Below are 114285 nucleotides of genomic sequence, written 5' to 3'. Positions count from 1 at the left end.
ATGGGTATGACGCCGCTGGAAGGGCTGGTGATGGGCACACGCTGTGGCGACGTGGATTTTGGAGCCATGGCGTGGATTGCCCAGCAGACCGGCCAGTCGTTCGAGGATCTGGAGCGCGTGGTCAATAAAGAGTCCGGATTACTGGGGATCTCCGGCCTCTCGTCTGATCTGCGTGCGCTGGAGAAGGCCTGGCACGAAGGCAATGAGCGGGCACAGCTGGCGATCCAGACCTTCGTTCACCGCGTTGCGCGCCATATCGCCGGGCACGCGGCATCGCTGCACCGCCTGGACGGCGTGGTCTTTACCGGCGGTATCGGCGAAAACTCGAAACTTATCCGCGCGCTGGTGGCGGAACACCTGAAGGTCTTTGGCCTCATCCTCGACGACGCCAAAAATGCCCTGCCGGGCAGCGCGGGTGAGCGCGTGATCTCCACCGGGTCGTCCCGCGTAGCCTGCGCGGTTGTCCCTACCAACGAAGAAAAAATGATCGCACTGGATGCCCTCCGTCTTGGGAAGGTTACCCCGGCTGCGGCTTACGCCTGATAAAGCGAGAATAAGATGATAGTAACAATCGATACGGGCGTCGCGCCCTACAGCGACGCATGGGCCGGGTTTCGCGGTGAAGAATGGAAAAACGCCGTCAATGTGCGCGATTTTATTCAGCATAACTACACCCCTTATGAAGGCGACGAAGCTTTCCTCGCGCAGGCGACGCCAGCAACGACGGCGCTGTGGCAGAAGGTAATGGTCGGCATTCGTCAGGAGAATGCCACCCACGCCCCGGTGGATTTTGACACCAATATCGCCACCACCATTACGGCTCACGGACCGGGCTATATCGACCAGGAGCTGGAGACGATCGTCGGTTTGCAAACCGATAAACCGCTTAAGCGCGCCCTGCATCCTTACGGCGGGATCAACATGATCCGCAGCTCGTTTGAAGCCTACGGCCGTGAAATGGATCCGCAGTTCGAATACCTGTTTACCGATCTGCGCAAAACCCATAACCAGGGCGTATTTGACGTCTACTCGCCGGAGATGATGCGCTGCCGTAAATCCGGGGTGCTGACCGGGCTGCCAGACGGCTACGGGCGCGGGCGCATCATTGGCGACTATCGCCGCGTGGCGCTGTACGGCATCAGCTATCTGGTGCGCGAGCGTGAACTGCAGTTTGCCGATCTCCAGCCGAGACTGGAACGTGGTGAAGATCTTGAGGCGACGATCCGCCTGCGTGAGGAGCTGGCGGAACACAAACGTGCGCTGCTGCAGATCCAGCAGATGGCGGCAAACTATGGCTTTGATATTTCACGTCCGGCGATGAACGCCCAGGAAGCGGTGCAGTGGGTCTATTTTGCCTACCTGGCAGCGGTGAAATCCCAGAACGGCGGGGCGATGTCGCTGGGGCGCACGGCCTCATTCCTCGATATTTACATTGAGCGCGACATGCAGGCCGGGCGGCTGAATGAAGTCCAGGCGCAGGAGCTGATCGACCACTTCATTATGAAGATCCGCATGGTGCGCTTCCTGCGCACGCCGGAGTTCGACACGCTTTTCTCCGGCGATCCGATCTGGGCGACGGAAGTGATCGGTGGGATGGGGCTGGACGGGCGGACGCTGGTGACCAAAAACAGCTTCCGCTATCTGCATACGCTGCACACCATGGGGCCTGCGCCGGAGCCTAACCTGACGATCCTCTGGTCTGAACAACTGCCGATCGCGTTCAAGAAATATGCCGCGCAGGTATCGATCGTCACCTCGTCGCTGCAGTATGAGAACGACGATCTGATGCGTGCCGACTTCAACAGCGACGACTACGCCATTGCCTGCTGCGTCAGCCCGATGGTGATCGGCAAGCAGATGCAGTTCTTCGGTGCCCGCGCCAACCTCGCCAAAACGCTGCTGTACGCGATCAACGGCGGGATGGATGAGAAGCTGAAGATCCAGGTCGGCCCGAAAACCGAGCCGCTGCTGGATGACGTGCTGGACTACGACACCGTGATGGCGAGCCTCGATCACTTTATGGACTGGCTGGCGGTGCAGTACATCAGCGCGCTGAATCTCATTCACTATATGCACGACAAGTACAGCTACGAAGCCTCGCTGATGGCGCTGCACGACCGGGACGTTTACCGCACCATGGCCTGCGGCATTGCTGGCCTGTCGGTGGCGGCGGATTCCCTGTCCGCCATTAAATACGCCACCGTGAAACCGGTGCGCGACCACACCGGTCTGGCGGTCGATTTTGTGATAGAAGGGGACTACCCGCAGTACGGCAACAACGATGACCGCGTGGACAGCATTGCCTGTGACCTGGTGGAGCGCTTTATGATGAAAATTCAGGCACTGCCAACCTACCGCAACGCGGTACCGACTCAGTCGATCCTGACTATTACCTCCAACGTGGTTTACGGTCAGAAGACCGGCAACACGCCGGACGGACGCCGTGGCGGCACGCCGTTTGCGCCAGGCGCGAACCCGATGCACGGTCGCGACAGAAAAGGAGCCGTGGCTTCGTTAACCTCGGTCGCTAAGCTGCCGTTCACCTATGCCAAAGATGGGATCTCTTACACCTTCTCCATCGTACCGCAGGCGCTCGGTAAAGATGAGATGGTGCGCAAAACTAACCTGGTGGGGCTGCTGGACGGCTACTTCCACCATGAAGCGGCCATTGAGGGGGGACAGCATCTTAACGTCAACGTCATGAATCGGGAGATGTTGCTGGATGCCATTGCGCATCCGGAGAATTATCCGAACCTGACGATCCGCGTTTCAGGCTATGCGGTGCGGTTTAATGCCCTGACGCGTGAGCAGCAGCAGGATGTAATCTCCAGGACGTTTACGCAATCCATCTGACGCAAGTCAGTCCTGATGCCCCCTCACCGCAGGGGGCATTTTTTTGGCCCGCTTAACATACAAAATTGTTTATATAATTACTCACACATATTCATCCGTTCTTGAAAAACAATACGCCTGCTTTTTCCTATAACAGATTGTAAGGACTGTAAGATGATGAAAATGACCCGCATTGCGTTGGCAGCTGCTTCACTGGTGGTGTGCAGTTTTACGGCGCAGGCCGCTAACGTTGAGGCTGCCCCGTCGCCCTCCCAGGATCCGCTGGTACAGCACCTGAAGCTCAGCAACGAACAGGTTAAGAAGATTGAAGATCTGCATAAGCAGCTGGAAGAAAATGTCAGCAAGATCCCGATGACGGGTGTGAAGGACGGCGCACTGATCGACATGTTCCAGGCTGGTAAATGGGACGAAAGCACGGTGAAAAGCCAGCTTACCGCATTCAGCAAAATTGAAGAGCAGACCCGTTATTACCGCGTGAAATATTACTTCGACGTCAGCCAGGTATTGACGCCGGAGCAGCGCAAGCAGATCAGAACCGATATGGCTAACGCGCTGGCTGAGTGATTTCCTACCCGCGCATGGCGCGGGTATTTATTTCTTGATCGTCATCACTTTTAGAAAACTGGCTTTAAATATCCTCCTTCAGAAGCAAAATTTCCTCCCGACAAAGAATATCCTTATTAATGTTGTGACCTTTTTCTCCCGCGCTCCGGATATGATCTTCCCACACCAATAACACACACCTGCAACCCTCTGAATCGCAATCGCTGGCGATCGGAAACCTATAAAAACAACTGTTTACCCTACAAAATAAGCGAGTGCCCAATGGATACGGCAACAAACAGCAGTGTGATTGTGAATGATTCCCCCGCGGCAAGGCGTGCGGGAATGAGCGAAAGTGAGTGGCAAGCGGCAATTAAATTCGACAGCACCGATACGGGCTGGGTCATCATGAGTATCGGGATGGCTATCGGCGCGGGGATTGTTTTTCTCCCAGTGCAGGTAGGACTCATGGGGCTGTGGGTCTTTTTACTCTCGTCCATAATCGGTTATCCGGCCATGTATTTATTCCAGCGTCTGTTTATTAATACCCTTGCGGAATCACCGGAATGCAAAGACTACCCGAGCGTCATTAGCGGTTATTTAGGCAAGAACTGGGGTATTTTATTAGGTGCGCTCTATTTCGTGATGCTGGTGATCTGGATGTTTGTCTATTCCACCGCCATTACCAACGACAGCGCATCGTATTTGCATACCTTCGGTGTGACCGACCATTTGCTCTCTGAAAATCCATTCTACGGGTTATTCCTGATTTGTATTCTGGTGGCCATCTCTTCACGGGGGGAAAAGCTGCTGTTTAAAGTCTCCAGCCTGATGGTGTTGACCAAATTATTCGTGGTCGCGGCGCTGGGAGTGTCGATGATAGGTCTGTGGCATTTAGCCAACGTAGGCATGCTGCCGCCCGTAGGGCTGCTGGTTAAAAACGCCATCATCACGTTGCCCTTTACCTTGACCTCCATTCTGTTTATTCAGACCTTGAGCCCGATGGTGATCTCATACCGTTCACGGGAAAAATCCGTGGAGGTGGCGCGTCATAAAGCGCTGCGGGCAATGAACATTGCCTTTGGTGTGCTGTTTGTAACGGTCTTCTTCTATGCAGTCTCCTTTACGCTGGCGATGGGGCACGATGAGGCGGTCAAAGCCTATGAACAGAATATCTCTGCCCTGGCGATAGCGGCGCAGTTTATCAGCGGCGACGGCGCGGGCTGGGTCAAAATCGTCAGCGTGATCCTGAATATCTTTGCCGTCATGACCGCATTCTTCGGCGTCTACCTCGGTTTTCGCGAGGCCACGCAGGGTATCGTCATGAATATCCTGCGCCGCAAAATGCCGGCAGAGAAAATCAATGAGAACGCCGTCCAGCGCGGGATTATGCTGTTCGCCATCCTGCTGGCCTGGAGCGCGATTGTATTAAATGCGCCGGTGTTGAGCTTCACGTCTATTTGCAGCCCCATTTTTGGCATGGTGGGCTGCCTGATCCCCGCATGGCTGGTCTGTAAGGTCCCGGCACTGCACAAATATAAAGGCGTTTCGCTGGTGATTATTGTTATCACCGGGCTGCTGCTTTGTGTTTCTCCTTTCCTCGCCTTCTCCTGAGGATTATTAAGGTCGTAACGATGTCTGAGCAAACTTATCCTTTATGGAATCAATTTATTCGCGCAGTGCAGGAAGAAGTTAAACCCGCACTTGGATGTACCGAACCCGTCTCTCTGGCGCTGGCCTGCGCGATGGCCGCAGACCTTCTGCCGGGTGATGTCACACAGATTGAGGCGTGGGTCTCGCCGAACCTGATGAAAAACGGGCTTGGCGTGACGGTGCCGGGAACCGGCATGGTCGGGTTACCGATTGCGGCAGCGTTGGGTGCGATTGGCGGTAACGCACACGCCGGGCTGGAGGTGTTAAAAGACGCGTCAGCCGGGGCGCTGGTACAGGCCAAATCGCTGCTGAACTCAGGTAAGGTCCAGGTGAAACTGCAGGAGCCGTGCGATGAAATCCTCTACTCGCGCGCCCGGGTATATGCCGGAGATACCTCGGCAATGGTGACCATTGCCGGTGAGCATACCCGGGTGGTGGAGGTGGTTTATCAGGACGAAACGCGCTTTGCGCTTGAGGAGCAACAGGGCGAAGAAAATGACGATCCGCTGGCGGTGCTGACAAACGCCACGCTGTCGCAGATCCTGGAGTTTGTCGAGCAGGCGCCGTTTGAGGCGATCCGTTTTATCCTGGAAGCAGGGCAGCTAAACGATGCGCTCTCCCGGGAAGGGCTCAGCGGGAAGTGGGGGCTGCACATTGGTGCCACGCTGAATAAGCAGCGTGCGCGCGGATGGCTGGCACAGGATCTGGGTTCAGACATTGTTATTCGCACCAGTGCGGCCTCGGACGCCCGCATGGGCGGCGCGACGCTGCCAGCGATGAGCAATTCGGGTTCCGGCAATCAGGGCATTACCGCCACCATGCCGGTGGTGGTGGTCGCTGAGCACGTTCAGGCCGACGACGAACGGCTGGCGCGGGCGCTGATGCTGTCTCATCTTTCCGCTATTTATATTCACGCCCAGCTTCCGCGTTTGTCGGCGCTGTGTGCGGCAACAACCGCGGCTATGGGGGCGTCGGCGGGTATGGCGTGGTTGATGGGCGGCAGTTATCAGACGATTGCGATGGCCATCAGCAGCATGATCGGCGACGTCAGCGGGATGATCTGCGACGGCGCTTCAAACAGCTGTGCCATGAAGGTCTCTACCAGCGTGGCAAGTGCGTGGAAAGCGGTGATGATGGCGCTGGATGATTCGGCTGTGACGGGCAACGAAGGCATTGTGGCGCACGATGTGGAGCAATCGATCGCGAATCTGTGCGCGCTCGCGTGCCGTTCGATGCAGGCCACGGACCGGCAGATAATTGAGATTATGGCGAGTAAGGTGTTGTGAACTTCCCCCCTCATCCCTCTGGGGATGTACGGTCCGGGGACATAGTGAACGCTTGTTCGGGGACATGGTAGACACTTACAACTAAGGCATAAGAACCCGTTTATGGAGTCGCTTATGCCCTGGGATGCGAGAGATACCATGTCATTACGTACCGAGTTTGTTTTGTTCGCCTCGCAGGACGGAGCGAACATCCGTTCCCTCTGCCGTCGCTTCGGCATTTCACCTGCCACCGGCTACAAGTGGCTTCGTCGCTGGACGGAGGAAGGGGCCTCCGGCCTTCAGGACCGCCCGCGCATACCGCACCATTCCCCGAACCGCTCATCTGACGACATTACTGCCCTGCTGCGCATGGCCCATGACCGTCATCAACGCTGGGGAGCCCGCAAGATTAAGCGCTGGCTGGAAGACCAGGGGCACACCATGCCCGCCTTCAGCACCGTTCATACCCTGATGGCCCGTCACGGCCTGCTGCCGGGCACTTCACCGGGCATTCCCGCCACGGGACGGTTCGAACATGACGCGCCCAACCGGCTCTGGCAGATGGATTTTAAGGGCCACTTTCCCTTTGGCGGTGGCCGCTGCCATCCGCTCACTTTGCTGGACGACCACTCCCGTTTTTCCCTGTGCCTGGTGCACTGTAACGATGAACGTCGAGAGACCGTGCAGCAGCAGCTGGTCAGCGTGTTTGAACGCTACGGCCTGCCGGACAGGATGACGATGGATAACGGCTCACCGTGGGGAGACACCACCGGCACCTGGACGGCACTGGAGCTGTGGCTGATGCGCCAGGGTATCCGGGTGGGGCACTCCCGGCCGTATCATCCGCAGACGCAGGGCAAGCTGGAGCGTTTTCACCGCAGCCTGAAGGCGGAAGTGCTGCAGGGGAAGTGGTTCGCGGACAGCGGTGAACTGCAGCGCGCCTTCGACCACTGGCGGACGGTCTATAACCTTGAACGCCCGCATGAGGCGCTGGATATGGCGGTACCGGGCTCGCGGTATCAGCCGTCATCGCGACGGTACAGCGGCAACACAACGCCCCCGGAATACGACGAGGGCGTAATGGTCAGGAAAGTGGATATCAGCGGAAAGCTGAGCGTGAAAGGGGTAAGTCTGAGCGCGGGTAAAGCGTTCAGGGGAGAACGGGTCGGACTGAAGGAGACGCAGGAGGATGGCTGCTATGAAGTGTGGTGGTACAGCACGAAAGTGGGGGTGATCGACCTGAAGAAAAAGTCGATCACCATGGGTAAAGGATGTTAAAAAGTGTTCACCATGTCCCCGAACACCTGTCTACCATGTCCCCGGACTGTACAGGGGAGAGGGGGAATATCTTACACTGGCAAATCAATCAGCAGCGCGCGCAGCGGCGTATCCGCCACCAGCGTGATATTCGCTTCATCACGAATAAACGCCCCGTCACCGCAGGTGAGCGCTTCCTTCTCTTCCGTATGCGTTACCGCATGCACCGTGCCGTGAATCGACTGCAGATAGGCGCGCGGACCGTGAAGCTGGAAGCTCGCCTGTTCACCTTTCTTCAGTTCGATATGGTGCAGCCACACCTGCTGACGCAGCTGCAGGCTATCTTTGCTGCCGTCAGGCGATGCAATCAGCTGCTGTTTATCGCCCGTCAGGTCTAGCTTTTGTACCAGCGGGTTTTCCCGCTCAGGGCAGGCGTCAAGCCACAGCTGCATGCGGGTCAGCGTTTTGTCTTTGCTGAGGTTATGCTCGCTGTAGCTGATGCCCGGCTGTGTGGAAATTAATAACGCTTCGCCAGCCTTCGCCTGGACATGATTGCCCTCGCTATCGCGGTATTCTGCCTCGCCTTCCAGGATCAGGTTCAGGATATCGACTTTCGGGTACGTACGCGGCTGGAAGGAGGCGCCCGGGGCGAGCACTTCCTGATTTAACACACGTAGTGATGCGTAACCGAGGAGTTTAGGGTCAAAGTAGTGTCCAAAGGAAAAGGTGTAGCGGGCCTGCAGCCAACCGAAATCGGCTTGTCCGCACTGTTTAGCTGTTCTTGTCGTAATCATAAACTGACCTCTCTTTACACTAAAACAATGGTAAAGGTATGGACGCTGCATTGTTAGCCAGATATTCTGCCGGGTATGTTCAAATTTCCTGAATGAGAACGAGATGGCTAAAGAGAGAGCATTGACGCTTGAGGCGCTTCGCGTCATGGACGCAATCGACCGGCGCGGCAGTTTTGCGGCGGCGGCAGATGAGCTGGGGCGCGTTCCGTCTGCGCTGAGCTACACCATGCAAAAGCTGGAGGAAGAGCTGGACGTGGTGCTGTTTGACCGCTCCGGTCATCGAACAAAATTCACCAACGTTGGGCGGATGCTGCTGGAGCGCGGCCGCGTGCTGCTGGAAGCGGCGGATAAGCTCACGACGGACGCCGAAGCACTGGCTCGTGGCTGGGAAACTCATCTGACGCTGGTGACGGAAGCCCTGGTGCCGACCGAATCGCTGTTCCCGCTGGTGGACCGTCTGGCGGCGAAGGCTAACACGCAGCTGTCGATCATCACTGAGGTGCTTGCAGGGGCGTGGGAGCGGCTGGAGACGGGCAGGGCGGACATCGTCATTGCGCCGGACATGCACTTCCGTTCCTCGTCGGAGATCAACTCGCGCAAGCTTTACAGCGTGATGAATGTCTACGTTGCCGCACCCAATCACCCGATTCACCAGGAGCCGGAACCACTCTCTGAAGTCACTCGCGTGAAGTATCGCGGCGTGGCGGTTGCGGATACCGCACGTGAACGTCCGGTTCTGACGGTACAGCTTCTGGATAAACAGCCGCGACTCACCGTTACGTCTCTGGAAGATAAGCGCCAGGCGCTGCTGGCAGGGTTAGGCGTGGCAACAATGCCATACCCGTTTGTGGAAAAAGATATTGCGGAAGGACGGTTGCGGGTCGTAAGCCCGGAATACACCAGCGAGGTGGATATCATTATGGCATGGCGTCGTGACAGCATGGGCGAAGCCAAGTCGTGGTGTTTGCGAGAAATTCCAAAGCTCTTTGCGCACTACAACAAATAAGCGTGTAGGCCCGGTAAGCGCAGCGCCACCGGGCTCTGATTTACACGCCGGCTTTCGGATCCGGACCAAAGCGGTTTTCGCCTGGGGTGCCGCTCTGGCAGTTGAAGATCAGAATCACGATCCAGCCCACAATCGGGATCAACAGCAGCAGTAGCCACCACGCTGAACGATCGGTATCGTGCAGCCGACGGAACAGTACCGCCCACGATGGCAGCAGGACTAACAGGCCATAGATGGTGGTCAGTACGCCTTCACCGCCAGCCCGCTCCCAGCCGAGAATTTTATCCACGATGCCCAGCACCATAATCAGGACGAAGTTCACCAGAACGAACATCCAGTACTCTTTGCGGCGGGCGCGGCCACCAAATCCAATGTAGTTGCGCAGTACTTTTAAATACCAGTCCATTTTCCTTGCCTCATTAGTCAGTCAATCACTTGTTTTCTAAGCGATCGAGGTAAGGATAGATGGAGATTGTGAATTAAAAAAGGGCATCCATTGATGCCCTTAATATTTATCCAAAACGCACATCGCGCCCGTGCGGTTCATCCAGGTCCTGCCACGGCCCAATGGAGATAATGCCCGTTGGGTTAATGGTCTTGTGGCTGCGGAAATAGTGAGTGCGGATATGGTCGAAGTCGACCGTGTCGGCGATGCCCGGCATCTGGTAGATGTCGCGCAGGAAACCATACAGGTTCAGATAGTCACTGATGCGGTGCTTGTCGCACTTAAAGTGGGTGACATAGACCGGATCAAAGCGAACCAGCGTGGTCCACAGGCGGATATCCGCTTCCGTCAGACGATCGCCCGTCAGGTAGCGGTGCTGGCCGAGGATCTGCTCCAGACGCTCAAGAGATTCAAAGACTTTTCCGACCGCTTCGTCATACGCTTCCTGACTGGTGGCAAAGCCGGCCTTGTAGACACCGTTGTTGACGTTGTCGTAAATCCAGCTGTTCAGCTCATCAATTTTATCGCGCAGCTCAACCGGATAGTAATCCCCGGCGCGGGCGCCGTGGGCATCAAATGCGGTATTGAACATGCGGATGATTTCCGCAGACTCATTGCTGACAATCGTCTGGTTTTTCTTGTCCCACAGCACCGGCACGGTCACGCGCCCGGTGTAGTGCGGGTCGGCCCGCAGGTAGAGCTGGTAAAGGAAATCATGGTGGTATAGATCGTCGCCTGTCGCTGCAGGGAAATCACTGTCAAACGTCCAGCCGTTTTCCAGCATCAGCGGGTTCACCACGGAAACCGGAATTAAGGATTCAAGACCTTTGAGCTTGCGCACAATCAATGTGCGATGCGCCCACGGACAGGCAAGGGAGACATAAAGATGATAACGATCTTTCTCGGCCGCAAAGCCGCCTTCGCCACTTGGGCCGGGAGCCCCGTCGGCGGTGAGCCAGTTACGGAAGGCCGAAACAGAGCGCTTAAAGCGTCCACCGGTGGATTTGGTGTCATACCAGACATCCTGCCAGACGCCGTCTACGAGTTGTCCCATTCTTTTCTCCTCCGTCAGATAGCAAAAGCGAGGAGAGATCTCCTCGCTTTGTGTTCATTCAGTATAGCGTGCTTACCATTTCTTATTCAGAACGCGGTCGATGCTGTATGCACCCGGGCCAGTGACGGCCAGCAGCAGGAAGCCACCCGCGATGGTCAGGTTTTTCATGAACATCAGAGAGTTCACGCCTTCCGCAAAGTTACTGTGGAAGATAAACGCGGTCAGCACGGTGAAGCCCGCGGTAAACAGCGCGGTGGTACGGGTCAGGAAGCCGAACAGTACCGCCAGGCCGCCGCCGAACTCAAGAAGAATAGTCAGTGGCAACAGGAACCCCGGAACGCCCATGGCTTCCATATACTGCTGGGTACCCGCATAACCGGTGATTTTGCCCCAACCTGCCACGATGAACAGAATTGGCATCAGAATACGTGCTACCAGTACACCAACATCTTCTAATTTTTTCATTTTACTCTCCAGGAAACCACATCAGCGGCTGAACTTTATTTGTCTGCAATTCCGGGTAGATACCGCGGTATTGCTGTCGATGGAGAGCATCATAAACGTGACGGTTGGCGATTGTTAGCAAGGAAAACTGTCAATCTTCTTCAAAGATATTGAGTAAGGGTGCGTGCGCGCTGGTCCCCTCACCCCAACCCTCTCCCACAGGGGTGAGGAATCCCCAGTAATTTTTTACCGAAAGCGACGAAGGTTGTTTCAGGAAAATGAATGAATTACAGCGATGCCCTGGTCCGGCTGTAAATCGCCGAGGCGTTTCCGTAAGGCCGGGGCGAGGCGCAGGGATGCGCCGAGAGGGCGTGGCCTGCAGGGATGCAGGCTCATGCCCGACCCGATAGCCTGGAGGAATAAGCTGAGGGTACCGCGAAGCGGCGATTTACCGCCGGGAGCCCGGGTCGCCAGGGCGGCGGCGATTGAGCCGCCCTGGCACGTTCACAGGTCATGTTGTTACAGAGTAGCAATGAACATAAAGTGAACGGAACGTCCACCAGAGCCGTATGTTCCCCCTCACCCCAGCCCTCTCCCTCAAGGGAGAGGGGGTCGTCTGTGCAGACATTATTTTGTGGGGATCCCTCAGCCCACAGGGAGAGGGCGCAAAACAAAAAACGGTAACCAGGGTTACCGTTTTGCTTTTATCACCGCAGCTGCTGCTGACGAATTGTGGCTTTCACCAGACGCCAGGCGCTCCAGGCGCCAAAGCCTCGCCGCGCCCAGCGGATCAGCATATTCGGATGACGAACCGTCCAGATAGCCATCACGCTACTGCCGACCAGAGCCCAGGAACGCAGGCTCAGGAAGGTGTTCCAGCCACGATCAAAGCGTCGCGTCGCATCAATCCAGTCGCGACGGCTGGCAGACAGATCCAGCCGTTGCTGCTGGATCTGGCTTAACAGATACGCTTTGCGCTTCTGACGTTCGGCTTTACCGCTCACGGCTTGTCATCCTCCAGCAGGGCGCGATCGTTAGCCAGCTCCTGACGCGTATGGCGCAGGAAAGTGGACTGGCGTGCTTTACGCAGCGTCCAGATCCCGCCAATCAGCGCCGCAACCAGCAGCACGACGGTGGTGGCAATCATCGCGTTAAGACGATACTGCGGGTCAATGGCCCAGATGATTAACACCATCAGGCTCATCAGACCAAACGCGGCGAAGAGCATGGTCAGGCCCAGCATCAGCAGCATCTGGAAGAGGTTCGCTTTCTCCTCTTCCAGCTCTACCACTGCCAGCCGGACGCGCGTTTCGGCAATGCCAACCAGCGTTGTTAAAATACGCTGGCCGATGCCGAGGACGTTATTAGCAGGCCCTTGTGCGTGACGAGGATCTTCCATATCAACGACGCGTCAGAAGGACACCCAGTACCACACCGACTGCGGCACCAATCCCGACACCCGTCCATGGATTATCACGCACGTATTCGTCCGCACGGGCAGCCGCTTCGCGGGTCTGTTTTGCCAGTGCATCACCGGTTTCACCCAGGCGATAGCGGCTCTCTTTGAGTGCCTGCTCCGCTTTGCTACGCAGTTTGCTGACCTCTTCCTTTGACTTGTCAGCAGAGGAGTTCAGCACCTCTTCCAGGGTATCGGCCAGGGATTTCAGTTCAGCGCGCAGATGTTCAGACGTCGTATCTTTTGACATGATTCTCTCCTGTTGAGATTTCCGTTAACTCAATAATCGCGAGCTTCCAGCGCTTTCAGGTCGTCCTGCGCTTCTTTCAGCTTCTTCTCGCGCTTAGCAATTTTTTCCGCATCGCCTTTCTCTTTCGCTTCCTGCAGGTCGCGACGGCGTTCGGCTATCTCGTCCTTCTGTTCAGCGATTTTTTTCTGGTGATCGGCACGAAGCTTGCTGTCTGTACAGTTCGCTTTCACTTCGCTCAGCGCTTTTTTAAGACCATCAACACGGTGCTGATTGTTATGTTTTTCGGCATAACCGATCTCACGCTGAATATCCTGTTCTTTCTCCTGACAGAGAGAGTTTGCGAAGGATGCTGTGCTCAAAGAAAAAAGGGCCAGAGCCAGGGTCATGCGGAATTTCATTATCGAAACCTTCCATTGTGTTACGGCGTAAGCCGCGTTCCAGACTAATGCGGAGTACATTCGAGGGGTGCTCCGCGTACTTAAGCATAGTAAGTAAACGGGGGATTCACCAAAGTGGGTGAAAAGATTCGGAATCCTGGTAATTATCCGAACCGATGCGACGTATCGCGAATCAAGGACAGCCAGGCGGCAGGCTGGCTGTCATCTTCCTGCTGAGCGATGATATACCCGTGCGGCAGCGTACGGTCGAGAACCACTTTCGCGGCGGCACTTTGCGCACGGGAATCAAACTTAATCAGTAAAACGTCGTCCTGCGGGGTGATGCTCTTAAAGCGGATCCCGTTCGCATCAAGATGATGCCAGACAGAAAAGCCGTCAGGTACGCTCACCCCCTGGTTTATCGGGCGAATGGCCAGCGTCGATTCCTGATGCGAAAGCGCACTCCAGGCCAGCAGCATGGCGCTGATGACCACCAGGGCAATCGCGGTACAGGCAAAGCGGCGCAGGGCGAGCGGCGAGATAACCATCGTTAGCCTCTGGCTCCGTATTTCTTTTTCCACAGGACGACCAGCGAGCCAATCAGGCCGAAGACCAGCAGAACAACGGGCAGCAGCATCAGGCAGGACATCAGCTGGTCCTCATATTTCATGAAGACCGGGGTTTTACCCAGCGCATAGCCCAGTGTGGTCAGAATAAGCACCCACAGCAGGCCGCTCATCCAGTTAAAGAACTGGAAGCGTGTGCTGCTCAGCCCGGAGAGGCCAGCAATGGTCGGTAACAGGGTGCGTACAAAGGCGATAAAACGGCCTATCAGCAGCGCAGAAAGCCCGTGTTTATGGAACAGGTGGTGCGCCCGCTGATGATAGTGCGCAGGCAGATGCGAGAGCCAGTTCTGAACGATCCGGGTATTGCCCAGCCATCTGCCCTGGATGTAGCTCACCCAGCAGCCGAGACTCGCGGCGACGGTCAGTAACAGAATGGTTTGTGGAAATGCCATCGCCCCTTTGGCACACAGCACGCCGACAAGCACCAGTAAACTGTCACCGGGCAGGAACGCAGCAGGCAGCAAACCGTTCTCGAGGAACAGGATCATAAACAAGACAAAATAGAGCATGCCAATCATGGAAGGGTTGGCCAGCGTTTCAAAATCCTGCGCCCAGAGGGCATGCAGTAGTTGGGTCAAAAGTTCCATTCAGTGTTCCTGGAAATCGGTTAACGTCACGCCTGTTATCCGGGACAAACAGCACGGCGACATTGTTGTGATTTCATTATGGTCGCTCGCGGACACATTGCGGTGTGGCCAACACTGTTCCCTGTTAATTGGCTGGTTAGCAAGCACTAACTTACAAAATAACGAAGTGAATCCAATTGTAACAAAGCCCAACGTTCTGCGTCACAGAATTTGCAGGGGCGAGTTGATTTTGGCGTAAGGCCAGGAAGTGAGCGAGGGGATTTACAAAGGCTGACACTATATATGTTTTGCTTACCCACTTAAGCCGGAAGGCGCAGCGAAGCGCCTGCCAGCAGAAAGGTCATCTATTTTGCGCCACTGGAGGCCGTATCAAGATGAACAACAGGATTATCGGCAAAAAGATAGCGGTCAGCGTTAAATTCGAAGTCGTCGCTGGTTTCATTGAACAGCATCTGCTTGGTGTTTTCCAGGTGCTGCCACATCGCCAGTTTAGCGGCATGAGGGTCTTTACGGATCAGCGCCTTAAGAATTTGATCGTGATCGTCACACCAGTTGTCGACGGTACGGGAATCGATATGGTCGTGCAGTTTTTTCCAGTACGGGTTGTGAACGCGCTGAGTCCACATTTTCTCAACGATTGCCGCCAGCGCCGTATTTTGCGTGGCCAGAGCCACCTGAACGTGGAACTGCAGATCCCACTCTGAATCGCGGAAACATTTTTCCTTGCGGGCATTCTCCTGGATTTCCATCAATTTCATGATGTCCTGCTTGGTCACCTGCGTCGCCGCAAATTCGGCAATATTGCTTTCGATCAGCTGGCGAGCCTGGAGCAGCTCAAACGGGCCATAGCTGGCGAATTCCAGACTTTCGTCCGCGACGGGGGAGTGTTTCGGCAGATTGGAAATCACGTGAATGCCGGAGCCTTTGCGTACCTCAACGTAGCCTTCCACTTCCAGCATGATAATCGCTTCGCGCACCACCGTGCGGCTGACGCTTTTTTCATCCGCGATAAAACGCTCGGCGGGAAGTTTGTCACCGACAAGATAGACCCCTTGCTCGATGCGATTTTTCAGCTCGGCAGCAAGTTGTTGATATAAACGACGTGGTTCGGTGATTTCCATATGCGCTCCAGGCAGGGTACGGCAGATGATTTGTTATACCACTTTTGCGTGCCACTCTCCAGATTTTGCCATTAAAAAAGCCGCTACTGAGCGGCCTTTAAATGCCCGGCGGCGCTTCGCTTGCACGGGCCTACGGGTTTTGTAGGCCGGGTAAGCGTAGCGCCACCCGGCGGAAAAATGGTTGCTAACTCTGCGTCGCCGGTTTTCCGAGAGACTCTTTCGCCAGCTCTTCTGCCGATTTGCTTTTCAGCACCGTCCAGATCACCACCGCGCCCATCAGGTCGAAGACCGCCAGTACCGCAAACAGCGGGCTGAAGCCGATGGTATCCGCCAGCGCGCCAACCACCAGCGCAAACATCGTACTTGCGGTCCAGGCGGCCATCCCGGTCAGACCGTTGGCAGTGGCCACTTCGTTACGACCAAAGACGTCAGAGGAGAGGGTGATCAGCGCGCCGGACAGGGACTGGTGCGCAAAACCGCCGATGCACAGCAGGGCGATAGCCACATACGGGCTGGTGAACAAGCCGATCATCCCCGGGCCAATCATCAGCAGCGCGCCCATAGTCACAACCATTTTACGGGAGACAATCAGGTTCACGCCAAACCAGCGCTGGAACAGCGGTGGCAGATAGCCGCCAACGATACAGCCCAGGTCTGCGAACAGCATTGGCATCCAGGCGAACATGGCAATCTCTTTCAGGTTAAAGCCGTAGACTTTAAACATGAACAGCGGGATCCAGGCGTTAAAGGTACCCCAGGCTGGTTCCGCGAGGAAACGCGGCAGGGCGATACCCCAGAACTGACGGGTGCCCAGGATCTGCCAGACAGTCATTTTCTTGCCGTTGTTGGTCTGATGCTGCGCTTCCTGACCACCAATGATGTAGTCACGCTCTTCTTCAGACAGTTTTTTCTGGTCACGCGGGTGCTTATAGAACAGCAGCCACGCTATTGCCCAGGCAAAGCTCAGCACGCCAGAGATGATAAACGCCATCTGCCAGCTGTGCATTACGATAGCCCACACCACCAGCGGCGGCGCAATCATCGCCCCGATGGACGAGCCCACGTTGAAATAACCGACCGCAATCGAACGCTCTTTTGCCGGGAACCACTCCGAGCTGGCTTTCAGCCCGGCAGGGATCATCGCGGCTTCCGCGGCACCCACCGCGCCGCGTGCCAGCGCCAGACCGCCCCAACTGCCTGCCAGCGCCGTTGCCCCGCAGAACACCGCCCAGGCGATGGCGAAGAAGGCATAACCGATTTTGGTCCCGAGAATATCCAGCACATAGCCTGCCACCGGCTGCATGATGGTATACGCCGCGGAATAGGCGGCAATGATGTAGGAGTATTGCTGCGTGGAGATATGCAGCTCTTCCATCAACGTTGGCGCTGCTGCTGCCACGGTGTTACGCGTCAGGTAGCCCAGCACGGTGCCTAACGTCACCAGCGCGATCATATACCAACGTAACCCTTTAATTTTACGCATCTAAAACCTCATCGTTATGTTATTTCCGCGCCAGAGCACGGCAACCGCTCAACCGTTGCCGGGAGCCGTTGTGTAACGGGAGGGGCGTAGCCGGGAACAGCTCCCGGAACGGCCCGAACCTTGCCATAAGTAAGCGTGCATAAGTCGGTATCCGTACCGTTAAACCCGATGTCTCTCACACCGGTAATGCATTCCGTCGGCTAAGTGTTTGCGACGGCGAAAAGATAACTTGTCATACAACTTTAAAAGGTGAGTGACATCACAAATGTATGATTATTTGTGGGGACATTCGTCGCTGCGGGCAAAGCCAGTAATGGCGCGGACTGCAGCAGGGTTTGTTCCAGTAAGGGGAATGAATTTGTTGGCGTTTATTGATCTCACTCACGAAAAAAGGTTCGGTGGGTGGAAATTGGTGTGATAACTTTGCAGCATATGAACATACGCTTTCTGACGCTCCCGTAATGAGGAAGACGATAATGACGCCGTTTATGACTGAAGATTTTCTGTTAGATACCGAGTTTGCCCGCCGCCTGTACCACGACTACGCCAAAGACCAGCCGATTTTCGACTACCATTGCCATTTACCGCCGCAGCAGGTTGCCGAAAATTACCGTTTCAAAAACCTGTATGACATCTGGCTGAAGGGTGACCACTACAAATGGCGCGCCATGCGCACCAACGGCGTGGCTGAACGCCTGTGTACCGGCGACGCCACTGACCGCGAGAAGTTTGATGCCTGGGCGGCGACCGTTCCGCACACCATCGGCAACCCGTTATTCCACTGGACGCATCTTGAGCTTCGCCGTCCGTTTGGTATCACCGGAACACTGCTCTCTCCAGCGACCGCGGATGAGATCTGGGATCGGTGTAATGCGCTGCTGGCACAGGATAACTTCTCCGCGCGCGGCATCATGAAGCAGATGAACGTAAAAATGGTGGGCACCACCGACGATCCGATTGACGCTCTCGAGCACCATGCGGCCATCGCCAAAGACAGCGCGTTTGACATCAAAGTGCTGCCAAGCTGGCGCCCGGATAAAGCTTTTAATATCGAACAGGCCACATTTAAGGATTACATGGCGAAGCTGGCCGAGGTTTCTGATACCGACATCCGTCGTTTCGCAGACCTGCAAACCGCCCTGACCAAACGGCTGGATCACTTCGCGGCGCACGGCTGTAAAGTGTCTGACCATGCGCTGGATGTGGTGCTGTTCGCGGAATCAAACGAAGCCGAGCTGGACAGCATTCTGGCGCGTCGTCTTTCCGGTGAGTCCCTGAGCGAGCATGAAGTGGCGCAGTTCAAAACGGCGGTACTGGTGTTCCTCGGCGCAGAATATGCCCGTCGCGGCTGGGTACAGCAGTACCATATCGGCGCGCTGCGCAATAACAACCAGCGCCAGTTTACGCTGCTGGGCGCGGATGTGGGCTTCGACTCCATCAACGACCGTCCGCTGGCTGAAGCGCTGTCTAAGCTGCTGAGCAAGCAGAACGAACAAAATCTGCTGCCAAAAACCATTCTCTATTGCCTGAACCCGCGCGATAACGAAGTGCTGGGCACCATGGTCGGCAACTTCCAGGGTGAAGGGATGCCGGGCAAGATGCAGTTCGGTTCCGGGTGGTGGTTCAACGACCAGAAAGACGGTATGGAGCGTCAGATGACGCAGCTGGCGCAGCTTGGCCTGTTAAGCCGCTTTGTCGGCATGCTGACCGACAGCCGCAGCTTCCTGTCCTATACCCGCCATGAATACTTCCGCCGCATCCTGTGCCAGATGATTGGCCGCTGGGTACACGCAGGCGAAGCGCCGGCGGATATCCAGCTGCTGGGCGAAATGGTGAAAAACATCTGCTTTAACAATGCGCGCGATTACTTCGCCATTGAACTGAACTAAGGCCGTTTGAGGTTGATATGCAATACATCAAAATCCATTCGCTGGATAACGTGGCCGTCGCGCTGACGGATCTCGCTGAAGGCGACGTGGTGACCGTTGATAACCAGAGCGTCACCCTGCGTCAGGCGATTGCTCGCGGACATAAGTTTGCCGTGAAGCCTCTCGCCAAAGGGGACAACGTCGTGAAGTACGGTCTGCCGATTGGGCATGCGTTAGCGGATATTGAGCCAGGTGAACATCTTCATTCCCACAATACCCGCACCAATCTTAGCGATCTGGACGAGTACAGCTATCAACCTGATATACCCGCAGAAAGCGTTCAGGCGGCGGATCGCGAGGTGCAGGTCTACCGTCGCGCCAATGGCGACGTGGGGATCCGCAACGAGCTGTGGATCCTCCCGACCGTCGGCTGCGTCAATGGGATTGCGCGTCAGATCCAGACGCGCTTTCTGAAAGAGACCAATAATGCCGAAGGCACTGACGGGGTGCATCTCTTCAGCCATACCTACGGCTGCTCCCAACTGGGTGACGACCATATCAATACCCGTACCATGCTGCAAAATATGGTGCGTCATCCGAATGCGGGTGCGGTGCTGGTGATCGGCCTCGGCTGCGAGAACAACCAGGTGGACGCCTTCCGCGAGACGCTGGGTGAGTTTGACCCTGAGCGCGTGCATTTTATGGTGTGTCAGCATCAGGATGACGAGGTGGAAGCGGGCATTGAGCAGCTTCATCAGCTTTATGCGGTGATGCGACATGACAAGCGCGAGCCGGGCAAACTGAGCGAGCTGAAATTTGGTCTGGAATGCGGCGGGTCCGATGGCCTGTCCGGTATCACCGCCAACCCGATGCTGGGCCGTTTCTCGGACTACGTGATCGCCAACGGCGGCACGACGGTGCTGACCGAAGTGCCGGAGATGTTCGGTGCGGAGCGTATTCTGATGAGCCACTGCCGTGACGAAGCGACGTTTGAGAAAACCGTCACCATGGTGAACGACTTCAAACAGTACTTCATCGCCCATAACCAGCCGATTTATGAGAACCCGTCGCCGGGTAATAAAGCGGGCGGGATCACCACGCTTGAAGAGAAATCCCTCGGCTGCACCCAGAAAGCGGGCGCGAGCCAGGTCGTCGATGTGCTGCGCTACGGCGAGCGCCTGAAAACGCATGGTCTCAACCTGCTGAGCGCCCCCGGAAACGATGCGGTCGCCACCAGCGCACTGGCCGGCGCAGGCTGCCATATGGTGCTGTTCAGCACTGGCCGCGGCACGCCGTACGGCGGTTTTGTACCGACGGTGAAAATCGCCACCAACAGCGAGCTGGCGGCGAAGAAAAAACACTGGATCGACTTTGATGCCGGACAGCTGATTCACGGTAAAGCGATGCCTGAGCTACTGGCGGAGTTTGTGGACAGTATTGTGGAATTTGCTAACGGCAAGCAGACCTGTAACGAGAAGAACGATTTTCGCGAGCTGGCGATCTTTAAGAGTGGTGTGACGCTGTAATCGGTGCGGCCTGATGCCCTCACCCTGACCCTCTCCCACGGGGAGAGGGTACAAACACTAAAAACGGCAACCTCAGGGTTGCCGTTTTGCTGTTAACCTCGCAGGGCGTTCTTCGCTAAACGCGCGTCTTCCGCCTGACAGGCCGCCGCGGTAAACAGCACGTCGGTAGAGGAGTTCAGCGCGGTTTCGCAGGAGTCCTGCAGCACGCCGATGATAAAGCCGACGGCTACGACCTGCATGGCGATCTCGTTCGGGATACCGAACATATTGCACGCCAGCGGGATCAGCAGCAGCGAACCGCCCGCCACGCCGGATGCGCCACAGGCGCACAGCGATGCCACGACGCTAAGCAGCAATGCGGTTGGCAGATCCACCGGAATACCCAGCGTATGCACCGCCGCCAGAGTCAGTACAGTGATCGTAATCGCCGCACCCGCCATATTCACGGTTGCGCCCAGCGGGATCGACACGGAATAGGTATCGCGATCCAGGTTCAGCTTCTCCGCCAGCGCCATGTTCACCGGAATATTTGCCGCAGAGCTGCGGGTGAAGAAGGCATAGACACCGCTCTCACGCAGGCAGGTCAGCACCAGCGGATACGGGTTGCGGCGGATCTGCCAGAACACCAGCAGCGGGTTGATCACCAGTGCCACCAGCAGCATACAGCCGATCAGCACAACCAGCAGCTGGGCATAGCCCCACAGCGCGTCAAAACCGGTGGTCGCCAGCGTGGAGGAGACCAGACCGAAAATCCCGACTGGCGCAAAGCGAATCACCAGTTTCACCATAAAGGTCACGGCGTTCGACAGATCGTTAACCAGATTTTTGGTGGTCTCATTACCGTGACGCAGCGCGAAGCCCAGACCAATCGCCCAGACCAGAATACCTATGTAGTTGCCGCTCATCAGCGCCGTGACAGGGTTAGAAACCATGCTCATCAGCAGACCGCGAAGCACTTCCACAATCCCGGATGGCGGCGTGATCTCACCGGCGGCGCTGGTCAGATGCAGCGTGGACGGGAACAGGAAGCTAAATACAACGGCTGTTAATGCCGCGGAGAAGGTTCCCAGAACATACAGGAACAGAATAGGGCGAATGTTGGTTTTTTGTCCGTGTTGATGGTTGGCGATAGATGCCATCACCAGCATCAGAACCAGCACCGGCGCGACGGCTTTCAGGGCGCCAACGAACAGTGTCCCAAGCAGCCCCGTAGCTTCCGCGGCAGGTTTTGAAACCATCGCCAGCAGAATACCCAGCACCAGCCCGACCAGAATTTGTTTTACGAGGCTGCCCTGCGCCAGGCGCGCGAACAGACCGCTAGATTGTGTGCTCATACGTTATTCCTGAGTGAAATTGCGTTCCATCCTGGATGTGCTCTAAGTCACATTTATGTCCGGATGTAAGAAAATGTTTGCCAGGTCGAGTATAGGGAATGCGCGAAAGGAGGGAAGCGTAAAATGCTGGATTTTACGTGTTGCGTCATGTTTTTTAACTATTGATTAACGAAAATGCCGGGTGGCGCTGCACTTGCCCGGCCTACGGGGTGACGTTGTAGGCCCGGTAAGCGCAGCGCCACCGGGCAAAACGTACTAAGCCTGCTGCTTTTTATCGTGCTGGCGGTTAACCCAGGTATTGATAATTAGCGTCACGATCAAAATGCCAAACACCACGCCGAGCGAGATGGCGATCGGGATATGGTAGAAATCGACGATCAGCATCTTGATACCGATAAACACCAGGATCACCGACAGGCCGTACTTCAGCATTGAGAAGCGCTCCGCCGCACCTGCCAGCAGGAAGTACATGGCGCGCAGACCGAGGATCGCAAACAGGTTTGAGGTCAGCACGATGAACGGGTCGGTGGTCACCGCGAAAATAGCCGGGATACTGTCCACGGCGAAAATCACATCGCTCAGCTCAACCAGAATCAGCACCAGCAGCAGCGGGGTGGCAAACAGCAGACCGTTCTTACGCACAAAGAAATGCTCGTTCTCGATCCTGTCGGTCATGCGCAGATGTCCACGGATCCACTTCACCAGCGGACGATCGCCAATCGCCGAGCCGTCCTCTTTCGCCAGCGCCATTTTGACCCCGGTAAACAGCAGGAACGCGCCGAAGACGTACAGCAGCCATTCGAACTGGGTAATCAGCCAGCTACCGGCGAAGATCATAATGGTACGCAGAACGATCGCGCCCAGCACGCCGTACACCAGCACGCGGCGCTGCAGGGCAGCAGGTACGGCAAAGTAGCTGAAAAGCATCAGCCAGACGAAGACGTTATCGACTGCCAGCGCTTTTTCAATCAGATAACCGGTGAGGAAGGCGAGCGCCTGAGGATCGGCCACTGCCCGGCCCTCGGTGGAGGCCAGATACCACCAGAAGGCGGCGCAGAAGAGCAGAGAGAGGGTAACCCACACCAGCGACCAGACGGCGGCCTGTTTCATGGTCATACCGTGCTCGCCGCGACGCCCCTGCAAAAAGAGGTCGATCGCCAGCATGATGAGCACGATAACCGCGAATCCGCCCCACAACATTGGAGTGCCGACAGAATGCATACTATTTTCCTTACACATAAAAAACAAAAACGGCTATGGTCAGAAGACGATAGCCGTTAGCTTTTTATGCATAGACCTCGCCTTCCGGCAAGGTCTCACTTACAACCACGAGGGTTGCCCGGCGACCGGATGCGGTTTTGCACGCATCGTAATGACGATCCACCGGCGAAGAAGTTACTCCCCTTTGCAGGTAACAAAATATGTCAGACCATTGGTTTCGTCAATGGTCTGCACCGTTTCATTACACAGCTTTACGCGATAGCGTTCGCGCTCACGCCGTCTGCCGGGAACACCACGCCGGTCTGACGGCGGATCTCCGTTTGCAGTTTCGACGTGCTGCGGCTCACCGCGAGCCCCGGGTGATTCACTTCGTTGTCTTCCACCAGACGGGCGAAGACCTCTGCCTCATAGAGCATAGTGTTTATATGCTGAGGCTGCGTCAGCTCCTGCGCTTTACCACCGCGCGGCACAAAGCTGACCTTCTGGCACTCGGAGATCTTCTCGATCACCAGCGACCCGGCTTCGCCCTGAATTTCGCTCGGCAGCACGGAATCGCTGACTTTGGAGTGCTGCAGCGTGACGCTAAAATCACCGTAATCCAGCACCACTAACCCGTGTGCATCCACGCCGCTCTCCAGCAGGCTGGCCTGAGCGCTTACGCTGTGCGGCTCGCCCCACAGCGCCACGGCGGAGGCCAGGCAGTAAAAACCGATATCCATAATCGAGCCGTTCGAGAAGGCCGGGTTAAAGGTGTTCGGGTTCTCGCCGTCCAGATAGCGCTGGTAGCGCGACGAATACTGGCAGTAGTTGATAAAGGCTTTACGCATCTTGCCAATTTTCGGCAGCGACTGCTGCAGCAGCAGGAAGTTTGGCAGGCTGGCGGTTTTGAACGCTTCGAACAGCACCACCTGGTTTTCGCGGGCCAGCGCAATGGCGGCTTCCACTTCATCGATGTTCGACGCCAGCGGCTTCTCGCAAATCACATGCTTTTTATGGCTGAGGAACAGCTTCGTTTGCGGGAAGTGCAGAGAGTTCGGGCTGGCGATATAAACCGCGTCAATGGCGTCGCTTTGCGCCATGTCCTCAAGTGAGGTGAAGAGATGCTCGACGAGGTAGTCGTTGGCAAAACTCTGCGCCTGCTCAAGGCTGCGGGAATAGACTGCGGTAAGTTTAAGTTTGCCGGTTTCATGGGCGGCGTCGACGAACTGGCGCGTGATCCAGTTCGTACCAATGACTGCGAAACGTATCATAAACGTTTACGTACTCCGTAGCGGGGAACCTTTAGCCACTGTAGCACGTCATCATGACAATTCGCGTGCGCTACTGCGCATTACCTTTTAACGATAAATGCGTAAGCCACAGGCGGGTATCAAACTCCAGCTGGTGGTACTGCGGCTCCATGTGGCAGCACAGGGAGTAAAACGCTTTGTCGTGCTCTTTCTCTTTCAGGTGCGCCAGTTCGTGCACCACGATCATTCGCAGGAAGGCTTCCGGCGCGTTGCGGAAAACCGTCGCGACGCGGATCTCGGCTTTCGCTTTCAGCTTGCCGCCCTGCACGCGGGAGATGGCGGTGTGCAGGCCGAGCGCGTTTTTCAGCACGTGGATCTTGTTGTCGTACATCACCTTATTGATCGGCGGCGCGCTCTTCAGATACCGGTTTTTCAGATCCTGCGTATACTGCCAGAGGGCTTTATCGGTCGCGACATCGTGCGTGCCGGGGTAGCGTTTTTCCAGCACTGCGCCCAGTTTCTGCTCGGCAATTAACGTGCGGACCTGGGAAAGCAGATGCTCCGGGTAGCCCTGGAGATAAGTCAGCTGGTTCATCAAAACCCCAAAATAAGTTGAAAACGGGTATACTCACGCACCCTTTTCAGGGATAACGCCGAAATTTTACCATTCAGGAGGGCCGATGAGCCACTTAGACAACGGTTTCCGTTCACTCAACCTTAAACGTTTCCCGGAGACGGACGACGTTAACCCGCTTCAGGCGTGGGAAGCGGCGGATGAGTATCTGCTGCAGCAGTTGGATGAGACTGAAATCCGCGGCCCGGTTTTGATCCTGAATGATGCCTTTGGCGCGCTGGGCTGCGCGCTGGCGGAACACGCGCCGTACAGCATCGGCGATTCTTACTTAAGCGAGCTGGCAACGCGTGAAAACCTGCGCCATAACGACATCGAAGAGTCCAGCGTGAAGTTCCTCGACAGCACCGCGGACTACCCGCAGGCGCCTGGCGTGGTACTCATTAAAGTGCCAAAAACCATGGCGCTGCTGGAGCAACAGCTGCGTGCGTTGCGTAAGGTCGTGACGCCAGAAACCCGCATCATCGCGGGTGCCAAAGCGCGCGATATTCACACTTCGACGCTGGAGCTGTTTGAGAAAGTCCTTGGCCCAACCACCACGACGCTGGCATGGAAAAAAGCGCGGCTGATCAACTGTACGTTCAGTGCGCCCGATCTGGCCGACGCGCCGGACACGCTGAGCTGGAAGATGGAAGGGACGGGCTGGACCATCCACAACCACGCGAACGTCTTCTCCCGCACCGGTCTGGATATCGGGGCGCGTTTCTTTATTGAGCATCTGCCGGAAAATCTGGAAGGGGAGATTGTCGATCTGGGCTGCGGTAACGGCGTGATTGGCCTGACGCTGCTGGCGAAGAACCCGGAGGCCAGCGTGGTGTTCAGCGACGAATCGCCAATGGCGGTGGCCTCCAGCCGTCTGAACGTGGAAACCAACCTGCCAGAGGCGCTGGACCGCTGCGAGTTTATGATCAACAACGCGCTGTCCGGCGTAGAGCCGTTCCGCTTCAACGCGGTGTTCTGTAACCCGCCGTTCCACCAGAAGCATGCCCTGACGGATAACGTCGCCTGGGAGATGTTCCACCACGCGCGCCGCTGTCTGAAGATCAACGGCGAGCTCTACATCGTGGCCAACCGCCACCTGGACTACTTCCACAAGCTGAAGAAGATTTTCGGTAACTGCGTCACCATTGCGACCAACAACAAGTTTGTGGTGCTGAAAGCGGTGAAGCTGGGGCGTCGTCGTTAAGATTGAGAGCGGTGCGGCCTGATGCCCTCACCCCAACCCTCTCCCACTGTACGGTCCGGGGACATAGTGAACGCTTGTTCGGGGACATGGTAGACACTTACAACTAAGGCATAAGAACCCGTTTATGGAGTCGCTTATGCCCTGGGATGCGAGAGATACCATGTCATTACGTACCGAGTTTGTTTTGTTCGCCTCGCAGGACGGGGCGAACATCCGTTCCCTCTGCCGTCGCTTCGGCATTTCACCTGCCACCGGCTACAAGTGGCTTCGTCGCTGGGCGGAGGAAGGGGCCTCCGGCCTTCAGGACCGCCCGCGCATACCGCACCATTCCCCGAACCGCTCATCTGACGACATCACTGCCCTGCTGCGCATGGCCCATGACCGTCATCAACGCTGGGGAGCCCGCAAGATTAAACGCTGGCTGGAAGACCAGGGGCACACCATGCCCGCCTTCAGCACCGTTCATACCCTGATGGCCCGTCACGGCCTGCTGCCGGGCACTTCACCGGGCATTCCCGCCACGGGACGGTTCGAACATGACGCGCCCAACCGGCTCTGGCAGATGGATTTTAAGGGCCACTTTCCCTTTGGCGGTGGCCGCTGCCATCCGCTCACTTTGCTGGACGACCACTCCCGTTTTTCCCTGTGCCTGGTGCACTGTAACGATGAACGTCGAGAGACCGTGCAGCAGCAGCTGGTCAGCGTGTTTGAACGCTACGGCCTGCCGGACAGGATGACGATGGATAACGGCTCACCGTGGGGAGACACCACCGGCACCTGGACGGCACTGGAGCTGTGGCTGATGCGCCAGGGTATCCGGGTGGGGCACTCCCGGCCGTATCATCCGCAGACGCAGGGCAAGCTGGAGCGTTTTCACCGCAGCCTGAAGGCGGAAGTGCTGCAGGGGAAGTGGTTCGCGGACAGCGGTGAACTGCAGCGCGCCTTCGACCACTGGCGGACGGTCTATAACCTTGAACGCCCGCATGAGGCGCTGGATATGGCGGTACCGGGCTCGCGGTATCAGCCGTCATCGCGACGGTACAGCGGCAACACAACGCCCCCGGAATACGACGAGGGCGTAATGGTCAGGAAAGTGGATATCAGCGGAAAGCTGAGCGTGAAAGGGGTAAGTCTGAGCGCGGGTAAAGCGTTCAGGGGAGAACGGGTCGGACTGAAGGAGACGCAGGAGGATGGCTGCTATGAAGTGTGGTGGTACAGCACGAAAGTGGGGGTGATCGACCTGAAGAAAAAGTCGATCACCATGGGTAAAGGATGTTAAAAAGTGTTCACCATGTCCCCGAACACCTGTCTACCATGTCCCCGGACTGTACACCCACAGGGAGAGGGAGCAAACCCGGCAATGTCCTAGATCGCCAGAGCTAATTTTGTCCCCTGCGCAATTGCCCGCCGCGCATCCAGCTCCATCGCCACGTCGCACCCGCCAATCAAATGCACTGTTTTCCCCGCCTCGCGCAGCGGATCTGCGAGATCCCGCTTCGGCTCCTGCCCGGCACATAAAATGACATGATCCACGCGCAGCAGCTGCGGCTCACCGCCGATCGTGACGTGCAGGCCCTCATCGTCGATCTTCTGGTAACTCACCGCCGGGATCATCTTCACCCCACGCGAGAGTAGGGTGGCGCGGTGGATCCAGCCGGTGGTTTTCCCCAGCCCTTCGCCCGGCTTACTCGCTTTGCGTTGCAGCATCACGATCTTTCGTGGGCTTTTCGGCAGCTGTGGCCCTTCCGGACGCAGGCCGCCGGACTGGTTCAGGCTGGTGTCGATCCCCCATTCCACGCAAAATTCGGCAATATTCTGGCTGGTGGCCTCGCCCGGCTGGCTTAAGTACATGGCGGTATCAAAGCCGATCCCACCGCAGCCGATAATCGCCACTTTCTCCCCAACCGGTGCTTTGTCACGCAGCACGTCGAGATAGCTCAGGACCTTCGGATGATCGATACCCTCGATCGCAGGCGTGCGTGGGGCGATCCCGCTCGCCAGGATCACCTCGTCGAACGCCAGCAGATCGGCCGCTTTTACCCACTGATTGAGGCGCAGATCCACGCCCGTCAGGTCGATCATCCGACGGTAGTAGCGCAGGGTTTCATAGAACTCCTCTTTGCCGGGGATCTGTTTGGCGATATTAAACTGCCCGCCAATTTCACCGGCGGCATCAAACAGCGTCACGCTGTGCCCGCGCGAGGCGGCATTGACCGCAAATGCCAGGCCCGCCGGGCCAGCGCCCACGACGGCCAGGCGCTTTTTAGTGACTGCCGGAATGACCGGCATTTTGGTTTCATGGCAGGCGCGCGGGTTGACGAGACAGGAGGTGACCTTGCCGACGAAGATCTGATCCAGACAGGCCTGGTTACAGCCGATGCAGGTGTTGATCTCATCCGCACGGCCGCTTTGCGCTTTGGACAGCAGTTCGGCATCGGCCAGGAACGGCCGCGCCATGGAGACCATATCGGCATCCCCGCGTGATATCACATCGTCCGCCACCTGCGGGTCGTTAATACGGTTGGTGGTGACCAGCGGAACAGAGACTTTCCCTTTCAGCTTGCGCGTCACCCAGCTGAACGCCGCACGCGGTACCGGGGTGGCGATGGTCGGGATACGCGCCTCGTGCCAGCCAATACCGGTGTTAATAAGGGTGGCGCCGGCGGCTTCAATCGCCTGCGCCAGTTGCACGGTTTCGTCGAAGGTGCCGCCGCCCTCCACCAGGTCGAGCATCGACAGGCGGAAAATAATAATAAAATCAGCCCCCGCACGTTCGCGCACCGCGCGTACCACCTCCACGGCAAAGCGCATGCGGCGGGCATAGTCGCCGCCCCATTCGTCGTCACGCTGGTTGGTGCGCGCGGCGAGGAACTCGTTAATCAGATAGCCTTCGGAGCCCATGACCTCGACACCGTCATAACCCGCTTCACGGGCCAGCGCGGCGCAGCGTGCGAAGTCGTCAATCAGCGCCAGGATCTCGTCGTGGCTGAGGGCATGGGGCGTGAAACGGTTAATCGGCGCCTGAATGGCGGAGGGGGCCACCAGATTCGGCTGGTAGCTGTAGCGCCCGGTGTGGAGGATTTGCAGGGCGATTTTGCCGCCCTCGCGGTGTACCGCGTCGGTCACCATGCGGTGGTGCGGCAGCTGTGACGCATCGTTTAACACCGCGCCGCCCTCCATGCCGACGCCGGAAGGGGCAGGAGCCACGCCGCCGGTGACAATCAGCGCCACCCCGTGGCGCGCGCGCTCGGCATAGAAGGCCGCCAGACGCTCGGCCCCGTCCGGATGCTCCTCCAGCCCGGTGTGCATCGAGCCCATCAGCACGCGGTTTTTGAGAGTGGTGAACCCCAGATCGAGGGGGGCGAATAACGACGGGTAGCGGCTCATAGTCTCTTCCAGTGTAAAATTATTGTTATGTGGTCGGATGAGTTACTAATTTAGCCAGCGGCGGAAGAAAGGTAAAAGCGGGATCGAATGATTGTGATAGATCTCAAAGAACTTCCCCGGTGGCGCTGCGCTTACCGGGGCTACAAAACCGTAGGCCGGATAAGCGTAGCGCCATCCGGCGTTATTTACGGCGCTGCTGCCCGCACCAGCCCTGGCGCCTGCCACATCGACGTCGTCAGCCCGCTGTCCACCAGCCCAAGCTGGTCGGCGTATACCGCCTGCCACTTCTGCATCATGCCGTCGTAGAGCTCGCGATGCTGTGGGTTCGGCGTGAACTCGCGGCTCCATTTCACCAGCCGCTCGCCCGTCGAGGCCATATCCGCAAACAGTCCCGCGCCTGTTCCGGCCGCGATCGCGCAGCCCAGCGCCGTGGCTTCTTTCACTTCCGGCACACGCACCGGCAGGCCGGTAACGTCGCTTAAAATCTGGCTCCACAGGGCACCTTTTGACCCGCCGCCCGCGAAGACGAGGCTCTCAAACGTCACGCCGGAAAAGCGGGATATCTGCGCCAGGTTACAGGCCGAGACAATCGCCGCGTTCTCTTCCAGCGCGCGGAACAGCGTCGCTTTGTTGCACTTTTCCGGGTCGATGGAGAGGTTAATAAACGACGGTGCAGCGTGGTACCACTGCTTAAAATGCATCGCGTCGGAGAAGATCGGCATCACCCCGTGGGAACCTGCCGGCACGCGGCTGGCCATCTCTTCCAGCAGGGAATAGGTATCCATCCCCATCCGTTCGGCAATCAGTTTTTCCTCGGCACAAAAGGCGTCGCGGAACCAGCGCATGGTCAGGCCGGTAAAGAAGCTGATCGACTCCGCCTGCGCCATGCCGGGGATGACGTGCGGGTTCACGCGGATGTTCATTTCAGGATCGGTGCGTACCTGCGGCAGGTTGACCACCTGCTGCCAGAAGGTGCCGCCCAGCACCGCCGTCTGCCCGGCGCGGACCACGCCCAGCCCCAGACAGCCCAGCTGCACGTCACCGCCGCCCATCACCACCGGGGTCCCTTCGCGCAGTCCGCTCTGCTGCGCGGCTTCATGGGTGATGGCCCCCAGCACGGTGCCGGTCTCTTTCACCGGCGAGAGGATATCGGCCCGCAGCCCGGCCATGTCCAGCAGCGCCGGACGCCAGTCGCGGGAGAAGAGATCCAGCATGCCGGTGGTGCCCGCGTTGGAGGGGTCAACGGCCAGCTCGCCGGAGAGTTTCGCCGCCAGCCAGTCGCTGATCATGGTGATGGTTGCGGCCTTGCGGTAGATGTCCGGACGATGGTGCGCCAGCCACAGCAGGCGCGGCATCGCGCTCAGGGCCAGGGTCTGGCCAGAAACGTCGTACACTTCGGATTCAAAACGGTCGTCGTGGATCTCTTTGAGCTCCGCCACCTCGCGGCTGGCGCGGGCGTCCACGTTGGCGCAGGCCCAGATGGCCTCGCCGTTGCGGTCATACAGCACAATCCCTTCGCGCATTGAGCAGCAGGCGACGGACTGAATATCCCCCGCGCTCAGGCCCGCTTGCGCCAGCGCCAGATAAATACACCGGCAGGTCAGCCGCCAGTTGGTGTCGAGGTCAAACTCCATCGAGCCCGGCACATTTTCCACGCTCAGGTGCTTCCACTCGGCCTGACCAACGGCAATCTGGTTGCCCTGTAAATCGAAAATAACGGCGCGAACGCTGCCTGTCCCTGCATCTAACGCTAAAAGGTAACTCATGAGCTTGCCTCGTAGTTAGCGCAGGGCGACTCTTATCCGGCCAGAGCCAGCACCGCGCGGGCTGTCGTCTCTTCCGTCACCAGGCCATTGATACGGCGACCTTTCAGTGCGGCATAAATCGCATCGGCTTTTTCAACACCGCCGGCCACGCCAACGATGGTGGGCAGTTGCGCCAGTTCATCCAGCGTGACGCCCAGTAATTCTTTATGGATCTCCAGCTCCTCGACGCATTCCCCTTCGGCATTGAGGAAATAACCGAGAATGTCGCCGACCGCGCCTTTACGGGCGTACATCAACTGTTCGCCCTCGCTGATATAGCCGGAGCGCAGTATCGTTGCGTCACGGCGCTGGTTCACCGAACCAATGCCGACCACCGCCACGTCGGCTGCGGTCGCGGCAAGGATCACGTCCCGCACGCTGGTTTCGCGTTTTAAGATCCCGGCGACTTCTGCGGATGACACGCGCAGCGGGGCGGGGATCATGCTGACGCTGCAGGCGGCGTCCAGCTGGCCGATTCCGGTCATATACGGCCCCACGCCACCGGAAAGGGTGACCAGGCGGATCTGCTGTGAGCTGATAAAGCCGCTCAGGTACTGCAGGCTGCTCATGGTGGTTTCACCAAATCCCACCGCTAACAGCTGGCCGGGTTCCAGCACGCCCATCAGTGACTGCGCAGCGCCAATGCCTAACCGCACACTCATCGGCGGCGTATTCAGGGCAGGCAACACGCGCACCAGCTTCAGGCCAAAGCGCTGTTGTAGCTCGGTTTCCAGCGCCAGACAGCCCTCGTAGCGGGAATTGATCTGCACCCGGATCACCCCGGACTGACGCCCCTTCTCCAGCAGGCGGGAGATTTTAAGCCGCGGCAGGCCAAGCCGTTCGCCAATGTCATTCTGGGTCAGCCCGTCGTGGTAGTAGCACCAGGCCACGCGGGCCACCAGCTCCTCTTCAGCCAGTGCCAGCCCGGCAAACCGTCCTTCTTCCGCAGTGCGTTTATCGCTCATAGTTGAACTCTTATAAAAATTTAGATCATATGTTCGCGTTGGCGCGCGGGGAAAATGTGAGCCACGCGACAAAACGGATCTTTATGGTGCTTTCTGTTTAATCTGGATCTTAATCGATAAAACTGTGATCCCTGCACGGTTGTAAATATAGTTCACCGTCTACGCTTTTGAACATTATTAAATCTAAAAATCATTTGTTCAATAGCGGAGCGATGATGACCCCACTTCTTAAAGCGCGCGATATCTGCAAGCAGTTCTCCGGTGTGCCGGTTCTGAAAGGCATTGATTTCACACTGCTTGCGGGTCAGGTACATGCGCTGATGGGCGGTAACGGTGCGGGAAAATCGACGCTGATGAAGATCATCGCCGGGGTTGAGACGCCGGACAGCGGTGAACTTTGTGTCGGGGAGCAGTCATATGCGCGGCTCTCCCCAGTGCAGGCGCACAAGTCAGGCATCTATCTGGTGCCGCAGGAGCCGCTGCTGTTCCCCAACCTGACGGTGAGGGAGAACATCCTTTTCCGCCTGCCGCGCGAACGGGATCTGGAGAAGCGGCTGGCCGATAAGCTCCAGCAGTTGCAGTGCCAGCTTAACCTCGATGCCACTGCCAGCACCCTTGAAGTGGCGGATCAGCAGATGGTGGAGATCCTGCGCGGATTAATGCGCAACGCCAGGATCCTGATCCTTGATGAACCCACGGCCTCGCTCACGCCCGGCGAAACCGAGCGCCTGTTCCGGCAGATCCGTGCCCTTCAGGATCTCGGCGTCGGGATTGTCTTTATCTCCCACAAGCTGCCGGAGATCCGCATGCTTTCGAGCCACGTCTCGGTGATGCGCGACGGCGCGGTGGTGCTGAGCGGCGAAACGGCGCAGTTCGACGATAACGCCCTGATCGCCGCCATGACGCCGGTGAGCCGGGAGAAAGGCTTAAGCGACGCGCAAAAACTGTGGCTGGCGTTGCCGGGCAATCGCCGCACCCAGCCGCAGGACTTTCCGGTGCTGCGGGTGGACTCACTCACCGGGGAGGGGTTTATCGATCTGAGCCTTGAGATCTACGCGGGAGAGATCGTCGGTCTGGCCGGGCTGGTGGGATCCGGGCGCACCGAGTTTGCCGAAACCCTCTACGGCCTGCGCCCGGTGCGCGGCGGGCGGGTCTGGCTGGAGAATCAGGAGATCACGCACGAGAGCGTTGGCGCACGGCTGGACAAAGGCCTGGTCTACCTGCCGGAGGACAGGCAGGTATCCGGTTTGTTCCTGGATGCGCCGGTTCGCTGGAACACGGTGGCCCTGAACGAGCCGTCTCTCTGGCATCAGCGCAAGCGGGAGTCTGCGGTGGTGGAACGCTACCACCGGGCGCTCGGGATCAAGCTCAACCATGCGGATCAACCCGTGCGCACCCTCTCCGGCGGCAACCAGCAGAAGGTGCTGCTGGCACGCTGTCTTGAAGCCAATCCATTATTGCTGATCGTCGATGAGCCCACGCGCGGCGTGGACGTGGCGGCGCGGGCCGATATCTATCAGCTGCTCAAAAGCGTGGCGGCGCAGAACGTGGCGGTGCTGATGATCTCAAGCGATCTCGATGAGTTTCCAGGCCTCGCCGATCGCGTGCTCGTGATGCATCAGGGCGTGCTCAGCGGCGAACTGCCACGCCACGCCGTCAGCCTGGATCGCATGATGGCGCTGGCGTTCGGAGGACAATCATGAAGACGTTACTGAAAAATCGCGAGCTGAGCGCCTTTCTCGCCATTCTGGCGCTGTTTGTCGTGCTGGTGGCGCTTAATCCGGCGTACCTGAGCCTTCAGACGCTGGGGATGATCTTCGCCAGCGCGCAAATCCTGATCCTGCTGGCGCTCGGTGCCGCGCTGGTGATGCTGACCCGCAATATTGATGTCTCCGTGGGCTCTACCGTCGGGTTGTCGGCAATTGCCGTCGGCGTGGCGCTCAACAGCGGCTACAGCCTGCCGGTGGCAATGCTCTTTGCCCTGTCCGTTGGCGCGTTGGCGGGGGCATTCAACGGTTTTCTGGTGGTGGGGCTGCGCATTCCGGCGATAGTCGCCACCCTCGGCACGCTGGGGCTGTACCGCGGGGCAATGCTGCTCTGGACCGACGGGAAGTGGATTGAGGGGCTGCCGCCCGGGCTGAAATCCCTCTCAGAGCCGGTGGCCCTCGGTGTTTCGCCGCTCGGTATGGTGGTGCTGTTTTTAGCCGCCGCAGGTGCGTGGACGCTGTCGCGCACCGCCTTTGGTCGTGATTTCTATGCCGTGGGGGATAACCTTGCCGCGGCGCGCCAGCTGGGCGTGGCGGTGAACCGCACGCGGATGATCGCCTTTACTGTTAACGGCATGCTGGCGGCCTGCGCCGGGATCGTCTTTGCCTCACAGATCGGTTTTGTGCCGAACCAGACCGGCAGCGGTCTGGAGATGAAAGCCATTGCCGCCTGCGTGCTCGGCGGCATTTCACTGCTGGGTGGCACGGGCACGCTGATTGGCGCGTTACTCGGCGCCTTCTTCCTGACGCAAATCGATACCGTGCTGGTGCTGTTTAAGCTCCCGGCGTGGTGGAACGACTTTATCGCCGGGCTGGTGCTGCTGGGCGTGCTGGTGCTCGACGGGCGGCTGCGCCAGGCGCTGGCGCGTCATCAGCGGGCGCTCAAGTACGGCCGCTTCCAGCCGGGCAACCGAGGGGGAAAGCACGTCACCCCCTTTCCCAAACGCAAAAAAGAGGTGGCGTAAATGAAGCTTAACTGGGAAAGCGCGCTGCTGATGTTACTGGTGCTGGAGATCCTGCTCTTTGGCGCCCTTAACCCGCGCATGCTCGACATCAACATGCTGCTGTTCAGCACCAGCGATTTCATCTGCATTGGCATTGTGGCGCTGCCGCTGACGCTGGTGATCGTCAGCGGCGGGATCGATATTTCGCTGGGGTCCACCATCGGCCTGTGCGCTATCGCGCTGGGGGTGATGATGCAGGCCGGGTGGCCGATGGCGGTTGCCATTCCTCTGATGCTGCTGCTGGGCCTGCTGTGCGGACTGCTGAATGCGGCGCTGATCCACTACACCGGCATTAGTCCTCTGGTTATCACCCTCGGCACGCTCTACCTCTACGGCGGCGGGGCGCTGCTGCTCTCCGGCATGGCGGGAGCGACGGGCTATGAGGGGATTGGCGGCTTCCCGGACAGTTTTACCGCGTTCGCTAACCTCACGGTGCTTGGCCTGCCAGTCCCGCTGGTGCTGTTCGCGGTGATGACCGTTTTCTTCTGGCTGATTGCCCACCGCGGGCGCTTTGGCCGTCATCTGTTCTTGATCGGGCAGAACCCGCGCGCGGCGCGCTACGCAGCGCTGTCGGTGAACGGCATGCCCTACGCGCTGTACGGCCTGGTGGGCGTGGCCTCGGCCATTGCCGCGCTGGTGATGGTCTCCTATTTCGGCTCTGCGCGTTCGGATCTGGGGCGCGATTTGCTGATGCCCGCACTCACCGCCGCCGTGCTCGGCGGGGCCAATATCTACGGCGGGTCAGGTTCGGTTGTCGGTACGGCGCTGGCGGCGCTGCTGGTGGGCTACCTGCAACAGGGTTTACAGATGGTCGGCATCCCCAACCAGGTGTCGAGCGCGCTGTCAGGGGCGCTGCTGGTTGTGGTGGTGATGGGACGGTCGCTGAGTCTGCACCGTGAATGGGTGCGCAATATCTTCCTGAAAACTACCCGGAGCGTAAGATGAAAACAAAACTGCTCGTCCTGGCAATGGCCCTCAGCTTCGCCTCGGCGCAGGCCGCGGACCGCATTGCCTTTATCCCGAAACTGGTGGGGGTCGGCTTCTTCACCAGCGGCGGCAACGGCGCGAAAGAGGCGGGGAAAGATCTTGGCGTGGACGTCACCTACGACGGCCCCACCGAGCCGAGCGTCTCCGGCCAGGTGCAGCTCATCAATAACTTCGTCAACCAGGGCTATAACGCGATTATTGTCTCCGCCGTGTCGCCGGACGGCCTCTGCCCGGCGCTGAAGCGCGCGATGCAGCGTGGCGTCAAGGTCCTGACCTGGGACTCCGACACCAAACCGGAGTGCCGCAGCATCTACATCAACCAGGGGACGCCGGAACAGCTCGGCGGCCTGCTGGTGGAGATGGCGGGCAAGCAGGTCACCAAACCGAATGCCAAAGTGGCGTTCTTCTACTCCAGCCCCACCGTTACCGACCAGAACCAGTGGGTAAAAGAGGCGAAGGCCAAAATTGAGAAAGACCATCCCCAGTGGCAGATCGTGACTACGCAGTTTGGCTATAACGACGCCACCAAATCCCTGCAGACCGCCGAGGGGATCTTAAAAGCGTATCCGGATCTGGATGCCATCATCGCGCCGGACGCCAACGCACTTCCCGCCGCCGCCCAGGCGGCAGAAAACCTGAAACGGGAAGGGGTAGCGATTGTCGGGTTCAGCACGCCGAACGTGATGCGCCCGTACGTGGAGCGCGGCACGGTGAAAGCCTTCGGCCTGTGGGATGTCGTACAACAGGGCAAAATTGCGGTCAATGTCGCCGATCGTTTGCTGAAAAAAGGCGATCTTAACGTTGGCGACAGCGTGGACGTAAAAAATATCGGGGCGCTGAAGGTCGAGCCGAACAGCGTGCAGGGCTATCAGTATGAGGCGAAGGGCAACGGCATTGTGCTGCTGCCGGAGCGCGTGGTGTTCACCAAAGAGAACATCAACAAATACGATTTCTGACGGGGGAGCAAATGGCTGATTTAGACGACATCAAAGACGGTAAGGATTTTGGCATCGGCACGCCGCAGCAAAATGTGCCGTTCACCCTGAAAGGCTGCGGCTCGCTGGACTGGGGAATGCAGTCGCGGCTGGCGCGCATCTTTAACCCGCAAAGCAACCGCACGGTGATGCTGGCCTTTGACCACGGCTATTTTCAGGGGCCGACCACCGGCCTTGAGCGCATCGATCTCTCCATCGCGCCGCTGTTCGGCGAAACCGACGTGCTGATGTGTACCCGCGGCATCCTCAGGAGCCAGGTGCCGGCCGCGACGAATAAACCGGTGGTGCTGCGCGCTTCCGGCGGCAATTCGATTCTGGGGGAACTCTCCAACGAGTGCGTGGCGGTGGCGATGGAGGACGCGCTGCGCCTGAACGTCTGCGCGGTGGCGGCGCAGGTCTATATCGGAAGCCCGTTTGAGCATCAGTCGATCAACAACATCATCAAGCTGGTGGATGCCGGGGCGCGCTACGGTATGCCGACGCTGGCGGTGACCGGCGTCGGGAAAGAGATGGCGCGGGATGCGCGCTATTTCTCGCTCGCCAGCCGCATCGCCGCCGAAATGGGGGCGCAGTTCGTCAAAACCTACTATGTGGACGAGGGCTTTGAAAAAGTGACTGCCAGCTGCCCGGTCCCGATCGTCATCGCGGGTGGCAAAAAGCTGCCGGAGCACGAGGCGCTGGAGATGTGCTGGCGCGCGATTGATCAGGGGGCTTCCGGCGTGGACATGGGACGCAATATCTTCCAGTCCAGCGCGCCGCTCGCCATGTTGAAAGCGGTGAAGAAAGTGGTTCACGAGAACATGAACGCCCGGGAGGCGTTCCAGTTCTGGCAGGAAGAGAAACAGGGAGAAGCAAAATGAACGTGACGCTGGTTGAAATCAACATTAAGCCCGAGCGGGTGGACGAGTTTCTGGAGGTGTTTCGCGCCAACCACGAGGGGGCGATTCAGGAGCCCGGAAATCTGCGCTTTGACGTATTGCAGGACCCCAGGGTGAAAACCCGGTTCTTTATCTACGAGGCCTATAAAGACGAAGAGGCGGTGCTGGCGCACAAGCAAACCCCGCACTATCTGGCGTGCGTGGATAAGCTTGAAGAGTTAATGTCCGAGCCGCGCAAAAAACGCAGTTTTGTTGGGTTGTTGCCAGAGTAACAGGCGTTATAAAGGTTTGTAGGCCGGGTAAGCGTAGCGCCACCCGGCGTTGTTCAGGACAGCGCCAGCAGTTGAACCTGAGACCTGGCTCCCGGCATCAGCCGCTGCAGGCTATCCACCAACTCCGCACCCGCCTCTTCCAGCGCTGCAAGCGGCATCGACGGCAGGCTTTCAAGAATAAACCACATGGTGTGCGCCTGGCTGTCCAGACGCGTCCGTATCCCCTGGCGCCAGTTCCAGCGACGGCAGGTGACGCCGAGATCGTCGCGCCAGATAACCTCGCCCGGTTCCGGATGTTCCACCACCGGCTGTCCCTCTTTGAACGTATCAAACGGCTCGCTGCCGTCGGCCAGCGTCAGACGCGGCGCGCCTGAATACGCCGTGAGATTTTCTCCGCCGACCGGAATGGCGTAGCGAATGCTCACCGCGTTATAAATATCCACCACCGGATCCAGCGGTGGCAGCGATCCGTCTTTCAGGACCCGCTTACGCAGGGCGGATGCCGAGCAGGGCGTGCGTTTCGGTTTCGCACCGAAGGCTTTAAACACCTCATCCCAGCCTGATAGGTGTGCATCAGCCCAGGGCACATCATCATTAAGCATCTGCTGGCAGGCCTGCGCCAGCGCGGCGGTCGCCACTTCCGGGTGGGTAATCGGCGCAGCTTCAACCAGAATGCTCAGCGCCCGAAAGCCTGGGGCAATCCCGGCAAGACGTGAGTCTATTGACGGCGTAACGAGAGACATAAATAATCCTGTATTGACTGTTTTATACCATGGTAGTGACCAATGACTGATAAAGTCAATATAATGACTGAGCAGGGGGCCGATATTGCCCAGGTAAGCCTGGCCGTCGCGAACCGCATACGCAACTGGCGCAAAGAGAAAAAACTGTCGCTGGATGAGCTATCCCGCCGCGCCAGCGTCAGCAAAGGCATGCTGGTGGAGATCGAAAAGGGCGCAGCCAACCCCAGCATCGCCATTTTGTGCAAGCTGGCCGCCGCGCTCGGTATCTCAGTGGCGGATATCGTTAACGTCTCCAGCGAGCCGCAGGTGCACGTTATCGAAGAAGCCGCGATTCCGGTGCTGTGGCAGGGCACACAGGGCGGTTACGCCAGACTGCTGGCAGGCACCGCGGGCCCGGATATGATTGAACTATGGCAGTGGGAGATGCAGCCGGGAGAGCGTTTTAGCTCTTCGGGACACCCGGCGGGCACCTTTGAGCTGCTGCACGTGAATGAGGGCATGTTAACGCTGACGGTGGACGAGACGGTGACGCAGGTGGCTGCCGGGGCGTCGGCAGTGGCGAAAACGGAAGCCGCGCACGGCTATGCCAATGAAGGCAATACCGTACTTCGCTTCACCATGACGGTTGCGGAGTTTCACCGATAAAAAGCAGCCCGGTGGCGCTACGCTTACCGGGCCTACATATGCCGTATTTGGTAGGCCGGGTAAGCGTAGCGCCACCCGGCGTTGATTACGCCTCTTCCACGCTCACGCGCAGCGCCGCCAGCGCTTTGCGTGCCGCTTTTAGCACCTGCTCACACTGCTCAATAGTCAACGTCAGCGGCGGTTCAATGCGGATGGTTTTCGAGTTGTTCAGCGTGCCGGCGACCAGCACCCGCTGGCGGAACATCTCGCTCGCGAAGCTATAGCCGATTTCGTTGTCAACAAACTCAATCGCCATCAGCATCCCTTTGCCGCGTGCTTCCTGGATCAGATCCGGGTATTCACGGCCCAACTGGCGGAAACCGTCCAGCAGCATGTCACCTTTTTGCTCCGCCTGCGCAGGCAGGTTTTGCTCAAGCAGCACGTTGATGGTCGCCAGCGCGGCCGCACAGGCCAGCGGGTTACCGCCAAAGGTGGTGGTATGCAGGAACGGGTTGTCGAACAGCACCGAGAAGACCTCTTCGGTGGCGATCGTCGCACCGATTGGCATCACGCCGCCGCCCAACGCTTTCGCCAGGCACAAAATGTCCGGCTGAACGTTCTCGTGCTCACAGGCAAACATCTTGCCGGTGCGCCCCATCCCGGTCTGGACTTCGTCGAGGATCAGCAATGCGCCAAACTCATCGCACAGCTGACGCACGGCAGGCAGATAGCCCTGCGGCGGGAGGATCACGCCGCCTTCACCCTGAATCGGCTCCAGGATCACCGCGGCCACGTCATCACCGGTTTTACGGCATTCCGTCAGCACGGTGCGCATGGCGTTAATGTCGCCAAACGGCACGTGGCGGAAGCCCGGCAGCAGCGGCATAAACGGTTTGCGGAAGGTGGATTTCGCGGTCGCCGACAGTGCGCCCAGGGATTTACCATGGAACGCGCCGCTGGTGGCAATGAAGGTGAATTTCCCGTGCGGCGACTGGTACGCTTTGGCGAGCTTAATCGCCGCTTCGACCGATTCCGTGCCGCTGTTGCTAAAGAAGCTGTATTTCAGTTTGCCGGGCGTTAAGGCTGCCAGCGTTTTCGCGAGCATGGCGCGAAGCGGATCGAGCAGCTCCTGGCTATGGAGAGGTTGTTTCGCAAGTTGATTCTGTACGGCGGAAACCACAACTGGATTACGGTGCCCCACGTTGAAAATTCCAAAACCTCCCAGGCAATCGATAAACTCCTGTCCCTGGGTGTCGACAAGCGTGTTCAGACTCCCCGCTTGCCACTCTACGGCTCCGTAATCCCCGCCGGCGGTAACAGATTTGCGATACTCCAGAAACCCTGGATTGACGTGCTCTTTAAAGTAATCGATGACCTCTCGGTTAAGTTGTTTCATCTCCTCATGATCAAGCGTTCGCTTCTCAATGAGATTCAGTGCGTGCGCGGTACAGGCAAGAGCCGAGGCGCTGGAAGGTAACCTGTTCAAAATATGCTCCCGGGGATCGCGTATCACATGATACTGGTTTAAGTATTGCAGGGATTACGCCACTTCAGCTGCCTTAACGAAAATCGGGATAAACGCCAGGTTAAAATAATGTTGCACAATATTTAATCATGCCGATACAACCGAAACGGGATTTCGCGGTACCGGATTGCGAGCATCAGGGAGGGGGTAAGCGCCATGTTGCACTAAAGAGGTGCAGGTGATGCGACTTAAGTGGGCGTTAACGGGTCATGCACTGTGGGTAATTTCTTATCGAAAGTATTTGAAATCAATGGATTATAAAATCGTACAAAAAGTATGGTTTAAGTCAAATCTGCGATCTTCATCAAGTTTAACAACTAAAGATAAATTGTTTACCGCCGAAAAAACATTGACCCACAAAATTAACATTCAAATAACCTGCAAGGGATGCCCACGATGTCCTCTCCAACCTATGTCACCCAGAATGAATATCCTCTGGACGATGACACCACCTTAATGTCTACCACAGACATCCACAGCTACATCACCCACGCCAACGACACCTTTGTGCAGGTGAGCGGCTACCAGCTCGATGAGCTGACGGGCCAGCCACACAATATGGTGCGCCACCCCGATATGCCAAAAGCCGCGTTTGCCGATATGTGGTACACGCTGCAGCAGGGCGAACCGTGGAGCGGGATCGTCAAAAACCGACGTAAAAACGGCGACCACTACTGGGTGCGTGCTAACGCGGTGCCGATGGTGCGCCACGGGCAGGTGACAGGCTATATGTCGATTCGCACCAGGGCCACTGCGGAGGAAATTGCCACCGTGGAGCCGCTCTACCGGGCGCTGAATGACGGAAGCTGTAAGAAACGTATTCATAAAGGGCTGGTGGTCAGAAAGGGCTGGCTGGGTAAACTACCGGCCATGCCGCTGCGCTGGCGCGTGCGCAGCGTGATGGCGGTACTCTTTGCCGTACTTGCCGCCTCGCTGGTTGCCACCTCCGCAGGCTGGACGCCGCTCGCCGCTGCTGCGGTGGTGATGCTGCTGGGGACGCTGCTGTTTGAGCAACAGATTGTCCGCCCGGTAGAGAATGTGGCGCGACAGGCGCTGAGGGTCGCAACCGGTGAGCGCAACAGCGTGGAGCATCTGAACCGTAGCGATGAGCTGGGGCTAACGCTGCGGGCGGTAGGGCAGCTGGGCCTGATGTGCCGCTGGTTGATCAATGACGTCTCGAGCCAGGTGGTGAGCGTCCGCGACGGCAGCGACAGGCTGGCGAAGGGAAATGACGATCTGAACGATCGTACGCGTCAGACCGTGGCAAACGTGCAGCAGACCGTCGCGACAATGAACCAGATGGCCGCTTCCGTACAGAGTAATTCTGAAACCGCCGCCGAGGTGGATAAACTCTCCGTGGCTGCCAGCAGTGCGGCGACGAAAGGGGGTAATGCGATGCAGACCGTCGTTAAAACCATGGATGACATTGCCGACAGCACGCAGCGCATTGGCTCCATTACCTCCTTGATTAACGACATCGCGTTCCAGACCAACATTCTGGCGCTGAATGCGGCTGTTGAAGCGGCAAGGGCCGGCGAACAGGGGAAAGGTTTTGCCGTGGTGGCTGGTGAAGTGCGCCATCTCGCCAGCCGCAGCGCCAGCGCAGCAAATGATATTCGTAAGCTGATTGATGCCAGCGCCAGCAAGGTGCAGTCCGGCTCCGAACAGGTCCACGCCGCAGGCCGCACGATGGATGATATTGTCGAGCAGGTGCAAAACGTGACGCAGCTGATCGCCCAGATCAGCCACGCCACGTCCGAGCAGGCCACCGGGTTGTCAGAGTTAACCCGCGCGGTGGCTGAGCTCGACAGCATCACGCAGAAAAACGCCGACCTGGTCGAGGAGAGCGCGCACATTTCTGCAATGGTGAAACACCGCGCCGGACGTCTTAAGGATGCCGTGACCGTGCTCCATTAAGCCATTATGTTCCAGAAAAGCCGTTTATACCGTAAGGAATAAGCGGCTTTTTATTTTTCTGATTGTAACTATTCATGTGGTTTAATGTTAATCTTATATTAAATAACTAAAGAAAGTGCCTCAGTTATTTATTCCTGCCTAAGTCAGTTCTTCAGAATGCTATTTCGAAAAAGCCCCGTCCGGCGGTCTGGTAACGATCGATGAAGCAATATTAATAGCCGCTACCTATCCATTGTGATGGTTATGAAATAAAAAAACGATCAAAGTCATAAAGTTAGCTAGTTCGTTACCGATAACAGCGATCGTCTGAGAAATAATCACATCGATGGAGAAAATATGTTCCTACATGACGTAAAGATCGGCACGAAATTATTTCTGGCGTTTGGGTTCTTTATTGTCCTGATGGTCATCAGCGCGAGCCTGTCTTTGCTGAGCCTGAACCGGGCAAATAACGGGATGCAATCCATTATTACCCGTGATTATCCCACCACGGTAAAAGCGAACCAGTTAATTGATAACTTCCAGGAATTTATTAGCACTCAGCAACTGATGCTGCTGGATGAACGGGGAACTTACACGGGGCAGTCTCAGCAGCGCCTGAAAGAGATCAGCGAGCATATCACGGTGATCCTGGGAGAGCTGAACAACGCCCTGCAGGATCAAAAGTCTCAGCAGGTGCTGGCGGAGATCCGCAGCGTGCGCCAGCAGTATCTGGACTCGCGCTACCGCATTTTGCAGGCGGTGCAGAACAACAATCGTGAGGGCGCCATTCAGGAGATGATGACCACCACTCTCGCCGTGCAGCAGGCTTACAAAGCGAAGGTGAAGGAGCTGATTGCCATTCAAAACAGCGAGATGCAGAGTGCTGGCGCACAGGTGGAAGGGGATTTCAGGTCCAGCCGCCTGTTGCTGATCCTGATTACTCTCTTTAGCGTCGCGGCAGGTAGCCTGATTGGCTGGCTAATTGTGCGCGCTATCACCCGTCCGCTCGGCGAGGCGGTGAATTTTGCGAAAGCGATTTCAGAAGGCGATCTGACGGGGAGCATCACGCCGCACGGCAAAGACGAAACGGGCCTTCTGCTGCATGCGCTGATGGAGATGAAGTCGCGTCTGCTGGATATTGTGCAGCAGGTCCAGACCGGCTCGGAGAATATCTCCAGCGCCGCCGCGCAGATTGTTGCCGGGAACCAGGATCTGGCCGCGCGCACGGAAGAGCAGGCAAGTTCCGTTGAACAGACCGCCGCCTCAATGGAGCAGATCACCGCGACGGTGAAAAACACGGCCGCGCACACCGGGGAAGCGACCAACCTCTCGGCAGATGCCGCCACGGTGGTCAAAAACAACGGCGAGATGATGAAGCAGGTGACCAGCAAAATGCGCCTGATTAATGAGACCTCGAACCGGATGTCCGACATTATCGACCTGATCGACGCCATTGCGTTCCAGACCAACATTCTGGCGCTGAACGCGGCAGTGGAAGCGGCGCGTGCCGGCGAGCACGGTCGCGGCTTTGCGGTGGTGGCCGGTGAGGTGCGCCAGCTTGCGCAGAAGAGCGCGTCGTCAGCCAGTGAAATCCGCGAGCTGATTGAGAGTTCCACCAGCCAGACTCAGGACGGGATGAACCTGGTGGAGAAAGCGAGCGCGCTGATCAACGGGATGGTCGGCAACGTGGAGGAGATGGATGTGATCCTGCGTGAGATCCGCCAGGCCAGCCATGAGCAGACGGAGGGGATTTCGCAGATCAACAGCGCGATTGGCCTGATTGATGCCACCACCCAGCAAAACTCCGCGCTGGTCGAGGAGTCGGTTGCGGCGGCGGCATCGCTTAACGAACAGGCGATGCACCTTAAAGAGCTGGTACGCGTCTTCCGCGTGAGCGAACACGCGCCGGCTTAATCCAGTTGGGAGATCTCCAGCGCCGCGCGGTCAATCACGCCGACGATCTGCTTAAGCTGCGCGTCGCTGAGCTCTCCCTGATTCACCTTCAGGTCTAACACCGCTTTGAAGTTATCCAGGGCCCGCTTCATCTGCGGGTTTTTGCGCAGTTGAAAGCCGACGGAGCGCGCTTTAATGCGGGCCTGTATGTGTTCAAGCTGTTCCTGGTTTTCATCCAGCCACTGCTGTCCTGCAGCGCTAATCGCAATCCGCTTACGCCCGTTGTCTTCTTCGGTAATGGTGATAAAGGCCTGATCCTGAAGGTAGTCCAGCGTCGGATAGATCACCCCAGGGCTTGGGGTGTAGTTTCCCTGGGTCAGGTTCTCGATCTCTTTAATCAGCTCATAGCCGTGGCTCGCGTTGCGGGTCAGGATATCCAGAATCACCAGCCGCAGGTCGCCGTGGCCGAAAAAGCGCGGTCGACGTCCGCCGCCCTCGTGTTCGTGTCGCATACTACCCCCTTTGATTTGATATATCTAAACTATATCTAAGATATATTCAGATGCAATCTAAAAGATCTTGCTTTTTCTCTGATTAGTAATCATTATCATTTGAAAATTGATTTAGATATATCGTATTCACCAGAGAAGGGTCTAAAAATGGCATCTACCCGTTACCCACAGCGTGTTCGTAATGAGCTGCGTTTTCGCGAGTTGACGGTGCTTCGCGTTGAGCGCGTCAGTGCGGGCTTCCAGCGTATTGTTTTGGGCGGCGAGGCGCTGGAAGGCTTCAGCTCCCGCGGTTTCGACGACCACACCAAAGTCTTTTTCCCGGCCCCCGGGACAACGTTTGTACCGCCGGTGGTGACCGATGAAGGCATCGACTGGGGTGAAGGCGTGCGTCCGCAGGCGCGCGACTATACGCCGCTGTACGATGAAGCCCGTCATGAGCTGATGCTTGATTTCTTCATTCATGACGGCGGTATTGCCAGCCGCTGGGCCCTTGAGGCGAAAGCGGGCGACAGACTGACCATCGGCGGCCCGCGCGGTTCGCTGGTGGTGCCGGAAGATTACGCCTGGCAGCTGTACGTGTGCGATGAATCCGGCATGCCTGCGCTGCGTCGTCGCCTGGAGAGCCTTGCTAAACTGCCGGTTCGCCCGGGGGTTCATGCGGTAGTGACGGTTGGAGACGAGTCTTATAAGGCGTATCTGGCGCACCTGAGTGGGTTCGATATCACCTGGGTGGTGGGGCACAGCGAGCAGGCGGTCGCAGATCATCTGGCGGCGCTGAGCGTCCCGGCGGAGGACTACTTCATCTGGCTCACCGGGGAAGGGAAGGTGGTGAAAACGCTGAGCCGTCAGTTTGAAACCGACGCGATTGACCCACAGCTGGTGCGTGCCAGCGCATACTGGCACGACAAATAGTCAGGCGGCGGATTCCAGCTGCGCTTCGTTCACCTGATGTTCGAGCGAGGCGCGGACCTCGTGTAGCGCCTTCTCCTGCTGCACAAAGTACGCTTCCATATTGCTCAGCGACGAGACCAGCAGCCAGGACTCCTCTTTCTCCAGCTCCGCCAGCTCGTTCACTAAAATGTCGATCTGCTCGCGCACCTGCGCCATTTTTTTGCGGATACGCTCCAGATCGTTCAGCCTGTCGCTGGCCATCAGCGGCTCGAAGCCCTGCTGCAGACGGGCCACCAGTGAGCGGATGGCTTTCACATCTCCACGCTGTTTGGCCTGGTTAAGCTGCACCATCATTGCGTTGGCTTCTTCTTTCAGGTCGTCCGCCACCAGGTCCGGATGGCAAAGTTTGCTCGCCTGCCGCCAGAGTCGCTTCAGTTCGTTCCGATCTTCGTCCGAAAGATCTTTCCCCTTGCGCAGACGCACTTCGGCATCGTGATGCTGCTCGCGATACTTCTCATACTTTTCGTTGGCCTCGTCGCGGGCCTGCCGCGCAGGCTCTTCTTCGCGGGTTAAGCCGCTCTCCAGCTCGAGCGCCTCGGCCAGCAGGTTGGCAATCAGATTACTTTGCTGCTCCAGATGCTTACGTGCCTCGGCGGCCTGTACGGAATCTGCCGGGAGATCGCGCCAGCGCTGGGTGAGCGTCGCCAGCACCTCTACCGCCTGCGCCATATAGTGCTGGCAGCGACGGTAATCTTCCTCGCGACGACGCGCCTCCGCCTGCTGACGACGCAGGTTTAACTCCGCCAGGGTTTTACGCAGGGCGAGGATCTGCTGCATCAGGGGACCCAGGCGGGAGAAATAGAGATCGTTAAACTCATCCAACTGCTGCACCCGCGCGTTGCGGCGGTCAATCAGATCGCGAAGACGCTCTTCCAGCGCCTTCAGTTCCAGCTTGCTGGCCGCCACCTGCGGGTCGCGCCATGGGGTCACGGCGCGCTGGCCCTGCAGCCAGGCGACGATTGCTGCCATCGCCGCGGTGTAGTTCTTCTCCTCAAGCGCCACGACGATTGCCTGTAGCGCATCGTCAAACGCTTCATTTTTCAGGCGTGTCAGCTGGCTCTGGATGATGTCGTCATCTTCCAGTTCAATGGCATTTTTAATGATTTCTAGCCGTTTGATCGGTGTGCTCATGATGCCTTTCGCTTTGGCGCTTAAGTATTTGAGTTAAGGGTAGTTGTTGTAAAAGCTACAGGAAATAATACACACGGATGATGATCGGCGCGATGGGGGATTTCTTTAGAATTGCAGAATGTGAAGATGGGCGCGTAACAGATGAAATGAGCAAGTTGATTTTGATGATAAGCGCTATTCCATTGAAAGAAATAACAATCGTTTTAAAAACAAGACCAGTCCCTACGTAAAATTACCAGGTAAAACGCGTATTCACCCGAATAGTTTGCCCTTTCGGGAGTGCTTATGCTTCGTCTCACTGACTTTCCTGACACCGGCAGACGATGGTTCGCCGTGCGGAATGTTTTTCCAAAGGAGTGTAGATGAAGATGAAAGCTATTGTAGTCGCCCTGCCTGTCGTGATGATCCCGGCTACCGTTCTGGCGGCAAATACGGAAGAAGGGTATTACGGTTCGGCAAAATATCTGCAGATTGAACAGCGGGCCAAAGAGATGGATACCAGCTCCCGTCCGGGTGTCGGGCAGTTTGTGGGCGGTAAACAAAAAGAACACTTAGGCGGTGCGGCGATTGCTGCGGGTTATCAGTTTGGTAACGGCTGGCGCACTGAAGGTGAATACACCTTTAAGCAGAAAACCGAATACACCAACGGTTCCAGCGCCTTCCCTAACGGTTTTGATCATCTTAAGACGGAAACAGAACGTCTGATGCTGAACGTCTATCGTGATTATGAACTGGGCTACGGCGTCTCTCTTTACGGTACCGCAGGACTTGGTGTGAGCAGGATTAAAGCCGGCGGCTGGCAGGGCAATCCTGGCCGCGAATACGGCTCGACGACGCAAAACAACCTGACTTACGCATTAGGCGCAGGCGTAAGCTACACGCCGGTTGAGCGTCTGTATGTCGATCTGGGCTATCGCTATATCGATATGGGTAAGATCGAAAGTGGATATAACAACTATGCGAACATGCGTGGCTTAAAGGATGAGCAGATGAAGGCGCATATCGTCTCTAACGAATTTACGCTGGGCATGCGTTACGTGTTTTAACCTGTTGTGAATGTCACTGCTTTAAAACAGGGCCAACACCGTGGAAGTGCGGGGTTGGCTTTTTTCTTGCGTGCATGTGGCATGTAGGTTTCCTGATTCCCATCAAAACCATCGATTATGTTTTACATAAAAATAGGTAACGATGATGATCCATGCCAGGGTAAGAAGACCAAAATAGTCAGGGATAAAACGCGCAAACAGATAAGCGCCAGCAACGATGAGCGCTATAGGGATATAATAAATATATGACTGCAGAAACCATAATATTGCTCGCTTCATCTTTTTAATAACTCATATAAAGCATCACCGATTATTTCCTCATTGTTGCCACCTGATTCAATTTGATAAATTATTTTTGTCATTTGTGGTATATCAAGAGCAACATCGTTTCGGTTATAGAATTCGACAAGTGCTAATGTCGGACGGTGGTCTTCATTTATTGCCTCGCGACAGACATTGCGGCAGTAATCGGCAGGGTAAAATTCCATTCTGATTTCACCTTCATTTTTGCATAGCTGTCTGCCATTATAATTCGCCTTGTTGTAAAATTACCCTGCTAATAATTGATCATCATCGTCATAAGGGCAAGGAAGAAAATGAAAAAAAGCGGTAGAGTGGCAATTTATGTTCTGGTGGTGATTATTTTCTTTCTCACTATTCCGGAGGTCGTCGTTCGTGTACTTACTCCAGAGCAGTTTGCTCGATTAAGTGATTTTACAAGCTTTGGTGGCTTGTTCAGTCATATCCTTTCTTTATTGATTTTCCTTGGCTTAGCTTCCATTCTGCTGGGTGTACTCGCCATTTTTGTAACGAAAAAAATTTTCCGCCATCGTCCCTAAGCCATAGATAAGCAGGAATAGCCATTTTTAAAACTCCATTTCCATTGAGGGTAAACTCTCATTAACGACTAAAAACGGATCGCAGGTGATACAAATTGTGTTATATGCTCGTGTTATTTAATAGCGTTACTTATTGATGTTGCAAATAAAATTAATAAATTGATCTCAAGCAGTACGCGTAACCGTTATTGCTCTTATGTTGCCCTTTTTGCCTGGCTGAAGGGATTTAACAATGGCATGTATACCGCTCTATCCGCCCCGTGGGCTGGAGATTTTGCGAGATCATATCAGGCTCGCCAGGGCGAGGCATGAAGTGCAGTACATGGCCGCCCCGCTTACCTATATATGGTTTTATCAGCGTGTTAGAAATCGCGGGCAGTGGGATTACAAACAAAAAAATAAATTATGGGGCGACTACGGCAACTTCCATTATGGGGCCGTAGGCTATGCAGCTGGCATACCCGCAGAAATTTTACATATTGCCGCCGGCGCAGCTCAGGAAGTGGCAAAAACATCGCTACCCGTCTGGGGGCATTTTTACTCCGACGCGCCATTTGGTGACGACCCGCGAGATCAGTTTTGGATAAAACAGGGTATAGATTATGTTAAGCAACACCACTATTAGGGCGTTTAAGGCGTTGCATTGGGTGGCTACAATTACGATGGCCATCGTGATCGCTGGGTACTGTTATTTCCAGCATATACAGCGTTTAACTGTTAGTGATCGGCTTTATGAAGTTCGCCAGCTCACGCCCCGGACTTGGTTATACATTACTGAGTATGACGGCTCGAACATGACCACGGGGCAAGTGTATCGTTATTTTTTAGCGAGCAAGATTGACGGCGATCCGCTGGTGGCTCTCGAAAAACAACATATCGCGCCCACGCTTACAGCGAACACCGCCCGCGCGAAAGTTGACGGCATAGGCAACAATATCTCATTTACTGTTTATGGCACCGTGTACAGCTTTACAACGTCCGCATTTTTTTATGATGCTGACGGAATAGCTGCCGCGCCTTCAATCGACTTAACGGCCCGTGGCGAGGGCTGGGACAAGGGGAAATTTAGTCGATAATAAATATTTATTTAAAAACAGAGGATACGCGGATATGCCTTTCCCCACGAGCTGATAAGAAATGCTAAGGTTTTTGGGGGCACCTTGCCGGAAGCTAACCCGTGAGGCATTCAGGTTTATACAGGAGAGGGAATGGATAAGGCGCTAAAACATCAACTTCAGGAGCTGCGTAGGGAGGCCAGAGCCTTTCATTTTTCGCAGTTGGAGAAAAAGGCGCAGCATGATGCTTCACGCGAGGCTTACTTTTCAATGCCGCCCAGATTCAGGCCGCAGCCAGCGCCCGGTCGTTACGAATGGGAGCCGTGGCCAGAGCATTTACGCGGTATTCCATGCGGAGCGACAACCCGCGCCGGCACCCCCTGCAAAATAACCGTACTCTACCGTAGCAGGCGCTGTCAGCGGCGCTCTGGCGCGTTCAGCCATTTTAGGTAGTGAGCGCACCCTCAAAACAGATCGTGCGCATGGCAGGTCGCTGGCGCGTCACAGCATGGCAAAAAAATCTTTCGCAGACAAAAATCGCACTACACCGCACCCGCCTGCGGTTTTTGGATCGTAAAAATTTTTCAGTTTTATTTTCCTACAAACCAGGCCGCCACACCGCGCCAGTGCTGGCGGCTTTGCGGAAAACCGGAACTGAAAAGTTTGAAGAGAATTTCAGTGTTTTTCACTTTTATGGATCTGTGGAGGATCTAAGGAAAATCATAACCAACAGATAAATAAGAGAAAAATTAATTTTATGTGAGATTTGAAGGATCGTTTTGGTTTCTTGTCTTAACGGCGCAACCGGGCGACAGGGCAGAGCTGGCGCGGTACAGGGGGAAATTAAGGATTACTGGAAAACTGAAAAATTACGTCTGGAAGCGCCCGTGAGCTTTGGTTATTCTTTGTTCGGGTTCAGAACAATACGGATGAGATATAGATATTAAACAGGTTGCATTAGGGATTCTCGATGGGATCTCCTCCATACCAAACACAGCTTACATGGGTGTTGTAAGAAGCTGGGAGGGAAGCGGGCTTGCCGGGGATAGCGCTAAACAAAGAAACCAGGCTTAGACGGAGCGTTTTTTCTATATGCTCAAGAGCCTGGGTAATGCTGAGTCACCATTACGCAGACTAATAACTATCGTTTTCACGTCGTTCTATCAGAAACTCAATGATGATGGTAAAGAGGCCGTAAACAATAAATTGGGTTACGGAGCCGGGAGCGTTGGTGGGCGAACAGCAGGGCAAATAGCTCTGGCACAGTCAACCGCAAGTCTGATGTTGAACCGTCTGGCGATTGACCAGGCGTACAAGCATTTTATTCGGTTCAGCGCTTCAGCAGCGTTAAACGTCGTGATGTTTCAGGGAATCATCGAAGAGTCAGCCAGAGCGTCAAGACGGATGAAAGCTAAATATCCCTCTACATACGCCAGGGTGTCAAAAGAGAATCTGGATATGGTCTATTTTCTCGTTGAACAGCAGTTAGAGCCTTACCTGGTGTTCATTGAAGGACACCCTATTGATTGCAAAGGAATACAGAATGAAATTTGTATAATCGTTAATGTCCCACGCAATTGAGGGAACCATCACCTTTCTGGCTGTGATTTTTGCTATGGGGTCATTCTTCTGGTTTGAAAGCACATGGATGAAGATTGCCGGGTGTGTTGGTGCATTGATAGTCGGCTACTTGCTTTCATACGGAGCGGCAAAAATCAGAGGCGGATAATAAAAAAATCATGCACTACTATGCAGAATGCGGCCTGGCGGATGCCTGCAAAAAATAGTGAGGGGACAAAAAGGGGCACCCGCAATTCCCTTAACAAAAAAGCCACTCATGTGAGTGACTTAATTATATGATTCTAAAAATAAAATTTGGTGGCCCCTGCTGGACTTGAACCAGCGACCAAGCGATTATGAGTCGCCTGCTCTAACCACTGAGCTAAGGGGCCGTGGCGGTGAATTATAAAGTAACTCCCCTCAGCAATCCAGCCATTCACACCTGCCTGCTGTTTTTATAAACAACGCATAATCAATCCTTTATACTTCCCTGACGATGTATTGAGCGGGAGTAATGATGATCAACGATATTCTGGCCCCTGGCCTGCGGGTGGTGTTCTGCGGCATTAACCCGGGCAAGTCCTCGGCGCACACCGGTTTTCACTTTGCCCATCCGGGAAATCGCTTCTGGAAGGTGATCTATCAGGCCGGGTTTACCGACAGGTTACTAAAGCCCGAAGAGGAACAGCACCTGCTGGATACGCGCTGCGGCATTACCATGCTGGTTGAGCGGCCTACGGTACAGGCGAGCGAAGTCAACCTGCATGAGTTGCGCAGTGGCGGCCGGGAGCTGATCAAGAAGATTGAAGATTATCAGCCCGCCGCGCTGGCGATCCTCGGTAAACAGGCCTACGAGCAGGCATTCAGTCAGCGTGGGGCGCAGTGGGGCAAGCAGGCTATCACCATCGGTGTGACGCAGGTGTGGGTGCTGCCGAATCCGAGCGGGCTCAACAGGGCAACGCTGGACAAGCTGGTAGAGGCCTATCGGGAGCTGGATGAGGCGCTGATGGTGCGGGGGCTTTAATCCTCTGCGGCCTGATGCCCTTACCCCACATGGAGAGGGAATAAACAAAAAAAAAGCTCCCGATTGGGAGCTTTTTGCTGTTTACCTGGGTTAGTCGTCCAGGAAGCTACGCAGCACTTCAGAGCGGCTTGGGTGACGCAGCTTACGCAGCGCCTTCGCTTCGATCTGACGGATACGTTCGCGGGTTACGTCGAATTGTTTACCCACTTCTTCCAGCGTGTGGTCGGTGTTCATATCGATACCGAAACGCATACGCAGCACTTTGGCTTCACGGGCGGTCAGGCCGGCCAGAACGTCGTGCGTGGCAGCACGCAGGCTCTCGGTGGTGGCAGAGTCCAGCGGCAGCTCGAGGGTGGTATCCTCGATGAAATCCCCCAGATGCGAATCTTCATCGTCACCGATAGGTGTTTCCATGGAGATTGGCTCTTTGGCGATCTTCAGCACTTTACGGATCTTGTCTTCCGGCATCAGCATGCGCTCGGCCAGCTCTTCAGGCGTCGGCTCACGACCCATCTCCTGCAGCATCTGGCGGGAAATACGGTTGAGCTTGTTGATGGTCTCAATCATATGCACCGGAATACGGATGGTGCGCGCCTGATCCGCGATAGAGCGGGTGATAGCCTGACGGATCCACCAGGTTGCGTAGGTGGAGAACTTGTAACCACGACGGTATTCAAACTTATCTACCGCTTTCATCAGACCGATGTTGCCTTCCTGAATCAGATCCAGGAACTGCAGACCACGGTTGGTGTATTTCTTGGCGATAGAGATAACCAGACGTAAGTTCGCTTCAACCATCTCTTTCTTCGCGCGGCGGGCTTTCGCTTCACCGATGGACATACGACGGTTGATGTCTTTAACCTGCTCGATGGTCAGGCCAGTCTCTTCTTCAATCTGCTGCAGTTTCTGCAGGCCGCGATACACGTCTTCTTTCACGTCGTGCAGTTTTTCAGACCACGGCTTGTTCATCGCGATAGCTGCGTTGAACCAGGTTTCGCTGGTTTCGTTGCCGGTGAAGAGGGTGATGAAGTTCTTCTTCGGCATTTTGCACTGCTCAACGCACAGCTTCATGATGATGCGTTCCTGGGTACGTACGCGATCCATCATCACGCGCATGCTGTTCACCAGGTAGTCGAACTGTTTTGGCACCAGGCGGAACTGTTTGAACACTTCAGACAGTTTCAGGATCTCTTCCTGAGCGGCGGCATGGCTGCGGCCTTTCGCTTTGATGGTGTCACGCGTCACTTCGTATTGAGTACGCAGCTCGGCAAATTTCTCACGTGCCAGTTCCGGGTCGATGCTGTTGTCATCATCCGCGGTGTCGTCGTCGCTCTCTTCCTCATCTTCGTCTTCGTCATCATCCATCTCTTCCTGAGACAGTTCAGAACCGACGTGAGTAGCGGTTGGTGCCATATCTTCTTCAGCGTTCGGGTCGACAAAACCGGTGATCAGGTCAGACAGGCGCGCTTCTTCCGCTTCAACGCGATCGTACTGCTCCAGCAGATAGGTGATCGCTTCCGGGTACTCAGCTACAGAGCACTGAACCTGGTTGATCCCGTCTTCGATGCGTTTTGCGATGTCAATTTCGCCTTCGCGGGTCAACAGTTCAACGGTACCCATTTCGCGCATGTACATGCGGACCGGGTCAGTAGTACGCCCGATTTCAGATTCCACGCTGGACAGTACCTGTGCAGCAGCTTCTTCCGCATCTTCGTCAGTGTTGTTGGAGGTTTCAGCCAGCAACAGATCATCGGCATCCGGTGCTTCTTCCATCACCTGAATGCCCATGTCATTGATCATTTGGATGATATCTTCGATTTGATCTGAATCGACGATATCTTCCGGCAGATGGTCATTGACCTCGGCATAGGTCAGATAGCCTTGCTCCTTACCACGTTGGACAAGAAGTTTCAGCTGTGACTGCGGGTTTTGCTCCATAAGACGGTATCCACACTTAATTCGTTTGATTGGTGTCGGCGATGGGGCTGCCAACCTTTAAAGCGAGGGCGTACTTATATTTTTGCCGCTGCCTCTCAGTGCGGCTGCCGGGGGCTTCCCGATCGATATTCGGCACTTAAGCCGTTAAATACTTTTGTCTTTGACTTATTTCTTCGCCAGTTCCTGGTTAATCATCCAGAGCTCCCGGCGCTCTTCGCTGCTCAAACCGTGTGTGCGCTCGCGAGCAATCAACTCTTCCTGGCGCAGCTCAAGCATCGAATCAAACATATGGTTGAGTGAGTCGGTGAACGTTTTTTCTGCAATGTCCTTATCAGCTATATCGTCCCACATCGACAATTTTTCAAGGGTAGCGGCCTCTTTTGTGCCGCGATAATGCTCTAAAAGTTGTCCGGTGGTCAGACCTGGCTGAGACAAACAAGTGTTGACCAGTTCTGAAAATAAGCCAAGTCCGGGCAATTTTTCGTGGTCCAAACCCGCCAGCGACGGCACCTGCGGCGCAAGCTCGGGGTTTTGAACCAGCAACCCTATCAGTATACGCATGGTTGTGCGTTTTAGCTGAGGCGCGGCGCGAACCGTGCCGTTTTCAGCCTGTTTAGGCATTAATCGTTCAAGCTGGCTGTCATCCAGAATGCCGAGCTTGTTGCCTAACTCCTGACGCAGATAGATACGCAGCGTTTCGCCGGGCACCTGGCTGATTAACGGCAGCGCCAGTGTACTGAGCTGCGCGCGCCCGTCAGGGGTACTCAAATCGACCTGCGGCATCAGGCTGTTAAACAAAAACGTGGAGAGCGGCTGAGCCTGCTCCATCCGCGCTTCAAACGCCGCTTTGCCCTCTTTACGCACCAGCGTATCCGGGTCTTCACCGTCAGGCAGAAACATAAAGCGCAACTGACGGCCGTCGGTCATGTAAGGTAGCGCGGTTTCCAGTGCGCGCCAGGCGGCGTCACGTCCTGCGCGGTCACCGTCGTAACAACAAATCACGTTGTTGGTCACGCGGAACAGCAGCTGGATATGATCCGCCGTTGTGGACGTTCCTAACGACGCAACCGCGTAGTTAATGTCGTACTGCGCCAGCGCAACGACGTCCATATACCCTTCGACGACCAGAAGACGCGGAGGTTCCGCATTGTTCTGTTGCGCCTCATAAAGGCCGTAAAGCTGGCGGCCCTTATGGAAAATATCGGTTTCCGGGGAGTTGAGATACTTCGGCAGGGCATCACCCAGCACGCGACCACCAAAACCAATCACCCGGCCACGCTTGTCGCGGATCGGGAACATCACCCGTTCACGGAAGCGGTCGTAGCTACGTCCCTGGTCGTTGGTGACCAGCATGCCTGCATCGATAAGAGACTTACGATCTTCGCTATTGCCGCCAAAACGCTTTAACACGTTGTCCCAGCCGGGCGGGGCGTAACCAATAGCGAAACGCGCAATGACCTCATCGCTCAGTCCGCGCTTGTTCAGATACTGACGCGCAGGCTCAGCCGCAGAGTGCTTAAGAGACTGTTGGTAAAACGAATTCAGGCCATCCATCAGTTGATACAGCGTTTGCCGTTGATGGCGCTCGATCTGACTTGGTCCACTGCCTGCTTCATACGGCACTTCAAGGTTATGCATCGCCGCCAGCTCTTCGACGGTTTCAACGAACTCGAGCTTGTCGTAGTTCATTAAAAAATCAACGGCATTACCGTGAGCACCACAGCCGAAGCAATGGTAAAACTGCTTTTCACCGTTTACGGTGAAGGAGGGGGTTTTTTCGTTATGGAACGGACAGCACGCATGGTAATTCTTGCCCTGCTTTTTCAGCTTTACCCGCGCGTCGATGAGATCGACGATGTCGGTTCTGGCGAGCAGGTCATTGATGAAAACGCGTGGGATTCTTCCGGCCATATGCCCCAAAATTTAAGCGACTTATAAACGAAAACAAGCCGCGCATTCCTTCCGGAAGCACGGCCTTACGACTATTACTCTGTCTGTCAATTGAGGGCGTTGGCCCTCAATCAATTAGTACAGACGAGTACGGCGTGCGTTTTCGCGAGCCAGTTTCTTCGCGTGACGTTTCACAGCGGAAGCTTTAGCGCGCTTACGTTCGGTCGTTGGTTTTTCATAAAACTCACGACGACGAACTTCAGCCAGAACACCTGCTTTCTCGCATGAACGTTTGAAGCGACGCAGTGCTACGTCGAACGGCTCGTTTTCACGTACTTTAATTACCGGCATGTAACTCTCACCTTTAATAAATTCGGTTTGCCGCTGGCATCAGCGCCAGCTTATTTCAAAATGGTGCGGAATTTTACTGCAAATGCTGCTGCTTTGTAAAGCACCGAAGCGATTTTGAAAGGGACTTTTATAAGGGGGGAGAGTATACACGAGCGGATGTCCTGGGGCGAACAAAGTTTTACATCAACCCGCATTCGCCCTACACTGCGCGGTATTGAAGCGAGGTAAAACAAGTCATGCGTGTACTGGGTATTGAAACATCCTGCGATGAAACCGGCATCGCCATTTACGACGACGAAAAAGGGCTTCTGGCCAACCAACTGTATAGTCAGGTGAAATTGCACGCTGACTACGGCGGCGTCGTGCCTGAACTGGCCTCTCGTGACCACGTGCGTAAAACGGTTCCCCTGATTCAGGCGGCGTTGAAAGAGGCCGGGTTGCGTTCAAACGATATTGATGCCGTGGCCTATACCGCAGGCCCGGGGCTGGTTGGCGCGCTGCTGGTTGGCGCCACGGTGGGACGTTCGCTGGCGTTCGCGTGGGATGTGCCGGCCATTCCGGTTCACCATATGGAAGGGCATCTTCTGGCACCGATGCTGGAAGAGAATCCGCCTGAGTTTCCGTTTGTGGCGCTGCTGGTCTCAGGTGGGCATACCCAGCTGATCAGCGTGACGGGCATTGGCAAGTATGAACTGCTGGGCGAGTCGATCGACGACGCCGCCGGTGAAGCGTTCGACAAAACCGCCAAACTGCTGGGGCTGGATTACCCGGGCGGCCCGATGCTGTCCAGAATGGCGTCGCAGGGAACGGAAGGGCGCTTTGTCTTCCCGCGCCCGATGACCGACCGGCCAGGGCTGGATTTCAGCTTCTCCGGGCTGAAAACCTTCGCGGCCAACACTATCCGCAATAATGATGACAGCGAGCAGACCCGGGCCGATATTGCCCGCGCGTTCGAAGATGCGGTGGTCGATACGCTGATGATCAAGTGCAAGCGCGCGCTGGATCAGACCGGCTTTAAGCGTCTGGTGATGGCCGGTGGCGTCAGCGCCAACCGCACGCTGCGCGCGAAGCTGGCCGAGATGATGCAAAAACGTCGCGGGGAAGTGTTCTATGCGCGTCCGGAATTCTGTACCGATAACGGGGCGATGATCGCCTACGCCGGGATGGTGCGTCTGAACGCGGGAGCGACCGCCGATCTCAGCGTCTCCGTACGTCCGCGTTGGCCGCTGGCGGAACTGCCCGAGGCCTGAAGGCGCTAAACCCGGATGTCAGATGGCGATATCAAACATCCGGGTTGTGGTGAGCAGACAATAAAGATGGCAGTCGCTGGCGACATGTAATTTCTCCATCGCCCGAAGTTTATGTGCGCTGACGGTTTTGATGCTCAGATGCATCTGCCTCGCGATTGCCACCAGCGGCAACCCTCTGCACAGCAGACGCAGCACATCCATCTCACGCGGCGACAGCTCGTCTGCGCTCTGCTTTCCTGACTGGAAAAAGGCGTTCATTGTTGAGCGCTCAATATACATCTCCCCGCCAGCCACGGTAACCAGGGCCTGAATGAGCCGCTTTTCACTGACATTGCGGGTAATGTAGCCGTGGGCGCCCGCTTTCAGCGCCGCGCGGATCAGCTGTGGGTTGCTGTAGGGGGAAACCATAATAACCTTCAGCAGCGGATATTGACGGGTGATCCACTTCAGCAGCGCTAGACCATCCATTCCGCAGGCAGGATGTGGCCCCTGCGATGTGCGCAGGTTGTAGCCCAGCAGCAAAATGTCAGGCGTTTCTTGCGCGAGCATCTCCACCAGGGCTGATGTCGCATCCGCTTCCCCCGCCAAAGTAAAGGAAAGCGAGTGAAGACTCAGATTAGTTGCCAGCTGATCCACAATAATGGCGTACAGTCCCCGCCGAAAAATAGGGTTTTCATCAGCAATGGTAAATTTGACGGTCACGGAGGTTCCTCTTGCGTTATACGCGTATATGTCCTGGTTGAAATTATTTTACCTGAGAGATGGTTTTATCTGTAAAACTTGCGGGAAGATATTTTTATTGTCGTTATTTGTTTTTAAGTAATTTTATTTGCATGACTGGTTGACTTATTTCCTCTCTTTTTTGTGACGATTTATAAAGAAAGTTCTCAGCGTTAAATAGAGGGTTCTCATTGTTCCGTGATGCGCATTAATACAGTTTGAATAAAGCAATTAAGCGTATACATGTCATAAAGGAACAATGGCTCAAATGAAAAAAAGTATTCTCTCACTGTTAATTTGCGCAGCGGTAACCAGTTCTGCGTATGCTGAAGCAGCAACAAAGGTAGAGTTCGCTCAGGAGGGCGTCACGTATACGGCTATCGTCGTAAAACTTAAGCCCGGCAAGCCCCTGCTGAAAGCTACAAACACCGCCACCACGACGGCGCCAGATGAGCTCACGCTCGGCGATCCCTCTTTAGTGGCGAATAAAATGTTTCGCTCCAATAAACTTCGTAGCACCCAGTCAGATGAATTAACTAAACTGGATGCTACCTACGGGTTTGATCGCTATATGCGGATAGATATTCCTGAAAACAAAAGTCAGGATAAAGCCTTTATTAACCACGCGATTGCCGAGCTGGAACAAAATCCAAAAGTTGAATTAGTGTATGCGGAAGCCATGCCGGTTTCGCTGGATGAATATCAACATGATAATACCACGGCGCCGCTTTTACGCCAGTCCGCCGGAAATGCGACGCTGACCGCTACTGCCGTTCCTGATTTCCGTAACCTGCAGGATTATTTAAAATCCTCTGCGGAAAAACGCCCGGGTTATTATATGGGTGGGGTTAACCGCGACGGCGTTAGCGGTTATGCCGGTAGCGATGGGACTGGCGTTACCATTATCTCCACCGAAAACTGCGCCTGGAACACCAGCCACGTTAACTTACCGGCGATGGCCCTGAGCCAGGGCGACCGCACCTGGAAACCCGGCTGTGGCGATCATGACTCCTCTTCCGTGGGGATTATGGCAGGGAAAGATATCGGCAGCGGTATTCGCGGCTTTGCCTGGAACAGTAAGGTGGGTTATGCCGCCTGGCAGACGAACAATCTCTATAACATGATCCCCCTGCTGAAAGCGGGTGACGTGGTGCAGGTGGGTATGCAGGCCGAAAGCGCCAAACCTGCTGGCTGCACGAAAGAGTGTTATAACCCGTGGGAGGCGCAGCCAGCCTTCTTTGATATCACTAAGGCGCTGACCGATAAAGGGGTATATGTCATCGCTGCCGCAGGTAATGGTGGCCTCAGCCTTGACGATCCGGCTTACAACGGCAAATTTGATCTGTCAGTGAAGGATTCCGGCGCGATTATTGTTGGCGCAATGTGTGCGAGTGATGGCAAAAAAGCGTACTTCAGCAGCTATGGTTCACGCGTGACCAGCGCGGCATGGGGCTGCTGGGACGTGGTGACCACCGGCAGTGGCGATTTGTACAGAGACGGCGTCAATAACTACACCCGTTCATTTGCCGGTACGTCCTCCGCTAACCCCATCATTGCAGGTGTGGTGGCGAGCCTGTCAGGGATTGCAAAAGCGCACGGGATTACCGTTACGCCGAAGCAGATGCGTCAGATTCTGCAGGAAACCGGGACGCCGCTGGCAAACGGGGATTCGGCCAGGATTGGCACCTTCCCGGATATGGAGCGTGCGGTTGCCCGTATTATGGCGCTGAAAGACGGCGGCACGCCTGCCGCTCCGGCGCCAACTGCCGCCGCGGGAGCGGATTATACGATGGTCTCCCCGACGACTGGCGTAAGTACCTATCCACTGGACGGCAGCAAGAGCCTGAATGCCGTATCCTTTAACTGGAGCGTGACGAAAGGGGCGGGAACCTTCTCGCTGGAAGAAAAACTGAACGGCACGCTGGTCAAGAGTGTGGATAGCGCGCATGCCTATGCCGTCATTCCTGCCAACAGCGAGGGAGAGGCGACCTACACCCTGACCACCACCGGCGCGGATGGGCGTACCGCGACCGACAGCATGACCATTAAGGTCAGTAAGCCCGTGGTGCCGCCGAAGGACGATACGCCGGCGAAAGATGACACGCCGGTAAAACCTGCGGCGCCGGCCTACAACGCCAAAATTGCCTATCCAACCAAATGCACCAAAGTCTCGTACGACGGTAAAATCTGGTTTAACCAGTGGTATGTCAACCCGGGCCAGGAAACGCCGGGAACCGGCGGCCAGTGGGGCGCATGGCGCGAACAGGGTTCTTCTAATAACAGCTGTAAATAACCCTCACGGCCTGGCGTTATGCCAGGCCTTTTTTAGATCCGCAACATCCCTTTCTCTTCCAGAAACGCAACGATCGTCGCCAGACCGTCACCCGCTTTCAGGTTGGTAAAGGTCCACGGACGCTCGCCGCGCATGCGGTTGGTGTCGCGCTCCATCACCTCCAGCGAAGCGCCCACGTACGGCGCGAGATCGGTTTTGTTGATCACCAGAAAATCGGATTTGGTGATCCCCGGCCCGCCCTTGCGCGGGATCTTCTCACCTTCGGCCACGTCGATGACGTAGATCGTCAGGTCAGCCAGCTCAGGGCTGAAGGTCGCGCTCAGGTTATCGCCGCCGCTTTCAACGAAGATCAGATCCAGATTGCCGAATTTTTCGCTCAGCGCTTCAACGGCCGCCAGGTTCATTGAGGCATCTTCGCGGATGGCGGTGTGCGGGCAGCCGCCAGTCTCCACGCCGACGATGCGCTCCGGCTCAAGGGCGCCCGCTTCGGTCAGGATGCGCTGATCCTCTTTGGTGTAGATATCATTCGTCACCACCGCCAGGTGATACGTGTCGCGCATCGCCTTGCAGAGTGCTTCCAGCAGCGCGGTTTTGCCCGAACCCACCGGGCCGCCCACGCCCACGCGCAGGGGATGTTTGTAATCAGCCATGTTGCTTCCTCAGGAACGGAAAAGTCGTGAATATTGTGTTTCGTGGCGGGCAGAAGCGATGGCGGAAAGCGGCGTTGCCGCCCCCAGCTCGTCGTCGCCACGTAAAAAAGCCTGTTCAAGCCCGGCCGCAAAATGGTCGCTCAGCGCAATAATCAGCTGCTGTGCGGCCTGTTGCCCAAACGGCACCAGCTTGACGCCCGCCATTACCGCGCTCTCAATCCAGCTATAGCCGAGACTCAGGGCCAGCTCGCGCACGCCAATGCCCCAGCGTACGCCGAGCCACGCCATGCCGCAGAGCTGGCTCTGCATAAACAGCGTCTGCCACCGGGCCGGGCAGTCCGGCTCCCAGCTTTTAATGAGACGCGTAAAGGCGGCACCGCGATTGCGCTCTTCTTCCCGCAGTTCACGGGTTTCCCTGCAGGCGAGAAGGTAAGCCGTCCAGCGTTTTGCTGCCGCAAGGTCGCCTTGTTCACAGGCCCGGTACAGCCGGACAAACAGCGGCAGGTCAACGCAGAAAAAGCTCTGCTCCATCTGTAGCGTTTGCCAGCGTTTAAAGGCGTCGGCATCTGTGATCCAGCCTGCTTCCACGGCCCACTCCAGCCCCTGCGACCAGGTAAATGACCCGACCGGCAGGCTGCTGCTGGAGAGCTGCATCAGGCGCAGCCACTGGCGGGAATGCTCCATCAGCTCATCAGCGCCAGCAGGGCAGAGACGATCAGCCCGCCGCCGAAGGTTTTGCGCAGGCCGTCGTGTCGGCGCAGCAGCAAGCCTGCGGCGAAACTGGCGCACAGTACGGTAGCGCTGGCGAACATAAACCCGCTGGTAAAGAGCCAGAAGCTATGGCCGGACATCTCCACGCCGTGCGCCCAGCCGTGGAACATCGCCAGGGCTGGCACCGCCAGCAGCAGGCGGTTTTCGGTTTTAAACATCATCACGCCGCAGACCGCCAGCGAGGCGATAATCAGCATCTCCATGCCGCTAAAGCCGCCGAGCAGGCTACCCGCCACGGCGCCGACAAGCATCATCCCGAGGGTGGCAAACGGCAGCAGCAGTTTGCGGCCGCTCAGCGCCGAGAGCACGCCGGCGCCCGCCAGCATCAGCAAGTGATCGAGCCCGGTCAGCGGGTGGAAGAAACCAGCCTGAAAGCTGTCGGCGCCGTGGCCAGGATGGGCGAGCGCGGGAACCGAAAAGGCCAGCAGTAACAGGGGAAGTAACGTGCGCATGAGTAATCCTTAGTGTGAATGGGCGTGAGAGTGGCTATGACTGTGGGCATCGCTGGCATACGCGCCCGCTTCCGGTTCAAATGGCAGCGTGGCGTACGTCACCTCCAGCCCGAACTGGCGCAGCATGTCGTCGAGAACATGATCGTGGTGGTAGCGCAACTCGCCGGGCATCACCTGCAAAGGCACGTGGCGGTTGCCCAGGTGGTAGCAGGCGCGGGCGAGCAGGAACGGATCGGCGCAGCGCACCACGGAGACGGACTCCGGGGCGGCGATCACTTCGATCACCTCGCTGCCGTCGTCGTTGCTGAGCAGGTCGCCGCCGCGCAGCAGTAAACCGCGCGGCAGCATCAGTCCGGCTTCGCGTCCGTCGTTCAGCGCCACGCGGGCGCGGCTTTTCACCCGCACGTCAATCGGCAGCGTGACGCTGGCGGTAATCGGGTGCGCATGGTCCAGGCGTTGGGTTAAATAGATCATCATCACTCCTCAAAACAGGAAATAGCGTTGCGCCATCGGCAGAACCTCAGCCGGTTCGCTGGTAATCAGTTCACCGTCAACGCGCACTTCATAGGTTTGCGAATCGACGGTGATAGTTGGTTGCAGGCCGTTATGGATCATGTCCGCCTTTTTCACCGTCCGGCACCCTTTCACCACCGCGGTGGCGCTCTGCAGGTTGAGCTGCTGCGGGATGCCCAGCGCGTCAGCGGCCTGCGAGACAAACGTCAGCCGCGTGGCGTGACGCGCGGCACCCAGCGCACCAAACATCGGGCGATAGTGGACCGGTTGCGGGGTGGGTATGGAGGCGTTGATATCGCCCATCGGCGCGCAGGCGATCATTCCGCCCTTGACGATGGTGGCGGGTTTTACGCCGAAGAACGCCGGGGACCAGACCACTAAATCCGCCAGCTTGCCCGCCTCGATGGAGCCTACTTCATGGGCGATGCCGTGGGTGAGCGCCGGGTTAATGGTGTATTTGGCGATATAGCGCTTCACGCGGAAGTTGTCGTTATCGCCGCTTTCTTCCGGCAGGGCGCCGCGCTGGACCTTCATGCGGTGCGCCACCTGCCAGGTGCGGATAATCACTTCTCCCACGCGGCCCATGGCCTGAGAGTCTGACGAAGTGAGAGAAAACGCGCCGATATCGTGCAGCACGTCTTCGGCGGCGATGGTCTCCCGGCGAATGCGGGATTCGGCAAAGGCTACGTCTTCGGCGATATCCGGATCGAGGTGGTGACACACCATCAGCATGTCGAGATGCTCGTCGATGGTATTCACCGTGTAGGGCAGCGTCGGGTTGGTGGAGGAGGGCAGAATATTCGGGTGCGCGCAGGCGGTGATAATATCCGGCGCATGGCCGCCACCTGCCCCTTCGGTGTGGAAGGTGTGGATAGTTCGCCCGCCAATGGCGGACAGCGTGTCCTCCACAAAGCCGGACTCGTTCAGCGTGTCGCTGTGCAGCGCCACCTGAATATCCATCTCTTCAGCCACCTCAAGCGAGCAGTTGATCGCCGCAGGCGTCGCGCCCCAGTCCTCGTGGATCTTAAGCCCAATGGCGCCGGCTGCGATTTGCTCGCGCAGCGCGTCGGGGTTTGAACCGTTGCCCTTGCCGAGCAGACCGATGTTCACCGGCAGAGTATCCGCAGCCTGCAGCATGCGGGCGATATACCAAGGGCCGGGCGTGCAGGTGGTGGCGTTGGTGCCCGCCGCGGGCCCGGTGCCGCCGCCGATCATGGTGGTGACGCCGGAGACCAGCGCCTCTTCCGCCTGCTGCGGGCAGATCCAGTGGATGTGGGTGTCGATCCCGCCGGCGGTGACGATCTTCCCTTCGGCAGCGATCACTTCCGTCGCGGCGCCAATCGGGATCGTTACGCCGGGCTGAATGTCCGGGTTGCCGGCTTTGCCGACGGCAAAGATCCGCCCGTTCTTCACGCCGATGTCGGCTTTCACGATCCCCCAGTGATCGACAATCAGCGCGTTGGTCAGCACCAGATCCACGCAGTCGTCTGCGGTCATCTGCCCCTGGCCCATGCCGTCGCGGATCACCTTCCCGCCGCCGAACTTGACCTCTTCGCCGTAGACGGTGAGATCGTCTTCCACTTCGATCCACAACTCGCTGTCGGCCAGCCGAACTTTATCGCCGGTGGTAGGGCCGAACATATCGGCGTAAGCCTGGCGCGAAATCTCAGCCATTTTTCACCTCTCCCATTACCTCGCCGCGAAAACCGACGATGCGCTGCGCGCCCGTCACCTGCACCAGCGTCACTTCACGCTTCTGGCCGGGCTCGAAGCGCACGGCGGTACCCGCCGGGATATTCAGCCGGTAGCCGCGGGTGGCCTCCCGGTCAAACTTCAGCGCCGGGTTGACCTCGTAAAAGTGGTAGTGCGACCCGACCTGGATCGGCCTGTCGCCGTGGTTTTCGACGATGACACGCCGGGTGTCTCGCCCGACGTTGAGGGCGATAGTACCGGGCTTGATCTGGTATTCACCTGGGATCATCACGCGCTCCTTAGACGATCGGGTTATGGACGGTGACGAGCTTGGATCCGTCCGGGAAGGTGGCTTCCACCTGAATATCCGGGATCATCTCCGGTACGCCCTCCATCACCTGGTCACGTCTCAGAACGTGGCGGCCCGCCTCCATCAGTGCGGCGACGGTTTCGCCATCGCGCGCGCCTTCCATAATGAAGGCGCTGATCAGCGCGACCGATTCCGGGTAATTGAGCTTTACTCCGCGCGCAAGGCGGCGTTCGGCAACCAGCGCGGCGGTGAACAGCAACAGCTTGTCTTTTTCTCTGGGGGTCAGTTCCATAACGTTTCTCTTATGTCTGCCAGATACGCGGCGAACAGGCGGGTTTGGTGGTGAGAAGCGGGCGAAGCGACTGCCAGATGTCGCGCATCACCCGCTGGCAAATCAGGTTGTCGTGGGAGAGAAAACGCACCGACATGAGATCGTCCGTGAGCGTGGCGCCCGCAAACGTATCCAGTGGGGCGAGCAGCACCCGCGCCGCGTCGAGATGTTCTTCTCTGGCCGGATAGAACAGCAGCGTGCCGAGCCACGGTTGCCCGGCAACGGGCGTGAGATCGCCGTTGCTGAGATGCTGACGTTCAATCAGGCGCGGTTCGTCGTCGACCCACACCTCAAGGCGGCTCTCCAGCGTGCCGTGGCTAAAGGTCTCACCGATCACCGGACGCCCCAGGCAGTACAACTCCCACGCCAGCAGCGTACTGGAGGCCTTCAGATGGAAGACGGAACGCAGCGCGGCATTGGCGCCGGGAAAGATAATGGTGTCCTGCGGCAGCCACTCCAGCGTGGAGCCATCATCGAGATAAAAGTGCTGATTCAGGCAGGCCTGCGGGCCGCTGCTGCGATAGAACTTACTGGCGCCGGGCATGGTGATGAGCGCGTGGCTATTGGCGTCCAGCCGGACAGATATGTCCAGCGTATCGCCGCCCACAACGCCACCTGGTGGGTGCAGCAGATAGAGGTGGCAGGTTTCACCTTCAGGATAAAACGGCCGCTGAACGGTTAGCGGCCCGAGGTGATGAGCGGAGTGCAGGAGGGTTTTCTCAGGGGTGTGACAAAACTGCAGGGCAAGCGACGCCTGCCAGCCTTTATACGTATTATCAGTGACCTGAGCTGCTAACATGCTGCATCCATCTGCTCATCATCGGGGTCGTTTCAGTATGCCCTGGCAGAATTGAAGGCTGTCATATGAGTCGCTTATGGATAAAAACCGGCTCATATGATTAATGCAGGCCGGGTAAGCGCAGCGCCACCCGGCAAGAAAGGCGATGAGACTAGCGGTAATCCTCCGCATCCACGTCATACCCGGACGGCTCCCAGCGGATCGCCAGCAGCGAGGCCAGGCCGATAAACGGCGCCAGCGCAATCACCCAGAACACGGCGGTATCAAGGGATGCGACCAGCAGCGGGAAAAGGAACAGCGACAGCGTGGAACTGCTGCGCATCAGCGTCTGGTTGAGACCCACGCCGACGCCGCGCAGCGAGGTCGGGTAGCTCAGGGAGGCAAACGTCATGGTATGCGCACCCGGACCAAAGCCCTGGCCGAACAGGAACAGGGCCAGCATGCCGACGGCGACCACACCTTCCGTTGCGCCTTCAGGCCGCCCCACCAGCGCCAGCCCGAGCAGCGCGACCAGCTGGCAGGCGTAGCCCGCAAGCGACATCCGCCAGGCACCGAAGCGCGGCACGTAGCGTACCGCCAGCAGCCCGCCGACGAAGGCAAACAGCAGGTTAAGCACCAGGGAAATCAGAATGGTCGTCAGCATCGACTGAACAAAGAAGCTGGAGATGATCACCGGCAGACCAAACGCCACGGCGTTATAGGCGAAGGAGGAGACCACAGACAGCAGCGTGGCGAGCGTCGTACGGCGTAAATAGATGCCGCGAAACAGGTTCAGGTAGTTTGCCCATTTTGCTTTATTGACGACAGGTGCTGGCTGGCTGAGCGCGTCCTGCGGTACGTGGGCATTGATGTTATAAGACTGTCGTAAAATCGACGCCGCCTCTTTCAGGTTGCCCTGATTCGCCGCCCAGACCGGCGATTCGCTCATATAGCGGCTACGAATAGCAATAATCACCAGCGCCGGCACCGCGCCAAAACCGAGGATCAGGCGCCACAGCCAGTCACTGTGGCTTTCCGGCAGCACGGCGTAGAAGAAGAGCACCAGCAGATAGGAGACGCTGATGGCGGCATACCAGGTGGGGCACCACATCGCGACGCTGGAGGCTTTGTTTCCCGGGCCTTTCAGCCTGGCAAACTCGCTTAAAAAGGCCATCGCCACGGGCAGGTCGATCCCGACCCCAAGCCCCATTACAAACCGGGCGCCCGCCAGCACGTATTCGTTAGGTGCCAGCGCGCAGGCAATGGCGGCCACCACGAAGAAGAGCATGTCGGCCATAAAGACCCGGTAGCGGCCAATTTTGTCCGTAAGATAACCGCCAAGCAGCGCCCCGACAATGGCCCCAAAGGTAATGGCCGAGGCCACCATGCCGGTGCCTGCTGGCGTGAGGTTAAATTCGCGGGTGATGTCTTTGATACCGAACGCCAGCGCACCAAGGTCGTAGGCGTCGAGAAAAATACCGCCCAATGCGATGCCGATAACGATGCGTGCATTGGCTCGTCCCTGCGAACCGTGATTGACCAGCCGCGAAACGTCAGCGGCGCTGCGCACCCACTGGATATCGCCATCCGCTGCGTGGCGTGGTGTTGAAAGAGGAGTGGTGTCTGTAATGTCTGCCATTTTCTTCTGATGTGGTTGTGTTGTGTCTCTAACAGTTACCACAGGCAGAAGGTGACCAAAATCACATTTGGCTATAAGGCATAACTAACCTTATTGAGCGTCTTTTTTCTTCCTCTTGAGCTTCGTCCAGATTTTGGTCTCCTGACGACGCCACAGGCGCTGAATATTATCGTGATGGCGCAGCAGGATAAGGCAGGAGAGCATCGACACCGGGAAGGTAAATTGCGGTTTGAACCACCAGACGTAGAACGGGGCGATCAGCGCGCTGACGATGGCGCCCAGCGACGAATAGCCGCTGAGAAGAATGGTCAACAGCCAGGTGCCAGCCATCACGCCGGTCAGGTCCCAACCGATAGGCGCAATGGCACCAAAGGCCGTCGCCACGCCTTTACCGCCTTTAAAGCCGAAGAATACGGGCCAGATGTGGCCAACGCAGGCGGCAATCGCAATCAGCCCCAGCCAGAACGGCGTGACGCCCAGCGCATACGCGCCCCAGACGGGTAGCATCCCTTTCAGAACATCAAAAATCAAAACCGCTACGGCTGCTCCCTTGCCGCCAATTCGTAGTACGTTGGTCGCTCCCGGGTTCCCGGAACCACTTTCACGCGGGTCAGGTAACCCGGCGATGCGGCAGACCAGAATGGCGCTGGAGATTGAGCCGCAAAGGTAGGCGAGGAGGATCATTCCAGGCGCGATTGCACTCATAACGCTGTTCCGTTTTGAAAATGTATCTGTATTCTCAGCATCTGTGGATAATACGCATAATTCGCCGGAAGTGGTATCCGGTTTAGCCAAAAAGCAGGCAGGTCGTGATGGATATTGTATTTATAGAGCAACTTTCGGTAATCACCACAATTGGTGTTTACGACTGGGAACAGACCATCGAGCAGAAGCTGGTGTTCGATATCGAAATGGGCTGGGATAACCGCAAGTCGGCAAAAAGTGATGACGTGAATGACTGTCTGAGCTATGCCGACATCAGTGAAACGGTCATCGCCCACGTTGAAGGGCAACGTTTTGCGCTGGTCGAGCGGGTGGCGGAAGAGGTGGCGGAACTGCTGCTGAGCAAATTCAACTCACCGTGGGTACGCATCAAACTAAGCAAGCCGGGCGCGGTGGCGCGTGCCGCCAATGTGGGTGTCATCATCGAGCGTGGCACAAATCTGAAAGGGAAGATTTAACGTCATAATAGCTAAACCATTTTAGGTTATACCGGTCTCAGGACTGTATCTTTATCGGTTGTCCGTATGGGACACCGTTTTTTTATATCTTTTTAGGGGTTTATAGATGAGCGATATGCACTCGCTGCTGGTGGCGGCAATACTGGGTGTGGTCGAAGGATTGACGGAGTTTTTACCGGTTTCCAGTACCGGCCATATGATTATCGTTGGCCATCTGCTGGGCTTTGAAGGCGATACCGCAAAAACCTTCGAAGTGGTCATTCAACTGGGTTCTATTCTGGCCGTGGTGGTCATGTTCTGGCGTCGTTTGTTTGGCCTGATCGGGATCCACTTTGGTCGTCTTCCTCAGCGCGAAGGTGAAGGTACCGGCCGTCTGACGCTTATCCATATTCTGCTCGGCATGCTTCCGGCGGTAGTGCTGGGGCTGGTATTCCACGACACCATTAAATCACTGTTCAACCCGATTAACGTGATGTACGCGCTGGTAGTAGGGGGCTTCCTGCTGATCGCCGCGGAAGTGCTGAAGCCAAAAACGCCGCGCGCGGAAGGTCTGGATGATATGACGTATCGTCAGGCGTTTATTATTGGCTGCTTCCAGTGTCTGGCGCTGTGGCCGGGCTTCTCGCGTTCTGGTGCCACCATTTCCGGCGGGATGCTGATGGGCGTGAGCCGTTACGCCGCGTCAGAGTTTTCGTTCCTGCTGGCCGTGCCGATGATGATGGGCGCCACCGCGCTTGACCTCTATAAAAGCATTGGTTTCCTGACCACCGGCGACATTCCGATGTTCGCTGTCGGCTTCATCACCGCGTTTATCGTGGCGCTGATTGCCATCAAAACCTTCCTGCAGCTGATTAAGCGTATCTCGTTTATTCCGTTCGCGATCTATCGCTTTATCGTCGCGGCTGCGGTGTACGTGGTCTTCTTCTGACCGACTGCCCTCAGTCTTTTGGCTGAGGGCAATGTTTTTCCTTCCAGTCTGATACCGCCTGAATTCGCCGTTTTGTCAGCTCTTCCCGAATCTCCGGTCCTTTGAATCCCGCCTCGACAACGTCTTTCGTCGGCACGGCTTTTGCCACGTTCCACGCCGCCCGAAGCAAGCGCCCTTGCGGATAGTCACAGGCTTCAAACCCGGTGCGCCCGCGCACGTCAGCCTCGCTGGTGAGCGCGATCTGCTCCACGCGCTGGGGTTTACGCCAGGCGTCGATGTTATCGAACAGTTTGACGATGGTGGCCGGTTTCAGGATCGGGAAGGTGTGAATCAGGTCGTGGAACTCGGCCACCAGTTTCGCCAGATCGCGGATCTCGTTCGGGACACGCAGACGCTGGCACAGCCCTTCGACCAGCTTCACCCCCGCCGGGCCATGACCGTGATGGCGAGGCCAGAATTCTTTTGGCGTTAAGCCTTTGCCCAGATCGTGGCACAGGGTAGAAAAGCGCACGTCCACGTCCGGGCTCAGCATGGCGGCCATGCTGAGCGTCATCAGCGTATGCACGCCGGTATCAATTTCCGGGTGCCATTTCGCTGGCGCGGGGACGCCAAACAGCGCATCTATTTCCGGGAACAGCACCTTCAGCGCGCCACAGTCGCGCAGAACCTGGAAAAAGACCTGCGGGTTTCGGGTGGTGAGGGCATTTTCCGTCTCTTTCCAGACGCGCTCTGGCGTCAGGTGTGCAAGCTCGCCGGCTTCGGTCATGGCGGTCATCAGCGCCATTGTCTCATCGGCAATCCGGAAGCTGAGATGAGCGTACCGTGCGGCAAAGCGCGCCACGCGCAGCACGCGCAGCGGATCTTCAGAAAACGCCGGGGAGACGTGACGTAAAAGACGGTTTCGCAGATCGTCCTGGCCGCCATAGGCGTCAACGATCTGGCCGTTCTCGTCCTGCGCCAGCGCGTTGATGGTGAGATCGCGACGCTGAAGGTCTTGCTCCAGCGTCACGTCCGGCGCGGCATAGCAGGTGAAGCCGGTATAGCCCGAGCCCGATTTCCGCTCGGTACGCGCCAGGGCGTACTCTTCGCGGCTTTGCGGGTGCAGAAACACGGGAAAATCGCGGCCTACCTGCTGGTAGTCCGCGTCGAGCATCTCTTCCGGGGTGGCGCCTACCACCACCCAGTCTTTATCTTTGACCGGCAGACCTAACAACGCATCTCGTACCGCACCACCGACCAGATAACTCTTCACGCCTTACACTCCTGTTTTCTCTTTTCCAGGATAATACGTAAGTCTGGCAGAGAAGACGAATTAGTTCATCCAGCGGTCTTTACGCTTACGGCTTGGGATCAGATGCGGCAGAACCAGACCCAGCACCAGACCCACGCCCAGCACGCCGCCGCCATACATAAACCACTGCATGATGATGGTGCGCTGTTTGTCATCGAGCTGCAGATTGGCGGCATTCACTTTCTTCTGCGCGACAATCAGCTCGTTTTTCAGTTTCTGGTTCTCTTCTTTCAGACCGTTGATCACCCCATCGCTCTGCGCCACTTTCTGCTGCATTTCAGCGGTGCGCTGGTTCCAGGTGCCGTCGATGTTATTCAGCTTGTCGGTCAGGGTTTTTACCTGGTTTTCCAGATCCGGCACGCGGGTGCGCAGGCTTGGCACGGTGCTCAGCTCTTTCAGCGGGATCCAGGACGTACGGCCGGAACTGTCGCGAACCTGACCGTAATTGGTCTCCGCGTTGGTCTGTAACAGCGTCACTTCCTCGCCGGCATTTACCGTGCCCACGAGGCGATAATTATCTCCGGGGCCACTGCGTACCCAGGTGTTCAGTTCGTCAGAAACGTAACGCTTCTCTTCAGCGTGCACGGCGGTTGCGGCGCTAAAAGCGAGTAAAGTAAGTCCAATCAGGCGTAATTTAAGCATCATTAGTCGTTATTTTCATAAAAAGTGGAACGATAGTAGTGGCAACAGTGTCTCTACGCAAAGCATTCGTCAGCAATCAGAATCATCTGTGTCACGACTCTACACATTTACGCCCGTCAAATTGCTCATTGCATGGCAATTTGGCGCAAAATACTATGTACTGACAAATAAATGGCGAGGAAGTTCGCCCTCATTGACGCGTCTGTGACGCCCGCAAAAGTACAAGGCTATGGCTCAGGAAATCGAATTAAAATTTATCGTCGAAAAAGACAGCGTTGACGCACTCCGCCAGCATCTGCATACGCTTTCCGGCGAACACCATGCACCGGTACAACTGCTTAATATCTATTACGAAACGCCAGACAAGTGGCTGCGCCGCCACGATATGGGGCTGCGCATCCGCGGCGCAAGCGGACGCTACGAGATGACGATGAAAATTGCCGGCCGCGTGGTCGGCGGGTTACATCAGCGTCCGGAATATAATATCGACATCAATAAGCCAGAACTTGAGCTGGAACGTTTCCCGGCCGAAGTCTGGCCGGAAGGTGTGTTGCCTTCCACCCTCGCGGAACAGGTGCAGCCGCTGTTCAGCACCGATTTCTGGCGCGAAAAATGGCTGGTGGCAGAAGGCAAAAGCCGCATTGAAATCGCCCTGGATTTGGGTGACGTGAAGGCGGGTGAGTTCCAGGAGCCGATTTGCGAACTGGAGCTTGAGCTGCTGGAAGGGGATGCGAACGATGTGCTGAAGCTGGCGCGCAAGCTGGTGAACCAGTCCGGATTGCGCCAGGGGAGCCTGAGCAAAGCCGCGCGGGGCTACCATCTGGCCGCCGGGAATGCGCCACGTGCGCTGAAAGAGACAACCATTTTGCACGTTGCGCCGAAAGCCAGCGTTGAGCAGGGACTGGAAGCCGCACTGGAACTGGCGCTTTCTCAGTGGCAGTACCATGAAGAGCTGTGGGTGCGAAACGTGAAACACGCCAAATACCACGTGCTGTCGGCTATTGCCCTGGTGCGCCATACCCTGGCGCTCTTCGGCGGCATCGTCCCTCGGAAAGCGAGTGCTCACTTACGTGATCTGCTGACGCAAACCGAAACGCTGATGCTTTCCGACGTCTCGGCGCAAACGGCGATCTACAGCCCGCAAACCGCAACGGCAAAACTCGCACTGACCGAGTTCCTGGTGACGCGCGGCTGGCGCGCTTTCCTGGATGCGAAAGCGCAGGCCAAAATCGCGGAAAACTTTAAGCGTTTTGCGGATATTCATCTCTCCCGTCATGCCGCCGAGCTGAAAAACACCTTTGCCTATCCGCTGGGCGATAGGTATGGCGATCAGCTCCCTCGTCTTTCGCGCAACATCGACAGCATGCTGCTCCTCTCCGGTGCTTACGACGGTCCAAAGGCGCAGGCGTGGCTGGAAAACTGGCAGGGGCTGAAGCATGCCATTGAAACCCGTCAGCATATTGAGATAGAGCATTTCCGTAACGAGGCCATTTCGCAGGAGCCGTTCTGGCTGCACAGCGGAAAACGTTAACTCTGGCAAGGAACCCCTAAAATGCCGCTTTCTTCGCAGTTACAGCAGCAGTGGCAGACCGTTTGCGAACGTCTGCCTGAGTCATTACCGGCGTCATCGTTAAGCGAACAGGCGAAGAGCGTGCTCGCCTTCAGTGACTTTGTGCAGGAAAGTATTACCGCCAATCCGGACTGGCTGGCGGAGCTTGAAAACGCACCGCCGCAGGCAGATGAGTGGCGGCACTATGCTGGCTGGCTGCAGACTGCACTCGAAGACGTTGCGGATGAGGCCGCGCTGATGCGCGCCCTGCGCCAGTTCCGCCGTCGGGTGATGGTGCGCATTGCCTGGGCGCAGGCGCTGGAAATCGTGAGTGAAGAGAGCACGCTGCAGCAGTTAAGCGAGCTGGCGCAAACGTTGATTGTCGCCGCGCGAGACTGGCTCTACGCCGCCTGCTGTAAAGAGTGGGGCACGCCGTGCAGCGAGGAAGGGGTTCCTCAGCCACTGTTGATCCTGGGGATGGGCAAGCTGGGCGGCTGCGAACTGAATTTCTCCTCCGATATCGACCTGATTTTTGCCTGGCCGGAGAACGGCTCTACGCGCGGCGGGCGTCGCGAGCTGGACAATGCCCAGTTCTTTACCCGTCTCGGTCAGCGTCTGATTAAGGCGCTGGATCAACCCACCCAGGACGGGTTTGTCTACCGTGTGGACATGCGCCTGCGTCCGTTTGGCGACAGCGGCCCGCTGGTGCTGAGCTTTGCGGCGCTGGAAGATTATTACCAGGAGCAAGGGCGCGACTGGGAGCGTTACGCGATGGTCAAAGCGCGGATCATGGGCGACAGCGACGATGCCTATGCCAATGAGCTGCGCGCCATGCTGCGCCCGTTTGTCTTCCGTCGTTATATCGATTTCAGCGTCATCCAGTCCCTGCGTAATATGAAAGGGATGATCGCCCGTGAGGTGCGCCGTCGCGGCCTGAAGGACAATATCAAGCTTGGCGCTGGCGGCATCCGCGAAATTGAATTTATTGTTCAGGTCTTCCAGCTTATTCGCGGCGGACGCGAGCCGTCGCTACAGTCCCGCTCGCTGCTGCCGACGCTGTCAGCGATTGAGCAACTGCACCTTCTGCCGGACGGCGATGCGCACACCCTGCGCGAGGCCTACCTGTTCCTGCGTCGTCTGGAAAACCTGCTGCAAAGCATCAATGACGAACAGACCCAGACCCTGCCGGGCGATGACCTTAACCGGGCGCGTCTGGCGTGGGGAATGCGCGTGGACGACTGGTCAACGCTGACCGAACGGCTCGATGCTCATATGGCAGGCGTGCGCCGAATCTTTAACGAGCTGATCGGTGATGATGAAAGCGAATCGCAGGACGATGCGCTTTCCGAACACTGGCGCGAGCTGTGGCAGGACGCGCTCCAGGAAGATGACACCACGCCGGTGTTGACGCACTTAACCGACGACGCGCGCCATCGCGTGGTGGCGCTGATTGCCGATTTCCGTCTCGAACTGAACAAACGCGCCATTGGGCCGCGCGGACGTCAGGTGCTGGATCACCTGATGCCGCACCTGCTGAGCGAGGTCTGTTCGCGGGCTGATGCGCCGGTGCCCCTGTCACGCATGATGCCGCTGCTGAGTGGCATTATCACGCGCACCACCTATCTTGAACTGCTAAGCGAGTTCCCCGGCGCGCTGAAGCACCTGATTACGCTCTGCGCCGCGTCGCCGATGGTGGCTAACAAGCTGGCGCGTTACCCGCTGCTGCTGGATGAGCTACTCGATCCAAATACCCTCTATCAGCCGACGGCAACCGATGCCTACCGGGACGAGCTGCGTCAGTATCTGCTGCGCGTGCCGGAAGAGGACGAGGAGCAACAGCTGGAGGCGCTGCGTCAGTTTAAGCAGGCGCAGATGCTGCGCGTGGCGGCGGCGGATATCGCCGGCACGCTGCCGGTGATGAAAGTGAGCGATCACTTAACCTGGCTTGCGGAAGCGATCATCGACGCGGTGGTACAGCAGGCATGGGTGCAGATGGTGGCGCGCTACGGCCAGCCGAAACATCTGGCCGATCGTGAAGGTCGCGGCTTCGCGGTGGTAGGCTACGGCAAGCTCGGCGGCTGGGAGCTGGGCTATAGCTCCGATCTGGATTTGATCTTCCTGCACGACTGCCCGGTCGACGTGATGACCGACGGCGAGCGTGAGATTGACGGGCGTCAGTTCTACCTGCGCCTGGCGCAGCGCATTATGCATCTGTTCAGCACCCGCACCTCGTCGGGCATTTTATATGAAGTCGATGCCCGTCTGCGTCCATCCGGCGCGGCGGGCATGCTGGTCACCTCGACGGAATCCTTCGCCGATTATCAGAAGAATGAAGCCTGGACGTGGGAGCATCAGGCGCTGGTGCGCGCCCGCGTGGTGTATGGCGATCCGCAGCTCAAAACGCAGTTCGATGCTATCCGTAAGGAGGTCATGACCACCCCGCGTGAGGGCAGTACGCTGCAGACCGAAGTGCGCGAGATGCGTGAAAAAATGCGCGCGCATCTGGGCAATAAACACCGCGATCGCTTTGATATCAAAGCCGACGAGGGCGGTATTACCGATATCGAGTTTATTACCCAGTATCTGGTGCTGCTCCACGCGCACGACAAGCCGAAGCTGACGCGCTGGTCGGATAACGTGCGCATTCTGGAACTGCTGGCGCAAAATGACATCATGGACGAGCAGGAGGCGCTGGCCTTAACCCGCGCCTACACCACGCTGCGCGATGAACTTCATCATCTGGCGTTGCAGGAGCAGCCAGGGCATGTGGCGCTGGACTGTTTCACCGCTGAACGCGCTCAGGTAACGGCCAGCTGGCAGAAGTGGCTGGTGGAACCGTGCGTAACAAAACAAGTGTGATATTATCGCGCGCAAATTGTGAATCTTTCTGGAGTCAGGAATGAAAGTAACACTGCCAGAGTTTGAACGTGCTGGAGTAATGGTTGTTGGGGATGTGATGCTGGATCGCTACTGGTATGGGCCGACCAGCCGCATCTCTCCGGAAGCACCGGTACCGGTGGTTAAGGTCGACACCATTGAAGAGCGTCCCGGCGGCGCGGCAAACGTGGCGATGAACATTGCTTCTCTGGGCGCGCATTCGCGTCTGGTGGGCCTGACCGGCATTGACGATGCGGCGCGTGCGCTGAGCAAGTCGCTGGCGGACGTGAACGTGAAGTGCGACTTCGTTTCTGTTCCGACACACCCGACCATTACCAAGCTGCGCGTATTGTCGCGTAACCAGCAGCTGATCCGTCTCGACTTTGAAGAAGGGTTCGAAGGGGTTGATCCTGAGCCGCTGCACGAGCGCATCAACCAGGCGCTGGGCAATATCGGCGCACTGGTGCTGTCCGACTACGCCAAAGGCGCGCTGGCGAGCGTGCAGACGATGATCCAGCTGGCGCGCAAAGCCAATGTGCCGGTGCTGATCGACCCGAAAGGGACCGATTTTGAGCGTTACCGTGGCGCAACGTTGCTGACGCCTAACCTCTCTGAGTTTGAAGCGGTGGCGGGCAAATGCAAGACCGAAGCCGAGATCGTCGAGCGCGGCATGAAAATCATTGCTGACTTCGAACTCTCTGCGCTGCTGGTCACCCGCTCCGAGCAGGGGATGACCCTGCTGCAACCGGGTAAAGCGCCGCTGCATATGCCGACTCAGGCGCAGGAAGTGTACGACGTGACCGGTGCCGGTGATACAGTGATTGGCGTGCTGGCGGCAACCCTGGCCGCGGGTAACTCTCTGGAAGAGGCGTGCTATTTTGCCAACGCGGCGGCAGGCGTAGTCGTCGGGAAACTCGGTACTTCTACCGTTTCGCCCATCGAGCTGGAAAACGCGGTACGCGGTCGTGCCGATACCGGTTTTGGCGTCATGAGCGAAGACGAGCTGAAAGTGGCCGTCGCCGCTGCGCGCAAGCGCGGTGAGAAAGTGGTGATGACCAACGGTGTGTTCGACATCCTGCACGCGGGCCATGTCTCTTATCTGGCGAATGCGCGTAAGCTGGGCGATCGCCTGATTGTGGCGGTGAACAGCGATGCCTCGACGAAACGTCTGAAGGGCGAAACGCGCCCGGTGAACCCGCTGGAACAGCGCATGATCGTCCTCGGCGCGCTGGAAGCGGTGGACTGGGTGGTGTCATTTGAGGAAGACACACCGCAGCGCCTGATTGCCGGAATTCTGCCGGATCTGCTGGTGAAAGGTGGGGATTACAAACCGGAGCAAATCGCGGGCAGCGAAGAGGTCTGGGCCAACGGCGGCGAAGTGATGGTGCTGAACTTTGAAGACGGGTGTTCAACCACCAACATCATTAAGAAGATCCAGAAAGACAGTCAGTAGTCCGTGCGGGCTGATGCCCTCACCCCAACCCTCTCCCACCGGGAGAGGGCGCAAACCTAAAAAACGGCAACCGAGGTTGCCGTTTTGCATTGATTTTAGGCCTGGTCATCCACCGGCGGAATCGCCGGGGCCGGCTTCACTTCTTCCGGCGTATTACGGTTTTCCAGCTCGGTCAGACGCTGTTCCAGCAGCGCCAGCTTCTCGCGGGTGCGCAGCAGCACCTGCGTCTGCACGTCAAACTCTTCGCGGCTGACTAAATCAAGGCGAACCAACTGCGCCTGCAGCGTCTGGCGGATTTTCTTCTCAACGTCATCACCAAATTCACGAATGCCTTTTGGCATGGATTCATGAACCTGACGCGCGATCTGCTCAATTTTTTTCGGGTCAATCATTGTCGTTTCCCTTGATGGAAAGGTGTTAGTGTCCATTGTAGCGCGTCATGCCCGGGGTAAACAAAATTGTTTGATGCTTATGCATTGCCCAGGTTAATCAATAGCGTTATAGTTATCTCGCTTATTCTCAGGGCGGGGCGAAATTCCCCACCGGCGGTAAATCAGCGTAACGCTGAAAGCCCGCGAGCGCTTTGGGTGCATTCTCAAAGGTCAGCAGATCCGGTGTAATTCCGGGGCCGACGGTTAGAGTCCGGATGGGAGAGAGTAACGATCCAGTCGGGCATGGGCCCGCTCACGTTATCTTTTTGCCGCTTATAATACGGCGCTCCTAAGACTGCCCTGATTCTGGTAACCATAATGTTAATGAGGTTTTTTTACCATGAATCAGACGCTACTTTCCTCTTTTGGCACTTCAACTCAACGTGTTGAACATGCACTGGATGCGCTGCGCGAAGGTCGCGGTGTGATGGTGCTTGACGATGAAAACCGTGAAAACGAAGGCGACATGATTTTCGCCGCCGAAAACATGACCGTTGAACAGATGGCGCTGACCATCCGTCACGGCAGCGGCATCGTATGCCTGTGTATTACTGAAGACCGTCGTAAGCAGCTTGAGCTGCCAATGATGGTTGAGAACAACACCAGCGCCTTCGGAACCGGTTTTACCGTGACCATCGAAGCCGCGCATGGCGTGACCACCGGTGTATCGGCGGCTGACCGTCTGACCACCGTCCGTGCCGCCATCGCCGATGACGCAAAACCTTCCGATCTGCACCGTCCTGGCCACGTCTTCCCACTGCGTGCGCAGGCGGGTGGCGTGCTGACCCGCGGTGGTCACACCGAAGCGACCATCGATCTGGTGACGCTGGCAGGCTTCAAACCCGCTGGCGTGCTGTGTGAACTGACCAACGACGACGGCACCATGGCGCGTGCGCCAGAGTGCATCACCTTCGCACGTCTGCACAACATGCCGGTCGTGACGATTGAAGATCTGATCGAGTATCGCCAGGCGCACGAGCGCAAAGCCAGCTGATGATAAAACGCCGGGACATCCCGGCGTTTTTTTACCCAATTCCTGCCGTCTGCAGCAATACCAGGCTGAACCCCATCACCGACATTCCGCACAGCACGCCGTAACTGGGGTTGTTGTTCGGGTCAATCTCTTTCGCCAACGGCATCAGTTCATCCACCGAAAGCGCGACCATAATCCCGGCCACCGCTGCCATGATGGCCGCCATCACAACAGGCGAGACCAGGCTGCCAAGGATCAGCCAGGCCAGCACGCCGCCAAGAATTTCTGCCATGCCGGATATCCCTGCCCAAAACACGGCCGTTCGCTTTGAACCCGTGGCGGCATAAACCGGCCCGGCAACGGCCAGTCCTTCAGGAATATTGTGTAAGGCGACCGCCAGCGCGATGCCGAAGCCCATCTCAAGATTACTGCTGGCCGTCACATAGGTGGCGACCCCTTCCGGGAAGTTATGCAGGCTGATGCCCAGCGTCAGCAGAATCGCCGTGCGCTTAATATTCCGCGGCATGGGGGTGATGTTTTTCTGCATTAAATCCTGCGGATGCGCGTGCGGTAGCATACGGTCAAGAGCAAAGTACCCCAGCAGGCCAAAGACAAACATACCGTAACCCAGCAGCGGAGACATGCCCTCTGTGCCCAACGCGGCGGGGAGCATCTCCATCAGGGAGATAAGCAGCATGATCCCGGCAGCAAAGCCCAGTGAAAAGGCCAGTACGCGGTTAGACGGCTTCTGGCCAAGCACGCCGAGGAGTGCACCGATAAAGGTTGCGGCGCCCGCCAGGATGGTCAGGATCAAGGGGACTGACATGCATTTCTCCTTATGATAATGATTCTCATTAATCCTAATGATTCACTACGCGTAAAGCGAGAGAGGGAACGCTGTTTTACACATTCCTTACATTCAAATTTCCTGATGATGATCTTCACGCTTATCAGCGTTCATCCTGGCCCGATTGCGCGTAATGTAGCACCATTAAATTGACACCTTCTGTAAGGATATCACCATGACTACTTCCCGTATGCCAGCCCTGTTTTTAGGCCACGGTAGCCCCATGAACGTGCTGGAAGATAACGTCTATACCCGCGCATGGCATCATCTGGGCGAAACGTTGCCGCGTCCAAAAGCGATTGTGGTGGTGTCTGCACACTGGTTTACCCGCGGGACGGGCGTGACCGCCATGGAAACGCCAAAAACCATTCATGATTTCGGCGGCTTCCCGCAGGCGCTGTATGACACACATTATCCGGCCCCCGGCTCGCCTGAGCTGGCACAAAAGCTGGTTGATTTGCTGGCACCTGTCCCGGTCGCGCTGGATAAAGAAGCCTGGGGCTTTGACCATGGCTCGTGGGGCGTGCTGATCAAAATGTACCCTGATGCGGATATCCCGATGGTGCAGCTGAGCATCGACAGCACCAAACCGGCCGCCTGGCACATGGAGATGGGGCGCAAGCTGGCTTCGCTTCGTGATGAAGGCATCATGCTGGTGGCGAGCGGCAACGTGGTGCATAACCTTCGCACGGCACGCTGGCACGGTGAAAATACCCCGTACCCGTGGGCAACATCGTTTAACGACTTTGTAAAAGCGAACCTGTCCTGGCAGGGCCCGGTGGAGGAGCATCCGCTGGTGAACTATCTGGATCACGAGGGCGGTTCGCTCTCTAACCCGACGCCGGAGCATTTCCTGCCGCTGCTGTACGTTCTTGGCGCATGGGATGGACAAGAGCCGATTACGATCCCGGTTGACGGTATTGAGATGGGAAGTTTGAGTATGCTGTCGGTGCAGGTGGGATAATAAAAGCAAAACGGCAACGTCAGGTTGCCGTTTTTGGTGTTTACTCCCTCTCCCTGTGGGAGAGGGCCGGGGTGAGGGCATCAGGCCGCAGCCTTACTCAATAAAGATGTGCGGATAAAACCGTGACAGATCCTGCGTGATCAGCGCGCGATCTTCGCGGATGCCAATTCCGGCTGGTTGATCGTTGATGAGCCAGCTGCCAATCAGCGTATAACTGTCGCCAAATTTCGGCAGTTGATAGAATTCCTGGACGATCATCCCTTCTTCGCCGTAAGGCCCTTCAACCGCTTCCAGCGTTTTACCGTTTTCAATAATGGAGACGTTTGCCCCCTCGCGAGAGAAGATAGGCTTCACGACATATTTTTCCATTTGCGGGTAATCATCTTCCGCAAAATAGGCCGGCAGCAGGTTCGGGTGGTTCGGGAACATCTCCCACAGCATCGGCAGCAGGGCCTTGTTGGAGATAATGCTCTTCCAGGCCGGTTCCAGCCAGCGTACGCCCGCATCTTCCAGCTTGGTGGAGAACATCTCACGCAGCATGTATTCCCACGGGTAGAGTTTGAACAGGTTACTGATCACCTGGTCCTGCATGTCGGTAAACTGGCCTTTCTCACCCAGGCCGATATCCTCGATATAGAGGAACTCGGTCGCCACTTCCGCTTCGGCCGCACAGTCCTGCAGATACTGAACCGTGCCACGGTCTTCTTCCGTGTCGCGGCAGCAGGCGAGATGCAGCAGATTGAAGCCATGCTGTTCACGCAGCTCGGCAAAACGCTCGATCAGCTTTTCCTGCAGGCTGTTGAACTGGTCGCTGCCTTCCGGCAGGTTTCCGGCGTTCATCTGGTCTTCCAGCCAGATCCACTGGAAGAACGCCGCTTCGTACAGGGAGGTCGGCGTATCGGCGTTGTTTTCCAGCAGCTTAGGTTCACCCACGCCGTCCCATGCCAGATCAAGACGAGAGTAAAGCGAAGGCTGATTCGTTTTCCACGACTGACGTACAAAGCCCCAGGTGTGCTTTGGAATGCGGAACTTTGCCATCAGCGCGTCGCTGTCGATAACCTTTTCCACGACCTTCAGGCACATCTGGTGCAGCTCGGCCGTCACCGCTTCCAGTTTTTCAACCTGGTCCAGCGACAGCCTGTAATAGGCGTCTTCACACCAGTACGGCTCACCGTACATGGTGTGGAAGTTAAAACCGTATTCGGTGGCTTTTTCGCGCCAGTCCGGGCGCTCGGTAATACTGACTCGTTCCATGATCAGCCGCCCATTGAGCGAGAAGAGGTGCCTGTCGCGCTACGCTGCATGCTGGTCTGTTTCGCCACAGACTCACCAAACCCGCCGCGGGTGATGGTGCTGGTGGTAGCCGGTTTCGGTGCCATTGCCGTTTTCGGTACGGTCACGGTGCGGCCTGGGGTAGCTGCGCCATAGCCTTTGCCGCTGGCATCGGTGTATTGGCCGTAAGCCGGGCTGGCCGGGTTTTTCGAGCTAAACAGCGGCTGCTGCTGATAACCCGCACCGCCACCCATCAGGCGGCCCATCATGTAGCCAGCCATCAGCGGCATCCAGAAGCTGCCGCTGGACTGCGCCTGCGCCTGATTTTCTGGCGCCGTGCCCGCCTGAGCAGGCGTCTGCTGGCACTGACCTTCACCGAACTCGGCCACGCAGTCTTCGCGTGAGGCATATTTCGGTGCGGTACGTTCCGCTTCTTTCAGGGCATTGGTGTAGGCCGTCTTACATTCGGCGGCTTTACCGGTTGCCGCAGAGCAGTCGTCTGCATTTTGATACAGCGAAACCGTTTCGTCGTTTTTCTCACAGCCTGCCAGCATAAAGACCGCGGTGACCGCCAGCGCAACAGGGGTGAGATGACGGGCGTTCCAGCTTTTGCGGAACGACGCGTGATTAATGGATTTTGTCCGTTTCATGTTTGTCTTCCAGGACCCAGTGGTAATAACGCTCAGGATAGAGGATGAGTGGTTGAAAATGAAGCGAAGAGGGGCGGAATCAGGGGGATCTTTACGTTGGCTTACGTTCGGGCGTGATTTTGCGCCGGGTGGCGCTGCGCTGATCCGGCCTACGATTCAGTAGGCCCGATAAGCGAAGCGCCATCGGGCAATGCTTAGTTACGGAACGGATTATTGCCTTTGCTGGCGGACGTCGTGGTACGCGCAGCGGCTGGTTGTGCAGCAGGCGCGCTGCTGTCAGCGTTGAAGTTATCAACTGCGGCTACCTGCTCCGGGTTCTCCGGTGCAACACTGTCCGGAGAAGTTGAGACCGGTTTGCCCAGCGCGCTGTTCAGCATCTGCAGATCCTGCTCGTTCAGCGTACCCAGAGCCTGTTTGATGTTCAGCTGGTTAATCAGGTACTGGTAACGAGCGCTGGAGAGCTGCTGTTTGGCGTTGTACAGCGTGGTGGTCGCGTCCAGCACGTCAACGATAGTACGTGTACCGACGGAGTAACCCGCTTCCATCGCATCCAGGGAGCTCTGTGCAGACACCACGGCCTGTTTATAGGCGTTGATGCTGCTGATCGACGCGTTCACGTTGTTGAAGGAAGAACGCACGGTCTGCACCACGTTGCGGTGCGCGCTTTCCAGCTGCTCGCTCGCGCCCACAAAGTTGTACTGCGCCTGTTTCACCTGAGAGTTGACCTGACCGCCCTGATACAGCGGCAGGGAGAAGCTCAGACCCACTTTGTTCTGACCCATATTGCTGTCGTCATACTGGGCAGAATTGGTTTTAGAGCCGCTATAGGTCGTGTCAGAAACACCGGTAGACGCGGTCAGGCTCAGGGTTGGCAGGTGGCCGTCCTGCGCCTGACGAATCTGCTCGCGGGCCAGGTCCTGGCTCAGACGCGCCTGCAGCAGCGTCAGGTTACGGTTTTCCGCCTCTTTCAGCAGGGCGTTAACCGCCTGCGGCTTATCCGTTTTGAAGTTGTCCACGTTCAGGGAGGCCAGTTCCGGGTAGTAATTCCCGGTGACCTGACGCAGGGATTCCAGCGCGTTATCGAGGTTGTTACGCGCGGTCACTTCGTTAGCCAGCACGGTGTCGTACTGTGAACGGGCGTTCTGCACGTCGGTGATCGCCACCAGACCCACGTTGAAACGCTGGGTGGTTTGATCTAACTGACGGTAAATGGCCTGTTTCTGCGCTTCGGTGTAGGAGAGCGCGTCGATCGCGCTCAGCACGTTAAAGTAAGCTGTGGCCGTGTTCAGGATCAGCGTTTGCTGGTCGGTCTGATAGGTCACATCCTGAATGCCCGCGCTCTTTTCCTGCAGGGTCAGGGCGCGCCATTTGGACATATCAAACAGCGTTTGTGTCAATTGCAGTGAGGCGCTGGTAGCATTGGAGTTAACGCCGTTAGCGTCGCGGAAACCGTTGCTGTAGGTATAATCTGCACCTAAGCCTAACTGCGGCAGCAGTGGGCTACGTGCTTCGTTAATCTTTTCAAACGCAGCATCACGATCGGCCGCTGATTTACGTAAATCAGGGTTGCCCAGACGTGCCTGCTGGTAGACCTGTAACAGGTTTTCCGCCTGGCTCATTGCACTGAAGCCCGTCAGGCTCAGGCCGATAAGGATGGGGAGCAATTTCTTCATTTGCATTCCTTGTTGTGAAGCAGTATTAGCGCTGATCTAATTAAAAAATAATTGCCGATTCTAACAGAATCATCCACACCAAAAGGTTGGCGTTACGTGCCATCTGGCGGTAATTTGCACCAATCTACCATAGAGCCTTACAAACGGCAGCCAAACAGCCTTGAAATTCATCATTTCATCACTATTGCTACCAGGACCCGACTCATGCAAAAACCAGAAAAGTTGCCCGTGACATTCGCCAAAAACGATGTAGAAATTATTGCACGAGAAACGCTTTATAGCGGTTTTTTTTCGATGGAACTTTACCGTTTCCGGCATCGCTTGTTTAACGGTGAAATGAGCGGCGAAATCCGACGCGAAATTTTTGAGCGCGGCCATGCGGCAGTCTTGCTACCCTTTGACCCAGTGCGTGACGAAGTTGTACTGGTGGAGCAGATCCGCATTGCCGCTTATGACGTCAGTGAAAGCCCGTGGCTGCTGGAAATGGTGGCCGGGATGATCGAAGAAGGTGAGTCGGTCGAGGACGTCGCCCGTCGCGAGGCGCTGGAAGAGGCGGGGCTGGTGGTGGGCCGCACCAAACCGGTGTTGAGCTATCTGGCAAGCCCGGGGGGCACCAGCGAGCGCTTGTCCATTATGGTTGGCGAAGTGGACGCCACGACGGCGGAAGGGATCCACGGTCTGGCAGATGAAAACGAAGATATTCGGGTTCATGTGGTGAGCCGGGAACAGGCTTATCAGTGGGTAGAAGAGGGGAAAATCGACAACGCAGCGTCTGTCATCGCCCTGCAATGGCTACAGCTGCATTATCAGACATTACGAAACGAGTGGAAAAAATGAAGCGCTATACGCCTGACTTCCCAGAAATGATGCGCCTGTGCGAAACCAATTTCGCACAATTGCGCCGCCTGCTGCCGAGAAACGACGCACCCGGCGAAACGGTAAGCTATCAGGTGAGCAATGCGCAGTATCGGTTAACGATAACAGAATCAACGCGCTACACTACGCTGGTGGAGATTGAGCAAACGGCCCCCAGCATCAGTTACTGGAGCCTGCCGTCGATGACGGTGCGCCTCTATCACGACGCGATGGTCGCTGAAGTGTGTTCAAGTCAGCAGATCTTTCGTTTCAAGGCGCGGTATGATTATCCGAATAAAAAGTTGCATCAACGCGACGAAAAGCATCAAATTAACCAGTTTTTAGCCGACTGGCTAAGGTATTGTTTAGCACATGGAGCAATGGCGATTCCGGTTTGTTAGCGTCATAAACCTACCTAAGGACACCATTTGGAAAGCCTGTTGAACCTGACTGTTGCTGGTGGGGCGCCAGTCAGGATATTACAAATCACCGATACCCACCTTTTTGCCGAAAAGCATGAGACGCTGCTGGGGGTCAATACCTGGGAGAGTTATCAGGCGGTACTTAGCGCCATTCACGCTGAAAATCGTGCATGCGATCTGATTGTCGCAACCGGCGATTTGGCGCAGGATCAATCCTCCGCGGCCTACCAGCATTTCGCTGAAGGCATCGCGAGCTTTAGCGTGCCTTGCGTCTGGCTGCCTGGAAACCATGATTTCCAGCCGGCGATGTACAGTTCTCTTCAGGATGCGGGCATTTCTCCGGCGAAATGTGTCTTTGCGGGTGAACAGTGGCAGATCCTGCTGCTGGACAGCCAGGTATTCGGCGTTCCGCACGGTGAGTTAAGCGAGTTTCAACTCGACTGGCTGGAGACCAAACTGGCTGCTGAGCCTGAACGTCATACGCTGCTGTTGCTTCATCATCATCCTCTGCCGGCGGGGTGCAGCTGGCTCGATCAACACAGCCTGCGCAACTCTGCGGCGCTGGATCACGTACTGGCGAAGTTCCCGCGGGTAAAAAACCTGCTGTGCGGACATATTCATCAGGAACAGGATCTCGACTGGAATGGGCGCCGTATGCTGGCGACGCCGTCGACCTGCGTGCAGTTTAAACCGCACTGCGCCAACTTTACGCTGGATACCATCGCACCAGGCTGGCGCTGGCTGGACCTGCATGCCGATGGCACGCTGACCACGGAAGTCTGTCGTCTGACCGGCGCAAAATTCCGCCCGGATACCGCTTCTGAAGGCTACTGATGTCTACGCTCCTTTATCTGCACGGATTCAACAGCTCGCCGCGCTCCGCAAAGGCGACACAGTTTCGCCACTGGCTGAGCGAGCATCACCCCGACGTTGAGATGATCATCCCGCAGCTGCCGCCCTATCCTGCGGAGGCCGCGGAGATGCTGGAATCTATTGTGCTTGAACACGGCGGCGAGTCATTCGGTGTGGTCGGCTCATCGCTGGGCGGGTACTACGCCACCTGGCTGTCGCAATGCTTCATGCTGCCGGCCGTTGTGGTCAATCCGGCGGTACGGCCATTTGAGCTGCTGCGGGACTTTCTTGGCGAAAACGAGAACCCCTACACCGGCCAGCAATATGTGCTAGAGTCACGCCATATTTACGATCTCAAAGTTATGCAGGTCGACCCGCTTGAAGCGCCGGATCTCATCTGGCTGCTGCAACAGACGGGAGATGAAGTGCTGGATTACCGCCAGGCAGTGGCGTATTACGCATCCTGCCGCCAGACTATAGAAGAGGGCGGAAATCATGCTTTCACGGGCTTTGAGAATCATTTCACCCAGATTGTCGATTTTCTTGGACTGCACAGCCACTGACAATCAATGCGAATTGCTAGTTTAAATCATGACGCAAACCTATAACGCAGATGCCATTGAGGTCCTCACCGGGCTAGAGCCGGTTCGCCGCCGCCCGGGGATGTACACCGATACGACGCGCCCAAACCATCTGGGCCAGGAAGTTATTGATAACAGTGTGGACGAAGCGCTGGCGGGTCATGCCAAACGCGTTGACGTCATCCTGCATGCCGATCAGTCGCTGGAAGTTATCGACGACGGGCGCGGCATGCCGGTGGATATCCACCCGGAAGAGGGGGTGCCTGCCGTCGAGCTGATCCTCTGTCGTCTGCATGCGGGCGGTAAGTTCTCCAATAAAAACTACCAGTTCTCCGGTGGTCTGCACGGCGTGGGCATTTCCGTCGTCAACGCCCTGTCGAAACGCGTGGAAGTTAACGTTCGTCGCGACGGTCAGGTGTACAACATCGCGTTTGAGAACGGCGAGAAGGTGCAGGATCTGCAGGTGGTTGGCACGTGCGGTAAACGCAACACCGGCACCAGCGTCCACTTCTGGCCTGACGAAAGCTTCTTCGACAGCCCGCGTTTTTCTGTTTCCCGCCTGACGCACCTGCTGAAAGCCAAAGCGGTGCTTTGCCCTGGCGTGGAAATCACCTTCAAAGACCACGTTAACAACACCGAGCAGAGCTGGCACTACGAAGATGGCCTTAATGACTATCTGTGCGAAGCGGTAAACGGCCTGCCGACGCTGCCGGAAAAACCGTTCGTCGGTAATTTCACCGGTGACACCGAAGCGGTGGACTGGGCGCTGCTCTGGCTGCCGGAAGGTGGCGAGCTGCTGAACGAAAGCTACGTTAACCTGATCCCCACGATGCTCGGCGGGACCCACGTCAACGGCCTGCGTCAGGGTCTGCTGGATGCGATGCGCGAGTTCTGCGAATACCGCAATATCCTGCCGCGCGGCGTGAAGCTCTCGGCGGAAGATATCTGGGATCGCTGCGCCTACGTGCTCTCCGTGAAGATGCAGGATCCGCAGTTTGCCGGGCAGACCAAAGAGCGCCTCTCTTCACGTCAGTGCGCGGCCTTTGTCTCCGGCGTGGTGAAAGATGCGTTTACCCTGTGGCTGAACCAGAACGTGCAGGCGGCGGAGATGCTGGCCGAAATGGCCATCTCCAGCGCCCAGCGTCGTCTGCGTGCGGCCAAGAAAGTGGTGCGTAAAAAGCTGACCAGCGGCCCTGCGCTGCCGGGTAAACTGGCGGACTGTACCGCGCAGGATCTCAACCGTACCGAACTGTTCCTCGTGGAAGGGGACTCGGCAGGGGGATCGGCCAAGCAGGCGCGCGATCGCGAATATCAGGCGATCATGCCGCTCAAGGGTAAGATCCTGAACACCTGGGAGGTCTCGTCTGATGAAGTGCTGGCCTCGCAGGAAGTGCACGATATCTCGGTGGCGATCGGCATCGATCCTGACAGTGACGATCTGAGCCAGCTGCGCTACGGCAAGATCTGTATCCTCGCGGATGCAGACTCCGATGGTCTGCACATCGCTACGCTGCTGTGCGCGCTGTTTGTGAAACACTTCCGCACGCTGGTGAAAAACGGTCACGTCTACGTGGCGCTGCCGCCGCTATACCGTATCGATCTCGGCAAAGAGGTGTACTACGCGCTGACGGAAGAAGAGAAAGCGGGCGTGCTGGAACAGCTTAAGCGTAAGAAGGGCAAACCAAACGTACAGCGCTTTAAAGGGCTGGGCGAGATGAACCCGATGCAGCTGCGCGAAACGACGCTGGATCCGAACACCCGCCGTCTGGTACAGCTGACGATCAGCGACGAAGACGAACAGCAAACCAACGCCATGATGGATATGCTCCTTGCCAAGAAACGTTCGGAAGACCGTCGTAACTGGCTGCAGGAGAAAGGCGATATGGCGGATATTGAGGCCTGATGCCCTCACCCTAACCCTCTCCCACAGGGAGAGGGAATGGATCGTAGGCCCGGTAAGCATTAGCGCCACCGGGCTTTTTTACATCAAAACTCCATCTTCACCGTAAACTGCACTTCGCGCGGGTCGCCAATCTGGTTACCCAGATTGTTGGTGGCGATAGATGAGGTGTAGTAGGTCTTATCAAACAGATTTTTGACGTTCACCTGCAGCGTCACCGGATACTGCAGCTTCATCTTATACGCCGCAAACGCATCCGCCACGAAATAGCCCGGCAGATAATAATCCGCCCCGTTGGTCGCGGAACGACGGCTTACGCCATGCCCGCCGCCGCCCAGCGTCAGGGTATTCCCGGCAAACGCATTGTGAATATCATAGGTCAGGAACAGGGAGCCGGTATGGCGCGGCACGTTCGGCAGCGGTTTGCCGGCATAGTCCGGATCTTCCAGCACTTTCGCGTCGGTATAGCCATAGCTGGCGATGATATTGGTGTTCTCGGTCAGCGACCCGGCAAGATCCACCTCCACACCCTGAGAGCGCACGCGTCCCGCGGTTTTGGCGATGGTTTCCCCGCCAATGCTCTCGGTGTACAGCACGTTGCGCTTGTGAATATCAAACAGCGCGATATTGGCGGTAATCCCATCGAACAGATCGAATTTTGCACCCATTTCATAGGCATTCGACGTTTCCGGCGGCAGATCACCGATGTAGCTCGCAATCGACGACTGCGGCATAAACGTTTGTGAGTAGTTGGCAAACAGCGAGACGGATGGCGTGAGCTTGTAAACCAGCCCCAGCTTTGGCGTCCACTGCTCGTCGCGGCTGTCGGTATTGACGTTGAACGGACGACCTTTACCTGCGTACTGGGTGTAATACTGATAGCGCAGCCCGGCGACGGCGATCCAGTTGTCGGTCAGGTACAGGGCATCCTGCGCGTAGGCCGAGTAGCTCTCCTGCTTGAGCGTCTGATCGCTGTCGGACGCCGACACGGTGGTGCATTTGCCGAGGTTGCCATACGTCGGGTGGTAGATGTTGAAATCTTTCACGTTTTTACAGCGCATCATGTCTGTGCGCAGCAGATCGTAATTTTCATACGACACGCCGGTCAGGATCTCATTGTAAAAACCGGCAATATCCACATTCCCCTGCAGATCCGCGCGGGTGCTGTGCATGCGCTGGGTCGATCCCTGGGTGGCATCCACACGGCGGGTCAGGTTGCCGGTTTTTGAATCATAGGCCATCACTCGGGCCTGATTATCGCTGTATTTATCCTGACTGTAGCTGTAGTCGAACTTTGCGGTCCACTGGCTGTTGAGACGATATTCCGCGTTGAGCTGGGCGAGGTCCGACTGCCCGTCAGTGATATTAAACGGCTCGTCAAAGCGGGTTTTACGATCCACGTTTACCGGCTGTTTGGTGTTGAGATCGAAGATCGTCCCGCGATCGAACGGCGTCTTATAGTCGCGATGGGAATAGAGCACGGTCACGGTGGCATCGTCACCAAACCAGGTGAGCGACGGAGCGATAAAGGTGCTGCGTTCGTTACCAAAATTACGCCAGTAATCCTCGTCCTGATATTCGCCCGTGAGGCGATACGCCAGCCGCGTGCCGTCAATCGGGCCGGTGACGTCAACCTGTCCGGTGCCGCCGCCAAAGCTGGAAGAGGTGGCAGAAATCGACCCGCCGAAGCGCTGTTCCGGGCGTTTGGTGACCACGTTAATCAGCCCGCCGGGATCGAGAATGCCATAAAGCGTCGAGGCCGGGCCTTTCAGCACTTCCACGCGCTCGGTTGCGGCATTAAAGCTGCGCGGCAGCACGGTGCGCAGACCGTTGGTCATGACCGAGCCGTCGCGGTTCGCGCCAAACCCGCGGCGCACAAACGCATCCTGCGTGCCGCCCAGCGTGTTGGTCTGCATCACGTTGCTGACGTTGTAGAGCGCTTCATCCAGCGTGGTGGCGTGCTGATCCTGGAGCACCTTATCGCTGACGGTATTCACCACCTGCGGGATATCCAGCATCGGCATGTTGGTTAGCGTGGCGGTGGAGGTATTCAGCGGCTGGTAGCCGTTCGTGGCGTCCGCCGTAGTATTTGGATCGGCCGTGACGGTCAGCGTTTCGCCGTCTTTAGCCGTGGTGGTGTCTGCTGCCTGCACCAGCGGCGCCATAAACAGCAGTGAAAAGAGCGCGCGCCCTTTTACCCCAGAGAGTGAAGGTGTGAACGTAGCCATTACATCTGTTATCCCGAAATATTCCGCAAAAGACGTTTCGCGGAAGAATGTGTGAGTCATTGCCCCTTACGGTCTGCCCGTTAGCCAGAACTGGCATCGGACATGTAATTGAGAATCATTCAATCATGAGCAGATGTAGTAGTAAATGGAAAAAAGCATAAATCGACTACAGCTAGAAATAAGGAGATAAAGCGTAACGGCGACAGAGTTAATTTATTGAAAATAAAGTTGATATAAAGCTATCCGAGCTCGCTTGCTTGTCCGTTTCCCCCTGGTTTTTACAGGGTGTTTCTTCGCTTGACTACTACATGGCGCAGCGTCAAACTCTCAAAAGAGAATGAGTTTTATTTTTATTTATTGGCTTTTCATTACGTTGGCATTCACGTGGCTCACAACACAAACAAACCGGGACTGGTTCTGGAGAACCTCTCTGCGGGGTATCAGAAAAAAATCATCATTGATGGGCTCACCCTTGCGATCCCTCAGCAGAAAATGACGGTGCTGGTAGGAGCGAACGGCTGCGGGAAATCCACGCTGTTGAGCACTATCGCGCGGCTGCTGCGACCGCTTGGGGGGGCCGCGCTGCTGGACGGCAAAGCCATTCATGAGCAGCCGACCAAAGCGGTCGCCCGTCAGCTTGGCATTCTGCCGCAATCCCCGCTGTTGCCGGAAGGGTTAACCGTTTTTGAACTGGTCTCGCGCGGTCGTTATCCCTGGCAAAACGTTATGCGCCAGTGGAGCGAAGAGGACGAACTGGCGGTGGAAGAGGCCCTGCGGCTGACCGGTACGGCAGCGTTTGCCCATATGCCGGTAGAAAGCCTGTCCGGCGGTCAGCGACAGCGCTGCTGGATCGCGATGGCGCTGGCGCAGCAAACGCCGTATATCCTGCTGGATGAACCCACCACCTTTCTCGATCTTCGCTACCAGGTGGAGATCCTCGAACTGCTACATACGCTGACGCGTGAGCACGGGCGTACCGTGCTGGTGGTGTTGCACGATCTTAACTTCGCCGTGAACTATGGCGATACGCTGGTCTTTTTACGCCAGGGAAAGGTGGAGGGGGTATTGCATGAGGGGGACGTTTGTACGCCAGAGCTTATTAAAGCGGTGTTCGATGTCGACGTGCATATGTCCATCAACCCGTTAACCGGCAAACCGTTCTTTATGCCGTTTCGCCAGGTCGCTGAAAAATGATCCGCACCTCTCTGGCATTTATCCTTTTTGTCTTACTGCTGACGGCGGGCGCGATTGCCCATCTGGGAACTGGCGCGCGTGTTATTCCGCCCTGGACAGTGGCCCAGGCCTTTTTCGCTTTCGACCCGCACAATTTCGACCATAACATCATCATCAGGCTGCGCCTGTTACGCCTGATGGTGGCCACGATCGTTGGCGCGGCGCTGGGCGTGGCGGGGGTATTATTACAGTCGGTCATCCGCAACCCGCTGGCTGAGCCGCATATTCTGGGGCTCAATGCCGGGGCGGCGCTGGCGGTGGTGCTGACGAGCGCGCTGGGCCTGACCCTGCCAGTGGGGCAGCCGCTTGTTGCCGCTGCCGGTGCCGCCACGCTGTTTTTGCTGGTACTGGTGTTCTCCTCTTCCGGGCGGACCGGACTCACGCCGATGAAAGTCACCCTGTGCGGCGTCGCGATGTCGGCCTTTGCCTCGTCAGTGACCGCCGCCGTGCTGATTCTGGACGAACAAACGCTGCTCTCCCTGCGCACCTGGCTGGCGGGTGATGTCGCCGGGGTCAACGCACAGACGCTGCAGAGCGCCCTGTGGGCCGCCACTGCCGGTTTTGTTCTCGCTCTTGCGCTGTCGCCTTCGCTCAATATGCTGGCGCTTGGCGACAACATGGCGCAGGGGCTTGGCGTATCGCTGCTGAAAACCCGTTTGCTCGCTCTGCTGGCTATCGCGCTGCTCTGCGGCGCGGCCGTCTCCATCGCCGGGCCGATTGGTTTTATTGGCCTTGTGGTGCCGCAGCTCATTCGCCGTCTGGTGTCGGTCGATCTGCGGGTGATGGTGCCGCTGTCTGCGCTGTGCGGCGCGCTGGTTCTGCTGCTGGCGGATATCGCGGCCCGGACGCTGTTTACGCCCTGGGAGCTGGCAACCGGCATCATGACTGCCCTGGTTGGCGCCCCCGTCTTTATCTTCATGGCGTCGAGGATGTTTAAATGAACCGCGCCGGACTGCGTGCATTGCGCGTTGGCACCTTCTCGGCGCTGGTTCGTCCAAAGGCGCTGGCGTGTCTTGCAATCCTGACGCTGGCCGCCTGCCTGCTGACCGGTTTTGGCCTGACGCACGGTTCCCTGCCTATTCCCAGCTCCGCCATCGGACGCGCGCTGTTTATGCCTGAAAGTCTGACGACAGAGACGCGCTACATCGTGATGGACATCCGTCTGCCGCGTCTGCTGATGGCGATCCTGTGCGGCGCAATGCTCGGCATGGCAGGGGCGGCCATGCAGTCCATCACCCGCAATGGCCTGGCCGATCCGGGACTGATCGGCGTGAAAGAGGGCTGTAGCACAGCGGTACTGCTGCTGATTTTTCAGTTCCCGGCGCTGAGCCTGGCGTGGCGTCCGCTGGTCGGGATGGCCGGGGGGCTGCTCACCGCGCTGCTGGTGATAGCCCTGGCGCGGGATATCTCGCGCCCGCGATTTATTCTGATCGGTATTGGCGTGTCGTGGGCCTTTGCCGCGGCAATGGGGGTTTTTATCACCACCGCTGACGTGCGCGACGTGCAGACGGCGATGCTGTGGCTGGCGGGAAGCCTGCATGCGGCAAACTGGACGCTGGTGGGGCTGGCCGCGCTCTGGACTGTCCCCGCGTTTGCGCTGCTGCTGTTTACCGCCCGTGCCGCGGACGTGGCGTTGCTCGGCAACCAAACGGCAACGGGCCTTGGGGTTCGTACCAGCCGGCTGGCGCTGCTGCGGGTTCTTGCCCCGCTGGTGCTGACGGCGGCCTGCGTCTCCTGCGTGGGCAGTATTGGCTTCGTGGGGCTGATTGCCCCGCACATGGCGCGCCTGCTGCTGCGCGGTGGTCAAACCGCGCTCCTGACGGGCAGTGCCGTGCTGGGAGCGCTGCTGGTGCTGCTGGCGGATAACATTGGACGGCTGGCATTCCTCCCGCTGCAACTGCCGGCGGGCATTGTCATTTCATTAATTGGCGGACCGTTTTTCCTGCTGCTGCTCTGGCAGCGCCGGGACAGATTTTAGAGGACGATAATGCGCGTACTTTTTTCGATGCTGTTGCTGGTGGGGTTTGCAGTGAGTGCGGCGGAGCCGACTCAAACATTTACCGACGATTTGGGACGTAAGGTTGTTGTGCCGCTTCACCCAAAGCGGATCGTCTCGCTGCATGATCTGGATATCACCATTCCGCTGATTGAGCTTGGCGTGCCACCGGTCGCAAGCCATGGCCGCACGCGCCCGGACGGTAGCCACTTTCTGCGCTCCAGCGGAATGTTGACGGGCGTCGATTTCGATAACTCAGACATCAAATTTATCGGCACGGCCGATATCGACATTGAAGCCATTGCCGCCGCCAAACCTGACCTGATCATTACCGAGCCGACCCGTAATACGCCGGTGGAACAGCTTGCGAAAATTGCCCCGACGGTGAGTATCGATCACCTCGACGGCGGTGCGCCGGAAATCTACCGCAAGCTGGCGCAGCTTACCGGTACGCAGGCGCGGCTGAAAATCCTGGAGCGCCGTTATCAGGAACAAATCAAAGCGCTGAAGGCAACCCTCGACACCCGCCATATCACCGTGTCGGTCATTCAGGCCAACCAGGGGAAAATTAACGCCATGCACAGCTACCACTCGCTTGGACGCGTGCTGCGCGACGCAGGATTCACATTCCCGCCGTTGATTGAGAGCATCCCGGACGGAGGGCGCATTGACGTCAGCGCCGAGCGCCTGCCGGAGCTGGATGCCGATTTTGTCTTTGCTACCTGGCGCGGGGACACTGGCGGAAAACCCCAGGATGAGCTGGCGGCAATGGATGCCGTGATGCCGGGCTGGTGCCAGTTCCTGAACGCCTGCCGGACCGGACACTACGTGCTGATCTCGCGCGAGGAGGCCATCTCGAATTCGTTCGCCTCGTTAGGGCTGATGGCCGCGCAGGTACAGTCGCAGATTGCCGGGCGTCCGCTGCCGGAGGCATCACGGTGATCCGCAAAGAGAAAGGTCGCGTGGATGTTTATGGCGAACGTTTTCGCGCGCGGGCGCATCAGCTGACACCGCGTCTGCTGCAGGTCGCCCGCTATATTCATGACAATCGCGAAGCGGTGATGGAGCAGACGGCAATGGAGATCGCCACGCAGCTTAAAACGTCAGACGCCACGGTGGTCCGCGCGATCCAGGCGCTGGGTTTTGCCGGACTGCGCGATCTCAAGCAGACCCTGGAGCAGTGGTTTGGTCCGGTGGTGACCTCGAGCGAAAAAATCTCCTCTACGGTCAATACGCTCACCAGCGACGTGAATGCGAGTATCGATTTTGTGCTGGAAGGGCACCAGCACACCTGCGAGGTGTTGTCGCAACCGCACAACCGCTACGCGATGGCCCAGGCGGTCTCACTGCTGGCACAGGCGAGGCAGGTCGCCCTGTTTGGGATTGGCGCCTCCGGCATTCTGGCCGAGTACACCGCCAGGTTGTTCAGCCGGATGGGGTTGCCCGCCACGCCGCTTAATCGCACCGGGATAGGCCTTGCTGAACAGCTGATAGCGCTTCAGCGCGGCGACGTGCTGGTGATGATGGCGCAGAAATCCGCGCACCGGGAAGGACAAACTACGCTGCGTGAAGCGAAACGTCTGGGCATCCCCACCATTTTGCTGACCAACGCGCTGGATTCACGTTTCAGTAAAGAGGCAAGCGTAGTGATCCACGTCCCGCGCGGCGGTGAAAAGGGTAAAATTCCGCTCCATGGCACGGTGTTGCTGTGTCTGGAGATGCTCATTTTATCCGTCGCCGCCACCGAGCCGCAGCGCACCATCAGGTCCATGAAGCGCATTAACGAGCTACACCGTGGGTTAAAACCGGGGAAGAAAAGCAGCTAAAAACAACAAAGCCCGGTGGCGCTGGCGCTAACCGGGCCTACGGTTCAGGTTTTGTAGGCCGGGTAAACGCAGTGCCACCCGGCAAATTCCACAAATTTAAACCCCTTGCTCCAGAATGCGGATGTGGGTTTCCAGCACGTCACCTTTCACGGCATCACTCCACGCTTTCATGTGCGCGGTCTGCAGATGCGCTTCAAGGTGCGCGACGGTTTCCCACTGCTCAACCATGATGATCGAGTCCGGTGCGGTCGCCTGGAAGCTGGCGTGAGTGGCGGCATCCACCATCGGCGCGTAGCCGTGGCAGCCTTCTTCTTTCAGTACGGTCGGGATAATTTTCGCGAACTGATCCAGCACCGCCTGGCGGTGATGTTGACCTGGACGAGTACGGATTTCTGCAATAACGGTAAGCATTGTGACTACTCCTTTAATTCCAGGTTACCAGTTAAGCAAAAATTTCCGCGAGATGCTTGCGATATTCTGCGATATAGCGCGGGACATCAGGCATTTTAATCACGTCGTTGACGATAAAGGTCGGCAGCGGATCCATGCCCAGGAACTGGTTAGCCTTGTGGAACGGCAGGTACGCGCCGTCAACGCCCACCCCTTCGAAGAACTGATCTTTCTCGGTGAAAGCTTCCAGCGGGGCGTTCCAGGTGAGCGACAGCATATATTTTTTGCCCTGAATCAGGCCGCCGGAACCGTATTTTTTAGACGCATCTGAGCGGGTGCGGCCGTCGCTGGCATACAGCGAGCCGTGACCTTCAGTGAAGACATCGTCCATGTATTTTTTCACGGTCCACGGTGCGCCCATCCACCAGCCAGGCATCTGCCAGATCACCACGTCAGCCCACAGGAAGTTCTGCACTTCGGCTTTCACATCGTAATCGCTGTCCGCGCGCACGACCTTAACATCATGCCCGGCGTCGCGCAGGAAACCGTCCGCGACCTCGGTCAGGGTGTCATTCAGCTGGCCTTTCGAGTGCGCGAACTCTTTCGCGCCGTTGATAATCAGAATGTTGCTCATTATTTGTCCTCGTCGATGAGAGTATGGCGAGTATTCTACGCGCGAGGGCGGGACGGTAAAATGAGCAAAATGTGCAAAGTCTTTTGCATTAAACGCAATAATCCCTTACCAGCTGACCCTGACTTCCAGGCCCCTTTCCGGCGCATTGTTCAGCGAGACACGCAGTCCATGTAGCGCAGCAATACGTTTCACAATGGATAACCCCAGCCCGCTGCCCGTAGCATCCTGGCCGGGCGGGCGATAAAACCGCTCGCCGATACGCGCCAGCGCCTCGGGGGAAATCCCCGGGCCGTTGTCGCGCACGGTGAAGCTCCGGGCGTCCAGCGTCACGTCCACCACGCTGCCGCGCGGGCTGTAGCGAATCGCGTTATCCAGCAGGTTACGTACCAGCAGGCTCATCAGCAGTGGCTGACCCGTGCGTGTCACCTCCGGGGCATGAATGTTCAGGCGAATATCCGTGCCCGCCTGGTGAGCCGGATGCCAGATATCCAGCACCGCTGACTGCAGTAAATCGGCCATCGTGATGGGTTCGACATCTTCCAGATTGTCCAGCGAATCCAGACGCGAGAGCGTAAGAAGCTGATCCACCAGCCGGGAGGCGCGGTCGATCCCCGCATGAAGCTGCGAAAGCGCTTTTTCCTGCGCCTGCGGGTCATCCAGAGAGAGTTGCGCCACGTCAGTTTGCACTTTCAGGGCCGCCAGTGGGCTGCGCAGCTCGTGAGCGGCATCGGAGGTAAAACGACGCTCGCGGATCATCATCTCCTGGGTACGTGCGAAGAGATGATTCAGCGCGTCAAGCAGGGGGCGCACTTCCGCAGGGACACCCTGCGTCGGCAGAGTATCGGTGGCATCCGGCGAGCGGGCGCGAAGGGTCTGGGCCAGCTTTTTCAGCGGCTTCAGTTCCCGGCTCAGGAGGACAATCAGCAACAGCAGCATCACCGGCAGCGCCACCAGCCAGGGCGTGAGCTGTGAACTGACCACGTCCAGCGCCATCTCCTGGCGGTACTCCCACTCCTGGCCGATCACCACGCGGTATTTCCCGTCGGGTGACGTCAGCCATAAGAAACGCCATTCATCGTTATCGTCTTTAAGCCTTCCGTTATCAAACCCGTCACGACGATAGTGATACGGGATATCGCGCCCGTTTTCGCCGTCGTTGAGGATCATTTTGCCGTCGACGGCATAAATGGCGAAAGCCAGCGCGTCGTCATCCAGACGACCATGTTTCACTTTTTTCGGGATCTCGCGCATGCGCTCAGGGGCACGGATCTCGTCCAGATCCATCGTCAGCAGCCGTTTGGCGAACAGCATCTGCTGGGTATCAAACAGCTTATCCAGCTTGTGGGTCGTCTGCTGCCAGGCCACCAGACTGGCGGCAAACCATGCTGTCAGGGAGAGCGCTAAAAAGAGGAGCGTCAGGCGCAGCTTCAGGCTCAGGCGTTGCGTCAGTTTCATGCGTCACCCAGGGTATAGCCGATGCCGTGCACGGTGCGGATAAACTCGCTGCCAAGCTTGCGGCGCAGATGGTGGACATGGACTTCCACCGCATTGCTGGAGACGTCGTCGTCCCAGGTGTAGAGCTTCTCTTCGATCGCTTTGCGCGGCAGCACGCGGCCGGCATTGCGCATCAGCAGCTCCAGCAGGGCAAACTCTTTGGGCTTGAGCGTCAGCGTTTCCCCCTCCAGCGTGGCGACGAGGCTTGTCGGGTCGAGAGTGACCTTTCCGTGGCGCAGCTCGCTGCGCGTCTGGCCGTGGCTGCGGCGGACCAGCGCTTCGAGGCGGGCCCCCACCTCGATCAGCGCGAACGGTTTACAGAGATAATCATCCGCGCCCAGGCGCAACCCTTCGACGCGCTGGTTAAGCGCATCCCGCGCGGTCAGGATCAATACCGGTTCGCTGCGGCCGCTTTCTCGCCATGCGCGCAGGATCTGAAGACCGTCGATTTCCGGCAGCGTCAGGTCCAGCACCACGGCATCGTAAGGTGCAGAGTAGAGTGCGGCCTGGCCGGTTTTTCCATCGGTAAACCAGTCCACGCTAAAGCCCATTTTGCTTAAGCCCGTTTTGATGCCGTCGCCAATGAGCTTGTCGTCTTCTACCAGTAAAATGCGCATATTCCCTCCTTGATGCCGTCAGTAAACCCTCTGAATCCGCCTGCTGTACAGTAAAAATAAATAAATTTTCCCCTTAAGAAGTTGTTAAGGATTACCCTGTTAAATGGTTTGCGAAACCAGATTAAAGGGAGAGTTAATATGAAAAAATTCGCTGCGATTGCTGCCATCATGATGATGACCACTGCCCCTGTTTTTGCTGCCCAGGGCGGATTTAACGGCCCGTCAGCCACGCAAACTCAAACTCACGCGCAGACAGGCGGGTTTGTTGATAATGACGCGAACCTCACCACCGCGGTGAAGGTTAAAGAGATGAAAGACGACAGCTGGGTGAAGCTGCGCGGGAACATTACCCAGCGCCTGTCCGACGACCGCTACACCTTCCGCGATGAGACCGGCACGGTAAATGTGGAGATTGACCACAAGCGCTGGAACGGCGTGACCGTCACCCCGCAGGATAAAGTTGAAATCCAGGGCAAGGTCGATAAAGAGTGGAACGATTTTGAAATCGACGTGAAGCAGATCATTAAGCTGAACAAATAACCCGGAAAGGGCCGCCTGAGCGGCCCTTTTTCTTTGTGACTCAACTCGTCAGATAGGGTAGTATCTGCGGCAATATTGCCTGAAACCCATCGGTTTCTGAGTTGAGGAATCACACGTAATGAGCGATATGGCAGAGCGCCTCGCGCTACATGAATTCACGGAAAACGCCTACCTGAACTACTCCATGTACGTCATCATGGACAGGGCGTTACCGTTTATCGGGGATGGCCTGAAGCCCGTACAGCGCCGCATCGTGTATGCGATGTCCGAACTGGGGCTGAATGCTACCGCCAAGTTCAAGAAATCCGCCCGTACCGTCGGTGACGTGCTGGGTAAATACCATCCGCACGGTGACAGCGCCTGTTATGAAGCAATGGTGCTGATGGCCCAGCCGTTCTCGTACCGCTATCCGCTGGTGGATGGTCAGGGGAACTGGGGGGCGCCGGACGATCCGAAATCCTTCGCGGCGATGCGTTATACCGAATCCCGTCTGTCTAAATATGCCGAAGTGCTGCTGGGCGAGCTGGGGCAGGGCACCGTTGACTGGGTGCCAAACTTCGACGGCACGCTGCAGGAGCCGAAGATGCTGCCTGCGCGTCTGCCGAACATCCTGCTGAACGGGACCACCGGTATTGCCGTTGGTATGGCGACGGATATTCCGCCGCACAACCTGCGTGAAGTGGCGAATGCCGCCATCACCCTGATTGAGCAACCGAAAACCTCGCTGGATGAGCTGCTGGATATCGTGCAGGGGCCGGACTTCCCGACCGAAGCCGAGATCATCACCTCGCGCGCGGAAATCCGTAAAATTTACCAGAACGGTCGCGGCTCCGTGCGCATGCGCGCGGTGTGGACCAAAGAGGACGGCGCCGTGGTGATCACCGCGCTGCCGCACCAGGTCTCCGGCGCTAAAGTGCTGGAGCAGATCGCCGCCCAGATGCGCAACAAAAAGCTGCCGATGGTGGATGACCTGCGCGATGAATCCGACCACGAAAACCCGACCCGTCTGGTGATTGTGCCGCGCTCTAACCGTGTGGACATGGAGCAGGTGATGAACCACCTGTTTGCCACCACCGATCTGGAAAAAAGCTACCGCATCAACCTGAACATGATTGGCCTCGACGGACGCCCGGCGGTGAAAAACCTGCTGGAGATCCTCACCGAATGGCTGACGTTCCGCCGCGATACGGTTCGCCGCCGTCTGAACCATCGTCTGGAGAAAGTGCTTAAGCGCCTGCATATCCTCGAAGGTTTGCTGGTGGCGTTCCTCAATATCGACGAGGTGATTGAGATCATCCGTACTGAGGACGAGCCGAAACCTGCCCTGATGTCGCGTTTTGGCATCAGCGAAACCCAGGCCGAAGCGATCCTCGAACTGAAGCTGCGCCATCTCGCCAGACTGGAAGAGATGAAGATCCGCGGTGAGCAGAACGAGCTGGAAAAAGAGCGCGATCAGCTGCAGGCGATCCTCGCGTCCGAACGCAAGATGAATACCCTGCTGAAGAAAGAGCTGCAGGCCGATGCCGACGCGTTTGGTGACGACCGTCGTTCTCCGCTGCACGAGCGCGAAGAAGCGAAGGCGATGAACGAGCACGACATGCAGCCGTCCGAACCGGTGACCATTGTGCTGTCGCAGAGCGGCTGGGTGCGCAGCGCCAAGGGGCACGATATCGACGCGCCGGGGCTCAGCTACAAGGCGGGCGACAGCTTCAAAGCGGCGGTGAAAGGTAAGAGCAACCAGCCGGTGGCGTTTATCGACTCCACCGGGCGTAGCTATGCCATCGACCCGATTACGCTGCCATCCGCGCGCGGGCAGGGCGAACCGCTGACCGGTAAGCTGACGCTGCCGCCGGGGGCGACGGTTGACCATATGCTGATGGAAGCCGATGACCAGAAACTGCTGCTGGCCTCTGATGCGGGTTACGGCTTTATCTGTACCTTTAACGATCTGGTCTCGCGTAACCGTGCCGGTAAGGCGCTGATTAGCCTGCCGGACAACGCTCACGTCATGCCGCCGCTGGTGATCGAGAACGAAAGCGATATGCTGCTGGCGATCACCACCGCCGGACGTATGCTGATGTTCCCGGTCAGCGATCTGCCGGAGCTATCAAAAGGCAAGGGCAACAAGATCATCAACATCCCGTCGGCGGAAGCCGCGAAAGGCGAAGATGGCCTGGCGCACCTCTTCCTTCTGCCGCCGCAGAGCACGCTGACCATCCATGTCGGCAAGCGTAAAATCAAACTTCGTCCGGAAGAGCTGCAGAAAGTGGTGGGTGAGCGCGGTCGCCGCGGCTCGCTGATGCGCGGCCTGCAGCGTATCGACCGCGTGGAGATTGACTCTCCTGCACGCAGCTCCGCGGGTGACAGCGAAGAGTGATGTCGTGATATCCCCCCTCTGTCCGGAGGGGGAATTTCAATAAAATTTCCCGTAAAATCGTTGTTAATTCGTGCGTTGCGATTAACAATACGCGCTCGTAATAAAGTCCTTACCTGGCCACAGGTGAAGTATAATTGTCAGCTGTCAGGGCTTCAGAGGTCGCTATGCTATACATTGTTCGTCTCATTCTTACCGTTATCTACTGCATTCTGGTCTGTGTTTTCGGCTCTGTTTATTGCCTGTTCAGCCCGCGTAATCCGAAGCATGTTGCCACTTTTGGTCATATGTTCGGTCGTCTGGCGCCACTGTTTGGTCTGAAGGTTGAAAAACGTCTGCCTGAAGGGGCGGAGAATTTCGGTAACGCCATCTATATCGCTAACCATCAGAACAACTACGATATGGTAACGGCGTCCAATATTGTCCTTCCGCCGACCGTGACGGTGGGGAAAAAAAGCCTGCTGTGGATCCCGTTTTTCGGTCAGCTGTACTGGCTTACCGGCAACCTGCTGATCGACCGTAATAACCGTGCAAAAGCGCACAGCACCATTGCGGAAGTGGTGAATCATTTTAAAAAGCGCAAAATCTCAATCTGGATGTTCCCGGAAGGAACGCGCAGCCGCGGTCGCGGCTTGCTGCCGTTTAAAACCGGGGCGTTTCATGCCGCAATTGCGGCAGGTGTTCCAATTATTCCTGTGTGCGTTTCCAATACTTCTAATAAGATTAATCTTAACCGCCTGAATAACGGGCTGGTGATTGTCGAGATGCTGCCACCCGTTGATACCAGCAAATACGGTAAAGACCAGGTGCGCGAGCTGGCAGCACACTGCCGTGAGCTGATGGCTCAGCATATTGCGCTGCTCGACAAAGAAGTCGCAGAGAGAGAAGCCGCCGGTAAGATTTAACCCGGCGTTGAAGGGAAAACGAATTCCCGCGTTGTTAGTCGTTTCAGATGGAGCTTATATGTCACTCAGTCGGCGTCAGTTTATTCAGGCTTCGGGGATCGCCCTTTGTGCGGGTGCGATGCCGCTGACAGCCAGCGCCGCCGGGCAGCAGCAGCCGCTGCCCATTCCGCCGTTGATTGAATCCCGTCGCGGTCAGCCGCTTTTCCTGACGCTGCAGCGCAGCCACTGGTCCTTCACCCAGGGAACCCGCGCGCCGGTCTGGGGCATTAACGGACGTTACCTTGGGCCGACCATCCGCGTATGGAATGGCGATGACGTTAAGCTCATCTACAGCAACCGTACGTCTGAAAATGTCGCCATGACCATCAGCGGTTTACAGGTTCCGGGCCCGTTGATTGGCGGCGCGGCGCGCATGATGTCGCCTAACGCCGACTGGGCGCCGGTGCTGCCGATCCGTCAGAGCGCGGCCACCCTGTGGTACCACGCCAACACCCCTAACCGTACGGCGCAGCAGGTCTATAACGGCCTGGCCGGTATGTGGCTGGTGGAAGATGAGGTCAGTAAATCTCTGCCGATCCCGAACCACTACGGTGTGGACGACTTCCCGATTATTATCCAGGACAAACGGCTGGATAACTTCGGTACGCCGGAATACAGCGAGCCGGGCAGCGGTGGCTTTGTGGGCGATACGCTGCTAGTTAACGGTGCACAAAGCCCTTACGTAGAAGTCTCGCGCGGCTGGGTACGCCTACGCCTGCTCAACGCCTCTAACTCGCGCCGCTATCAGCTCCAGATGAGCGATGGCCGTCCGCTGCACGTCATCTCCGGCGATCAGGGCTTTTTACCGGCACCGGTGTCCGTTAAACAGCTGGCCCTCTCGCCGGGTGAGCGCCGTGAAATCCTCATTGATATGACCAACGGGGATGAAGTTTCTGTCACCTGCGGCGAAGCGGCGAGCATTGTGGACCGTATTCGCGGGTTCTTTGAGCCATCGAGTATTCTGGTTTCCACCCTCGTGCTGACCCTGCGCCCAACCGGCCTGCTGCCGCTGGTGACCGACAGCCTGCCCATGCGCCTGCTGCCGCAGGAGATCATGAGCGGCTCGCCGGTGCGCAGCCGTGATATCAGCCTGGGCGACGATCCGGGCATCAACGGCGCGCTGTGGGACGTCAACCGTATCGACATTACCGCGCAGCAGGGCACCTGGGAGCGCTGGATTGTTCGCTCGGACATGCCGCAGTCGTTCCATATTGAAGGCGTGTCATTCCTGATCCGCAACGTGAACGGTGCGATGCCGTTCCCGGAAGACCGCGGCTGGAAAGATACCGTCTGGGTGGATGGTCAGGTTGAACTGCTCGTCTACTATGGTCAGCCTTCGTGGCCGCACTTCCCGTTCCTGTTCCACAGCCAGACGCTGGAGATGATGGACAGGGGCTCCGTGGGGCAAATGCTGATCAATCCCGCGCCATAACTTCCGACATTCCCGGTTCGCCGGGAATGTTTTAAGCCCGCCAGAAAAAGCGCGAAAACAGAATCAGCACCGGGTAAATTTCCAGACGCCCTAAGATCATCGCCGCGCACATCAACAGCTTAGCCCCTTCTGTTAACGTCCCAAAGGTTGAGGCTGTTTCGCCAAAGCCCAGCCCCATGTTGTTGATACAGGCGGCAACCGTCGCGAATGACGTAAACAGGTCGTAGCCCATCAGATTGAGCGCCCAGACGAAAAAGCCCGTAATCATCACGTAGAGAAAGAAGAAGCTCCATACCGATCTCAGGACGCGCTCATTCACTACGCTGTTGCCAACCTTGATGCTCAGCAGCGCCCGCGGATGCGCCAGCTGATTCATCTCCTGAATGCTCTGTTTGAACATAATCAGAAAACGCAGGGCCTTGATCCCGCCGCAGGTCGAGCCTACGCAGCCGCCAAAAAAGCTGGCGCTCAACAGCAGGAAAATGGTGTGCGCAGGCCAGTGGGCATAATCCGCTGTTGAAAGGCCGTTATCGGTCATCATCGAACTGGCAAGGAAGAAGGCGTGCACCAGGCTATCCGTGGCGTCATACATCCCGGCATGCCAGACCTGCCAGGCGGTGATAAGAATAATCACCCCGGCGGCGCTCAGAAAGAATTTGACCTCCGGGCTGCGACGAATCGGCTTTAGCGTGCGTCTGGCAATAGCAACATACCAGAGCGTGAAGTTGAAGGCGGAGAGCAAGGAAAACGCACCGGCGACCAGCTCAATCGCGTGGCTGTCATAAAAACCGATGCTTTCGCTGCGGGTTGAAAATCCCCCCAACGATACGGTTGAAAGCCCGTGACAGACTGCGTCAAAAAAGGACATTCCCGCCAGCCAGTAGGCCAGGGTACAGGCCACCCCCAGCGCTAAGTACGTTACCCACAGCGTGCGTGCGGTATCGGCGAGCCGGGGCGTCAGGCGTTCCTCTTTAAACGGCCCCGGCATTTCTGACTGGTACAGCTTCATGCCACCGATGCCCAGCAGCGGCAGAACCGCGACGGCCAGCACAATAACGCCTAACCCGCCTATGAAATTGAGCTGTGCGCGGTAATAAAGGTAGGACTTAGGCAGGGCGCTAACGTCCCCGATGACCGTGGCGCCCGTGGTGGTGATCCCGGAAACCCCTTCAAAGAGCGCGTCAGCAAAGGAGAGCTGCAGGCCGTCATCCATCCATAACGGCATGGCGCTAATGAATGAGAACAGCAGCCAGAACAGGACGATAATGACAAAACCGTCGCGGGTACGCAGCTGTATACCGGCGTGACGGGTGGCCCGCCACGCCATCCCACCGAGGCTGAAAAAGGTCAAAAAGGTGGTCAAAAACGCAAAGTAGGTTCGCTCTTTGTTCAGCAGAGCGATCACCATCGGCGGCAGCATGGAGAGGCTGTACAGCAGCACCAGAAAACCACAGAGGTGAAGGACCACCCGCAACTGGGAGACATGTAACGAATCGTTGGGCTTCACAGGTGAGCTCCGCGCAAACACGTATTCCGGGGCAAATCACCGGAAAATATAGTGAATATTATGATTCAAAATTATCAGGGCGGCGTATTTTAACGACTTCTGTGAATATCTGCCTGCTTGCTGCATCCTTTTCTTCAAATCTGGCGGATGAACAGCGTATAATCCGGCTCCTTTTGTCTATTTTTTCTTCGGAAGCATTATGAGCGCAATTTCCCTGATCCAGCCGGATCGTGACCTCTTCTCCTGGCCCCAGTACTGGGCGGCCTGCTTTGGACCGGCGCCGTTCCTGCCGATGTCCCGGGAAGAGATGGACCAACTGGGCTGGGACAGCTGCGATATCATTCTGGTCACGGGCGATGCCTACGTTGACCACCCGAGCTTCGGCATGGCCATCTGCGGCCGTATGCTTGAAGCGCAGGGCTTCCGCGTGGGGATCATCTCCCAGCCTGACTGGAACAGCAAAGACGACTTTATGCGTCTGGGTAAACCCAACCTGTTCTTCGGCGTGACCGCAGGCAACATGGACTCAATGATTAACCGCTATACCGCCGACCGTAAGCTGCGTCATGACGATGCCTACACACCGGATAACGTAGCGGGTAAACGTCCTGACCGTGCCACGCTGGTCTATACCCAGCGCTGCAAAGAAGCCTGGAAAGACGTGCCGGTGATCCTGGGCGGCATCGAGGCGAGCCTGCGCCGCACCGCGCACTACGACTACTGGTCAGATACCGTGCGCCGTTCGGTGCTGGTGGATTCCAAAGCCGACATGCTGATTTACGGTAACGGTGAGCGTCCGCTGGTGGAAGTGGCGCACCGTCTGTCGCAGGGCGAGCCGGTGAGCAGCATCCGCGACGTTCGCAATACCGCGATCATGGTGAAAGAGGCGCTGCCGGGCTGGAGCGGGGTGGATTCCCGCATCATCGATATGCCGGGCAAAATCGACCCGATCCCCCACCCATATGGTGAAGATCTGCCGTGTGCCGATAACAAGCCGGTAGAGCCAAAGAAGGCGGAGGCAAAGGCGATCGTCGTTCAGCCGCCGCGCCCGAAACCGTGGGAAAAAACCTATGTGCTGCTGCCGTCCTACGAGAAGGTGAAAGCCGACAAGGTGCTCTACGCGCACGCGTCCCGTATTCTGCACCATGAAACCAACCCGGGCTGTGCCCGCGCCCTGATGCAGAAGCACGGCGAGCGCTTTATCTGGATCAACCCGCCGGCGATCCCGCTCTCCACGGAAGAGATGGACAGCGTCTTCGCGCTGCCTTACAAGCGCGTGCCGCACCCGGCGTACGGCAACGCCCGTATCCCGGCGTATGAGATGATCCGCTTCTCGATCAACATCATGCGCGGCTGCTTCGGCGGGTGCTCCTTCTGCTCCATTACCGAGCACGAAGGACGTATTATTCAGAGCCGCTCTGAAGATTCGATCATCAATGAGATCGAAGCCATTCGCGACACCGTACCGGGCTTTACCGGCGTGATTTCCGACCTTGGCGGCCCAACCGCCAACATGTATATGCTGCGCTGTAAGTCGCCGCGCGCGGAGCAGACCTGCCGCCGCCTGTCGTGCGTCTATCCGGATATCTGTCAGCACATGGACACCAACCACGAGCCGACGATCAACCTCTACCGCCGCGCGCGTGATCTGAAAGGCATCAAGAAGATCCTGATCGCTTCCGGGGTACGTTACGATATCGCTGTGGAAGATCCGCGCTACATCAAAGAGTTGGCGACGCACCACGTGGGTGGCTATCTGAAGATTGCGCCGGAGCATACCGAAGAAGGCCCGCTGTCGAAGATGATGAAGCCGGGCATGGGCAGCTACGACCGCTTTAAAGAGCTGTTCGACACCTACTCGAAGCAGGCGGGCAAAGAGCAGTATCTGATCCCATATTTCATCTCGGCGCACCCTGGCACGCGTGATGAGGATATGGTGAACCTGGCGCTGTGGCTGAAGCAGCGTCGCTTCCGTCTGGATCAGGTGCAGAACTTCTATCCTTCACCGCTCGCCAACTCGACGACCATGTATTACACCGGCAAAAACCCGCTGAGTAAGATTGGCTATAAGAGCGAAGAGGTGGTGGTGCCGAAAGGGGATAAACAGCGTCGTCTGCACAAAGCGCTGCTGCGTTATCACGATCCGAAAAACTGGCCGCTGATCCGTCAGGCGCTGGAAGAGATGGGCAAAAAGCACCTGATCGGCTCGCGCCGCGACTGCCTGGTGCCGGCGCCTACGCTTGAGGAGATGCGCGAAGCGCGTCGCCAGAACCGCAATACGCGCCCGGCGCTGACCAAGCACACGCCGATTGTGCATCAGCGTTCGAACGGTGGGGCGGGAACGAAGAAAAACGTAAAACGTAAGAGCGGCTAGACATATTGCCCGGTGGCGCTGCGCTTACCGGGCCTACAGTTCAGCGCGTAGGCCGGGTAAGGCGCAGACGCCACCCGGCTTTTTTCTGCATAAGAGCAGGAGGCCCAACATGAAAATAATGAAGTTAACGGGAGCGATGCTGATTGGCCTGACGTTAAGCGGTTGTGTAATGCACCGCCAGACACAGCCAGAAGTGGAAGGACGTCTAATCGACAGCGCAGGTAAGCCAGTCCCGGGCGCTAAAATAACATTAGAGAGGGAGCAAACGCTTTCTGACGACAACGGTCGTTTTGCTTTTCAGAGCCAGCATGAGTGGATCTTCTTTCTGCCAATAGGTCCGATGGACTGGATTTATCGCACCCCGCTCCAGATAAGTGTCAACGGAAAGGAATATGAAGCAGAAGCAGGCGGCGGTCTCGGCGGACCACATGAACTTGAAGGGAAAGCGTTTAACGTTATTTGCACCTTGCCTGACCTCCCCGGAGAAGCGAGATGTCAGTCCGGTTTATAGATTAAAACGAGCCCGGTGTAAGATCGGGCTCGTTTTAGGTATTACCCGCCAAACTGATCCGGATCCGGCCCTAAACGCTTGCCCTTATCCAGCTTCGCAATCTCACCCAGCTCATCTTTGTCCAGGCGGAAATCCCAGACGTCGAAGTTCTCGGCGATGCGCGATGGCGTGACCGATTTCGGGATCACCACCAGGCCGTTGTCCAGGTGCCAGCGAATGACAACCTGCGCCGGGGTTTTGCCGTATTTATCCGCCAGATCGCGGATAATTTTCTGGTCGAACACCCCCTCGCCGCCCTGAGCCAGTGGGCTCCAGGATTCGGTCTGGATTTTGTGCGTGGCGTTCCATGCGTGAAGCTGGCGCTGCTGCATCAGCGGGTGCAGCTCGATCTGGTTAATCACCGGCGCGACGCCCGTTTCGTCTATCAGGCGCTGCAGGTGATGTACCTGGAAGTTACAGACGCCGATGCTTTTCACCAGCCCCTCTTTCTGCAGTTCAATCATCCCTTTCCAGGCGTCAACGTAATGGTCGATAGCCGGAACCGGCCAGTGCATCAGATACAGGTCGACGAAATCAAGCTGGAGTTTCTCCAGGCTCTCCTGCAGCGCTTCGCGCGGGCGCTTTTGATCGTCGTTCCAGAGTTTCGTGGTGATAAATAACTCATCGCGAGGGACACCGGCGCTGGTCAGAGCCTTACCCACGCCGTCCTCATTTTTATATGCGGCGGCGGTATCAATCGACCGATAGCCGACTTCCAGGGCCTTATGAATGGCGGAGACGACCTCGTCGTTACCGGCTTTCCATACACCTAGCCCCAACTGGGGCATCACGTTGCCGTCCTGCAGCTTGATTACGGTTTGGTTTGCCATTTTTCCTCCTTCAGGTGCGCATCGCCGGAGAGGGACTCCGGCGATGGGGTGTGCATTAAGTCTGGACGAAATGTCAAAAAACGAAAGTCGGAGGGACAAAAACGCTTAGCGTGCCGCCTCGTAGATACGACGGCTCACGTCCAGCGTAATGTCGCCGTGTTCGCCCAGATGGGTCATACCGTGTTCTTCCAGTTTCGCCAGCAGGGCAGGGATAGAGCTACCATCCAGACCGTAGCCAGACAGACGCGTTGGCACGCCCAGCCCTTCAAAGAAGTTGCGGGTCGCGTCGATTGCCGCATCAATACGCGCATCGTCAGAGCCCTCGGTAATGTTCCACACGCGCTCGGCGTACTGCAGCAGTTTGGCACGTTTGGTATCCCGCTTTTCGTTCCACAGCGCAGGCAGAACAACGGCCAGCGTTTGGGCGTGGTCCAGACCGTGCATCGCCGTCAGCTCGTGGCCCAGCATGTGGGTCGCCCAGTCCTGCGGCACGCCAGCCCCGATCAGGCCATTCAGCGCCTGCGTTGCAGCCCACATCACGTTGGCACGCACGTCGTAGTTTTCCGGCTCTTTCAGCGCTTTCGGACCTTCTTCAATCAGCGTCAGCAGAATGCCTTCCGCGAAACGATCCTGAATTTTGGCGTTCACAGGGTAGGTGACGTACTGCTCAACGGTATGCACAAAGGCATCGACCACGCCATTCGCCACCTGACGCGCAGGCAGGGTGTAGGTGTAAACCGGATCCAGGATAGCGAACACTGGCTGAACGTGTTCGTTCATAAAGGCCTGTTTATCGCCAGTGGTTTTGCGGGAGATCACCGCGCCCTTGTTGGATTCAGAGCCGGTAGCCGGCAGAGTCAGCACCGAGCCCATCGGGATCGCGCTTTTAATGTCGCTGCCGCGGGTCTCCAGGATGTGCCACGGATCAACGCCGTCTGCGTAGTGGGCTGCCGCGGCGATAAATTTGGTGCCGTCCAGTACGGAGCCGCCGCCGACCGCCAGCAGGAAGGTGACCTTCTCGTCGCGGGCGATTTTCACCGCGTTCATCAGCGTTTCGTAAGAGGGGTTTGGCTCAATACCGCCAAACTCACGCACGTCCAGACCGTCCAGCGCGCTGTAAACCTGATCCAGCACGCCGGTTTTTTTCACGCTGCCGCCACCGTAGGTGACGAGGACGCGGGCATCAGCCGGGATCTGCGCGCGCAGATCGGCGATAGCGTCTTTACCAAACAGAATGCGGGTTGGGGTGTGAAGATTAAAGTTGTTCATGGCTCGTTCCCTTTAGTGGGTGAATAATCGTGGTGGCGCAGAGGGCAACCTGATGCTGCACATTGTGGTCGCCTGCGGCTATCCTCTCAATGCACATTCCTGCCGATGTCTTGCCCATTTCTACAGAGCGCTGGAGAAAGCGCGGAAAACGACGCACACTGTCAACGTCGGAAACCGTACCCGGAGTAACGAAAAATGAACCGTGAGGCTATCTGTCAGCAGCTCACTGCGCAGATTAAGAGATTGATAGATAATGAAAACCGCGCCAGCGAACTGCTGCCGGATATTCGCCTGCTTTATGGCACCCAGCCCGGGACGCGTACGCCGGTGATGTACCAGCCGGGCATCGTTTTTCTCTTTTCTGGCCATAAAATTGGCTATATCAACGAGCGCGTCTTCCGTTACGACGCCAATGAATATCTGTTGCTGACAGTACCTTTACCCTTTGAATGTGAAACCTTCGCGACAGAGGCGGTTCCGCTGGCGGGGATCCGCGTCAATGTCGATATCCTTCAGCTGCAGGAGTTGCTGATGGAGATTGGCGAAGACGAACTTTTCCAGCCGTCAATGGCGTCGAGCGGGATTAACTCTGCGACGTTATCGGAAGAGATCCTCTGCGCCATTGAGCGTCTGCTGGACGTGATGGAGAGGCCGCTGGATGCGCGCATTCTCGGCAAACAGATCATCCGCGAAATTCTTTACCACGTACTGCTGGGACCCGGCGGTGGGGCGTTGCTCGCCCTGGTCAGCCGACAGACCCACTTCAGCCTGATAAGCCGCGTGCTCAAGCGTATTGAGAGCCAGTACACCGAAAACCTGAGCGTTGACCAGCTCGCCGCGGAGGCGAACATGAGCGTCTCGGCGTTTCACCACAACTTTAAGTCGGTGACCAGCACCTCGCCGTTGCAGTACCTCAAAACCTACCGGCTGCATAAGGCGCGGATGCTGATGATCCACGATGGCATGAAGGCCAGCGCGGCGGCAATGCGGGTAGGCTATGAGAGCGCGTCACAGTTCAGTCGGGAATTTAAACGCTACTTCGGCGTCACGCCGGGAGAAGATGCGTCACGTATCAGAACGATGCAGGGAGCCTGACGCGACATGTAGGCCGGGTAAGCAATAGCGCCACCCGGCTTTGTTGAATTATGCGCTGCAGTACTTCTTCTTGATCACCACCGCGATGGTCCCTACCAGTCCCGCCACCAGCAGGAACATCGGCAGCACCATCAGGAAGGTCATTACCTGGTCTTCATGGTGTTTCACAAACGGGATCATATTCAGCGCGTAACCGAGCGTAGTGACCACGCCGACCCACAAAAGCGCGCTCAGCCAGTTGAAGAACTGGAAGCGGCGGTTCGACAGACCGGAAATGCCCGCCATGGTAGGCAGAAGGGTGCGAACAAACGCCAGGAAACGCCCGGCTAGCAACGCCAGCAGGCCGTGCCGATCGAACATGCAGGTCGCACGCTGATGATATTTATGCGGTAACTGCGCCAGCCAGCTTTTAACGACGCGTGTATTCCCCAGCCAGCGGCCTTGCAGATAGCTCAGCCAGCAGCCCAGACTCGCGGCGGAAGTGAGGATGACCATGGTTGGCGTGAAGTCCATGACGCCTTTGCCGATTAACGCCCCGGCAAGTAAAAGCAGGCTGTCACCGGGTAAAAATGAGGCTGGCAGTAGTCCATTTTCCAGGAACAGCGTTGCGAACATCACGAAATAGACGATACCGACGACGTGAGGATCCGCCAGCGCGGCAAAGTCGTGTTGCCAGAGCGCCGCGATAATATCTTGAATAACAGCCATGGACTTTCCTGTGGAACAGCAGATATAACGCTATTGTACTCCCTTATTCGCCCGTCGGGTTTGATCGCGGGCGCATCTCATGCAGACTTTTCTGGTTGCAGTGTCCACAAAAGCGTCCAGGGAGTACATTTTCAGCCAGCACTTTACACGATACGCTCGAACCCTGCTGCTAAATCGGCAATTAAATCGTCCACATTTTCTAAACCGATGTGCAGTCGGATCAGGGTACCGCTGAAGTCCACTTCGCCGCCGGGA

The 114285-nt window shown here is 57.1% G+C and carries 110 protein-coding genes, 1 tRNA gene and 1 riboswitch (2 of these 112 running past the window's edge); of the genes, 55 read left to right on the top strand and 56 right to left on the bottom strand.

What is annotated here, in order from left to right; translation table 11 throughout:
* The 6 genes from tdcD to SP99_RS19325 form a co-directional block, all read left to right on the top strand.
* On the top strand, positions 1 to 543 hold the 3' portion of the coding sequence (gene tdcD, locus SP99_RS19350; RefSeq protein WP_047959521.1) for a propionate kinase. It extends 666 nt beyond the left edge of the window; only the last 543 of its 1209 coding nucleotides appear in the window; its start codon lies beyond the left edge, outside the window; it ends in the stop codon at positions 541 to 543.
* Between the two features lie 15 nt (positions 544 to 558).
* Positions 559 to 2853: a formate C-acetyltransferase gene (gene pflB, locus SP99_RS19345; RefSeq protein ID WP_047959520.1), complete on the top strand. Its 2295-nt coding sequence runs from the start codon at positions 559 to 561 to the stop codon at positions 2851 to 2853.
* 153 nt (positions 2854 to 3006) lie between these two features.
* Positions 3007 to 3417: a Spy/CpxP family protein refolding chaperone gene (locus tag SP99_RS19340; protein ID WP_045286334.1), complete on the top strand. Its 411-nt coding sequence runs from the start codon at positions 3007 to 3009 to the stop codon at positions 3415 to 3417.
* Between the two features lie 261 nt (positions 3418 to 3678).
* Positions 3679 to 5010, top strand: coding sequence for an SLC5/6 family protein (locus SP99_RS19335; protein WP_047959519.1), 1332 nt, complete (start codon positions 3679 to 3681; stop codon positions 5008 to 5010).
* Between the two features lie 20 nt (positions 5011 to 5030).
* The gene (locus SP99_RS19330) at positions 5031 to 6335 is read left to right on the top strand and encodes an L-cysteine desulfidase family protein (protein WP_047959518.1); all 1305 of its coding nucleotides are present in this window, start codon (positions 5031 to 5033) and stop codon (positions 6333 to 6335) included.
* A gap of 114 nt (positions 6336 to 6449) precedes the next feature.
* Complete coding sequence (locus SP99_RS19325; RefSeq protein ID WP_047959517.1) at positions 6450 to 7592, top strand: IS481 family transposase; 1143 nt, start codon at positions 6450 to 6452, stop codon at positions 7590 to 7592.
* A 71-nt stretch (positions 7593 to 7663) separates the two neighbouring features.
* On the opposite strand, the gene SP99_RS19320 is transcribed toward SP99_RS19325, so the two are convergent.
* Positions 7664 to 8365 carry a pirin family protein gene (locus tag SP99_RS19320; RefSeq protein ID WP_025759872.1) on the bottom strand — a complete coding sequence of 234 codons (702 nt, stop codon included), beginning with the start codon at positions 8363 to 8365 and terminating at the stop codon, positions 7664 to 7666.
* A gap of 103 nt (positions 8366 to 8468) precedes the next feature.
* Between SP99_RS19320 and SP99_RS19315 the strand changes: the two genes are divergently transcribed.
* The gene (locus SP99_RS19315; RefSeq protein WP_047959516.1) at positions 8469 to 9371 is read left to right on the top strand and encodes a LysR family transcriptional regulator; all 903 of its coding nucleotides are present in this window, start codon (positions 8469 to 8471) and stop codon (positions 9369 to 9371) included.
* A 40-nt stretch (positions 9372 to 9411) separates the two neighbouring features.
* On the opposite strand, the gene SP99_RS19310 is transcribed toward SP99_RS19315, so the two are convergent.
* The 11 genes from SP99_RS19310 to SP99_RS19260 form a co-directional block, all read right to left on the bottom strand.
* Entirely contained in the window at positions 9412 to 9777 is a 366-nt protein-coding gene (locus SP99_RS19310) for a DUF805 domain-containing protein (RefSeq protein WP_025759870.1), read from the bottom strand.
* A 106-nt stretch (positions 9778 to 9883) separates the two neighbouring features.
* Entirely contained in the window at positions 9884 to 10870 is a 987-nt protein-coding gene (locus SP99_RS19305) for a glutathione S-transferase family protein (protein WP_047959515.1), read from the bottom strand.
* A 72-nt stretch (positions 10871 to 10942) separates the two neighbouring features.
* Complete coding sequence (locus SP99_RS19300) at positions 10943 to 11335, bottom strand: DoxX family protein (protein ID WP_023309292.1); 393 nt, start codon at positions 11333 to 11335, stop codon at positions 10943 to 10945.
* A 686-nt stretch (positions 11336 to 12021) separates the two neighbouring features.
* Positions 12022 to 12318 carry a YqjK-like family protein gene (locus SP99_RS19295; RefSeq protein WP_008503139.1) on the bottom strand — a complete coding sequence of 99 codons (297 nt, stop codon included), beginning with the start codon at positions 12316 to 12318 and terminating at the stop codon, positions 12022 to 12024.
* Complete coding sequence (locus SP99_RS19290) at positions 12315 to 12713, bottom strand: phage holin family protein (protein WP_025759867.1); 399 nt, start codon at positions 12711 to 12713, stop codon at positions 12315 to 12317. Before SP99_RS19290 ends, SP99_RS19295 begins: the two co-directional genes overlap by 4 nt.
* A gap of 1 nt (position 12714) precedes the next feature.
* Complete coding sequence (locus SP99_RS19285; RefSeq protein WP_008503141.1) at positions 12715 to 13020, bottom strand: ElaB/YgaM/YqjD family protein; 306 nt, start codon at positions 13018 to 13020, stop codon at positions 12715 to 12717.
* Positions 13021 to 13049: 29 nt separating this feature from the next.
* On the bottom strand, positions 13050 to 13418 hold the full coding sequence (locus SP99_RS19280) for a DUF1090 domain-containing protein (RefSeq protein WP_025759866.1): 369 nt from the start codon (positions 13416 to 13418) through the stop codon (positions 13050 to 13052).
* Between the two features lie 143 nt (positions 13419 to 13561).
* The gene (gene mzrA / locus SP99_RS19275; RefSeq protein WP_047959514.1) at positions 13562 to 13945 is read right to left on the bottom strand and encodes an EnvZ/OmpR regulon moderator MzrA; all 384 of its coding nucleotides are present in this window, start codon (positions 13943 to 13945) and stop codon (positions 13562 to 13564) included.
* 2 nt (positions 13946 to 13947) lie between these two features.
* Complete coding sequence (yqjA, locus tag SP99_RS19270) at positions 13948 to 14610, bottom strand: DedA family general envelope maintenance protein YqjA (RefSeq protein WP_045286330.1); 663 nt, start codon at positions 14608 to 14610, stop codon at positions 13948 to 13950.
* A 344-nt stretch (positions 14611 to 14954) separates the two neighbouring features.
* The gene (gene exuR, locus SP99_RS19265; RefSeq protein ID WP_025759862.1) at positions 14955 to 15731 is read right to left on the bottom strand and encodes a transcriptional regulator ExuR; all 777 of its coding nucleotides are present in this window, start codon (positions 15729 to 15731) and stop codon (positions 14955 to 14957) included.
* A gap of 184 nt (positions 15732 to 15915) precedes the next feature.
* Positions 15916 to 17214, bottom strand: coding sequence for an MFS transporter (locus SP99_RS19260; protein WP_047959513.1), 1299 nt, complete (start codon positions 17212 to 17214; stop codon positions 15916 to 15918).
* 476 nt (positions 17215 to 17690) lie between these two features.
* Here SP99_RS19260 and uxaC point away from each other — a divergent pair, with 476 nt between their 5' ends.
* Positions 17691 to 19103, top strand: a complete 1413-nt coding sequence (gene uxaC / locus SP99_RS19255) for a glucuronate isomerase (RefSeq protein WP_025759858.1) — start codon at positions 17691 to 17693, stop codon at positions 19101 to 19103.
* 17 nt (positions 19104 to 19120) lie between these two features.
* Positions 19121 to 20608, top strand: a complete 1488-nt coding sequence (locus tag SP99_RS19250; protein ID WP_047959512.1) for a UxaA family hydrolase — start codon at positions 19121 to 19123, stop codon at positions 20606 to 20608.
* A gap of 92 nt (positions 20609 to 20700) precedes the next feature.
* Here the strand turns inward: SP99_RS19250 and sstT are convergent, their stop codons facing one another.
* From sstT to SP99_RS19230, 4 genes are all read right to left on the bottom strand, one after another.
* A complete protein-coding gene (gene sstT, locus SP99_RS19245; protein WP_045286328.1) occupies positions 20701 to 21942 on the bottom strand; it encodes a serine/threonine transporter SstT in 1242 nt (413 codons plus the stop codon).
* Between the two features lie 255 nt (positions 21943 to 22197).
* Complete coding sequence (locus SP99_RS19240; RefSeq protein WP_025759576.1) at positions 22198 to 23163, bottom strand: TerC family protein; 966 nt, start codon at positions 23161 to 23163, stop codon at positions 22198 to 22200.
* 251 nt (positions 23164 to 23414) lie between these two features.
* Entirely contained in the window at positions 23415 to 24413 is a 999-nt protein-coding gene (locus SP99_RS19235; protein WP_047959511.1) for a Gfo/Idh/MocA family protein, read from the bottom strand.
* Positions 24414 to 24483: 70 nt separating this feature from the next.
* Positions 24484 to 24987: a YgjP-like metallopeptidase domain-containing protein gene (locus SP99_RS19230; protein WP_025759578.1), complete on the bottom strand. Its 504-nt coding sequence runs from the start codon at positions 24985 to 24987 to the stop codon at positions 24484 to 24486.
* 85 nt (positions 24988 to 25072) lie between these two features.
* On the opposite strand from SP99_RS19230, the gene rlmG reads away from it, so the two are divergent.
* Positions 25073 to 26209 carry a 23S rRNA (guanine(1835)-N(2))-methyltransferase RlmG gene (gene rlmG, locus SP99_RS19225; RefSeq protein WP_047959510.1) on the top strand — a complete coding sequence of 379 codons (1137 nt, stop codon included), beginning with the start codon at positions 25073 to 25075 and terminating at the stop codon, positions 26207 to 26209.
* A 136-nt stretch (positions 26210 to 26345) separates the two neighbouring features.
* Positions 26346 to 27488 carry an IS481 family transposase gene (locus tag SP99_RS19220; RefSeq protein ID WP_047958346.1) on the top strand — a complete coding sequence of 381 codons (1143 nt, stop codon included), beginning with the start codon at positions 26346 to 26348 and terminating at the stop codon, positions 27486 to 27488.
* Between the two features lie 86 nt (positions 27489 to 27574).
* On the opposite strand, the gene SP99_RS19215 is transcribed toward SP99_RS19220, so the two are convergent.
* The 3 genes from SP99_RS19215 to lsrR all read right to left on the bottom strand — a co-directional run bounded on the left by SP99_RS19215 (position 27575) and on the right by lsrR (position 32366).
* Positions 27575 to 29596 (bottom strand): NADPH-dependent 2,4-dienoyl-CoA reductase, encoded by a 2022-nt coding sequence (locus tag SP99_RS19215; RefSeq protein ID WP_047959509.1) that lies wholly within the window; start codon positions 29594 to 29596, stop codon positions 27575 to 27577.
* 185 nt (positions 29597 to 29781) lie between these two features.
* Positions 29782 to 31362: an autoinducer-2 kinase gene (lsrK, locus tag SP99_RS19210; RefSeq protein WP_047959508.1), complete on the bottom strand. Its 1581-nt coding sequence runs from the start codon at positions 31360 to 31362 to the stop codon at positions 29782 to 29784.
* Between the two features lie 32 nt (positions 31363 to 31394).
* A complete protein-coding gene (gene lsrR, locus SP99_RS19205; protein WP_047959507.1) occupies positions 31395 to 32366 on the bottom strand; it encodes a transcriptional regulator LsrR in 972 nt (323 codons plus the stop codon).
* 215 nt (positions 32367 to 32581) lie between these two features.
* On the opposite strand from lsrR, the gene lsrA reads away from it, so the two are divergent.
* From lsrA to lsrG, 6 genes are read left to right on the top strand one after another with little or no spacing between them, the layout of a single operon-like run.
* The gene (gene lsrA, locus SP99_RS19200) at positions 32582 to 34069 is read left to right on the top strand and encodes an autoinducer 2 ABC transporter ATP-binding protein LsrA (protein ID WP_047959506.1); all 1488 of its coding nucleotides are present in this window, start codon (positions 32582 to 32584) and stop codon (positions 34067 to 34069) included.
* The gene (lsrC, locus tag SP99_RS19195) at positions 34066 to 35097 is read left to right on the top strand and encodes an autoinducer 2 ABC transporter permease LsrC (RefSeq protein ID WP_047959505.1); all 1032 of its coding nucleotides are present in this window, start codon (positions 34066 to 34068) and stop codon (positions 35095 to 35097) included. The genes lsrA and lsrC overlap by 4 nt, the downstream gene beginning before the upstream one ends.
* The gene (lsrD, locus tag SP99_RS19190) at positions 35098 to 36081 is read left to right on the top strand and encodes an autoinducer 2 ABC transporter permease LsrD (protein WP_047959504.1); all 984 of its coding nucleotides are present in this window, start codon (positions 35098 to 35100) and stop codon (positions 36079 to 36081) included.
* Positions 36078 to 37079, top strand: a complete 1002-nt coding sequence (gene lsrB, locus SP99_RS19185) for an autoinducer 2 ABC transporter substrate-binding protein LsrB (RefSeq protein WP_025759587.1) — start codon at positions 36078 to 36080, stop codon at positions 37077 to 37079. The genes lsrD and lsrB overlap by 4 nt, the downstream gene beginning before the upstream one ends.
* 11 nt (positions 37080 to 37090) lie before the next feature.
* Positions 37091 to 37978 (top strand): 3-hydroxy-5-phosphonooxypentane-2,4-dione thiolase, encoded by an 888-nt coding sequence (lsrF, locus tag SP99_RS19180; RefSeq protein ID WP_025759588.1) that lies wholly within the window; start codon positions 37091 to 37093, stop codon positions 37976 to 37978.
* A complete protein-coding gene (lsrG, locus tag SP99_RS19175) occupies positions 37975 to 38268 on the top strand; it encodes a (4S)-4-hydroxy-5-phosphonooxypentane-2,3-dione isomerase (RefSeq protein ID WP_008503162.1) in 294 nt (97 codons plus the stop codon). Before lsrF ends, lsrG begins: the two co-directional genes overlap by 4 nt.
* Positions 38269 to 38321: 53 nt before the next feature.
* Here the strand turns inward: lsrG and SP99_RS19170 are convergent, their stop codons facing one another.
* Positions 38322 to 39011 carry a B3/B4 domain-containing protein gene (locus SP99_RS19170; protein ID WP_047959503.1) on the bottom strand — a complete coding sequence of 230 codons (690 nt, stop codon included), beginning with the start codon at positions 39009 to 39011 and terminating at the stop codon, positions 38322 to 38324.
* A 42-nt stretch (positions 39012 to 39053) separates the two neighbouring features.
* Between SP99_RS19170 and SP99_RS19165 the strand changes: the two genes are divergently transcribed.
* Positions 39054 to 39656, top strand: a complete 603-nt coding sequence (locus SP99_RS19165) for a helix-turn-helix domain-containing protein (RefSeq protein WP_025759591.1) — start codon at positions 39054 to 39056, stop codon at positions 39654 to 39656.
* A gap of 85 nt (positions 39657 to 39741) precedes the next feature.
* Here SP99_RS19165 and ygjG read toward each other — a convergent pair whose 3' ends face one another.
* Positions 39742 to 41121 carry a putrescine aminotransferase gene (gene ygjG, locus SP99_RS19160; RefSeq protein ID WP_053060165.1) on the bottom strand — a complete coding sequence of 460 codons (1380 nt, stop codon included), beginning with the start codon at positions 41119 to 41121 and terminating at the stop codon, positions 39742 to 39744.
* Positions 41122 to 41556: 435 nt separating this feature from the next.
* Between ygjG and SP99_RS19155 the strand changes: the two genes are divergently transcribed.
* Together SP99_RS19155 and SP99_RS19150 are read left to right on the top strand one after the other, a co-directional pair.
* Complete coding sequence (locus SP99_RS19155) at positions 41557 to 43077, top strand: methyl-accepting chemotaxis protein (protein WP_047959501.1); 1521 nt, start codon at positions 41557 to 41559, stop codon at positions 43075 to 43077.
* Positions 43078 to 43413: 336 nt separating this feature from the next.
* Positions 43414 to 44973, top strand: a complete 1560-nt coding sequence (locus SP99_RS19150) for a methyl-accepting chemotaxis protein (protein ID WP_047959500.1) — start codon at positions 43414 to 43416, stop codon at positions 44971 to 44973.
* Here the strand turns inward: SP99_RS19150 and SP99_RS19145 are convergent.
* Positions 44970 to 45464, bottom strand: a complete 495-nt coding sequence (locus SP99_RS19145; protein WP_025759594.1) for a PadR family transcriptional regulator — start codon at positions 45462 to 45464, stop codon at positions 44970 to 44972. The genes SP99_RS19150 and SP99_RS19145 overlap by 4 nt on opposite strands.
* 147 nt (positions 45465 to 45611) lie before the next feature.
* Here SP99_RS19145 and SP99_RS19140 point away from each other — a divergent pair, with 147 nt between their 5' ends.
* A complete protein-coding gene (locus tag SP99_RS19140; RefSeq protein ID WP_047959499.1) occupies positions 45612 to 46376 on the top strand; it encodes a siderophore-interacting protein in 765 nt (254 codons plus the stop codon).
* Here the strand turns inward: SP99_RS19140 and SP99_RS19135 are convergent, their stop codons facing one another.
* Entirely contained in the window at positions 46377 to 47546 is a 1170-nt protein-coding gene (locus SP99_RS19135) for a coiled-coil domain-containing protein (RefSeq protein WP_047959498.1), read from the bottom strand.
* Between the two features lie 77 nt (positions 47547 to 47623).
* Between SP99_RS19135 and SP99_RS25140 the strand changes: the two genes are divergently transcribed.
* Entirely contained in the window at positions 47624 to 47776 is a 153-nt protein-coding gene (locus SP99_RS25140) for a hypothetical protein (RefSeq protein WP_156167809.1), read from the top strand.
* Between the two features lie 132 nt (positions 47777 to 47908).
* Complete coding sequence (locus SP99_RS19130) at positions 47909 to 48592, top strand: outer membrane protein (protein ID WP_025759600.1); 684 nt, start codon at positions 47909 to 47911, stop codon at positions 48590 to 48592.
* 275 nt (positions 48593 to 48867) lie between these two features.
* Here SP99_RS19130 and SP99_RS19125 read toward each other — a convergent pair whose 3' ends face one another.
* Positions 48868 to 49080, bottom strand: coding sequence for a hypothetical protein (locus SP99_RS19125; RefSeq protein WP_047959497.1), 213 nt, complete (start codon positions 49078 to 49080; stop codon positions 48868 to 48870).
* Positions 49081 to 49188: 108 nt separating this feature from the next.
* On the opposite strand from SP99_RS19125, the gene SP99_RS19120 reads away from it, so the two are divergent.
* The 5 genes from SP99_RS19120 to SP99_RS19100 all read left to right on the top strand — a co-directional run bounded on the left by SP99_RS19120 (position 49189) and on the right by SP99_RS19100 (position 52067).
* Positions 49189 to 49431, top strand: coding sequence for a hypothetical protein (locus SP99_RS19120; RefSeq protein WP_047959496.1), 243 nt, complete (start codon positions 49189 to 49191; stop codon positions 49429 to 49431).
* A 232-nt stretch (positions 49432 to 49663) separates the two neighbouring features.
* The gene (locus SP99_RS19115) at positions 49664 to 50056 is read left to right on the top strand and encodes a polymorphic toxin type 44 domain-containing protein (RefSeq protein WP_047959495.1); all 393 of its coding nucleotides are present in this window, start codon (positions 49664 to 49666) and stop codon (positions 50054 to 50056) included.
* Positions 50034 to 50507 carry a hypothetical protein gene (locus tag SP99_RS19110; RefSeq protein ID WP_047959494.1) on the top strand — a complete coding sequence of 158 codons (474 nt, stop codon included), beginning with the start codon at positions 50034 to 50036 and terminating at the stop codon, positions 50505 to 50507. Before SP99_RS19115 ends, SP99_RS19110 begins: the two co-directional genes overlap by 23 nt.
* Before the next feature lie 461 nt (positions 50508 to 50968).
* Positions 50969 to 51223, top strand: coding sequence for a hypothetical protein (locus SP99_RS24775; RefSeq protein WP_053060180.1), 255 nt, complete (start codon positions 50969 to 50971; stop codon positions 51221 to 51223).
* A gap of 355 nt (positions 51224 to 51578) precedes the next feature.
* Complete coding sequence (locus SP99_RS19100; RefSeq protein ID WP_047959492.1) at positions 51579 to 52067, top strand: hypothetical protein; 489 nt, start codon at positions 51579 to 51581, stop codon at positions 52065 to 52067.
* A 295-nt stretch (positions 52068 to 52362) separates the two neighbouring features.
* On the opposite strand, the gene SP99_RS19095 is transcribed toward SP99_RS19100, so the two are convergent.
* Positions 52363 to 52438 (bottom strand) — tRNA-Ile (locus SP99_RS19095).
* A 125-nt stretch (positions 52439 to 52563) separates the two neighbouring features.
* Between SP99_RS19095 and mug the strand changes: the two genes are divergently transcribed.
* A complete protein-coding gene (gene mug, locus SP99_RS19090; RefSeq protein WP_025758550.1) occupies positions 52564 to 53070 on the top strand; it encodes a G/U mismatch-specific DNA glycosylase in 507 nt (168 codons plus the stop codon).
* A 90-nt stretch (positions 53071 to 53160) separates the two neighbouring features.
* Here the strand turns inward: mug and rpoD are convergent, their stop codons facing one another.
* The 3 genes from rpoD to rpsU all read right to left on the bottom strand — a co-directional run bounded on the left by rpoD (position 53161) and on the right by rpsU (position 57249).
* Positions 53161 to 55008 carry an RNA polymerase sigma factor RpoD gene (gene rpoD / locus SP99_RS19085; protein WP_025758549.1) on the bottom strand — a complete coding sequence of 616 codons (1848 nt, stop codon included), beginning with the start codon at positions 55006 to 55008 and terminating at the stop codon, positions 53161 to 53163.
* Positions 55009 to 55173: 165 nt separating this feature from the next.
* Positions 55174 to 56919 (bottom strand): DNA primase, encoded by a 1746-nt coding sequence (gene dnaG / locus SP99_RS19080; protein ID WP_025758547.1) that lies wholly within the window; start codon positions 56917 to 56919, stop codon positions 55174 to 55176.
* A gap of 114 nt (positions 56920 to 57033) precedes the next feature.
* Entirely contained in the window at positions 57034 to 57249 is a 216-nt protein-coding gene (gene rpsU, locus SP99_RS19075) for a 30S ribosomal protein S21 (protein WP_001144069.1), read from the bottom strand.
* Between the two features lie 236 nt (positions 57250 to 57485).
* Between rpsU and tsaD the strand changes: the two genes are divergently transcribed.
* Positions 57486 to 58499 (top strand): tRNA (adenosine(37)-N6)-threonylcarbamoyltransferase complex transferase subunit TsaD, encoded by a 1014-nt coding sequence (gene tsaD / locus SP99_RS19070; RefSeq protein WP_025758545.1) that lies wholly within the window; start codon positions 57486 to 57488, stop codon positions 58497 to 58499.
* A gap of 18 nt (positions 58500 to 58517) precedes the next feature.
* On the opposite strand, the gene SP99_RS19065 is transcribed toward tsaD, so the two are convergent.
* Positions 58518 to 59201: a response regulator transcription factor gene (locus SP99_RS19065; RefSeq protein ID WP_047959491.1), complete on the bottom strand. Its 684-nt coding sequence runs from the start codon at positions 59199 to 59201 to the stop codon at positions 58518 to 58520.
* A 286-nt stretch (positions 59202 to 59487) separates the two neighbouring features.
* On the opposite strand from SP99_RS19065, the gene SP99_RS19060 reads away from it, so the two are divergent.
* Positions 59488 to 61512, top strand: coding sequence for a S8 family serine peptidase (locus SP99_RS19060; protein WP_047959490.1), 2025 nt, complete (start codon positions 59488 to 59490; stop codon positions 61510 to 61512).
* Between the two features lie 32 nt (positions 61513 to 61544).
* Here the strand turns inward: SP99_RS19060 and ureG are convergent, their stop codons facing one another.
* From ureG to plsY, 10 genes are all read right to left on the bottom strand, one after another.
* Positions 61545 to 62162, bottom strand: coding sequence for an urease accessory protein UreG (ureG, locus tag SP99_RS19055; protein ID WP_047959489.1), 618 nt, complete (start codon positions 62160 to 62162; stop codon positions 61545 to 61547).
* A 9-nt stretch (positions 62163 to 62171) separates the two neighbouring features.
* A complete protein-coding gene (locus tag SP99_RS19050) occupies positions 62172 to 62846 on the bottom strand; it encodes an urease accessory protein UreF (protein ID WP_047959488.1) in 675 nt (224 codons plus the stop codon).
* A complete protein-coding gene (locus SP99_RS19045) occupies positions 62846 to 63385 on the bottom strand; it encodes a HupE/UreJ family protein (protein ID WP_047959487.1) in 540 nt (179 codons plus the stop codon). The genes SP99_RS19050 and SP99_RS19045 overlap by 1 nt, the downstream gene beginning before the upstream one ends.
* A 9-nt stretch (positions 63386 to 63394) precedes the next feature.
* Positions 63395 to 63859, bottom strand: coding sequence for an urease accessory protein UreE (gene ureE / locus SP99_RS19040; RefSeq protein ID WP_025758536.1), 465 nt, complete (start codon positions 63857 to 63859; stop codon positions 63395 to 63397).
* Between the two features lie 9 nt (positions 63860 to 63868).
* Entirely contained in the window at positions 63869 to 65572 is a 1704-nt protein-coding gene (gene ureC / locus SP99_RS19035; protein ID WP_047959486.1) for an urease subunit alpha, read from the bottom strand.
* Positions 65565 to 65879, bottom strand: coding sequence for an urease subunit beta (locus SP99_RS19030; RefSeq protein ID WP_047959485.1), 315 nt, complete (start codon positions 65877 to 65879; stop codon positions 65565 to 65567). The genes ureC and SP99_RS19030 overlap by 8 nt, the downstream gene beginning before the upstream one ends.
* A 10-nt stretch (positions 65880 to 65889) precedes the next feature.
* Entirely contained in the window at positions 65890 to 66192 is a 303-nt protein-coding gene (locus tag SP99_RS19025; RefSeq protein WP_025758533.1) for an urease subunit gamma, read from the bottom strand.
* Positions 66193 to 66202: 10 nt separating this feature from the next.
* Entirely contained in the window at positions 66203 to 67030 is an 828-nt protein-coding gene (locus tag SP99_RS19020; protein ID WP_047959484.1) for an urease accessory protein UreD, read from the bottom strand.
* A 151-nt stretch (positions 67031 to 67181) separates the two neighbouring features.
* The gene (locus tag SP99_RS19015) at positions 67182 to 68648 is read right to left on the bottom strand and encodes an MFS transporter (RefSeq protein ID WP_047959483.1); all 1467 of its coding nucleotides are present in this window, start codon (positions 68646 to 68648) and stop codon (positions 67182 to 67184) included.
* 90 nt (positions 68649 to 68738) lie between these two features.
* On the bottom strand, positions 68739 to 69353 hold the full coding sequence (gene plsY, locus SP99_RS19010) for a glycerol-3-phosphate 1-O-acyltransferase PlsY (protein ID WP_045285917.1): 615 nt from the start codon (positions 69351 to 69353) through the stop codon (positions 68739 to 68741).
* A 107-nt stretch (positions 69354 to 69460) separates the two neighbouring features.
* Here plsY and folB point away from each other — a divergent pair, with 107 nt between their 5' ends.
* Together folB and bacA are read left to right on the top strand one after the other, a co-directional pair.
* Positions 69461 to 69829 (top strand): bifunctional dihydroneopterin aldolase/7,8-dihydroneopterin epimerase, encoded by a 369-nt coding sequence (folB, locus tag SP99_RS19005; RefSeq protein ID WP_025758528.1) that lies wholly within the window; start codon positions 69461 to 69463, stop codon positions 69827 to 69829.
* A gap of 106 nt (positions 69830 to 69935) precedes the next feature.
* Positions 69936 to 70757 (top strand): undecaprenyl-diphosphate phosphatase, encoded by an 822-nt coding sequence (bacA, locus tag SP99_RS19000; RefSeq protein ID WP_045285916.1) that lies wholly within the window; start codon positions 69936 to 69938, stop codon positions 70755 to 70757.
* Positions 70758 to 70767: 10 nt separating this feature from the next.
* On the opposite strand, the gene SP99_RS18995 is transcribed toward bacA, so the two are convergent.
* Complete coding sequence (locus SP99_RS18995; protein WP_047959482.1) at positions 70768 to 72009, bottom strand: multifunctional CCA addition/repair protein; 1242 nt, start codon at positions 72007 to 72009, stop codon at positions 70768 to 70770.
* Positions 72010 to 72069: 60 nt separating this feature from the next.
* A complete protein-coding gene (locus SP99_RS18990) occupies positions 72070 to 72690 on the bottom strand; it encodes a TIGR04211 family SH3 domain-containing protein (RefSeq protein WP_025758524.1) in 621 nt (206 codons plus the stop codon).
* 229 nt (positions 72691 to 72919) lie between these two features.
* On the opposite strand from SP99_RS18990, the gene SP99_RS18985 reads away from it, so the two are divergent.
* From SP99_RS18985 to hldE, 3 genes are read left to right on the top strand one after another with little or no spacing between them, the layout of a single operon-like run.
* A complete protein-coding gene (locus SP99_RS18985) occupies positions 72920 to 74221 on the top strand; it encodes a CYTH domain-containing protein (RefSeq protein ID WP_047959481.1) in 1302 nt (433 codons plus the stop codon).
* Positions 74222 to 74242: 21 nt separating this feature from the next.
* Positions 74243 to 77098 carry a bifunctional [glutamate--ammonia ligase]-adenylyl-L-tyrosine phosphorylase/[glutamate--ammonia-ligase] adenylyltransferase gene (gene glnE / locus SP99_RS18980; RefSeq protein WP_047959480.1) on the top strand — a complete coding sequence of 952 codons (2856 nt, stop codon included), beginning with the start codon at positions 74243 to 74245 and terminating at the stop codon, positions 77096 to 77098.
* 40 nt (positions 77099 to 77138) lie between these two features.
* Positions 77139 to 78569: a bifunctional D-glycero-beta-D-manno-heptose-7-phosphate kinase/D-glycero-beta-D-manno-heptose 1-phosphate adenylyltransferase HldE gene (gene hldE, locus SP99_RS18975; RefSeq protein WP_045285913.1), complete on the top strand. Its 1431-nt coding sequence runs from the start codon at positions 77139 to 77141 to the stop codon at positions 78567 to 78569.
* 95 nt (positions 78570 to 78664) lie between these two features.
* On the opposite strand, the gene ubiK is transcribed toward hldE, so the two are convergent.
* On the bottom strand, positions 78665 to 78961 hold the full coding sequence (gene ubiK / locus SP99_RS18970) for a ubiquinone biosynthesis accessory factor UbiK (protein ID WP_013098757.1): 297 nt from the start codon (positions 78959 to 78961) through the stop codon (positions 78665 to 78667).
* Between the two features lie 119 nt (positions 78962 to 79080).
* Positions 79081 to 79231, top strand: a riboswitch (FMN riboswitch).
* 109 nt (positions 79232 to 79340) lie between these two features.
* Between ubiK and ribB the strand changes: the two genes are divergently transcribed.
* A complete protein-coding gene (gene ribB / locus SP99_RS18965) occupies positions 79341 to 79994 on the top strand; it encodes a 3,4-dihydroxy-2-butanone-4-phosphate synthase (RefSeq protein WP_008502964.1) in 654 nt (217 codons plus the stop codon).
* Between the two features lie 31 nt (positions 79995 to 80025).
* On the opposite strand, the gene zupT is transcribed toward ribB, so the two are convergent.
* Positions 80026 to 80799, bottom strand: coding sequence for a zinc transporter ZupT (gene zupT / locus SP99_RS18960; protein WP_025758519.1), 774 nt, complete (start codon positions 80797 to 80799; stop codon positions 80026 to 80028).
* A 196-nt stretch (positions 80800 to 80995) separates the two neighbouring features.
* Here zupT and ygiD point away from each other — a divergent pair, with 196 nt between their 5' ends.
* Positions 80996 to 81784, top strand: coding sequence for a 4,5-DOPA-extradiol-dioxygenase (gene ygiD, locus SP99_RS18955; protein WP_025758517.1), 789 nt, complete (start codon positions 80996 to 80998; stop codon positions 81782 to 81784).
* Positions 81785 to 81877: 93 nt separating this feature from the next.
* On the opposite strand, the gene SP99_RS18950 is transcribed toward ygiD, so the two are convergent.
* The 3 genes from SP99_RS18950 to tolC form a co-directional block, all read right to left on the bottom strand.
* A complete protein-coding gene (locus tag SP99_RS18950) occupies positions 81878 to 83038 on the bottom strand; it encodes a glutathionylspermidine synthase family protein (protein ID WP_047959479.1) in 1161 nt (386 codons plus the stop codon).
* 2 nt (positions 83039 to 83040) lie between these two features.
* Positions 83041 to 83706 carry a DUF1190 family protein gene (locus SP99_RS18945; RefSeq protein ID WP_025758515.1) on the bottom strand — a complete coding sequence of 222 codons (666 nt, stop codon included), beginning with the start codon at positions 83704 to 83706 and terminating at the stop codon, positions 83041 to 83043.
* Between the two features lie 194 nt (positions 83707 to 83900).
* Complete coding sequence (gene tolC / locus SP99_RS18940; RefSeq protein WP_047959478.1) at positions 83901 to 85379, bottom strand: outer membrane channel protein TolC; 1479 nt, start codon at positions 85377 to 85379, stop codon at positions 83901 to 83903.
* Positions 85380 to 85583: 204 nt separating this feature from the next.
* Between tolC and nudF the strand changes: the two genes are divergently transcribed.
* Genes nudF through parE form a run of 5 tightly spaced genes read left to right on the top strand, consistent with a single transcriptional unit; the run spans position 85584 to position 89992 of the window.
* The gene (nudF, locus tag SP99_RS18935) at positions 85584 to 86216 is read left to right on the top strand and encodes an ADP-ribose diphosphatase (protein WP_025758512.1); all 633 of its coding nucleotides are present in this window, start codon (positions 85584 to 85586) and stop codon (positions 86214 to 86216) included.
* Positions 86213 to 86635 carry a DUF1249 family protein gene (locus tag SP99_RS18930; RefSeq protein WP_003862516.1) on the top strand — a complete coding sequence of 141 codons (423 nt, stop codon included), beginning with the start codon at positions 86213 to 86215 and terminating at the stop codon, positions 86633 to 86635. The genes nudF and SP99_RS18930 overlap by 4 nt, the downstream gene beginning before the upstream one ends.
* Positions 86636 to 86662: 27 nt before the next feature.
* A complete protein-coding gene (gene cpdA, locus SP99_RS18925) occupies positions 86663 to 87490 on the top strand; it encodes a 3',5'-cyclic-AMP phosphodiesterase (protein WP_045285910.1) in 828 nt (275 codons plus the stop codon).
* Positions 87490 to 88071 carry an esterase YqiA gene (gene yqiA, locus SP99_RS18920; RefSeq protein ID WP_045285909.1) on the top strand — a complete coding sequence of 194 codons (582 nt, stop codon included), beginning with the start codon at positions 87490 to 87492 and terminating at the stop codon, positions 88069 to 88071. Before cpdA ends, yqiA begins: the two co-directional genes overlap by 1 nt.
* Before the next feature lie 28 nt (positions 88072 to 88099).
* Positions 88100 to 89992 (top strand): DNA topoisomerase IV subunit B, encoded by a 1893-nt coding sequence (parE, locus tag SP99_RS18915; protein WP_047959477.1) that lies wholly within the window; start codon positions 88100 to 88102, stop codon positions 89990 to 89992.
* An 83-nt stretch (positions 89993 to 90075) separates the two neighbouring features.
* Here the strand turns inward: parE and SP99_RS18910 are convergent, their stop codons facing one another.
* Positions 90076 to 92217, bottom strand: coding sequence for a TonB-dependent siderophore receptor (locus SP99_RS18910; protein ID WP_047959476.1), 2142 nt, complete (start codon positions 92215 to 92217; stop codon positions 90076 to 90078).
* A gap of 384 nt (positions 92218 to 92601) precedes the next feature.
* Here SP99_RS18910 and SP99_RS18905 point away from each other — a divergent pair, with 384 nt between their 5' ends.
* From SP99_RS18905 to SP99_RS18885, 5 genes are read left to right on the top strand one after another with little or no spacing between them, the layout of a single operon-like run.
* A complete protein-coding gene (locus SP99_RS18905; RefSeq protein WP_047959858.1) occupies positions 92602 to 93411 on the top strand; it encodes an ABC transporter ATP-binding protein in 810 nt (269 codons plus the stop codon).
* On the top strand, positions 93408 to 94391 hold the full coding sequence (locus tag SP99_RS18900) for a FecCD family ABC transporter permease (protein WP_047959475.1): 984 nt from the start codon (positions 93408 to 93410) through the stop codon (positions 94389 to 94391). Before SP99_RS18905 ends, SP99_RS18900 begins: the two co-directional genes overlap by 4 nt.
* Positions 94388 to 95428, top strand: a complete 1041-nt coding sequence (locus tag SP99_RS18895; protein ID WP_047959474.1) for a FecCD family ABC transporter permease — start codon at positions 94388 to 94390, stop codon at positions 95426 to 95428. Before SP99_RS18900 ends, SP99_RS18895 begins: the two co-directional genes overlap by 4 nt.
* A gap of 9 nt (positions 95429 to 95437) precedes the next feature.
* On the top strand, positions 95438 to 96388 hold the full coding sequence (locus SP99_RS18890; RefSeq protein WP_025758500.1) for an iron-siderophore ABC transporter substrate-binding protein: 951 nt from the start codon (positions 95438 to 95440) through the stop codon (positions 96386 to 96388).
* On the top strand, positions 96385 to 97272 hold the full coding sequence (locus tag SP99_RS18885) for a MurR/RpiR family transcriptional regulator (protein WP_047959473.1): 888 nt from the start codon (positions 96385 to 96387) through the stop codon (positions 97270 to 97272). Before SP99_RS18890 ends, SP99_RS18885 begins: the two co-directional genes overlap by 4 nt.
* A gap of 96 nt (positions 97273 to 97368) precedes the next feature.
* On the opposite strand, the gene SP99_RS18880 is transcribed toward SP99_RS18885, so the two are convergent.
* The 4 genes from SP99_RS18880 to qseB form a co-directional block, all read right to left on the bottom strand.
* On the bottom strand, positions 97369 to 97683 hold the full coding sequence (locus SP99_RS18880) for a putative quinol monooxygenase (protein WP_025758496.1): 315 nt from the start codon (positions 97681 to 97683) through the stop codon (positions 97369 to 97371).
* A gap of 31 nt (positions 97684 to 97714) precedes the next feature.
* Positions 97715 to 98296, bottom strand: a complete 582-nt coding sequence (locus SP99_RS18875) for an NAD(P)H-dependent oxidoreductase (RefSeq protein ID WP_008502985.1) — start codon at positions 98294 to 98296, stop codon at positions 97715 to 97717.
* 105 nt (positions 98297 to 98401) lie between these two features.
* Positions 98402 to 99751, bottom strand: a complete 1350-nt coding sequence (gene qseC, locus SP99_RS18870; protein ID WP_047959472.1) for a quorum sensing histidine kinase QseC — start codon at positions 99749 to 99751, stop codon at positions 98402 to 98404.
* Entirely contained in the window at positions 99748 to 100407 is a 660-nt protein-coding gene (gene qseB, locus SP99_RS18865; RefSeq protein ID WP_045285903.1) for a quorum sensing response regulator transcription factor QseB, read from the bottom strand. The genes qseC and qseB overlap by 4 nt, the downstream gene beginning before the upstream one ends.
* Positions 100408 to 100545: 138 nt before the next feature.
* Here qseB and SP99_RS18860 point away from each other — a divergent pair, with 138 nt between their 5' ends.
* From SP99_RS18860 to ftsP, 4 genes are all read left to right on the top strand, one after another.
* Complete coding sequence (locus SP99_RS18860; protein WP_025758490.1) at positions 100546 to 100947, top strand: YgiW/YdeI family stress tolerance OB fold protein; 402 nt, start codon at positions 100546 to 100548, stop codon at positions 100945 to 100947.
* Between the two features lie 118 nt (positions 100948 to 101065).
* Positions 101066 to 103324: a DNA topoisomerase IV subunit A gene (gene parC / locus SP99_RS18855; protein WP_045285901.1), complete on the top strand. Its 2259-nt coding sequence runs from the start codon at positions 101066 to 101068 to the stop codon at positions 103322 to 103324.
* A gap of 164 nt (positions 103325 to 103488) precedes the next feature.
* Positions 103489 to 104226: a 1-acylglycerol-3-phosphate O-acyltransferase gene (gene plsC, locus SP99_RS18850; protein WP_025758488.1), complete on the top strand. Its 738-nt coding sequence runs from the start codon at positions 103489 to 103491 to the stop codon at positions 104224 to 104226.
* Positions 104227 to 104284: 58 nt separating this feature from the next.
* Positions 104285 to 105697, top strand: coding sequence for a cell division protein FtsP (gene ftsP, locus SP99_RS18845; RefSeq protein ID WP_045285900.1), 1413 nt, complete (start codon positions 104285 to 104287; stop codon positions 105695 to 105697).
* Between the two features lie 31 nt (positions 105698 to 105728).
* Here the strand turns inward: ftsP and SP99_RS18840 are convergent, their stop codons facing one another.
* Complete coding sequence (locus SP99_RS18840) at positions 105729 to 107204, bottom strand: TrkH family potassium uptake protein (RefSeq protein ID WP_047959471.1); 1476 nt, start codon at positions 107202 to 107204, stop codon at positions 105729 to 105731.
* A 199-nt stretch (positions 107205 to 107403) separates the two neighbouring features.
* Between SP99_RS18840 and SP99_RS18835 the strand changes: the two genes are divergently transcribed.
* Together SP99_RS18835 and SP99_RS18830 are read left to right on the top strand one after the other, a co-directional pair.
* A complete protein-coding gene (locus SP99_RS18835; RefSeq protein WP_045285898.1) occupies positions 107404 to 109578 on the top strand; it encodes a YgiQ family radical SAM protein in 2175 nt (724 codons plus the stop codon).
* A gap of 109 nt (positions 109579 to 109687) precedes the next feature.
* Positions 109688 to 110089, top strand: a complete 402-nt coding sequence (locus tag SP99_RS18830; RefSeq protein ID WP_045285897.1) for a transthyretin-like family protein — start codon at positions 109688 to 109690, stop codon at positions 110087 to 110089.
* Between the two features lie 41 nt (positions 110090 to 110130).
* On the opposite strand, the gene dkgA is transcribed toward SP99_RS18830, so the two are convergent.
* The gene (dkgA, locus tag SP99_RS18825) at positions 110131 to 110958 is read right to left on the bottom strand and encodes a 2,5-didehydrogluconate reductase DkgA (protein ID WP_047959470.1); all 828 of its coding nucleotides are present in this window, start codon (positions 110956 to 110958) and stop codon (positions 110131 to 110133) included.
* Positions 110959 to 111063: 105 nt separating this feature from the next.
* Positions 111064 to 112227, bottom strand: coding sequence for an alcohol dehydrogenase (yqhD, locus tag SP99_RS18820; protein ID WP_045285895.1), 1164 nt, complete (start codon positions 112225 to 112227; stop codon positions 111064 to 111066).
* A gap of 195 nt (positions 112228 to 112422) precedes the next feature.
* On the opposite strand from yqhD, the gene SP99_RS18815 reads away from it, so the two are divergent.
* A complete protein-coding gene (locus SP99_RS18815; protein ID WP_047959469.1) occupies positions 112423 to 113322 on the top strand; it encodes an AraC family transcriptional regulator in 900 nt (299 codons plus the stop codon).
* Between the two features lie 48 nt (positions 113323 to 113370).
* On the opposite strand, the gene yghB is transcribed toward SP99_RS18815, so the two are convergent.
* Complete coding sequence (gene yghB / locus SP99_RS18810; RefSeq protein ID WP_025758479.1) at positions 113371 to 114030, bottom strand: DedA family general envelope maintenance protein YghB; 660 nt, start codon at positions 114028 to 114030, stop codon at positions 113371 to 113373.
* A gap of 143 nt (positions 114031 to 114173) precedes the next feature.
* Positions 114174 to 114285, bottom strand: partial view of a cystathionine beta-lyase gene (gene metC, locus SP99_RS18805; protein ID WP_025758478.1) — the 3' portion only. The gene runs 1076 nt beyond the window's last position; the window shows 112 of its 1188 coding nt (coding positions 1077-1188); its start codon lies off the right edge, out of view — the gene reads right to left on this strand; the stop codon is at positions 114174 to 114176.

This window comes from Enterobacter sp. BIDMC92, assembly GCF_001030225.1.
GTDB classification, from domain to species: Bacteria; Pseudomonadota; Gammaproteobacteria; order Enterobacterales; family Enterobacteriaceae; genus Enterobacter; species Enterobacter sichuanensis.
The sequence above is the reverse complement of the archived record's forward strand: the minus strand, read 5'-3'. Positions and strand labels throughout refer to the sequence as shown.

Coding starts and splice junctions, on each gene's coding strand:
- lsrG (WP_008503162.1), top strand. CDS start 37,975: ATGAACGTGACGCTGGTTGAAATCAACATTAAGCCCGAGCGGGTGGAC.
- SP99_RS19310 (WP_025759870.1), bottom strand. CDS start 9,777: ATGGACTGGTATTTAAAAGTACTGCGCAACTACATTGGATTTGGTGGC.
- SP99_RS19315 (WP_047959516.1), top strand. CDS start 8,469: ATGGCTAAAGAGAGAGCATTGACGCTTGAGGCGCTTCGCGTCATGGAC.
- bacA (WP_045285916.1), top strand. CDS start 69,936: ATGAGCGATATGCACTCGCTGCTGGTGGCGGCAATACTGGGTGTGGTC.
- SP99_RS19110 (WP_047959494.1), top strand. CDS start 50,034: ATGTTAAGCAACACCACTATTAGGGCGTTTAAGGCGTTGCATTGGGTG.
- rlmG (WP_047959510.1), top strand. CDS start 25,073: ATGAGCCACTTAGACAACGGTTTCCGTTCACTCAACCTTAAACGTTTC.
- SP99_RS19250 (WP_047959512.1), top strand. CDS start 19,121: ATGCAATACATCAAAATCCATTCGCTGGATAACGTGGCCGTCGCGCTG.
- SP99_RS19020 (WP_047959484.1), bottom strand. CDS start 67,030: ATGTTAGCAGCTCAGGTCACTGATAATACGTATAAAGGCTGGCAGGCG.
- SP99_RS18910 (WP_047959476.1), bottom strand. CDS start 92,217: ATGGCTACGTTCACACCTTCACTCTCTGGGGTAAAAGGGCGCGCGCTC.
- ureE (WP_025758536.1), bottom strand. CDS start 63,859: ATGATCTATTTAACCCAACGCCTGGACCATGCGCACCCGATTACCGCC.
- SP99_RS19045 (WP_047959487.1), bottom strand. CDS start 63,385: ATGCGCACGTTACTTCCCCTGTTACTGCTGGCCTTTTCGGTTCCCGCG.
- SP99_RS18880 (WP_025758496.1), bottom strand. CDS start 97,683: ATGCTTACCGTTATTGCAGAAATCCGTACTCGTCCAGGTCAACATCAC.
- ureG (WP_047959489.1), bottom strand. CDS start 62,162: ATGGCTGATTACAAACATCCCCTGCGCGTGGGCGTGGGCGGCCCGGTG.
- SP99_RS19130 (WP_025759600.1), top strand. CDS start 47,909: ATGAAGATGAAAGCTATTGTAGTCGCCCTGCCTGTCGTGATGATCCCG.
- SP99_RS19015 (WP_047959483.1), bottom strand. CDS start 68,648: ATGGCAGACATTACAGACACCACTCCTCTTTCAACACCACGCCACGCA.
- zupT (WP_025758519.1), bottom strand. CDS start 80,799: ATGTCAGTCCCCTTGATCCTGACCATCCTGGCGGGCGCCGCAACCTTT.
- SP99_RS18985 (WP_047959481.1), top strand. CDS start 72,920: ATGGCTCAGGAAATCGAATTAAAATTTATCGTCGAAAAAGACAGCGTT.
- SP99_RS19150 (WP_047959500.1), top strand. CDS start 43,414: ATGTTCCTACATGACGTAAAGATCGGCACGAAATTATTTCTGGCGTTT.
- SP99_RS19305 (WP_047959515.1), bottom strand. CDS start 10,870: ATGGGACAACTCGTAGACGGCGTCTGGCAGGATGTCTGGTATGACACC.
- yghB (WP_025758479.1), bottom strand. CDS start 114,030: ATGGCTGTTATTCAAGATATTATCGCGGCGCTCTGGCAACACGACTTT.
- parE (WP_047959477.1), top strand. CDS start 88,100: ATGACGCAAACCTATAACGCAGATGCCATTGAGGTCCTCACCGGGCTA.
- lsrA (WP_047959506.1), top strand. CDS start 32,582: ATGACCCCACTTCTTAAAGCGCGCGATATCTGCAAGCAGTTCTCCGGT.
- SP99_RS19260 (WP_047959513.1), bottom strand. CDS start 17,214: ATGCGTAAAATTAAAGGGTTACGTTGGTATATGATCGCGCTGGTGACG.
- SP99_RS18835 (WP_045285898.1), top strand. CDS start 107,404: ATGAGCGCAATTTCCCTGATCCAGCCGGATCGTGACCTCTTCTCCTGG.
- SP99_RS19320 (WP_025759872.1), bottom strand. CDS start 8,365: ATGATTACGACAAGAACAGCTAAACAGTGCGGACAAGCCGATTTCGGT.
- SP99_RS19290 (WP_025759867.1), bottom strand. CDS start 12,713: ATGGAAGATCCTCGTCACGCACAAGGGCCTGCTAATAACGTCCTCGGC.
- SP99_RS18900 (WP_047959475.1), top strand. CDS start 93,408: ATGATCCGCACCTCTCTGGCATTTATCCTTTTTGTCTTACTGCTGACG.
- SP99_RS19155 (WP_047959501.1), top strand. CDS start 41,557: ATGTCCTCTCCAACCTATGTCACCCAGAATGAATATCCTCTGGACGAT.
- sstT (WP_045286328.1), bottom strand. CDS start 21,942: ATGAGCACACAATCTAGCGGTCTGTTCGCGCGCCTGGCGCAGGGCAGC.
- SP99_RS19060 (WP_047959490.1), top strand. CDS start 59,488: ATGAAAAAAAGTATTCTCTCACTGTTAATTTGCGCAGCGGTAACCAGT.
- parC (WP_045285901.1), top strand. CDS start 101,066: ATGAGCGATATGGCAGAGCGCCTCGCGCTACATGAATTCACGGAAAAC.
- SP99_RS19215 (WP_047959509.1), bottom strand. CDS start 29,596: ATGAGCCGCTACCCGTCGTTATTCGCCCCCCTCGATCTGGGGTTCACC.
- SP99_RS19170 (WP_047959503.1), bottom strand. CDS start 39,011: ATGTCTCTCGTTACGCCGTCAATAGACTCACGTCTTGCCGGGATTGCC.
- SP99_RS19140 (WP_047959499.1), top strand. CDS start 45,612: ATGGCATCTACCCGTTACCCACAGCGTGTTCGTAATGAGCTGCGTTTT.
- ubiK (WP_013098757.1), bottom strand. CDS start 78,961: ATGATTGACCCGAAAAAAATTGAGCAGATCGCGCGTCAGGTTCATGAA.
- ureC (WP_047959486.1), bottom strand. CDS start 65,572: ATGGCTGAGATTTCGCGCCAGGCTTACGCCGATATGTTCGGCCCTACC.
- SP99_RS19025 (WP_025758533.1), bottom strand. CDS start 66,192: ATGGAACTGACCCCCAGAGAAAAAGACAAGCTGTTGCTGTTCACCGCC.
- lsrC (WP_047959505.1), top strand. CDS start 34,066: ATGAAGACGTTACTGAAAAATCGCGAGCTGAGCGCCTTTCTCGCCATT.
- nudF (WP_025758512.1), top strand. CDS start 85,584: ATGCAAAAACCAGAAAAGTTGCCCGTGACATTCGCCAAAAACGATGTA.
- qseC (WP_047959472.1), bottom strand. CDS start 99,751: ATGAAACTGACGCAACGCCTGAGCCTGAAGCTGCGCCTGACGCTCCTC.
- SP99_RS18860 (WP_025758490.1), top strand. CDS start 100,546: ATGAAAAAATTCGCTGCGATTGCTGCCATCATGATGATGACCACTGCC.
- SP99_RS19335 (WP_047959519.1), top strand. CDS start 3,679: ATGGATACGGCAACAAACAGCAGTGTGATTGTGAATGATTCCCCCGCG.
- SP99_RS19230 (WP_025759578.1), bottom strand. CDS start 24,987: ATGAACCAGCTGACTTATCTCCAGGGCTACCCGGAGCATCTGCTTTCC.
- plsY (WP_045285917.1), bottom strand. CDS start 69,353: ATGAGTGCAATCGCGCCTGGAATGATCCTCCTCGCCTACCTTTGCGGC.
- lsrK (WP_047959508.1), bottom strand. CDS start 31,362: ATGAGTTACCTTTTAGCGTTAGATGCAGGGACAGGCAGCGTTCGCGCC.
- ribB (WP_008502964.1), top strand. CDS start 79,341: ATGAATCAGACGCTACTTTCCTCTTTTGGCACTTCAACTCAACGTGTT.
- yqjA (WP_045286330.1), bottom strand. CDS start 14,610: ATGGAACTTTTGACCCAACTACTGCATGCCCTCTGGGCGCAGGATTTT.
- hldE (WP_045285913.1), top strand. CDS start 77,139: ATGAAAGTAACACTGCCAGAGTTTGAACGTGCTGGAGTAATGGTTGTT.
- SP99_RS19340 (WP_045286334.1), top strand. CDS start 3,007: ATGATGAAAATGACCCGCATTGCGTTGGCAGCTGCTTCACTGGTGGTG.
- SP99_RS19050 (WP_047959488.1), bottom strand. CDS start 62,846: ATGGAGCATTCCCGCCAGTGGCTGCGCCTGATGCAGCTCTCCAGCAGC.
- SP99_RS19285 (WP_008503141.1), bottom strand. CDS start 13,020: ATGTCAAAAGATACGACGTCTGAACATCTGCGCGCTGAACTGAAATCC.
- lsrR (WP_047959507.1), bottom strand. CDS start 32,366: ATGAGCGATAAACGCACTGCGGAAGAAGGACGGTTTGCCGGGCTGGCA.
- SP99_RS18990 (WP_025758524.1), bottom strand. CDS start 72,690: ATGCTTAAATTACGCCTGATTGGACTTACTTTACTCGCTTTTAGCGCC.
- SP99_RS19240 (WP_025759576.1), bottom strand. CDS start 23,163: ATGCATTCTGTCGGCACTCCAATGTTGTGGGGCGGATTCGCGGTTATC.
- rpsU (WP_001144069.1), bottom strand. CDS start 57,249: ATGCCGGTAATTAAAGTACGTGAAAACGAGCCGTTCGACGTAGCACTG.
- ftsP (WP_045285900.1), top strand. CDS start 104,285: ATGTCACTCAGTCGGCGTCAGTTTATTCAGGCTTCGGGGATCGCCCTT.
- SP99_RS18890 (WP_025758500.1), top strand. CDS start 95,438: ATGCGCGTACTTTTTTCGATGCTGTTGCTGGTGGGGTTTGCAGTGAGT.
- SP99_RS19235 (WP_047959511.1), bottom strand. CDS start 24,413: ATGATACGTTTCGCAGTCATTGGTACGAACTGGATCACGCGCCAGTTC.
- SP99_RS19300 (WP_023309292.1), bottom strand. CDS start 11,335: ATGAAAAAATTAGAAGATGTTGGTGTACTGGTAGCACGTATTCTGATG.
- SP99_RS18930 (WP_003862516.1), top strand. CDS start 86,213: ATGAAGCGCTATACGCCTGACTTCCCAGAAATGATGCGCCTGTGCGAA.
- SP99_RS19125 (WP_047959497.1), bottom strand. CDS start 49,080: ATGGAATTTTACCCTGCCGATTACTGCCGCAATGTCTGTCGCGAGGCA.
- SP99_RS18950 (WP_047959479.1), bottom strand. CDS start 83,038: ATGGAACGAGTCAGTATTACCGAGCGCCCGGACTGGCGCGAAAAAGCC.
- mug (WP_025758550.1), top strand. CDS start 52,564: ATGATCAACGATATTCTGGCCCCTGGCCTGCGGGTGGTGTTCTGCGGC.
- SP99_RS18875 (WP_008502985.1), bottom strand. CDS start 98,296: ATGAGCAACATTCTGATTATCAACGGCGCGAAAGAGTTCGCGCACTCG.
- SP99_RS19145 (WP_025759594.1), bottom strand. CDS start 45,464: ATGCGACACGAACACGAGGGCGGCGGACGTCGACCGCGCTTTTTCGGC.
- SP99_RS19280 (WP_025759866.1), bottom strand. CDS start 13,418: ATGAAATTCCGCATGACCCTGGCTCTGGCCCTTTTTTCTTTGAGCACA.
- SP99_RS18945 (WP_025758515.1), bottom strand. CDS start 83,706: ATGAAACGGACAAAATCCATTAATCACGCGTCGTTCCGCAAAAGCTGG.
- dnaG (WP_025758547.1), bottom strand. CDS start 56,919: ATGGCCGGAAGAATCCCACGCGTTTTCATCAATGACCTGCTCGCCAGA.
- yqhD (WP_045285895.1), bottom strand. CDS start 112,227: ATGAACAACTTTAATCTTCACACCCCAACCCGCATTCTGTTTGGTAAA.
- SP99_RS19325 (WP_047959517.1), top strand. CDS start 6,450: ATGCCCTGGGATGCGAGAGATACCATGTCATTACGTACCGAGTTTGTT.
- exuR (WP_025759862.1), bottom strand. CDS start 15,731: ATGGAAATCACCGAACCACGTCGTTTATATCAACAACTTGCTGCCGAG.
- SP99_RS19330 (WP_047959518.1), top strand. CDS start 5,031: ATGTCTGAGCAAACTTATCCTTTATGGAATCAATTTATTCGCGCAGTG.
- glnE (WP_047959480.1), top strand. CDS start 74,243: ATGCCGCTTTCTTCGCAGTTACAGCAGCAGTGGCAGACCGTTTGCGAA.
- SP99_RS19135 (WP_047959498.1), bottom strand. CDS start 47,546: ATGAGCACACCGATCAAACGGCTAGAAATCATTAAAAATGCCATTGAA.
- dkgA (WP_047959470.1), bottom strand. CDS start 110,958: ATGGCAAACCAAACCGTAATCAAGCTGCAGGACGGCAACGTGATGCCC.
- SP99_RS19100 (WP_047959492.1), top strand. CDS start 51,579: ATGCTCAAGAGCCTGGGTAATGCTGAGTCACCATTACGCAGACTAATA.
- SP99_RS18895 (WP_047959474.1), top strand. CDS start 94,388: ATGAACCGCGCCGGACTGCGTGCATTGCGCGTTGGCACCTTCTCGGCG.
- SP99_RS19030 (WP_047959485.1), bottom strand. CDS start 65,879: ATGATCCCAGGTGAATACCAGATCAAGCCCGGTACTATCGCCCTCAAC.
- plsC (WP_025758488.1), top strand. CDS start 103,489: ATGCTATACATTGTTCGTCTCATTCTTACCGTTATCTACTGCATTCTG.
- rpoD (WP_025758549.1), bottom strand. CDS start 55,008: ATGGAGCAAAACCCGCAGTCACAGCTGAAACTTCTTGTCCAACGTGGT.
- tsaD (WP_025758545.1), top strand. CDS start 57,486: ATGCGTGTACTGGGTATTGAAACATCCTGCGATGAAACCGGCATCGCC.
- uxaC (WP_025759858.1), top strand. CDS start 17,691: ATGACGCCGTTTATGACTGAAGATTTTCTGTTAGATACCGAGTTTGCC.
- folB (WP_025758528.1), top strand. CDS start 69,461: ATGGATATTGTATTTATAGAGCAACTTTCGGTAATCACCACAATTGGT.
- lsrB (WP_025759587.1), top strand. CDS start 36,078: ATGAAAACAAAACTGCTCGTCCTGGCAATGGCCCTCAGCTTCGCCTCG.
- yqiA (WP_045285909.1), top strand. CDS start 87,490: ATGTCTACGCTCCTTTATCTGCACGGATTCAACAGCTCGCCGCGCTCC.
- SP99_RS19120 (WP_047959496.1), top strand. CDS start 49,189: ATGAAAAAAAGCGGTAGAGTGGCAATTTATGTTCTGGTGGTGATTATT.
- lsrD (WP_047959504.1), top strand. CDS start 35,098: ATGAAGCTTAACTGGGAAAGCGCGCTGCTGATGTTACTGGTGCTGGAG.
- lsrF (WP_025759588.1), top strand. CDS start 37,091: ATGGCTGATTTAGACGACATCAAAGACGGTAAGGATTTTGGCATCGGC.
- SP99_RS24775 (WP_053060180.1), top strand. CDS start 50,969: ATGGCAGGTCGCTGGCGCGTCACAGCATGGCAAAAAAATCTTTCGCAG.
- SP99_RS25140 (WP_156167809.1), top strand. CDS start 47,624: ATGATGATCGGCGCGATGGGGGATTTCTTTAGAATTGCAGAATGTGAA.
- tolC (WP_047959478.1), bottom strand. CDS start 85,379: ATGAAGAAATTGCTCCCCATCCTTATCGGCCTGAGCCTGACGGGCTTC.
- SP99_RS18815 (WP_047959469.1), top strand. CDS start 112,423: ATGAACCGTGAGGCTATCTGTCAGCAGCTCACTGCGCAGATTAAGAGA.
- mzrA (WP_047959514.1), bottom strand. CDS start 13,945: ATGGTTATCTCGCCGCTCGCCCTGCGCCGCTTTGCCTGTACCGCGATT.
- SP99_RS19115 (WP_047959495.1), top strand. CDS start 49,664: ATGGCATGTATACCGCTCTATCCGCCCCGTGGGCTGGAGATTTTGCGA.
- ygiD (WP_025758517.1), top strand. CDS start 80,996: ATGACTACTTCCCGTATGCCAGCCCTGTTTTTAGGCCACGGTAGCCCC.
- pflB (WP_047959520.1), top strand. CDS start 559: ATGATAGTAACAATCGATACGGGCGTCGCGCCCTACAGCGACGCATGG.
- SP99_RS18830 (WP_045285897.1), top strand. CDS start 109,688: ATGAAAATAATGAAGTTAACGGGAGCGATGCTGATTGGCCTGACGTTA.
- qseB (WP_045285903.1), bottom strand. CDS start 100,407: ATGCGCATTTTACTGGTAGAAGACGACAAGCTCATTGGCGACGGCATC.
- SP99_RS19165 (WP_025759591.1), top strand. CDS start 39,054: ATGACTGATAAAGTCAATATAATGACTGAGCAGGGGGCCGATATTGCC.
- SP99_RS19220 (WP_047958346.1), top strand. CDS start 26,346: ATGCCCTGGGATGCGAGAGATACCATGTCATTACGTACCGAGTTTGTT.